At 52.9% G+C, this 115,343-nt stretch carries 95 protein-coding genes, 2 tRNA genes, 2 pseudogenes and 2 CRISPR repeat arrays (1 of these 101 running past the window's edge); of the genes and pseudogenes, 36 read left to right on the forward strand and 63 right to left on the reverse strand.

Going from position 1 to position 115,343, the window contains the following annotated elements:
* Window positions 1-162 precede the first annotated feature (162 nt).
* On the reverse strand, window positions 163-1,155 hold the full coding sequence (gene rpoS / locus HV477_RS17675) for an RNA polymerase sigma factor RpoS (protein ID WP_000081498.1): 993 nt from the start codon (window positions 1,153-1,155) through the stop codon (window positions 163-165).
* A 62-nt stretch (window positions 1,156-1,217) separates the two neighbouring features.
* Window positions 1,218-2,300, reverse strand: coding sequence for a murein hydrolase activator NlpD (nlpD, locus tag HV477_RS17680; protein ID WP_223149274.1), 1,083 nt, complete (start codon window positions 2,298-2,300; stop codon window positions 1,218-1,220).
* Here nlpD and HV477_RS28485 point away from each other — a divergent pair.
* The gene (locus HV477_RS28485; RefSeq protein WP_223148970.1) at window positions 2,230-2,388 is read left to right on the forward strand and encodes a peptidase; all 159 of its coding nucleotides are present in this window, start codon (window positions 2,230-2,232) and stop codon (window positions 2,386-2,388) included. The two genes, nlpD and HV477_RS28485, sit on opposite strands and share 71 nt — an antisense overlap.
* Before the next feature lie 138 nt (window positions 2,389-2,526).
* Here the strand turns inward: HV477_RS28485 and HV477_RS17685 are convergent, their stop codons facing one another.
* The 10 genes from HV477_RS17685 to cysD form a co-directional block, all read right to left on the reverse strand.
* The gene (locus HV477_RS17685; protein ID WP_079898938.1) at window positions 2,527-3,153 is read right to left on the reverse strand and encodes a protein-L-isoaspartate(D-aspartate) O-methyltransferase; all 627 of its coding nucleotides are present in this window, start codon (window positions 3,151-3,153) and stop codon (window positions 2,527-2,529) included.
* Window positions 3,147-3,908, reverse strand: a complete 762-nt coding sequence (surE, locus tag HV477_RS17690; protein ID WP_001221538.1) for a 5'/3'-nucleotidase SurE — start codon at window positions 3,906-3,908, stop codon at window positions 3,147-3,149. The genes HV477_RS17685 and surE overlap by 7 nt, the downstream gene beginning before the upstream one ends.
* Window positions 3,889-4,938, reverse strand: a complete 1,050-nt coding sequence (truD, locus tag HV477_RS17695) for a tRNA pseudouridine(13) synthase TruD (RefSeq protein WP_000134246.1) — start codon at window positions 4,936-4,938, stop codon at window positions 3,889-3,891. Before truD ends, surE begins: the two co-directional genes overlap by 20 nt.
* A complete protein-coding gene (gene ispF / locus HV477_RS17700) occupies window positions 4,935-5,414 on the reverse strand; it encodes a 2-C-methyl-D-erythritol 2,4-cyclodiphosphate synthase (RefSeq protein ID WP_001219245.1) in 480 nt (159 codons plus the stop codon). The genes truD and ispF overlap by 4 nt, the downstream gene beginning before the upstream one ends.
* Window positions 5,414-6,124 carry a 2-C-methyl-D-erythritol 4-phosphate cytidylyltransferase gene (gene ispD, locus HV477_RS17705; protein ID WP_020839118.1) on the reverse strand — a complete coding sequence of 237 codons (711 nt, stop codon included), beginning with the start codon at window positions 6,122-6,124 and terminating at the stop codon, window positions 5,414-5,416. Before ispD ends, ispF begins: the two co-directional genes overlap by 1 nt.
* A gap of 18 nt (window positions 6,125-6,142) precedes the next feature.
* Window positions 6,143-6,454, reverse strand: coding sequence for a cell division protein FtsB (ftsB, locus tag HV477_RS17710; RefSeq protein ID WP_000517480.1), 312 nt, complete (start codon window positions 6,452-6,454; stop codon window positions 6,143-6,145).
* Window positions 6,455-6,644: 190 nt separating this feature from the next.
* The gene (locus HV477_RS17715) at window positions 6,645-6,968 is read right to left on the reverse strand and encodes a DUF3561 family protein (protein ID WP_001537530.1); all 324 of its coding nucleotides are present in this window, start codon (window positions 6,966-6,968) and stop codon (window positions 6,645-6,647) included.
* A 50-nt stretch (window positions 6,969-7,018) separates the two neighbouring features.
* On the reverse strand, window positions 7,019-7,624 hold the full coding sequence (gene cysC, locus HV477_RS17720) for an adenylyl-sulfate kinase (protein ID WP_079898937.1): 606 nt from the start codon (window positions 7,622-7,624) through the stop codon (window positions 7,019-7,021).
* The gene (gene cysN, locus HV477_RS17725) at window positions 7,611-9,050 is read right to left on the reverse strand and encodes a sulfate adenylyltransferase subunit CysN (RefSeq protein ID WP_079898936.1); all 1,440 of its coding nucleotides are present in this window, start codon (window positions 9,048-9,050) and stop codon (window positions 7,611-7,613) included. Before cysN ends, cysC begins: the two co-directional genes overlap by 14 nt.
* A 9-nt stretch (window positions 9,051-9,059) precedes the next feature.
* Window positions 9,060-9,968 (reverse strand): sulfate adenylyltransferase subunit CysD, encoded by a 909-nt coding sequence (cysD, locus tag HV477_RS17730; RefSeq protein ID WP_000372384.1) that lies wholly within the window; start codon window positions 9,966-9,968, stop codon window positions 9,060-9,062.
* A 250-nt stretch (window positions 9,969-10,218) separates the two neighbouring features.
* Here cysD and HV477_RS17735 point away from each other — a divergent pair, with 250 nt between their 5' ends.
* A complete protein-coding gene (locus tag HV477_RS17735) occupies window positions 10,219-11,265 on the forward strand; it encodes an aminopeptidase (RefSeq protein ID WP_023232709.1) in 1,047 nt (348 codons plus the stop codon).
* A 14-nt stretch (window positions 11,266-11,279) separates the two neighbouring features.
* A CRISPR array of direct repeats spans window positions 11,280-13,831; the repeat unit is 29 nt; unit sequence CGGTTTATCCCCGCTGGCGCGGGGAACAC.
* Between the two features lie 96 nt (window positions 13,832-13,927).
* Here HV477_RS17735 and cas2e read toward each other — a convergent pair.
* From cas2e to HV477_RS17775, 8 genes are read right to left on the reverse strand one after another with little or no spacing between them, the layout of a single operon-like run.
* The gene (cas2e, locus tag HV477_RS17740; protein WP_023204590.1) at window positions 13,928-14,221 is read right to left on the reverse strand and encodes a type I-E CRISPR-associated endoribonuclease Cas2e; all 294 of its coding nucleotides are present in this window, start codon (window positions 14,219-14,221) and stop codon (window positions 13,928-13,930) included.
* A complete protein-coding gene (gene cas1e / locus HV477_RS17745; RefSeq protein WP_079898935.1) occupies window positions 14,221-15,141 on the reverse strand; it encodes a type I-E CRISPR-associated endonuclease Cas1e in 921 nt (306 codons plus the stop codon). Before cas1e ends, cas2e begins: the two co-directional genes overlap by 1 nt.
* Window positions 15,138-15,788, reverse strand: a complete 651-nt coding sequence (cas6e, locus tag HV477_RS17750) for a type I-E CRISPR-associated protein Cas6/Cse3/CasE (RefSeq protein WP_000281486.1) — start codon at window positions 15,786-15,788, stop codon at window positions 15,138-15,140. The genes cas1e and cas6e overlap by 4 nt, the downstream gene beginning before the upstream one ends.
* The gene (gene cas5e, locus HV477_RS17755; RefSeq protein WP_017466176.1) at window positions 15,770-16,516 is read right to left on the reverse strand and encodes a type I-E CRISPR-associated protein Cas5/CasD; all 747 of its coding nucleotides are present in this window, start codon (window positions 16,514-16,516) and stop codon (window positions 15,770-15,772) included. Before cas5e ends, cas6e begins: the two co-directional genes overlap by 19 nt.
* Window positions 16,517-16,526: 10 nt before the next feature.
* Window positions 16,527-17,585, reverse strand: coding sequence for a type I-E CRISPR-associated protein Cas7/Cse4/CasC (gene cas7e / locus HV477_RS17760; RefSeq protein ID WP_079898934.1), 1,059 nt, complete (start codon window positions 17,583-17,585; stop codon window positions 16,527-16,529).
* Between the two features lie 13 nt (window positions 17,586-17,598).
* Window positions 17,599-18,159, reverse strand: a complete 561-nt coding sequence (gene casB / locus HV477_RS17765) for a type I-E CRISPR-associated protein Cse2/CasB (RefSeq protein ID WP_000117946.1) — start codon at window positions 18,157-18,159, stop codon at window positions 17,599-17,601.
* Window positions 18,156-19,712, reverse strand: a complete 1,557-nt coding sequence (casA, locus tag HV477_RS17770) for a type I-E CRISPR-associated protein Cse1/CasA (RefSeq protein ID WP_000368584.1) — start codon at window positions 19,710-19,712, stop codon at window positions 18,156-18,158. Before casA ends, casB begins: the two co-directional genes overlap by 4 nt.
* 11 nt (window positions 19,713-19,723) lie before the next feature.
* Window positions 19,724-22,387, reverse strand: coding sequence for a CRISPR-associated helicase/endonuclease Cas3 (locus HV477_RS17775; RefSeq protein ID WP_079898933.1), 2,664 nt, complete (start codon window positions 22,385-22,387; stop codon window positions 19,724-19,726).
* Between the two features lie 443 nt (window positions 22,388-22,830).
* Between HV477_RS17775 and sopD the strand changes: the two genes are divergently transcribed.
* On the forward strand, window positions 22,831-23,784 hold the full coding sequence (gene sopD / locus HV477_RS17780; protein ID WP_079898932.1) for an SPI-1 type III secretion system effector SopD: 954 nt from the start codon (window positions 22,831-22,833) through the stop codon (window positions 23,782-23,784).
* Between the two features lie 212 nt (window positions 23,785-23,996).
* Here the strand turns inward: sopD and cysH are convergent, their stop codons facing one another.
* The 3 genes from cysH to cysJ form a co-directional block, all read right to left on the reverse strand.
* Window positions 23,997-24,731: a phosphoadenosine phosphosulfate reductase gene (gene cysH, locus HV477_RS17785; protein ID WP_000080390.1), complete on the reverse strand. Its 735-nt coding sequence runs from the start codon at window positions 24,729-24,731 to the stop codon at window positions 23,997-23,999.
* 75 nt (window positions 24,732-24,806) lie between these two features.
* Window positions 24,807-26,519 carry an assimilatory sulfite reductase (NADPH) hemoprotein subunit gene (gene cysI / locus HV477_RS17790; protein ID WP_020437818.1) on the reverse strand — a complete coding sequence of 571 codons (1,713 nt, stop codon included), beginning with the start codon at window positions 26,517-26,519 and terminating at the stop codon, window positions 24,807-24,809.
* A complete protein-coding gene (gene cysJ / locus HV477_RS17795) occupies window positions 26,519-28,318 on the reverse strand; it encodes an NADPH-dependent assimilatory sulfite reductase flavoprotein subunit (RefSeq protein WP_079898931.1) in 1,800 nt (599 codons plus the stop codon). Before cysJ ends, cysI begins: the two co-directional genes overlap by 1 nt.
* Before the next feature lie 423 nt (window positions 28,319-28,741).
* Between cysJ and queD the strand changes: the two genes are divergently transcribed.
* A complete protein-coding gene (gene queD, locus HV477_RS17800; protein WP_000108313.1) occupies window positions 28,742-29,104 on the forward strand; it encodes a 6-carboxytetrahydropterin synthase QueD in 363 nt (120 codons plus the stop codon).
* Window positions 29,105-29,191: 87 nt separating this feature from the next.
* Here the strand turns inward: queD and HV477_RS17805 are convergent.
* The 5 genes and pseudogenes from HV477_RS17805 to mazG form a co-directional block, all read right to left on the reverse strand.
* Window positions 29,192-29,990, reverse strand: a pseudogene (locus HV477_RS17805) (MBL fold metallo-hydrolase).
* 97 nt (window positions 29,991-30,087) lie between these two features.
* Window positions 30,088-32,008: a CRISPR direct-repeat array (repeat unit 29 nt; unit sequence CGGTTTATCCCCGCTGGCGCGGGGAACAC).
* A gap of 296 nt (window positions 32,009-32,304) precedes the next feature.
* Window positions 32,305-32,976: a 7-carboxy-7-deazaguanine synthase QueE gene (gene queE / locus HV477_RS17810; RefSeq protein ID WP_001199961.1), complete on the reverse strand. Its 672-nt coding sequence runs from the start codon at window positions 32,974-32,976 to the stop codon at window positions 32,305-32,307.
* 135 nt (window positions 32,977-33,111) lie between these two features.
* Window positions 33,112-34,410 (reverse strand): phosphopyruvate hydratase, encoded by a 1,299-nt coding sequence (eno, locus tag HV477_RS17815; RefSeq protein WP_000036734.1) that lies wholly within the window; start codon window positions 34,408-34,410, stop codon window positions 33,112-33,114.
* Window positions 34,411-34,492: 82 nt separating this feature from the next.
* Window positions 34,493-36,130, reverse strand: a complete 1,638-nt coding sequence (gene pyrG / locus HV477_RS17820) for a glutamine hydrolyzing CTP synthase (RefSeq protein ID WP_000210859.1) — start codon at window positions 36,128-36,130, stop codon at window positions 34,493-34,495.
* Window positions 36,131-36,357: 227 nt separating this feature from the next.
* Window positions 36,358-37,158, reverse strand: a complete 801-nt coding sequence (mazG, locus tag HV477_RS17825) for a nucleoside triphosphate pyrophosphohydrolase (RefSeq protein ID WP_000210451.1) — start codon at window positions 37,156-37,158, stop codon at window positions 36,358-36,360.
* Between the two features lie 605 nt (window positions 37,159-37,763).
* Between mazG and HV477_RS17830 the strand changes: the two genes are divergently transcribed.
* From HV477_RS17830 to HV477_RS17870, 9 genes are all read left to right on the forward strand, one after another.
* Window positions 37,764-38,351, forward strand: coding sequence for a fimbrial protein (locus HV477_RS17830; RefSeq protein WP_000842511.1), 588 nt, complete (start codon window positions 37,764-37,766; stop codon window positions 38,349-38,351).
* Window positions 38,352-38,434: 83 nt separating this feature from the next.
* Window positions 38,435-41,131, forward strand: coding sequence for a fimbrial biogenesis outer membrane usher protein (locus HV477_RS17835; RefSeq protein ID WP_074180600.1), 2,697 nt, complete (start codon window positions 38,435-38,437; stop codon window positions 41,129-41,131).
* A gap of 12 nt (window positions 41,132-41,143) precedes the next feature.
* The gene (locus tag HV477_RS17840) at window positions 41,144-41,917 is read left to right on the forward strand and encodes a fimbria/pilus periplasmic chaperone (protein ID WP_001044459.1); all 774 of its coding nucleotides are present in this window, start codon (window positions 41,144-41,146) and stop codon (window positions 41,915-41,917) included.
* A gap of 19 nt (window positions 41,918-41,936) precedes the next feature.
* On the forward strand, window positions 41,937-42,443 hold the full coding sequence (locus HV477_RS17845) for a fimbrial protein (RefSeq protein ID WP_000178258.1): 507 nt from the start codon (window positions 41,937-41,939) through the stop codon (window positions 42,441-42,443).
* A gap of 14 nt (window positions 42,444-42,457) precedes the next feature.
* Window positions 42,458-42,928, forward strand: a complete 471-nt coding sequence (locus HV477_RS17850) for a fimbrial protein (protein ID WP_000832396.1) — start codon at window positions 42,458-42,460, stop codon at window positions 42,926-42,928.
* A complete protein-coding gene (locus HV477_RS17855; RefSeq protein ID WP_017466195.1) occupies window positions 42,925-43,461 on the forward strand; it encodes a fimbrial protein in 537 nt (178 codons plus the stop codon). The genes HV477_RS17850 and HV477_RS17855 overlap by 4 nt, the downstream gene beginning before the upstream one ends.
* 54 nt (window positions 43,462-43,515) lie before the next feature.
* Entirely contained in the window at window positions 43,516-44,547 is a 1,032-nt protein-coding gene (locus tag HV477_RS17860) for a hypothetical protein (protein ID WP_001072353.1), read from the forward strand.
* A gap of 136 nt (window positions 44,548-44,683) precedes the next feature.
* Window positions 44,684-44,866, forward strand: coding sequence for a hypothetical protein (locus HV477_RS17865; protein WP_000502519.1), 183 nt, complete (start codon window positions 44,684-44,686; stop codon window positions 44,864-44,866).
* Between the two features lie 154 nt (window positions 44,867-45,020).
* The gene (locus HV477_RS17870) at window positions 45,021-46,106 is read left to right on the forward strand and encodes a hypothetical protein (protein WP_001531793.1); all 1,086 of its coding nucleotides are present in this window, start codon (window positions 45,021-45,023) and stop codon (window positions 46,104-46,106) included.
* A gap of 457 nt (window positions 46,107-46,563) precedes the next feature.
* Here HV477_RS17870 and HV477_RS17875 read toward each other — a convergent pair whose 3' ends face one another.
* The 4 genes from HV477_RS17875 to rlmD all read right to left on the reverse strand — a co-directional run bounded on the left by HV477_RS17875 (window position 46,564) and on the right by rlmD (window position 50,847).
* Window positions 46,564-46,860 carry a type II toxin-antitoxin system RelE/ParE family toxin gene (locus HV477_RS17875; protein ID WP_001261201.1) on the reverse strand — a complete coding sequence of 99 codons (297 nt, stop codon included), beginning with the start codon at window positions 46,858-46,860 and terminating at the stop codon, window positions 46,564-46,566.
* Window positions 46,826-47,182 (reverse strand): type II toxin-antitoxin system ParD family antitoxin, encoded by a 357-nt coding sequence (locus HV477_RS17880; RefSeq protein WP_000480218.1) that lies wholly within the window; start codon window positions 47,180-47,182, stop codon window positions 46,826-46,828. The genes HV477_RS17875 and HV477_RS17880 overlap by 35 nt, the downstream gene beginning before the upstream one ends.
* Window positions 47,183-47,265: 83 nt before the next feature.
* Window positions 47,266-49,500, reverse strand: a complete 2,235-nt coding sequence (gene relA / locus HV477_RS17885) for a GTP diphosphokinase (RefSeq protein ID WP_000226842.1) — start codon at window positions 49,498-49,500, stop codon at window positions 47,266-47,268.
* A 51-nt stretch (window positions 49,501-49,551) separates the two neighbouring features.
* On the reverse strand, window positions 49,552-50,847 hold the full coding sequence (rlmD, locus tag HV477_RS17890) for a 23S rRNA (uracil(1939)-C(5))-methyltransferase RlmD (RefSeq protein WP_000046855.1): 1,296 nt from the start codon (window positions 50,845-50,847) through the stop codon (window positions 49,552-49,554).
* Window positions 50,848-50,904: 57 nt separating this feature from the next.
* Between rlmD and barA the strand changes: the two genes are divergently transcribed.
* Window positions 50,905-53,661: a two-component sensor histidine kinase BarA gene (barA, locus tag HV477_RS17895; RefSeq protein WP_079898930.1), complete on the forward strand. Its 2,757-nt coding sequence runs from the start codon at window positions 50,905-50,907 to the stop codon at window positions 53,659-53,661.
* Between the two features lie 43 nt (window positions 53,662-53,704).
* On the opposite strand, the gene HV477_RS17900 is transcribed toward barA, so the two are convergent.
* From HV477_RS17900 to gudP, 4 genes are all read right to left on the reverse strand, one after another.
* A complete protein-coding gene (locus tag HV477_RS17900; protein ID WP_000706477.1) occupies window positions 53,705-54,847 on the reverse strand; it encodes a glycerate kinase in 1,143 nt (380 codons plus the stop codon).
* A 77-nt stretch (window positions 54,848-54,924) separates the two neighbouring features.
* On the reverse strand, window positions 54,925-56,265 hold the full coding sequence (gene gudD / locus HV477_RS17905) for a glucarate dehydratase (protein ID WP_000107113.1): 1,341 nt from the start codon (window positions 56,263-56,265) through the stop codon (window positions 54,925-54,927).
* A gap of 20 nt (window positions 56,266-56,285) precedes the next feature.
* Window positions 56,286-57,626, reverse strand: a complete 1,341-nt coding sequence (locus HV477_RS17910) for an enolase C-terminal domain-like protein (protein WP_000211806.1) — start codon at window positions 57,624-57,626, stop codon at window positions 56,286-56,288.
* Window positions 57,623-58,981, reverse strand: coding sequence for a galactarate/glucarate/glycerate transporter GudP (gene gudP / locus HV477_RS17915; protein ID WP_000097015.1), 1,359 nt, complete (start codon window positions 58,979-58,981; stop codon window positions 57,623-57,625). Before gudP ends, HV477_RS17910 begins: the two co-directional genes overlap by 4 nt.
* Before the next feature lie 79 nt (window positions 58,982-59,060).
* On the opposite strand from gudP, the gene HV477_RS17920 reads away from it, so the two are divergent.
* A complete protein-coding gene (locus tag HV477_RS17920) occupies window positions 59,061-59,291 on the forward strand; it encodes a hypothetical protein (RefSeq protein ID WP_109155243.1) in 231 nt (76 codons plus the stop codon).
* Between the two features lie 171 nt (window positions 59,292-59,462).
* Here the strand turns inward: HV477_RS17920 and HV477_RS17925 are convergent, their stop codons facing one another.
* The 4 genes from HV477_RS17925 to syd form a co-directional block, all read right to left on the reverse strand.
* Window positions 59,463-59,912 carry a flavodoxin gene (locus HV477_RS17925; protein WP_001660880.1) on the reverse strand — a complete coding sequence of 150 codons (450 nt, stop codon included), beginning with the start codon at window positions 59,910-59,912 and terminating at the stop codon, window positions 59,463-59,465.
* A gap of 18 nt (window positions 59,913-59,930) precedes the next feature.
* Window positions 59,931-60,713: a tRNA pseudouridine(65) synthase TruC gene (gene truC / locus HV477_RS17930; protein WP_000890030.1), complete on the reverse strand. Its 783-nt coding sequence runs from the start codon at window positions 60,711-60,713 to the stop codon at window positions 59,931-59,933.
* The gene (locus HV477_RS17935; RefSeq protein WP_000207015.1) at window positions 60,713-61,042 is read right to left on the reverse strand and encodes a YqcC family protein; all 330 of its coding nucleotides are present in this window, start codon (window positions 61,040-61,042) and stop codon (window positions 60,713-60,715) included. Before HV477_RS17935 ends, truC begins: the two co-directional genes overlap by 1 nt.
* 611 nt (window positions 61,043-61,653) lie before the next feature.
* Window positions 61,654-62,199: a SecY-interacting protein gene (gene syd, locus HV477_RS17940; protein ID WP_000343990.1), complete on the reverse strand. Its 546-nt coding sequence runs from the start codon at window positions 62,197-62,199 to the stop codon at window positions 61,654-61,656.
* Window positions 62,200-62,267: 68 nt separating this feature from the next.
* Here syd and queF point away from each other — a divergent pair, with 68 nt between their 5' ends.
* The 5 genes from queF (at window position 62,268) to xni (ending at window position 68,799) form a co-directional block, all read left to right on the forward strand.
* The gene (queF, locus tag HV477_RS17945) at window positions 62,268-63,116 is read left to right on the forward strand and encodes an NADPH-dependent 7-cyano-7-deazaguanine reductase QueF (RefSeq protein WP_000100463.1); all 849 of its coding nucleotides are present in this window, start codon (window positions 62,268-62,270) and stop codon (window positions 63,114-63,116) included.
* Between the two features lie 112 nt (window positions 63,117-63,228).
* Complete coding sequence (gene ppnN, locus HV477_RS17950; RefSeq protein WP_000627973.1) at window positions 63,229-64,593, forward strand: nucleotide 5'-monophosphate nucleosidase PpnN; 1,365 nt, start codon at window positions 63,229-63,231, stop codon at window positions 64,591-64,593.
* 564 nt (window positions 64,594-65,157) lie between these two features.
* On the forward strand, window positions 65,158-66,447 hold the full coding sequence (sdaC, locus tag HV477_RS17955; protein WP_000450462.1) for an HAAAP family serine/threonine permease SdaC: 1,290 nt from the start codon (window positions 65,158-65,160) through the stop codon (window positions 66,445-66,447).
* A gap of 58 nt (window positions 66,448-66,505) precedes the next feature.
* On the forward strand, window positions 66,506-67,873 hold the full coding sequence (sdaB, locus tag HV477_RS17960) for an L-serine ammonia-lyase II (RefSeq protein ID WP_000626384.1): 1,368 nt from the start codon (window positions 66,506-66,508) through the stop codon (window positions 67,871-67,873).
* A 170-nt stretch (window positions 67,874-68,043) separates the two neighbouring features.
* Window positions 68,044-68,799 carry a flap endonuclease Xni gene (xni, locus tag HV477_RS17965; protein ID WP_001536725.1) on the forward strand — a complete coding sequence of 252 codons (756 nt, stop codon included), beginning with the start codon at window positions 68,044-68,046 and terminating at the stop codon, window positions 68,797-68,799.
* 91 nt (window positions 68,800-68,890) lie between these two features.
* On the opposite strand, the gene fucO is transcribed toward xni, so the two are convergent.
* Entirely contained in the window at window positions 68,891-70,039 is a 1,149-nt protein-coding gene (gene fucO / locus HV477_RS17970; protein WP_000013567.1) for a lactaldehyde reductase, read from the reverse strand.
* 16 nt (window positions 70,040-70,055) lie between these two features.
* A complete protein-coding gene (gene fucA, locus HV477_RS17975; protein ID WP_000440819.1) occupies window positions 70,056-70,703 on the reverse strand; it encodes an L-fuculose-phosphate aldolase in 648 nt (215 codons plus the stop codon).
* Window positions 70,704-71,258: 555 nt separating this feature from the next.
* On the opposite strand from fucA, the gene fucP reads away from it, so the two are divergent.
* The 5 genes from fucP (at window position 71,259) to fucR (ending at window position 77,093) form a co-directional block, all read left to right on the forward strand.
* Window positions 71,259-72,575 (forward strand): L-fucose:H+ symporter permease, encoded by a 1,317-nt coding sequence (fucP, locus tag HV477_RS17980; protein ID WP_000528620.1) that lies wholly within the window; start codon window positions 71,259-71,261, stop codon window positions 72,573-72,575.
* 31 nt (window positions 72,576-72,606) lie between these two features.
* Window positions 72,607-74,382, forward strand: coding sequence for an L-fucose isomerase (gene fucI, locus HV477_RS17985; protein WP_000724126.1), 1,776 nt, complete (start codon window positions 72,607-72,609; stop codon window positions 74,380-74,382).
* Between the two features lie 100 nt (window positions 74,383-74,482).
* Window positions 74,483-75,901, forward strand: coding sequence for an L-fuculokinase (fucK, locus tag HV477_RS17990; protein ID WP_079898929.1), 1,419 nt, complete (start codon window positions 74,483-74,485; stop codon window positions 75,899-75,901).
* Window position 75,902: 1 nt separating this feature from the next.
* Window positions 75,903-76,325, forward strand: coding sequence for an L-fucose mutarotase (gene fucU, locus HV477_RS17995; protein ID WP_000920845.1), 423 nt, complete (start codon window positions 75,903-75,905; stop codon window positions 76,323-76,325).
* A gap of 57 nt (window positions 76,326-76,382) precedes the next feature.
* Window positions 76,383-77,093 carry an L-fucose operon activator gene (gene fucR / locus HV477_RS18000; RefSeq protein ID WP_000642330.1) on the forward strand — a complete coding sequence of 237 codons (711 nt, stop codon included), beginning with the start codon at window positions 76,383-76,385 and terminating at the stop codon, window positions 77,091-77,093.
* A gap of 58 nt (window positions 77,094-77,151) precedes the next feature.
* On the opposite strand, the gene rlmM is transcribed toward fucR, so the two are convergent.
* From rlmM to HV477_RS18020, 4 genes are all read right to left on the reverse strand, one after another.
* Entirely contained in the window at window positions 77,152-78,252 is a 1,101-nt protein-coding gene (rlmM, locus tag HV477_RS18005; RefSeq protein ID WP_001045494.1) for a 23S rRNA (cytidine(2498)-2'-O)-methyltransferase RlmM, read from the reverse strand.
* Complete coding sequence (locus HV477_RS18010) at window positions 78,245-78,640, reverse strand: DUF423 domain-containing protein (RefSeq protein ID WP_000203913.1); 396 nt, start codon at window positions 78,638-78,640, stop codon at window positions 78,245-78,247. The genes rlmM and HV477_RS18010 overlap by 8 nt, the downstream gene beginning before the upstream one ends.
* Before the next feature lie 18 nt (window positions 78,641-78,658).
* Entirely contained in the window at window positions 78,659-79,576 is a 918-nt protein-coding gene (gene gcvA, locus HV477_RS18015) for a glycine cleavage system transcriptional regulator GcvA (RefSeq protein ID WP_000044409.1), read from the reverse strand.
* 346 nt (window positions 79,577-79,922) lie between these two features.
* Window positions 79,923-80,150, reverse strand: coding sequence for a YgdI/YgdR family lipoprotein (locus HV477_RS18020; protein WP_000750393.1), 228 nt, complete (start codon window positions 80,148-80,150; stop codon window positions 79,923-79,925).
* 192 nt (window positions 80,151-80,342) lie between these two features.
* On the opposite strand from HV477_RS18020, the gene csdA reads away from it, so the two are divergent.
* The 3 genes from csdA to rarD all read left to right on the forward strand — a co-directional run bounded on the left by csdA (window position 80,343) and on the right by rarD (window position 83,178).
* The gene (csdA, locus tag HV477_RS18025) at window positions 80,343-81,548 is read left to right on the forward strand and encodes a cysteine desulfurase CsdA (protein ID WP_000991053.1); all 1,206 of its coding nucleotides are present in this window, start codon (window positions 80,343-80,345) and stop codon (window positions 81,546-81,548) included.
* Window positions 81,548-81,991 carry a cysteine desulfurase sulfur acceptor subunit CsdE gene (gene csdE / locus HV477_RS18030; protein ID WP_000184198.1) on the forward strand — a complete coding sequence of 148 codons (444 nt, stop codon included), beginning with the start codon at window positions 81,548-81,550 and terminating at the stop codon, window positions 81,989-81,991. Before csdA ends, csdE begins: the two co-directional genes overlap by 1 nt.
* A gap of 299 nt (window positions 81,992-82,290) precedes the next feature.
* Window positions 82,291-83,178 (forward strand): EamA family transporter RarD, encoded by an 888-nt coding sequence (gene rarD / locus HV477_RS18035; protein WP_079898939.1) that lies wholly within the window; start codon window positions 82,291-82,293, stop codon window positions 83,176-83,178.
* Between the two features lie 51 nt (window positions 83,179-83,229).
* Here rarD and tcdA read toward each other — a convergent pair whose 3' ends face one another.
* Together tcdA and mltA are read right to left on the reverse strand one after the other, a co-directional pair.
* A complete protein-coding gene (gene tcdA, locus HV477_RS18040; protein WP_000117748.1) occupies window positions 83,230-84,036 on the reverse strand; it encodes a tRNA cyclic N6-threonylcarbamoyladenosine(37) synthase TcdA in 807 nt (268 codons plus the stop codon).
* A 109-nt stretch (window positions 84,037-84,145) separates the two neighbouring features.
* Complete coding sequence (gene mltA / locus HV477_RS18045; RefSeq protein WP_000678626.1) at window positions 84,146-85,243, reverse strand: murein transglycosylase A; 1,098 nt, start codon at window positions 85,241-85,243, stop codon at window positions 84,146-84,148.
* Window positions 85,244-85,450: 207 nt separating this feature from the next.
* On the opposite strand from mltA, the gene HV477_RS18050 reads away from it, so the two are divergent.
* Window positions 85,451-85,527, forward strand: a tRNA-Met gene (locus HV477_RS18050).
* 29 nt (window positions 85,528-85,556) lie between these two features.
* A tRNA-Met gene (locus tag HV477_RS18055) sits at window positions 85,557-85,633 on the forward strand.
* A 109-nt stretch (window positions 85,634-85,742) separates the two neighbouring features.
* On the opposite strand, the gene amiC is transcribed toward HV477_RS18055, so the two are convergent.
* Window positions 85,743-86,996 (reverse strand): N-acetylmuramoyl-L-alanine amidase AmiC, encoded by a 1,254-nt coding sequence (gene amiC / locus HV477_RS18060; protein WP_000011919.1) that lies wholly within the window; start codon window positions 86,994-86,996, stop codon window positions 85,743-85,745.
* Between the two features lie 232 nt (window positions 86,997-87,228).
* On the opposite strand from amiC, the gene argA reads away from it, so the two are divergent.
* Window positions 87,229-88,560, forward strand: a complete 1,332-nt coding sequence (gene argA, locus HV477_RS18065; protein WP_000588964.1) for an amino-acid N-acetyltransferase — start codon at window positions 87,229-87,231, stop codon at window positions 88,558-88,560.
* Between the two features lie 102 nt (window positions 88,561-88,662).
* Here the strand turns inward: argA and recD are convergent, their stop codons facing one another.
* From recD to rppH, 12 genes and pseudogenes are all read right to left on the reverse strand, one after another.
* Window positions 88,663-90,498 carry an exodeoxyribonuclease V subunit alpha gene (recD, locus tag HV477_RS18070; protein WP_000155137.1) on the reverse strand — a complete coding sequence of 612 codons (1,836 nt, stop codon included), beginning with the start codon at window positions 90,496-90,498 and terminating at the stop codon, window positions 88,663-88,665.
* The gene (recB, locus tag HV477_RS18075; protein WP_079898928.1) at window positions 90,495-94,040 is read right to left on the reverse strand and encodes an exodeoxyribonuclease V subunit beta; all 3,546 of its coding nucleotides are present in this window, start codon (window positions 94,038-94,040) and stop codon (window positions 90,495-90,497) included. Before recB ends, recD begins: the two co-directional genes overlap by 4 nt.
* Entirely contained in the window at window positions 94,033-96,921 is a 2,889-nt protein-coding gene (gene ptrA, locus HV477_RS18080) for a pitrilysin (RefSeq protein ID WP_079898927.1), read from the reverse strand. The genes recB and ptrA overlap by 8 nt, the downstream gene beginning before the upstream one ends.
* Before the next feature lie 177 nt (window positions 96,922-97,098).
* On the reverse strand, window positions 97,099-100,470 hold the full coding sequence (gene recC / locus HV477_RS18085; RefSeq protein WP_079898926.1) for an exodeoxyribonuclease V subunit gamma: 3,372 nt from the start codon (window positions 100,468-100,470) through the stop codon (window positions 97,099-97,101).
* A 15-nt stretch (window positions 100,471-100,485) separates the two neighbouring features.
* Window positions 100,486-100,805: pseudogene (locus tag HV477_RS18090) on the reverse strand (prepilin-type N-terminal cleavage/methylation domain-containing protein).
* Window positions 100,790-101,197: a DUF2509 family protein gene (locus HV477_RS18095; RefSeq protein WP_001078532.1), complete on the reverse strand. Its 408-nt coding sequence runs from the start codon at window positions 101,195-101,197 to the stop codon at window positions 100,790-100,792. The pseudogene HV477_RS18090 and the gene HV477_RS18095 overlap by 16 nt, the downstream one beginning before the upstream one ends.
* On the reverse strand, window positions 101,194-101,757 hold the full coding sequence (locus tag HV477_RS18100) for a prepilin peptidase-dependent protein (RefSeq protein ID WP_024792497.1): 564 nt from the start codon (window positions 101,755-101,757) through the stop codon (window positions 101,194-101,196). The genes HV477_RS18095 and HV477_RS18100 overlap by 4 nt, the downstream gene beginning before the upstream one ends.
* Window positions 101,748-102,218: a prepilin peptidase-dependent protein gene (locus HV477_RS18105; protein ID WP_000744668.1), complete on the reverse strand. Its 471-nt coding sequence runs from the start codon at window positions 102,216-102,218 to the stop codon at window positions 101,748-101,750. The genes HV477_RS18100 and HV477_RS18105 overlap by 10 nt, the downstream gene beginning before the upstream one ends.
* A gap of 184 nt (window positions 102,219-102,402) precedes the next feature.
* Window positions 102,403-103,197, reverse strand: coding sequence for a thymidylate synthase (thyA, locus tag HV477_RS18110; RefSeq protein ID WP_000816247.1), 795 nt, complete (start codon window positions 103,195-103,197; stop codon window positions 102,403-102,405).
* A gap of 6 nt (window positions 103,198-103,203) precedes the next feature.
* Window positions 103,204-104,079, reverse strand: coding sequence for a prolipoprotein diacylglyceryl transferase (lgt, locus tag HV477_RS18115; RefSeq protein WP_000204645.1), 876 nt, complete (start codon window positions 104,077-104,079; stop codon window positions 103,204-103,206).
* Between the two features lie 215 nt (window positions 104,080-104,294).
* Complete coding sequence (gene ptsP, locus HV477_RS18120; RefSeq protein ID WP_000957888.1) at window positions 104,295-106,541, reverse strand: phosphoenolpyruvate--protein phosphotransferase; 2,247 nt, start codon at window positions 106,539-106,541, stop codon at window positions 104,295-104,297.
* 12 nt (window positions 106,542-106,553) lie between these two features.
* Entirely contained in the window at window positions 106,554-107,084 is a 531-nt protein-coding gene (gene rppH, locus HV477_RS18125) for an RNA pyrophosphohydrolase (RefSeq protein ID WP_000564481.1), read from the reverse strand.
* A gap of 682 nt (window positions 107,085-107,766) precedes the next feature.
* Between rppH and mutH the strand changes: the two genes are divergently transcribed.
* The 4 genes from mutH (at window position 107,767) to HV477_RS18145 (ending at window position 110,977) form a co-directional block, all read left to right on the forward strand.
* Window positions 107,767-108,462 carry a DNA mismatch repair endonuclease MutH gene (mutH, locus tag HV477_RS18130; RefSeq protein ID WP_001274930.1) on the forward strand — a complete coding sequence of 232 codons (696 nt, stop codon included), beginning with the start codon at window positions 107,767-107,769 and terminating at the stop codon, window positions 108,460-108,462.
* 181 nt (window positions 108,463-108,643) lie between these two features.
* A complete protein-coding gene (locus tag HV477_RS18135) occupies window positions 108,644-109,357 on the forward strand; it encodes a TerC family protein (RefSeq protein ID WP_000895635.1) in 714 nt (237 codons plus the stop codon).
* A 170-nt stretch (window positions 109,358-109,527) separates the two neighbouring features.
* Window positions 109,528-109,746 (forward strand): YgdI/YgdR family lipoprotein, encoded by a 219-nt coding sequence (locus HV477_RS18140; RefSeq protein ID WP_000758662.1) that lies wholly within the window; start codon window positions 109,528-109,530, stop codon window positions 109,744-109,746.
* Between the two features lie 190 nt (window positions 109,747-109,936).
* Entirely contained in the window at window positions 109,937-110,977 is a 1,041-nt protein-coding gene (locus HV477_RS18145) for an NADP(H)-dependent aldo-keto reductase (protein ID WP_000558960.1), read from the forward strand.
* Window positions 110,978-111,063: 86 nt separating this feature from the next.
* Here HV477_RS18145 and lplT read toward each other — a convergent pair whose 3' ends face one another.
* Window positions 111,064-112,266, reverse strand: coding sequence for a lysophospholipid transporter LplT (lplT, locus tag HV477_RS18150; RefSeq protein ID WP_000004679.1), 1,203 nt, complete (start codon window positions 112,264-112,266; stop codon window positions 111,064-111,066).
* Window positions 112,259-114,418 (reverse strand): bifunctional acyl-ACP--phospholipid O-acyltransferase/long-chain-fatty-acid--ACP ligase, encoded by a 2,160-nt coding sequence (gene aas, locus HV477_RS18155; protein ID WP_079898925.1) that lies wholly within the window; start codon window positions 114,416-114,418, stop codon window positions 112,259-112,261. Before aas ends, lplT begins: the two co-directional genes overlap by 8 nt.
* Window positions 114,419-115,010: 592 nt before the next feature.
* Between aas and galR the strand changes: the two genes are divergently transcribed.
* On the forward strand, window positions 115,011-115,343 hold the start of the coding sequence (gene galR / locus HV477_RS18160) for an HTH-type transcriptional regulator GalR (RefSeq protein WP_000201030.1). It continues 696 nt past the right edge of the window; only the first 333 of its 1,029 coding nucleotides appear in the window; the start codon lies at window positions 115,011-115,013; its stop codon lies beyond the right edge, outside the window.

Below are 115,343 nucleotides of genomic sequence, written 5' to 3' on the forward strand. Positions count from 1 at the left end.
GGCTATTTTAAAGGATAGAGGATAATCGCGTTGGGTGCGTTTGAACTCAGTCATCATCACGTTCTCCGGATTTAAGTCTGGAACGTGTCAACGCTATTCAGGACGGGTCAAACGGTAAAAAAAAGGCCAGTCTGTCGACTGGCCTTTTTTTGACAAGGGTACTTACTCGCGGAACAGCGCTTCGATATTCAGCCCCTGCGTCTGCAGAATTTCGCGCAGACGGCGCAGGCCTTCAACCTGAATCTGACGAACACGCTCACGCGTAAGACCGATTTCACGGCCTACATCTTCCAGTGTCGCAGCTTCATATCCCAGCAGACCGAAACGGCGCGCCAGCACTTCACGCTGTTTGGCGTTCAGTTCGAACAACCATTTGACGATGCTCTGTTTCATATCGTCATCTTGCGTGGTGTCTTCCGGACCGTTCTCTTTTTCATCGGCCAGGATGTCCAGCAACGCTTTTTCGGAATCACCGCCCAGCGGGGTGTCTACCGAGGTAATGCGCTCGTTGAGACGAAGCATACGGCTGACGTCATCAACCGGTTTATCCAGTTGCTCTGCAATTTCTTCCGCACTCGGTTCGTGGTCCAGTTTATGCGACAACTCACGTGCGGTGCGCAGGTATACGTTCAGCTCTTTAACAATGTGAATCGGCAAGCGAATCGTACGGGTTTGGTTCATAATCGCCCGTTCGATTGTCTGGCGAATCCACCAGGTTGCGTATGTTGAGAAGCGGAACCCGCGTTCCGGGTCAAACTTCTCGACTGCACGGATAAGCCCCAGGTTGCCCTCTTCAATCAGGTCCAGCAACGCCAGTCCACGATTGCCATAACGGCGGGCAATTTTTACCACCAGACGCAGGTTACTCTCAATCATGCGACGGCGAGAAGCGACATCTCCACGCAGTGCGCGACGCGCAAAATAGACTTCTTCTTCGGCTGTTAACAGTGGTGAATACCCAATCTCACCAAGGTAAAGCTGAGTCGCGTCCAACACACGCTGTGTGGCCCCTTGCGATAACAGCTCTTCTTCAGCCAGGTCGTTATCACTGGGTTCCTCTTCACTCAAGGCTTTTTCGTCAAAAGCCTCTACTCCGTTCTCATCAAATTCCGCGTCTTCATTTAAATCATGAACTTTCAGCGTATTCTGACTCATAAGGTGGCTCCTACCCGTGATCCCTTGACGGAACTAGCAAGTCAAAGCCTGGTTCCGCCGCTTTATCGCTGCGGTAAATAACGCAGCGGGTTTACGGATTTCCCCTTGTAACGAATTTCAAAATGCAAGCGTGTAGAGCTGGTGCCGGTGCTACCCATAGTAGCGATTTTTTGCCCCGCCTTAACTTCCTGTTGTTCCCGGACCAGCATCGTATCATTATGGGCGTAGGCACTCAGGTAATCATCGTTATGTTTGATGATAATAAGATTACCGTAACCACGCAGTGCGTTACCGGCATATACGACGCGCCCATCAGCGGTTGCGACGATAGCCTGTCCCTTACTGCCTGCAATGTCGATCCCTTTATTGCCCCCTTCGGAAGCGCCAAAGTTTTCGATCACTTTGCCATCCGTCGGCCAGCGCCATGCGGAAATCGGCGCGCTGGTTGACGTACTGCTTGCATTTGGTTCGGTCGTGCTTACCGTTGGTGCCGTTACAGGCGCTGTGACAACCGTCCCAGCAGGCTTGTTGTTTGGCAACATTTTGTTAGCACTTTGTTCACCTGAGCCCTCAGAATACGTAATTGTTGGTTGAGACGCAACTGCAACGGTGGAATTTTGTGCAGACCTGGTCACAACTCCTTGCTGTGCTGCATCCGCCTGGGTGATCGCATTTCCGCCAGTAATTGGCGTACCGGATGCGTTACCAACTTGCAAAGTTTGCCCTACATTCAGGCTATACGGGGCAGAAATACTGTTTCTCTGGGCCAGATCGCGGAAATCGTTCCCGGTAATCCAGGCGATGTAAAAAAGCGTATCACCCTTTTTCACGGTGTAAGTACTGCCACCCGTATAGCTACCTTTCGGAATATTCCCATACTGGCGATTGTATACGATTCGCCCATTTTCCATCTGCACGGGTTGTTCCGTGACCGGTTGAGTTTGCATGGGCTGCGTTACAGGACGCTGAACGGGTTGAATTTGCGGCGCTTGTTGCGGCGTTTGTTGCGTCGTCGCGCCCATTTTTGGCGGCGGTGTGATCAACATACCGGAATTGGTATTTGATGACGAACCACTGTCCACAGACGTGACCGGCGCCGGAGGGTTTGACGAACTGGTACAACCTGCCAGCCATAGTGAAACCAGTGATAGTGCCGCAATGCGACTAACGGTGAATTTTGGGCTTCCCGCGCTCATTTATCCCCCAGGAAAAAATTTGGTTAACAACCAGTGACGTAAGAACCGTGCAACGCATTAAGTGAACACGGGAAAATGTGTTCACGATACGCTTAACCCACCGGGAATAACCAGGAAAACTCCAGGTATTCGTTTCGGCTTCATCAGGCGTAATAGTGGCTGTTTGCAGGGCAAACTAGGCCAGCTCTCCCTTGACTAACGGGACGAAGCGAACGGCCTCCACGGTATCGATAATAAATTCGCCGCCCCGGCGACGCACGCGTTTCAAAAACTGCTGCTCATCGCCCACGGGCAGAACAAGAATGCCGCCTTCATCCAACTGTGCCATGAGCGCGGTAGGAATTTCCGGCGGCGCAGCCGTCACAATGATAGCGTCAAACGGCGCACGCGCCTGCCAGCCTTGCCAGCCATCGCCATGACGGGTAGAAACATTATGTAAATCGAGCTGCTTCAGGCGGCGGCGCGCCTGCCATTGCAGCCCCTTAATCCGCTCAACGGAGCAAACGTGATGCACCAGATGCGCCAGAATCGCCGTCTGATAGCCGGAACCGGTGCCAATTTCCAGCACCCTGGATTGCGGCGTCAGTTCGAGCAGCCCCGTCATTCGCGCCACCATATAGGGCTGCGAAATCGTCTGACCCTGGCCTATCGGCAAAGCGATATTTTCCCAGGCCTTATGTTCAAACGCTTCATCAATAAATTTCTCGCGCGGCACTGCGGCAAGCGCATTAAGCACCAGCTCATCTCTGATGCCCTGCGCGCGCAATTGTTCAAGAAGAGCCTGTACACGTCCACTTACCATTGCGTGCCAACTCCCACGCTGTCTAACCAGTCTGAAACCACATCATGCGCGCTGTGCGCGGTTAAATCCACATGCAACGGCGTGACGGAGACGTAGCCTTCATCCACCGCCGCGAAATCGGTATCCGGCCCGGCATCGTATTTATCGCCCGGCGGGCCAATCCAGTACAATGTATTACCGCGCGGATCTTCCTGCGGGATCACTTTATCCGCTGGATGGCGGCTACCACAGCGAGTCACGCGGATGCCTTTAACCTGCGCTAACGGTAGATCCGGGACATTCACGTTGAGAATACGCCCGGTACGCAACGGCTCCCGGCTTAACCCTCGCAAAAGCGCGCAAGTCACGGCCGCAGCCGTATCATAATGCTGATAGCCGTTAAGGGAGACCGCTAATGCCGGAAAGCCGAGATGACGACCTTCCATCGCCGCGGCGACAGTACCGGAATAGATCACATCATCGCCCAGATTCGGACCCGCGTTAATACCGGAAACGACAATATCCGGACGCGGACGCATTAAGGCATTAACGCCCAGATAGACGCAATCGGTCGGCGTCCCCATCTGTACAGCGATATCGCCATTATCAAAGGTAAAAGTACGAAGCGAAGATTCCAGCGTGAGGGAATTAGACGCGCCGCTGCGGTTACGATCTGGGGCTACGACCTGTACATCAGCAAACTCACGCAGCGCTTTCGCCAGCGTTTGTATACCGGGCGCGTGAACCCCGTCATCGTTACTCAGCAATATGCGCATAATCACCCATTGTGTTGATCAGTTCCCTTACTACGCTGGTGGCAAAACTGCCTGCGGGCAGCCAGAAACGTAACTCGACGGTAACGTCATCCCACCAGTTCCAGCTTAATTGTTGCGGATAAAGCAGCATCGCTCTGCGCGACGCCTCTACTTTTTCGCGCAGCAACAGCGATTGCAACACCGTTTCCTGGGCAATGGCATCTTGCTCAAACGCCAGCGCCGCACGCTGTGTTCCCCACTCTCCGCTGCCCGGCAACGACGCTGTAATCATCAGCTCTTTTTCGTCTACCCGGCGCTGCAATTCAGGCAGTTCTTCAGATGTCGCGACGAACCAGCTTCCACGCCCCGCTAATTGTAGCGCATCGCCGTCAACAACTTGATTAAAGTCTGGTTTCTTCAGCCGCTGGTGAACAATTTGATTAAACAACGCGCTACGTGCCGCCGACAACCAAAAACTGCGTTTATTGCGATCGCGCACCGGCGCGTTACTTTGCGCCCAGCGCAGCGCGCCCTGCAAGTTGCTGCCGCCAATGCCGAATCGCTGTGCGCCGAAATAGTTCGGCACGCCGCCATCGCGAATCGCCTGCAATCGTGTTTCGACATCGCGGCGATCGCTTATTTCACGCAATACCAGCGTAAAGGCATTGCCTTTCAGCGCGCCTAAACGCAGCTTACGCTTGTGACGCGCGTATTCCAGTACTTTACAACCTTCCAGCTGAAAGGCGCTGAAATCGGGCATCTCTTTCCCCGGCACGCGCGCGCACAGCCACTGCTCGGTAACGGCGTGTTTATCTTTTTGCCCGGCAAAGCTCACTTCGCGAGCGTGAATTTTCAGGAATTTCGCCAGCGCGTCAGCGACAAAACGGGTATTGCAACCGTTTTTCAAAATACGCAGCAAAATGTGCTCGCCTTCACCATCCGGCGTAAAGCCTAAATCTTCAACCACCACAAAATCTTCCGGATTCGCTTTCAGCAATCCGCTACCTTGTGGTTTTCCGTGCAGCCAGGTGAGATTGTCAAACTCTGTCATTTCGCCGCCTTCATCAGCAACGCGACCGCTTCGCAGGCAATGCCTTCTCCGCGTCCGGTAAATCCGAGCTTTTCCGTCGTCGTCGCCTTCACGTTAACCTCATCCATATGGCAGCCGAGATCTTCGGCGATAAAGACACGCATTTGCGGAATATGCGGCAGCATTTTCGGCGCCTGCGCAATAATGGTGACATCTACGTTGCCGAGGGTGTACCCCTTGGCCTGAATACGACGCCAGGCTTCACGCAGTAGTTCGCGGCTATCCGCTCCCTTAAATGCCGGATCGGTATCCGGGAAGAGCTTGCCGATATCGCCAAGCGCCGCCGCGCCCAGCAGCGCATCGGTCAGCGCATGTAACGCCACATCGCCATCGGAATGCGCCAATAGCCCTTTTTCATAAGGGATACGCACGCCGCCAATAATAATCGGCCCTTCTCCGCCAAACGCGTGTACGTCAAAACCGTGTCCAATTCGCATTATGCTTTCTCCTGGTGGATGGTTCGGGTCAGATAAAATTCCGCCAGCGCCAGATCTTCCGGACGGGTGACCTTGATGTTATCCGCGCGACCTTCTACCAGCGCCGGATGAAAACCACAATACTCCAGCGCTGACGCCTCGTCGGTGATGGTCGCGCCTTCATTCAGCGCACGCGTCAGACAATCGTGCAAGAGTTCGCGGGGGAAAAACTGCGGGGTGAGCGCGTGCCATAAATCGGCGCGCTCTACGGTATGGGCAATCGCGTTTTTCCCCGGTTCGCCGCGTTTCATGGTGTCGCGCACCGGACTGGCGAGGATACCGCCGACCCGGCTGTTTTCGCTGATAGCCAGCAACCGCGCAAGGTCATCCTGATGCAAACAGGGTCTTGCCGCGTCGTGCACCAGCACCCACTGCGCCTCTGCAACGGCCTGTAACCCGGCCAAAACGGAATCAGCGCGTTCGTTGCCGCCATCCACAACGGTGATTTGCGGATGATTCGCCAGCGGAAGTTGGGCAAAGCGATGATCGCCAGGGCTGATAGCAATAACAACGCGTGTCACCCGAGGATGCGCCAGCAGCGCATGAACTGAGTGCTCCAGAATGGTTTTATTACCGATTGAGAGATACTGCTTAGGACATTCTGTTTGCATTCGGCGGCCAAATCCGGCCGCCGGCACCACGGCGCAAACGTCCAATAAAGTGGCTGCCATGTTAAATCCCTGGATGGTTTATCGATGAGTTTGCCCCGCCGTTGCCGCGCGTTTTGAGGCGTCAGGCACCAGACGATAGAAGGTTTCGCCCGGTTTGGTCATGCTAAGTTCGTTGCGCGCGCGCTCCTCAATCGCTTCCTGGCCGCCATTGAGATCGTCAATTTCGGCAAAAAGCTGATCGTTACGCGCTTTAAGTTTGGCGTTTGTCGCCTGCTGCGCGACCACATCATCGTTGACGCGGCTATAGTCATGTATGCCGTTCTTACCGAACCACAGCGAGTACTGTAGCCAGACCAGTAAAGCCAGCAACAGCAGCGTTAGTTTACCCATCCTGCCCCCTGAAAAACGGCATCATCATCCCATAACGTCCTCTGTGACTCCACATTCAGGACGGGATTGCCGCGACAACGCCGGCAAATGTACCACATTTGCCGGATGTTACGTATACCCGAGTAAGGAGAACATAATCTCATTGTTGGTTACGGTTTGAATTATGACCGGAGGCGCACTGATAACCCGTCTACCCTAATAGCCATATAAATAACGCGCCGAACAGCGCGCCTACGGCCAGTAGAGTAAACATAATGCTAAAAAGTATTTTGCCCTTTACCAGCAGATGCAACGCAATGCCGATAATCACCGATACCGGCATTAACGCGAGGAAAAAGGGCCAAGTATAGAGGAAAAAAAACAGCGTGTTAGGACCATAAAGCAGAAAAGGGATCCCCAACGCCAGCAGCCATGACACAAAGCCGACCACCGCCCCCGGAAATGCACTGGTGGCGTCATCGTCGACCATGAAGGCGTCTGACCTTGTGAAAGTAATGTTATGGCTATTACGCATATTAAATCCTGTAACCTTGACCATACCGGGCATACAAGCCCGGTGGTGTCTCAGGATCTGATAATATCGCGCCGTCTCAGCAGGTCTAATAATTGGGAAACCAAATTTGTTACTAATTGTTCACCATTAAGATGAACCTGGGGCGAGTCAGGCGCTTCGTAAATGGCGTCGATACCGGTAAAGTTACGCAACTCGCCCGCGCGCGCTTTTTTATACAATCCTTTAGGATCGCGCTGTTCACAGACAGCCAGCGGCGTATTGACATAAATCTCGATAAAACGATCGTGGCCGACGCGCTCTTTTACCAGTTGCCGCTCGGCGCGGTGCGGAGAAATAAATGCCGTCAAAACAATCAGGCCAGCGTCCGCCATCAGACTGGCCACTTCGCCTACCCGCCGAATATTTTCCTGGCGATCGGCATCGCTAAAGCCTAAATCACGGCACAAACCGTGGCGCACATTATCGCCATCCAACAGGTAGGTACTGACGCCACGCTGATGTAACGCCTCTTCCAGCGCGCCGGCCACCGTTGATTTTCCCGAACCGGAGAGTCCGGTAAACCACAGCACCACGCCACGGTGGCCGTGGAGCTGTTCACGGGCGGCGACAGTAACGGGATGAGAGTGCCAGACCACGTTCTCATCATGCAGCGCCATGTTTATCTCCCAGCAAATCTCGGGCGTCCCAGTGCGGAAAATGACGGCGTACCAGCGCATTCAGCTCCAGCTCAAACGCACTGTATTCCACGGGCGGCGTCGCTCCGCGTTCATCCAGTTCCCGCACCATGCCAGCGCCCACGGTAACGTTAGAAAGTCGGTCGATAAAAATCAGCCCGCCCGTCACCGGATTTTGCTGATAAATATCCAGCGCGAGCGGCTCATCGAATGTCACCTCCACCAGACCAATACCGTTTAACGGCAGACTTTCGACGTCTCGTTTGGTCAGATTGTTGATATCAATCTGATAGCGAATAGCCTCGATACGCGCGCGGGTTTTCTTACCCGCAAGTTTAACATCGTAGCTTTGGCCCGGCGCCAGCGGCTGTTCCGCCATCCATACCACGTCGATCGCAGCGTGCCGCGCAGGTGCCAGCGTCTCGTTTGCCGCCAGCAGCAGATCGCCGCGACTAATATCAATGTCGTCGTTGAGTACCAGGGTAATGGCTTCGCCCGCACAGGCTTCTTCTTTGTCGCCATCAAAAGTGACGATACGCGCCACGCTGGATTCCACGCCAGACGGCAGCACTTTAATGCGCTCTCCGACTTTGACGCTACCAGACGCCAGAGTGCCGGCATACCCCCGAAAATCAAGGTTCGGGCGATTGACGTATTGTACCGGAAATCGCATCGGCTGACGGTCTACCGCACGCTGTATGTCTACCGTTTCCAGGACTTCCAGCAGCGTCGGACCGCTGTACCAGCGCATATTCGCGCTCTGCGCGGCGACATTATCCCCTTCCAGCGCCGAAAGCGGGACAAAGCGAATATCCAGATCGCCCGGCAACTGTTCAGCAAAGGTCAGATAATCTTCACGAATACGGGCGAAGGTCTCTTCGCGGTAGTCAACGAGATCCATTTTGTTGATTGCCACCACCAGGTGTTTGATCCCCAACAGAGTGGAGATAAAGCTATGGCGACGCGTCTGATCCAGCACGCCTTTACGCGCGTCGATCAGTAGGATCGCCAGATCGCAGGTGGACGCCCCGGTAGCCATATTCCGGGTATATTGTTCATGGCCCGGCGTGTCGGCGATAATAAATTTTCGTTTTTCCGTGGAGAAATAGCGGTACGCGACGTCAATAGTAATGCCCTGCTCACGCTCGGCCTGTAGCCCATCTACCAGCAGCGCCAGATCGAGTTTTTCTCCCTGCGTGCCATGACGTTTACTGTCATTATGCAGAGAAGAGAGCTGATCTTCATAAATTTGCAGGGTATCGTGCAGCAAACGACCTATCAGAGTACTTTTACCGTCATCAACGCTGCCACAGGTTAAAAAACGCAGCAGGCTTTTGTGTTGTTGGGCCATCATCCAGGCTTCGACGCCGCCTTCATTGGCGATTTGTTGTGCAAGTATGGTGTTCATGGCGACTCCTTAGAAATACCCCTGACGTTTTTTAAGCTCCATCGACCCCGCCTGATCGCGGTCAATCATCCTCCCCTGGCGCTCGCTGGTGGTAGAAACCAGCATCTCTTCGATAATTTCCGGCAGCGTTTGCGCGTGGGATTCCACCGCCCCGGTGAGCGGCCAACAGCCAAGTGTACGGAAGCGCACCATCCTTTTTTTGATGACTTCGCCAGGCTGGAGATCGATACGATCGTCATCCACCATCATCAACATGCCGTCACGTTCCAGAACCGGGCGTTCAGCAGCCAAATACAGCGGCACGATGTCGATGTTTTCCAGCCAGATGTATTGCCAGATATCCTGCTCTGTCCAGTTGGAGAGCGGGAAGACGCGTATACTTTCGCCTTTATTAATCTGACCGTTATAGTTACGCCACAACTCTGGACGCTGATTTTTCGGGTCCCAGCGATGGAAACGGTCACGAAAGGAGTAAATACGTTCTTTCGCACGGGATTTTTCCTCATCGCGCCGTGCGCCGCCGAACGCGGCATCAAAACCGTACTTATTCAGCGCCTGCTTTAACCCTTCGGTTTTCATAATGTCGGTGTGTTTAGCGCTACCGTGAACGAACGGATTGATGCCCATCGCCACGCCTTCCGGATTTTTATGTACCAGCAACTCGCAGCCATATGCGTTGGCGGTACGATCGCGAAAGGCGTACATCTCACGGAATTTCCAACCGGTATCAACGTGCAATAGCGGGAACGGCAACGTACCCGGATAAAACGCCTTACGCGCCAGATGCAGCATGACGCTGGAGTCTTTACCAATGGAGTACAGCATGACCGGATTAGCGAATTCCGCTGCCACTTCACGGATAATGTGGATACTTTCCGCCTCCAGTTGCCGCAGGTGGGTGAGTCGTTTTTGATCCATAACCGTTCCTTTGCAATACCGTTTTTTGCTAAACATTTCGATTACACGACTATAGGGAGCGCAGGAGAGTGAATGAAATGACGAATTGGAATGAGTAGTTCCTCAAAGGAATAACGCGGCCCAAAAACCAATATCAAAAAATGCTTAACGTACCGGATTGCCAGCATTTAGGAGCAAATGAAATTGTATTAACACGATCGCGGTTTCATACTAGCCACGTAAAATTTTGTTCTGTATTTAAGGACTCATTATGTTTTCCGCAACGCGCCGCTTTGCCGTCATTCTGGCGCTCGGCGTAGGCTTTATCCTTCCTGCACAAGCAGCATCACCAGGGCCTGGTGAAATAGCGAATACTCAGGCACGACATATCGCCACCTTTTTTCCCGGGAGAATGACGGGCTCCCCCGCCGAGATGTTGTCTGCCGATTATTTACGCCAACAATTTACCCAGATGGGATACCAAAGCGATATTCGAACGTTTAATAGCCGATTTATTTATACCACGAAGGATAATCGCAAAAACTGGCATAACGTGACGGGCAGTACGGTCATCGCCGCCCATGAAGGGCGCGTGCCGCAACAGATCATCATTATGGCGCATCTGGATACGTACGCTCCGCAGAGCGACGCTGATGTCGATGCCAATCTGGGCGGTTTAACGTTACAGGGAATGGATGATAATGCCGCGGGATTAGGCGTTATGCTGGAACTGGCGGCGCGTCTGAAAGATATACCGACCCATTACGGGATTCGTTTTATCGCCACCAGCGGGGAAGAAGAGGGAAAGCTAGGCGCGGAAAATTTACTCAAACGAATGAGTGACGCTGAGAAGAAAAATACGCTGCTGGTGATTAATCTCGATAACCTGATTGTTGGCGACAAGCTCTATTTTAATAGCGGGAAAAATACGCCTGAAGCGGTGCGTACACTGACCCGCGATCGGGCATTAGCGATCGCGCGCCGTTATGGTATCGCCGCCAACACCAATCCGGGACGCAATCCATCCTACCCCAAAGGAACGGGTTGCTGTAATGATGCGGAGGTTTTCGATAAAGCGGGAATATCGGTGCTTTCTGTTGAGGCGACGAACTGGAATCTGGGTAAAAAAGACGGATACCAGCAACGCGTGAAAAATGCATCCTTCCCGAACGGCAATAGCTGGCACGACGTACGGCTTGATAATCAACAGCATATTGACAAGGCGCTGCCAGGGCGGATTGAGCGCCGTAGCCGCGATGTAGTGCGGATAATGCTGCCGTTGGTAAAAGAGCTGGCGAAGGCGGAAAAAACGTTCTGATATGCTGGTGAAACGTGTTTATCCCCGCTGGCGCGGGGAACACAGCGGTGTTCTCAATACCCACGACAGCCGCCCCGGTTTATCCCCGCTGGCGCGGGGAACACTTACTACGGCGGTACCGTAGTTTTACCGTCAGCGGTTTATCCCCGCTGGCGCGGGGAACACAAAAGATTGAGTCAGCACATAATCACAGTTTGCGGTTTATCCCCGCTGGCGCGGGGAACACGCTGGCGCAGTTCGGAGAGTTCGACAAAGCGGTCGGTTTATCCCCGCTGGCGCGGGGAACACTCAGGCTGGCGGCATAAACCGTTTTTCTGACGCGGTTTATCCCCGCTGGCGCGGTTTATCCCCGCTGGCGCGGGGAACACGCGCGCCGAGCCGAGCTGATAGAGCAGATACGGCGGTTTATCCCCGCTGGCGCGGGGAACACTCGGCTGTCGTCTGGCTGAATAAATTCCCGAACGGTTTATCCCCGCTGGCGCGGGGAACACCGGCGGCTGGTTCTCCTGCGTTCGCTGAATGACGGTTTATCCCAGCTGGCGCGGGGAACACGAACGTGCGGAACAAAATATAATTCCAGAGAACGGTTTATCCCCGCTGGCGCGGGGAACACTGCGACGGAATGCACCTGGCGCCAGAAATATTCGGTTTATCCCCGCTGGCGCGGGGAACACATATTCACTGAGTAAATGTATTCTCCATATGCCGGTTTATCCCCGCTGGCGCGGGGAACACGCGGGCGTCCTATATGGAAGGCTCGTCAATTGCGGTTTATCCCCGCTGGCGCGGGGAACACGCCTGACGCAGTGCGAGAGCGGTTAACAGCGACGGTTTATCCCCGCTGGCGCGGGGAACACGTAATGGCGGGTTGTGGTTGCGTTGGCGTTTGCGGTTTATCCCCGCTGGCGCGGGGAACACTGCAGCTGGTTTATTTGCGTGTTGATGTTGTCCGGTTTATCCCCGCTGGCGCGGGGAACACGTAGTAGATTTTTTCCTGCCCTTCTTTCATCCGGGTTTATCCCCGCTGGCGCGGGGAACACGTTTTAACCGTGTTTATATCCTATCCGTGATACGGTTTATCCCCGCTGGCGCGGGGAACACGTATCCAGCACATCAGCACCGGTAACATCGTCCGGTTTATCCCCGCTGGCGCGGGGAACACTGTTGATGGTAAAGAGGTGGCGGATATTGATCCGGTTTATCCCCGCTGGCGCGGGGAACACACCTGTATCACCTCGCTAAAATCTGGCGCGAACGGTTTATCCCCGCTGGCGCGGGGAACAGGTTTCACGTAGCGCCTGTTTGTCGATGTTGCTCGGTTTATCCCCGCTGGCGCGGGGAACACAATTGTGGGTGTTCACGGAATTGCGCTGGCAACCGGTTTATCCCCGCTGGCGCGGGGAACACTCACCTGGTTTTTATTGAGCTGGTTAACGGTACGGTTTATCCCCGCTGGCGCGGGGAACACTGCCGGTTGTTTGTGTGCTCATATGCGTTTCCCGGTTTATCCCCGCTGGCGCGGGGAACACCCTGATTTCAGGCTGTTAATTTCCTCCCGCTGCGGTTTATCCCCGCTGGCGCGGGGAACACTGCTTTTTCAGTTCATCAGTAACCCCTGCGTCCGGTTTATCCCCGCTGGCGCGGGGAACACTATAACCATCACAAGCTGGTTTTGAAAATTTACGGTTTATCCCCGCTGGCGCGGGGAACACTCAATTGAAATCAGGTCGTCATCTTCTAAGGCCGGTTTATCCCCGCTGGCGCGGGGAACACCTGTGGATAACCCTACAAATTTTAGTGACCTGCGGTTTATCCCCGCTGGCGCGGGGAACACGCATGAGCGCTATATGTCGGGGCCGCCTGGAGCGGTTTATCCCCGCTGGCGCGGGGAACACAACCGCCTGAAGCTGGCCGACAACGGAATCGCCGGTTTATCCCCGCTGGCGCGGGGAACACTTAATTGTTGCGAGTCTAAAATAAACACTGGACGGTTTATCCCCGCTGGCGCGGGGAACACGACGTTGTACTGTCCGAATTTTCGGTCGATTTCGGTTTATCCCCGCTGGCGCGGGGAACACACACCAATTACGGAGGTGATGACCGCTTTCTGCGGTTTATCCCCGCTGGCGCGGGGAACACCGATATATAATTCTCCGCCATATCCCGGCAACCGGTTTATCCCCGCTGGCGCGGGGAACACGGTCGCGTCACTGTTTAACATCGCCGACTGGATGGTTTATCCCCGCTGGCGCGGGGAACACTTTTAACGTGCGCTGTCGTATTTCATTTAATTCGGTTTATCCCCGCTGGCGCGGGGAACACAGCTGTAAAAGAAATTAACGAGGCGATATCAGCGGTTTATCCCCGCTGGCGCGGGGAACACATTTGCGTCATCGCGCTGCCAAATTGGCGGGCCGGTTTATCCCCGCTGGCGCGGGGAACACGATCTGCTCGCTGATACATCCGTGAATACCGCCGGTTTATCCCCGCTGGCGCGGGGAACACTATTCGGAGATTTATTGCCGGGTAGTGCGCTGCGGTTTATCCCCGCTGGCGCGGGGAACACACTAAAACTATATATTTTTTCTAAAAGCCCTTTTTTACTACATAACAAACTACCAACGGTAAGATAACAATTCCTTATTATTAAAGAACATTCAACTTATTGATTTTCAACAGGAAGAAAAGAAACCAAACGCAGTCCATCCAAATCTACCGGAATACGTCTGTTTTCACCCCATGTCTGAAACTCAAATCCCGACTCCGTGTTGGTCGCCCAAGCCATGACGGCATTTCCGCAACCGCCAAGCTGTGTGATCTGTTGCCAAATCATTTCCCGAATACGCTTCGAGGTATCGCCAACATAAACACCTGCACGAACCTCGAGTAACCAGACGGCAAGACGTCCCCGCAGGCGCGGCGGTACGTTTTCCGTGACCACAACCACCATACTCATCAACCATGCCCCCGATGGCCGCTATCACCCAGTGATTCAGGTTCCGGTATTGCTGGCGGCAGCATATCCGGCGCAGGCTGAGGTGGTTCAATTTCACCGGCAGCGAGCACCTCTTCGATCAGCGGGATCAATTTTCCGGTCAGCTTCGAACTGCGAAAAATATCCCGGCAGGCCAGGCGCACTTCTTTATCAGGTTCCGCCGGGTGACGAGCAGCGATCTCAAATGCTTTGGGCACCACCGATTCAAATTTGATGATATCGGCAATGTCATAAACAAAAGAAAGCGGCTTACCACTATGGATAAAACCGATAGCTGGCGCATATCCCGCCGCCAGGATAGCCGCTTCTGAAATCCCGTACAGGCACGATGTCGCCGCGCTAATACATCGGTTGACGACATCCCCCATCTCCCAGTCTTTCGGATCATAGTTACGACCATGCCATTTCACGCCATACTGCTTCGCCAGTAATGCATAGGTCGCCCGCACACGGGATCCTTCAATACCGCGCAGTTGCTCAACGGAACGACGGGCGGGAGGCGGCTCACGAAAACGCAGTTCATACATTTTGCGGACTACTTTAAGCCGCAGGTCATCATCTAACGCCAGCTTTGCCTGATAAAGCAACTTATCGGCTCGTGCGCCTCCGGGTTGTCCGGAGGAATAGACCCGCACTCCCGCCTCGCCCACCCATACCAACAGGGTGCCGACCGTTGATGCTAAATGCACTGCCGCATGGGAAACCCGCGTTCCCGGTTCCAGCATGATGCAGGCGACCGATCCCACCGGAATATGCGTACGAACCCCGGTTTTATTGATTAATACAAATGCCCCATCCAGCACGTCAATTTGACCGTACTGGAGGAAGATCATTGAGGTTCGATCTTTTAACGGGATCGGGTTGAGCGGCACGAACGTCACGCGTCGTCTCCGGGTTTGATCATCATCATTCCGCAGCCAAACGCCCGGCTTTTACCGAACCCCTGCGCCAGACGTTGCAGGAAAAGCGCGGGTTCGTTAATCACCAGCACGCCGGTATAGTCCACGCTGCTAAACTGAATCATCTGCCGATCTTTCCCGCGACGTATCTGCTGCTGCCGATAAGCATCAACGCTCGCCTCGCGCAGAGTAAAGCCATTTTGCTCCCCCTGGCGCGCCAACCACGTCAGCGCCGCCTGCTGCTGATAAGACCAAATATCCTGGCTATCACCCTGCGTTTTACGCTGGCGTTTCGCCTCCATCAGCAAATCGTGACGCTTGCCGTTTTTGCAAACCGTCGGATTGGCGCGCAGGTTAAACCGCAGCGTCTGCCCCGCGCTCAGCGTTGGCGCAAATGGGCGAGTCTGCACGTCAAAAATCGCGCTGGCGGCAGGCTGTTCCTGTGAGAGAACAAAAAAGCGAAACGCGCCCTGTAACTCTTCGCGGCGATAAAGAAACTGCCGTTCCTTGCTGCCGGGAAAGAGATCCCATAACCACTGGTGCATCACGTACTCGCCGCGCTCCACCAGATGCAAGAGCTGTGCCGGCGAAAGCTCGCTGGTGTGCAGCGTTATTCTTGAGAGATACACGCGTCCTCCTTGCGGAGCCACGGCCCCTGATTCACGCTACGTTCACCGAACAACCATTGCTGGCGGCTCAACGGCATGTCGCGACGACGTAAAATTTTGTTCGCCGTTAAGCCATCGTGTTCACCTTCCCACCAGCATTCATTCTGTAATCCGGGGAGAGTCAGTTTCAGCGTATTGAATTGATCCTGATACCAACGATATGCTTCACGCAGGACATCCGGCGCACGCCCGTCCAGCAGTTGCGGCGCAAGCGGCAACGCCAGAGGGTGACTTTTGCGCCCCAGATACAGCGGGAATACAGGATGTTGTAACGACGCCTGAAGCTGCGCCAACGAGTAAGGCGCGTCCGGCGTCGCGCTGACAGCGATCATCCACCAGGCGTCGGTGTAGTAGTCGCGTCGGGAAATCAGCGCGCTCAGTAACTCAGGATCCTGCAACTCTTCACGGCGGCTGAAATAACGTGCCTTACGTACCTCTTTCGGCATCTGCACCGTGTGATAATCCCGCGCCCAGCGCGGGTTGCCGCTGGCGCACAGCAAAAATTGGTAATGACGGTTGAAGGCGTTTAGCCGTTCCTCTTCATCGCGGCGAATACCCAGCGCCGCCGCCAGCAGCCCCAGCAGCGCCGAGCGCGAAGGCAGATCATGGCTGTGGCGCACTTCGCCTGGCGCATCCACGCCCCAGGACGCCATCGGCCCGTGAAGCTGAAAAACCAGATATTGGCTCATAAGCCGCCCCTTACGCGCAGATGAAATCAAGCACGTCTTTCATGCTTCCCTGCTGATTCATCACGTCGAAACTGGCGGTATCAGTCCGCTGGCCATAAACCTTATTCATATTCTTATGCAGCGATGTAATACGCTTAACCGCAACGTTCAATTGGTCTGTACCGTTGATCGGTTCATAAAACGCGGCCGCCAGTGAACGTGGTTGGTCGGTGCCTTTTTCGGCCAGCGCCCACGAGGCATAGGCACGGCTGGCAAAGCTGTTCTGTTTGCCGGTCGGCGACACTTTCAGCGCCGCTTCAGTAAAGGCGCGCAGCGTTTTGTTTGCCAGTTCTTCATTGTCGTTCAGGTTTTTCACCAGCAGATCTTTGTCGATGCAGATATAGGTGTAAAACAGCGCGGAGCCAAAGCCGGTTTCGCCGAGATGGCCTGCGCCTGCATCTTCTGCCGATGCCTGGCGTAGGTCATCCACAGCGGTAAAGAAATCGTCTTCGATGATCGTTTCGCTGACGCCGAAGGCGTGGGCGACCTGGCAGGCGGCTTCCACGTTAAAATCAGTTTTCTTCGCTAACATCCGGCCAAACATGGCAATATCGACGGCCATGCGATCGTGACGTAACAGTTCTGCTTCCTCTTCTGTTGCCGGACGTTTTTCTTCTGCCAGACGGCGCGCCAGCGCTTTCACGGCCTCAAACTCAGCAGGGCTGATATGCACCAGTTGCTCGGTTTCAGCATTCGTCAACTCATCTTTGGGTTTCTTATCCTCTTTTACCTTGCCAAAGCAGTTGGCGATGTTCTTGACGTACTCAACCGCTTTTTTGGCGTCAATGCCGCTATCAACGAGGATTTGCGCCGCCTCACGAGCAATGCGACCAGTACGAATACCAATATGGCCAGCTAATGCCTGTTCAAATAACTCAGATGTACGCCAGGCGCGTTTCAGGCTCTGAGAGGAGATACGCAGACGTGTTGCTCCGCCAAGCACCGCGGTTTTTGGCGCACCGGTATCATCACGGTTCAGGTTAGCGGCGGGGTAAGCGGTCAGTAAATGGAGCTGAATAAACGTTGTCATAAAGATATCCCTGTTAATCTTGTTCGTTATCGGTATCGCCATCGCCGGCCTGGTAGTATTCCAGCGCCCAGCGGATACGAAGAAATTCGGTTGGCCGCTGCTGGCGGCGATGGTGGTTCAGCAAGTCATTCTGCTCCTGGCACCAGCAGAAAATATCGTCTGCAAGAGAAAACAGGTTGACCGAACCATCTAACAGCTTCACCGCACGCCGTAACTGGCGCAGCAGTTCATCCGGCGTTTTTACCGCTAATAGGTGGGAGAAGCGTAATTTTGACATCACCGGAGTGTCGCCACCTTTCTTCTGTCCAAGCTGCGCAGCAAAACTCTTTTGCTCATCAATAAATTTGATATGTGCAGCCAGTGCCGCTGTGATTGCCAATGCAGTAACATTCCAGGGTGCTTTGTTTTTCCATAAAGAATGTGTTTGCATTAACAATGAATGAAGCCCCTCAGCCAAACAGGCATCATTCACCGTTTTACTACGTCGTAAGCTGGCACGTAATCCACGTTTTTCTTGTAGTTCCTCATGCCACTGACGCAAAGTGGCTTTATCATCTTTCGTCACAACACTCATTCAGCAGCCTCCTGTTTCTTTGCTTTGGCGGCTTTTGCACTTTGTTTTTCCGCCGATGTCGTAAAATATTTCTTGCGCGCGGTCATGATGCGTTCCAGATCGCTGCTCTCGTAGGGGTTGGTAAAGACGTGATCATCGAAGTAATGACGGGTAAACAGCCAAAGTTCTCTTTGCCATTTATTCAGCCTTTCGTCCGGCTTGTGGCCGTTTTCCAGATCGTGAATCAGGTTGAGAAAACGTCCCTGCGTCAGGTTCCAGAAATCAATGTCGATAAAACTGAAATCACCGCGAGCACCCTTCGCATCGGCAAACCAGGCCTCTTTGAGCGCGCTGCGAAGCAGGCTCAACAGGCGGGCCGCAGTTTGCACGGCCTTACGTAAATCAGGGATCAGACCTTCCGTCATCAGCAACGGGAAGTGATGCTCATACCAGCAGCGGATTTTCATATTGTCGAAATCCGCGCCAAAGCCCCAGATCCCCGCTTTAACGTCAGTCAGCGAGCGGGCGTTAAACACCTTGACTACCTGCGCGGGAGATTCGTAATTCGCTTCCGTCTGGTTGTTCTGACTTAATCCCAGCCAGTCGCGCCAGATAAGGCCGCCGGGCTGCGGTTTAACGGAAAAGAAGGCGTTTTGATCTTTTACCGGGGCGCGATAAGGCGTCAGCGGGTGCCGCCAGCCATCGTAGTTAACGCCGTAGTTCTTGACGGTCATAAAGCCAAGAAGCTCATCGCTTTCAGCGCCGCAAATATCGCAGCAACCTGACTGTAAGGTGGCAAAATCCAGGCGGATACGACGCGGCATCCCCCAGTACGCCTGGAGTTTATTGACCTGCTCCGGCGTGGTAACGGCATTCGCCTGCTCGCTGGTCCGCGTCGCGGCAAGCCACGGGAAAACGGTCGCATCACACTGGTCTGGTAAAGGCAGATCCGCAGTATCCTGCGGCATCACGTTGAGCCACAGCTTGCGCCAGAGCGGCGTTTGCCGCTCGCCCTGATATTCCTGCAATTCAACCAGCGTGGTCAGTGGCCCGCCGCCGCGCAGCCCGGTACGATAGCCTTTGCCGCCCGCAGGCGCGTTAAGCTGCAACGAGAACAGCGCCAGCGCCGCGCAGTGCGGACAAAAACGTTCCGTTACGCCGCGTTTGACAAAATGATCTTTATTGAACTTCGTGGTTTGCGCGCCAGGTATTTCCGGCAACAATGAGGCAATAGAGACTTTTTCGCCGCTTAACGGTTCAAAATCCTGCATAAAAGACGGCGTTTCCGCGCCAAACTGAAAAGCGTGTTCTAACGGTGCTAATGCCTTATGGAGCACATCGGCATGCAATCCATCAAACCAGATATCCTCCCAATTTTTGTATCTTTTCGGCGCGATACTGCATTGCAGCAATCCCAACAGAAACTGCCAGGCCGCTCCCTGTAAATCTGCTCGCGTTGCGGCGATGTCCACCACGTTTTCATCCGCCAGATCGACGGGGGCCAGCTTGCCCGTGGAACCGTCTTTGAAACGGACGGGGAGCCAGGGCGTTGTTAAAAGTGAAAAATTGTCCATATCTGTATTCGTTATTCCCCCATCATGCCAATCAATCCCTCATTCGCCGAATAACCACAAGCGGCAAAGTCCGTCACCACAATCACCGTGGCAAAATCCTTATCCTGATGCTGTTGCGCACACCACTTACGCAAGGGTTCGCCGTCTAATTTTTCAAACTCGTCTTTATGTTTATTCCACCAGCTCTGACGTACTCGCAGCACGCTCATCTCCCAGGCGTGTTCACCGCTGGCATAAGGGGTTACGACGCTATCCACGATTTTCGCCAGCCACAGCGTGACAGACTCTTCCGCCAGCCGCGTTGACATTTTCTCCGGTAAAGAATCGCTAATTTCAGCACAGTAGCCCGGCGCAAAGTTAAGCAGCATCTGGCCGGCAAATGCCCGGTCGCAATAAAATTTGCCTTCCTGCAATTGCTCGGTTTTTGCAAATCCAACCGGCATGTTGACATCCTCGCCGTAGACCGACTCAATCAACAATCGGGCAGATTGCGGCATCCGAATCGTCCCCTGCTCACGTAATATGCGCTGTGTCAGCCACATGCGCCCATGATCGGGATAGACATAGGCGCTGTTACGCATGGCGCTGGATAACCAGTTCTCTCGCGGCGCGTCATCCCACTCCGGAGCAAGAATGCGCAGCACTGGCGTCTCTCGCTCATCCTGCCCACTCTTTTTCACCAGACCGTTACGATCGCGAATATGACGCTGTAGTCGACCGGCCCGCTGAATTAATAAATCCACCGGCGCTAAATCAGAGATCATCTCATCGCAGTCAATATCCAGACTTTGTTCGATGACCTGCGTGGCGATAATGACCTTACCGGCACGTTGCGCGCCGCTCTGTTTGCCAAAGAGATTTAGCGTCTGTGACTCAATCCGCTGACGATCGTAAAAAGCAAAGCGACTATGGAAGAGTAAAAGGTTTTCCGTGACGACGACCTTACTCAGTTGAAGCTGGCGATAGATACGAATCGCATCATCAACGGAGTTACGTATCCAGGCGATACAGTTTCCTTTTTCCACTGCTTCACCTATACGTTCAAGACACGCCTCTTCACTATGTAGCCAGCCAATATCTACGCAACGCTCAACCTCTTTGCGTGTATCAACCCGCTGAGAAATCAGCTCTGTTTGTGTGACCTGAGTCAGCCAGGGATAATCGTCATGACCTAGCAACGGCGCCTGCACACTACGCCTCACCCCACGGGAAAATGCCGCCACCAGCTTATCTCGCTGCTGCTGCGATAGCGTCGCAGATAACAGAATAGTGGCGTTGCCATTACTGGCCTGCCGTTCGATCAAACCTTCAAGTATTCGGGACATCCAGGCATCACAGGCATGGATCTCATCAGCCAGTAAGATCTTGTTGCTAAGACCCAGTAACCGCAGGTTGTTATGTTTAAATGGCATTACCGCCATCATCGCCTGATCCAACGTGCCTACGCCAACCTCCGCCAACAACGCTTTTTTATTGCTGTCGGCAAACCAGGCGGCGCATCCCTGACTATAAGGCTGCGCTTCATCGGGTTCTTCCGTACCAGAAAGAGTGACCGACCATATTGACTGATTGAAACGATCCATTAAGCGACGCGCGCTATGCGCCAGAATCAGGCTGGGACGGGAGTCCGGCTGATACAGCGCCAGCCAGGTGTTCGCCATACGTTCAAACATCGCGTTGGCTGTCGCCATTGTCGGCAGTCCAAAATAGAGTCCCTGCGCTTTACCTGCCGCCATCAGTCGATGAGCTAATATGAGCGCCGCCTCTGTTTTTCCGGCCCCGGTGACATCTTCAAGAATAAAGAGTTGGGCGCCATCCACGTTGATATCCAGCTCAAGCGCCTTTTGTTGTAACGGTGTGGGATGCTGAATAAAAGGGAAAAGCGTTTCTATGCCCGTAAAGGCAGACACATTCGCCGCTGAGGGAAATAGCGTGATGGCAGTTTGTGCTTTAGCGAGAGCTTGCTGCCAGTAGGTATCAACAGGCATTTTTTCCGCAGTACGCGGAAAATAACGGCTGGCGGAACCAGTCCAGTCAGCCAGTACAACCGCAGCGGAAATAAACCAGGAAAGTTGCTGAAATTGGTCGATACCCTCATCTTCATCCCAGGCTTCAGGCAAAGTAATTAAAGGAAAGAGCGCTTTTATTCTCAGAAGAAAATCTCTTGCCGCATCTTTATCCTGCTGGCGAAAATGGTCCAGCTCCTGGATTGCCTCTGGAGGGCGTCCATGATGACCTGTAGTGACTGGCATCCAAAGCGCCATAACGCGCTTACTTTTACGAACTGAAAGCGAAGAAGGAGGAAACAATTCAGGGCATTCACTTAGCCAGGAGTTCCACAACACGTATCCCAGCGTGGTATGCGCGATTTTTTCATAATGCCGTGTAGGCTCATTAAAGATGTTTAAAGCCTCATGACGGTATAGTTGCTGGAAGGAATGAGCAAATTTTCCAATATCATGCCAACATAAAATCCAGGCAAAAAATTGCGCCGCCTGCTCCTTATCCTGGATGCCTAATTTTTTTAGATAGTGGTCAATAAAATAAATATTATTTATCACCATCCAGTAACCCACAGCCGCAACATCTAAAGAATGCCAGCAAAGCAAATGGTAATCATCACCGCCGTCAGTTTCTCCTCGTCGAGACTTTCCCCAATAGTGATATATCGACATGTAAACTCCAGCATGTGGATAATAAAAGCACTCTACGCCTTTTTAATGGTCTTTTTTGTTGATATACCTCACAAAAATTGCACTTCCTGAGATTATATTTAAATATGTCCGCTCAATTTTATATATTCTTCAGAAATATTTACCCCACGAATAATTATTATAAATTTTTCCGCCTTTTTCTTCTGGAAGAAGCGCTCAAAGAGGCTTCCTCCAATGCCTTCTGCATAAATCAAAATTTAAAAAAACGACCATTTGCGGCGAATCATCTACCTTTTGTCTGAATTATCGTCACCACAAAGGATTACCAACCATAAATGTGCTGCATTAATAATGTCGTTCAAACTTTCTCCTGTAGTAAACTTTATCTGTTTAATAAAAAAGAGAGAATTGAACGATATATTTTACTCCGGATATTGAATAATATAAATTTGAAGGAAAATATTATGCCAGTCACTTTAAGCTTCGGTAATCATCAAAATTATACGCTTAATGAAAGTCGGCTTGCTCATCTGTTAAGCGCAGATAAAGAAAAAGCAATCCATATGGGGAGCTGGGATAAAGTCCAGGAGCATTTTAGAGCGGAAAAAAAGGACCATGCGCTGGAAGTGTTACACTCCATCATTCACGGGCAGGGCCGTGGTGAACCTGGAGAGATGGAAGTTAACATAGAGGATATAAATAAAATTTACGCCTTTAAACGGCTACAACATCTGGCCTGCCCGGCTCATCAGGATCTGTTTACTATCAAGTTGGACGCTTCTCAGACACAATTTTTACTTATGGTCGGCGACACGGTGATCAGCCAAAGCAATATTAAGGACATCCTCAATATATCAGATGATGCAGTGATAGAATCTATGAGTAGAGAGGAGAGACAGTTATTTTTACAAATATGCGAGGTGATTGGTGCGAAGATGACCTGGCACCCGGAATTACTTCAGGAGTCGATTTCTACTCTACGAAAAGAAGTGACGGGCAATGCACAAATCAAAGCGACGGTTTATGAGATGATGCGTCCCGCAGAGGCTCCAGACCACCCGCTTGTCGAATGGCAGGACTCACTTACTGCAGATGAAAAATCGATGCTGGCCTGTATTAATGCCGGTAACTTTGAGCCTACAACTCAGTTTTGCAAAATAGGTTATCAGGAGGTACAAGGTGAAGTCGCTTTTAGCATGATGCATCCGTGCATCTCCTATTTACTACATAGCTATTCACCGTTTGCAGAGTTTAAACCAACAAATTCTGGTTTTTTAAAAAAACTTAATCAGGATTATAACGACTATCATGCAAAAAAAATGTTTATTGATGTAATTCTTGAAAAGCTATATCTAACCCATGAACGTTCTTTGCACATTGGTAAAGATGGGTGCAGTCGTAATATATTACTGGTATAAAGATAGTCAGTAATATACCCTTCATACTTCAAGTTGCTTATGTGTTGGCTACGCTCGTTCACCCCAGTCACATAGTTATCTATGCTCCTGGGGACTCACTCCCTTGCCGCCTTTAAGCAACTCGAATTATTTTGGGTATATAACCAATTTAAAATCCGGCTGCCTGCCGGATTTTTCATAGCAGCAGGTATAATCATACCGCGTAAGGACAATTACCCTTCATGCAGCCCGCACTCACGTTTCAGTCCGAAGAAGCGTGTCTCTTCTTCCGCCATACCCGGCTCCCATTTGCGGGTGGTGTGCGTATCGCCCACCGACAGATAGCCCTGATCCCACAGCGGATGGTATTTCAGACCGTGCTTTTGCAGATACTGGTAAACCGTGCGGTTATCCCAGTCGATAATCGGTAGCACTTTAAACACGCCGCGCTGGATAGCGAGAACGGGTAAATGCGCGCGGCTGCCGGACTGCTCGCGACGCAGACCCGCAAACCACGTCTGCGCTTTCAGCTCTTTTAGCGCCCGGTTCATCGGCTCGACTTTGTTGATCTCATTGTATTTCTCAATGCCCTCAACGCCCTGCTCCCACAGTTTGCCGTAGCGCGCCTCCTGCCAGGCCGGACTTTCGCCCGCGCGGTAAACTTTCAGGTTGAGTTTGAGTTTGTCCGTTAACTCATCAATAAACTGGTAGGTTTCCGGGAACAAATAGCCGGTATCGGTGAGGATCACCGGGATATCCGGGCGAATCTGGTTCACCAGGTGCAGGCTCACCGCCGCCTGGATGCCAAAGCTTGAGGAGAGCACGTATTCGCCGGGCAGATTTTCCAGCGCCCAGGCCACGCGTTCTTCGGCAGTCAGCGTTTCCAGTTGAGCGTTGGTTTCCGCCAACGCCAGTACGCGATCGACTTTTGGCAGTTCATTCAATGCGTTGAGATCGAGTTGGGACATAAGTTCCTCACTGTTTGCCTTGCCTGATGGCGCTGTGCTTATCAGGCCTACACAGACGCCATCCGGCAATTCAGGTTATTCCCAGAAATCACGCGCGGGATCGAGCACCGGGCGAATGATGCCCGCACGCACCGTAAAGTCGCCGAAGCCTTCACCCGCTTCACGCTCTTTCGCCCAGCGCCCAATCAGTTCATCCAGCGAGGCCAGAATATCCGGCTCGGTGATATTTTCTTGATACATCCGTGGGATACGTGTCCCAATACGGTTTCCACCAAGATGCAGGTTATAACGACCAGGCGCTTTCCCTACTAAGCCAATTTCCGCCAGCATCGCGCGGCCACAGCCGTTCGGGCAGCCGGTCACGCGCATCACGATATGCTCATCAGGAATGCCGTGTTTTTCCAGAATCGCTTCCACTTTGTCCGTGAACGACGGCAGGAAACGCTCGGCTTCCGCCATTGCCAGCGGGCAGGTTGGGAACGACACGCAGGCCATTGAGTTTTCACGCTGCGGTTTCACCGCATTCATCAACCCGTGGTCGCGCGCCAGCGTCTCGATCTTCGCTTTCTGGCTTTCCGGCACGCTGGCAATAATCAGGTTCTGGTTAGCGGTGATACGGAACTCGCCCTGATGAATCTTCGCGATCTCCAGCAGGCCGGTTTTCAGCGGACGCCCCGGATAATCCAGGATACGGCCGTTCTCAATAAACAGCGTCAGGTGCCATTTATCATCAATGCCTTTCACCCAGCCAATCCTGTCGCCACGCCCGGTAAACTCATACGGGCGGATCGGCTCAAATTTGATCCCCGCGCGACGCTCGACTTCCGCTTTAAATGTCTCCAGTCCCACGCGCTCAAGGGTGTATTTGGTTTTGGCATTTTTCCTGTCGGTACGGTTACCCCAGTCGCGCTGCGTCGTCACTACCGCTTCGGCCACCGCCAGGGTGTGCTCCAGCGGCAGATAGCCAAACTCGCTGGCCGTACGAGCGTAGGTTTTCTTATTACCATGCTCAATAGACAGACCGCCGCCCACCAGCAGGTTAAAGCCGACCAGCTTGCCGTTCTCGGCAATCGCCACAAAGTTCATGTCGTTGGCGTGCAGATCGATATCATTTTGCGGCGGGATCACCACCGTGGTTTTAAATTTACGCGGCAGATAGGTCTGCCCGAGGATCGGTTCTTCATCGGTGGTCGCGACCTTCTCCTGATCGAGCCAGATCTCCGCATACGCACGGGTGCGCGGCAGCAGATGTTCGGAGATCTTCTTCGCCCACTCGTAGGCTTCAGCGTGCAGCTGAGACTCGTAGGGATTGGAGGTGCACAGCACGTTACGGTTCATATCGTTAGCGGTCGCCAGCGCGTCCAGCCCCACCGAGTGCAGCATCTGGTGCACCGGCTTGACGTTCTTCTTCAGAATGCCGTGAAACTGGAAGGTCTGGCGGTTGGTCAGACGGATACTGCCATAAATCGTGTTATCCGCCGCGAATTTATCGATCGCCTGCCATTGCGTCGTAGTAATCACCCCGCCCGGCAGACGGCAGCGCAGCAGCATGGCGTGGCGCGGCTCCAGCTTCTGCGCCGCACGCTCGGCGCGAATATCGCGGTCATCCTGCTGATACATGCCGTGAAAGCGTATTAGCAGGAAGTTGTCGCCTTTAAAACCGCCGGTGAGACCGTCGTTCAGATCTTCCGCAATGGTACCGCGCAGGTAGTTGCTTTCCAGCTTCATGCGCTCGGCATCGGACAGTTTACCTTCGACCACCAGTGGGCCTGGATGTTTTTCGCTCATTAGTAGACATCTCGCTGATAACGGCGCTCTACGCGCAGCTCACTTAAATATTCATCTGCCGATTCGAGGTCCATACCGCCGAATTCAGCGATCACTTCCAGCAATGCTTTTTCGACATGTGCGGCCATACGCCTGGCGTCGCCGCAGACATAAATGTGGGCACCGTCATTGATCCAGCGCCACAGCTCCGCGCCCTGTTCGCGCAGTTTGTCTTGTACGTAGATTTTTTCTTTTTGATCGCGGGACCAGGCCAGATCGATCCGGTTCAGCACGCCTTCTTTCACGTAACGCTGCCATTCAACCTGATAAAGGAAGTCTTCGGTGAAGTGCGGGTTACCGAAGAACAGCCAGTTCTTGCCTTCCGCACCGTCGGCGGCGCGTTGCTGCATAAAGGCGCGGAACGGCGCGATACCCGTACCTGGGCCAATCATAATCACCGGAGTCTGCGGATTCGCTGGCAGGCGGAAATTATCGTTGTGTTCAATAAACACGCGCACTTCGCCCTCTTCTTCCACGCGGTCGGCGAGGAAGCTGGAAGCACCACCCGCGCGGGCGCGGCCTTCAATGTCATAACGAACCACGCCAACGGTGACGTGGACTTCGTTTTCAGTTTCCGCCTGCGAAGAGGCGATAGAGTAGAGGCGCGGCGTCAGCGGGCGCAGCAGGTCGATTAGCGCCTGAGCATCCAGCTGCGCCGGAGAGAAACGCACCATATCAACAATGGGCGTGGTCGCGGCGTAGTGCTGGAGCTGCGCTTTGTCGCCCACTAATGGCAACAGCGACTCACTGCGCGTCAGGGTCGCGTAGCTCTCAACAATGTTGGCGGTATTCACCGTCAGCTCGAAGTGCCACTCCAGCGCTTCGGCGAGCGGCAGGGTTTTACCATCAACCGTCACCGGCTCATCGCCTTTCAGCCACAGCAACTCAACCAGCTCCTTCACCAGAGCCGGATCGTTCTGATACCAGACGCCCAGCGCATCGCCCGGCTGATAGCGCAGGCCGGAGTCGCCGAGGTCAATTTCAATATGACGAACGTCTTTTTCCGAGTTGCGACCGGTGATTTTCTGATTCACGGAGAGGGTCGCGGTCAGCGGCGCGTCTTTGGTATAGGGGCTGGTGTGGATATCGTTTACCGCGCCAGTAGCAACGGATTGCGAAGGTGCCGCGACAGGTGCGCGGGACTTCAGAACATCAACCACGCGGGCGCGCCATTCGCTGGCAGCTGCCTGATATTCAACGTCAGCATCGACACGGTCGAGCAGACGTTCACCGCCCAGCTCCGCCAGCTTGCTGTCGAAATCTTTTCCGGACTGGCAGAAAAATTCATAAGAGGTGTCGCCGAGGCTAAACACGGCAAAAGCGGTGTTTTCCAGTTTCGGCGCTTTTTTCGAGAACAGGAACTTATGCAGCGCGACGGCCTCTTCCGGCGGCTCGCCTTCTCCCTGAGTGGACGTCACTATCACCAGCAGTTTTTCACTGGCAATCTGTTTGAATTTGTAGTCGCCGGCGTTCACCAGTGTCACATTAAGGTTGGCCGCCAGCAGATCATCACGCAGCGCTTCCGCCACACGACGCGCATTGCCGGTTTGCGAAGCGGAGATAAGCGTAACCCCCGGCATCTTCCCCTCAGGAGCAGGCGTGACGGCAACAGCGCCTGAGCGCGGGTTCAGTACGCCCCAAAAATAGCCGGAGACCCAGGCAAGCTGTTCGGGAGTAAGGTCGGTTGTCGCGGCCTGAAGGCGCGCCAGTTGCTCCGGATTAAGCGGAAGCAACCCAGTCAGTGGAGCCGGTGTCGTCATGCGTCGTTATGTTCCAGTAAGCAAAGCGGATCTATACACAAAATCATTCAAGTTCGCTGTAAGCTGAGCGCGCCCCAGGAGCGTACATAAATACGTGACTGGGGTGAGTAAACGCAGTCAACACAGATGCGGCTTGAAAGATGAAATGTATAAGCGATAAATCCCAAACTAAGGATAAGGGTAACGGTGAGAGGAATAACAATTAAAGAAGGGTTGGAAATAACAAATAACCAAATGAACTAACCTGTTTTAGTTATCGTTATTAACGCCAAAATCGATTTCATAATTGATTGATAATTATTAAATTTTCTGGAAATTCTTAAATTAATAGCCCGTCACAAGGCGGAGAATGGTTTTAGTTAATGATAAAAAATGCGCTTTCCGGTACCCTACGGCGGTTTTTTTATTGCCTGAGAGTTCATCATGTCCACCACGTTGTATAAAGATTTCACCTTTGAAGCCGCTCACCGCCTGCCTCACGTGCCTGAAGGGCATAAGTGCGGCCGCCTGCACGGACACTCGTTTATGGTGCGTCTCGAAATTACCGGTGAAGTCGATCCGCATACCGGTTGGATTATGGATTTCGCGGATCTCAAAGCGGCGTTTAAACCTACTTACGATCGTCTTGATCACTACTATCTGAATGATATTCCAGGGCTGTCCAATCCCACCAGCGAAGTGCTGGCGAAATGGATTTGGGATCAGGTTAAGCCCGTCGTGCCGCTACTGAGCGCCGTGATGGTGAAAGAGACCTGTACAGCCGGCTGCGTCTATCGCGGCGAATAAGGTTCATTAACGCGTGGGCTGGATGCCAAATTGATTCCAGCCCATCCACACGACGTTTTATCAGTGAAAACATTGTCCAGCGCGGTGTTAAAAACGCAGCACATCACCGGTTGCAGGTGCGGTTATTTCCGGTAGCCACAACCGCCCCCAGGCCCCTGTACAGTGACAACCGCATAGTTTTTCAGGTTTGTGTTCTTGCAGAAAGCGCCTGACTCGCCACATCGTGAACGGTGATGCGCAGCGGAGATGAAATCCGCCGACAAGCGCGTAAATCCGCTTTATACCGGTAATGTTCTGACAGTGCCGGACAATATTTACGATCCCCCGATGCCCGCATCCCGTAATGATGACTAATCCTTTTGTCGATTGGTAAATCAGTACGCCCTCATCCAAAATGGAGTCCGGCTCCGCATCGTGGCCGCCAAAAATGCCGTAGGCTTCAGGCGCAACCACCGGTATTTCCCCTGACCAGATAAAGTTTTCGCCAATCGGCAGGGGGCCACGCGTGTACATCATTCGGTAGCGTGAATAGTCCACCTCACACGACAATTTTTTTATTTTTTCGGGTAATACCGAGAAAAGTCATTGCCGCATAACGTTCGCGCGCAATATCGGGATGGCAGATGATTCGACTGTTATCAGGAAGCCACGGCACGCCGCCGCAATGATCGTAATGACCATGCGAAAGCACCACAGCAGACACATCGGACAGGTCGATCCCCATCGCCAACGCGTTTTGCATAAAACTGCCATCAGGGCCGGTATCGAACAAGATAGACGTAGACTCATCCTCGACCAACAGGCTTAACCCTGGCCGGACCTTCAACGATTTATCCGCTCCAGCTCCCTTATGATTTTCGAGCAATACCCTGATCCTTAACGCCATGGCCTTCTCCTGTCTAAAAGCCTCCCCGGGAAAACGCGGCCTTTTTACTTTACAGGTTTGTAGCTGCCATTACTGGTACACAGATTATGATTATGCAACGGCTATCCTTGTTGGCGCGGGGAACACTAACTCATCACATCCGCGTCAGACCTCGTGACCGGTTTATCCCCGCTGGCGCGGGGAACACGACAACGCATCAAGACCGATATACACCACGCCCGGTTTATCCCCGCTGGCGCGGGGAACACCCGGACAACAGTGACACCTGTAAATTCTGCGCCGGTTTATCCCCGCTGGCGCGGGGAACACAGCAAACTCAGTGGCAGCGGCGGTGCAGTTTTCGGTTTATCCCCGCTGGCGCGGGGAACACTCTACCCTATCTAACCCATTAGAATAAAAGGACGGTTTATCCCCGCTGGCGCGGGGAACACTTCTCGGCGCGGCGCAATATCCCGGCGCACGCCGGTTTATCCCCGCTGGCGCGGGGAACACCGCACCACTATGATTCGAATAGATCGTAGCGGCGGTTTATCCCCGCTGGCGCGGGAAACACTGTGCCATCATCCCACTCGCAAAGATTCAGCACGGTTTATCCCCGCTGGCGCGGGGAACACGGATATCTCTAATAAAGGTCATCTTCGTTTCCCGGTTTATCCCCGCTGGCGCGGGGAACACGTCTATAGTTCCCCGCATACTATCACCGCGGACGGTTTATCCCCGCTGGCGCGGGGAACACTGGCGCTGGATAACCGCCCTGACGAGTTGGGACGGTTTATCCCCGCTGGCGCGGGGAACACATAAACGTATTAAATAAATCGAGGTCCAGCCCCGGTTTATCCCCGCTGGCGCGGGGAACACTAGTCGATCGGTCTGGAGCAGATAAACCGGCACGGTTTATCCCCGCTGGCGCGGGGAACACTTTGTCCAGTTCGGCGATGCGGCGTTCTGCGGCGGTTTATCCCCGCTGGCGCGGGGAACACGCTCGGGGAAGTATCAACCAGCAGATAACGGTCGGTTTATCCCCGCTGGCGCGGGGAACACGCTGGTAAAACTGGCGGTACTGGCTTGCGTGGCGGTTTATCCCCGCTGGCGCGGGGAACACCTGCGCGCTAAAACACTGAAACAGATTTACGACGGTTTATCCCCGCTGGCGCGGGGAACACTTCCCAGTAGCGTTCCTGACGGGCTAACGCGTCGGTTTATCCCCGCTGGCGCGGGGAACACTGCGAAATAGTCACGTGAGCAACGCCGACAAGCGGTTTATCCCCGCTGGCGCGGGGAACACTTACGTACTCCGGGGAAGTCGTTAGAGAGCTGCGGTTTATCCCCGCTGGCGCGGGGAACACGCGCTTACGATTTTTTCCCACTCAATAACGCCCGGTTTATCCCCGCTGGCGCGGGGAACACATCAATACAGGGCAAGATCTCCAGTTGCAACGCGGTTTATCCCCGCTGGCGCGGGGAACACAACTCTGACCATTGAAACGCGTGTATCCAGCACGGTTTATCCCCGCTGGCGCGGGGAACACATACGTAACCTCGTAAATCGCGTTATTCATCTCCGGTTTATCCCCGCTGGCGCGGGGAACACGACGGCGGGCATAAAAAAGCCCCTTAACGGGGCGGTTTATCCCCGCTGGCGCGGGGAACACATAAAATAGGCGAGGCGGGGAATGAAAACACGCGGTTTATCCCCGCTGGCGCGGGGAACACTTGATCGCGGTGAGATGGACGAATCCTTCCGCCGGTTTATCCCCGCTGGCGCGGGGAACACTGCCACCACGGGCGGTAGAGTGTGCCGCCAGGCGGTTTATCCCCGCTGGCGCGGGGAACACGCCACCGACACTCCCCATCGCTGAGTTAACAGCGGTTTATCCCCGCTGGCGCGGGGAACACACGAAATCGAGCCGTTTGCCAGCGTCAACGTACGGTTTATCCCCGCTGGCGCGGGGAACACTATCCACCAGCCAGTGCTGCGCGATGATGGCGCGGTTTATCCCCGCTGGCGCGGGGAACACACTAAACGTATGTCATTGTTTATAAACTACTTTTTATCAGCACCACATTCCACCAACATAATCGCAACAATTTAAATTATTAAAGAACAGCTAATTTGCTGATTTTGATGCAAAAAAGTTCATAGAATGATTTTTTCTTTAAATTTACCAAAATAGCGCGATCCGTGCATCGCTATGGAAAAATTTATCAGCGCTTTTATACACTCATCGAAATTCACATAGAGAAAATAAACAATGCAAGGTAATGGATGAGTCACAGACGGCATCGGCAGGCCGTCTGTAAGATTAGTAATGCATCAGGCGATATTTAAATATTTATGCGTTTGCATAGACAGCCGCCAGTTACGTGCAATACACGTTTCAATACACAGACGCGTCGCGTCTTCTTTCTGGCTAATGGGCTGCAAAGCAATCACGCGCGGTTTATCATCGCTCAACGTGGCTAACAGTTCATCCAGCGCCTCAATATCACGAACTCGCCCAACGGGATGCTTAATTTCATTGGCGCGCTCCAGCGCCTGGGAAAGCACGTCATATCCCCCGCGCATATTCACTTTTGGTGAAACCGTGACCCAGGTGTTAGGCGTACAGCGCACTTCATGCGTCCCGCTGGTTTCAATCTGGCAACTAAAACCACTCTTTTCAAGCAGATCGGTGAGCGGCATGAGGTCGTGAATACAGGGTTCTCCACCGGTGATGACAACGTGACGCGCGGTATAGCCCTGACGATTAATTACTGCCAGCAAGTCTTCACTGCTCGCAGCACCCCATTTGTCGCTCTCTTTGGTTTTTGCCAGAATGCTGAACAGAGACACTTCCCGATCGCTCAGTTTATCCCAGGTGTGTTTGGTATCGCACCAGGCACAGCCGACCGGACATCCCTGTAAACGAATAAAAATAGCGGGGACGCCGGTAAAATAACCCTCGCCTTGTAGGGTCTGGAACATCTCGTTAATCGGGTACTGCATAGCGTTCTCTATTAAGGGGATAATCGTTAATTATTGCAGATTTCGTCTGCCCGGTCATGCACAGCGGCTGCGCTATTGAACAGATACAAAAAAACCCGCCGAAGCGGGTTTTTACATTAAGAGGTAAAAGCAGGATTACGCCTGGCCTTTGATCTCTTTACGACCGTTATACGGTGCTTTTTCGCCCAGAGCTTCTTCGATACGAATCAGCTGGTTGTATTTAGCAACACGGTCAGAACGGCTCATAGAACCGGTTTTGATCTGGCCTGCAGCGGTACCAACAGCCAGGTCAGCGATGGTAGCGTCTTCAGTTTCGCCAGAACGGTGAGAGATGACAGCAGTGTAGCCAGCGTCTTTCGCCATCTTGATTGCAGCCAGAGTTTCGGTCAGAGAACCGATCTGGTTGAATTTGATCAGGATGGAGTTAGCGATGCCTTTCTCGATGCCTTCTTTCAGGATTTTGGTGTTGGTTACGAACAGGTCGTCACCAACCAGCTGGATTTTGTCGCCCAGTACTTTGGTCTGGTATGCAAAACCGTCCCAGTCAGACTCGTCCAGACCATCTTCGATGGAAACGATCGGGTACTGTTTGGTCAGTTCTTCCAGGAAGTGGGTGAATTCTTCGGAGGTGAACGCTTTGTTGCCTTCGCCAGCCAGAACGTATTTACCGTCTTTGTAGAATTCAGATGCTGCGCAGTCCATCGCCAGGGTGATGTCTTTACCCAGCTCGTAACCAGCCGCTTTAACCGCTTCAGCGATAACAGCCAGCGCTTCCGCGTTGGAGCCCAGGTTCGGCGCATAGCCGCCTTCGTCACCCACAGCGGTGTTCATGCCTTTGCCTTTCAGCACTTTTGCCAGGTGATGGAAAACTTCAGAACCCATACGGATGGCTTCTTTAACCGTTTTCGCGCCAACCGGCTGGATCATGAATTCCTGGATGTCGACGTTGTTGTCAGCGTGCTCGCCGCCGTTGATGATGTTCATCATCGGAACCGGCATGGAGTATTTGCCCGGAGTGCCGTTCAGTTCAGCAATGTGCTCGTACAGCGGCATACCTTTAGCGGCAGCAGCAGCTTTGGCGTTAGCCAGAGAGACAGCCAGAATGGCGTTTGCACCGAAGTTAGATTTGTTTTCAGTACCGTCCAGGTCGATCATGATTTTGTCGATGCCAGCCTGGTCTTTAGCGTCTTTGCCAAGAATAGCCTGAGCGATCGGGCCGTTAACCGCGCCAACAGCTTTGGTTACGCCTTTACCCAGGAAACGGGATTTGTCGCCATCGCGCAGTTCCAGCGCTTCGCGGGAACCAGTAGAAGCACCTGACGGAGCCGCCGCCATACCTACGAAACCACCTTCCAGGTGTACTTCAGCTTCAACAGTCGGGTTACCACGGGAGTCGATGATTTCACGACCGATGACTTTAACGATTTTGGACATTAGGTTTTCCTCAAGTCACTAGTTAAACTAAAACTTCAGACAAACGGTGCACCGCTGAGGGTGCACCGCCGTTCTAACTTTTTTACTTCGCCTGACGTTTCTGATGCTCGTTGGCGGCTTTAACAAAGCCAGCGAACAACGGATGTCCATCACGCGGCGTGGAAGTAAATTCCGGATGGAACTGACAGGCCACGAACCACGGATGATTCGGTACCTCAATGATCTCGACTAACTGATCATCACCGGAACGGCCTGCGACACGCAGACCCGCTGCTTCAATTTGTTTCAACAACATATTGTTGACTTCGTAACGATGGCGATGACGTTCAACAATCGTCGACGCGCCGTACAACTGACGTACCAGACTGTCATCGCTAAGCTGGCACTGCTGCGCGCCCAGGCGCATGGTGCCGCCCAGATCGCTCTTCTCGTTACGGACTTCAACGTTACCGTCTTCATCGCGCCACTCGGTAATTAACGCCACAACCGGGTACTTACAGTCTGGCACAAATTCCGTTGAGTTGGCGTTGTCCATGCCGGCCACGTTACGAGCGAACTCAATCAACGCAACCTGCATCCCCAGGCAAATGCCCAGATAAGGAATATTGTTTTCACGCGCATAGCGCGCAGTGGCGATTTTACCTTCAACGCCACGATAGCCGAAGCCGCCGGGGATCAGGATAGCGTCCAAATCTTTCAGAATTTCAACGCCGCGCGTTTCAACATCTTGCGAATCGATCAATTTGATGTTGACGGTAACGCGGTTTTTCAGACCACCGTGTTTCAGCGCTTCGATCACCGACTTATAGGCATCCGGCAGTTCAATATATTTGCCGACCATGCCGATAGTCACTTCGCCTGCCGGGTTCGCTTCTTCGTAAATGACCTGTTCCCATTCAGACAGGTTAGCTTCCGGACAGTTCAAGCTGAATCGTTTACAAATATAATCATCAAGCCCCTGAGATTTCAACAGGCCTGGAATTTTATAAATGGAATCGACATCTTTCATTGAAATAACGGCTTTTTCCGGCACATTACAGAACAATGCAATTTTTGCACGCTCGTTGGCAGGAACCGCGCGATCGGAACGACAAATCAGAATATCGGGCTGAATACCGATAGACAGCAGCTCTTTCACGGAGTGCTGAGTCGGTTTAGTTTTCACTTCGCCCGCAGCCGCCAGGTAAGGTACCAGCGTCAGGTGCATAAACAGCGCGTGTTCACGACCGATATCTACCGCCAATTGACGAATCGCCTCAAGAAACGGCAGCGATTCGATATCACCGACGGTACCGCCGATTTCCACCAGTACCACATCGTGGCCTTCGCCGCCTTCCAGCACGCGCTCTTTAATCGCGTTAGTGATGTGAGGGATGACCTGTACGGTTGCGCCCAGATAGTCGCCACGGCGTTCTTTACGCAGAACGTCGGAGTAGATACGGCCAGTCGTGAAGTTGTTGCGGCGAGACATCTTGGTGCGGATGAAACGCTCGTAGTGCCCCAGGTCCAGGTCGGTTTCAGCGCCGTCTTCAGTAACGAACACTTCCCCGTGTTGGATTGGGCTCATAGTACCCGGATCGACGTTGATGTACGGATCCAGTTTCATGATGGTCACGTTGAGACCACGGGCTTCCAGAATGGCTGCGAGGGAGGCTGCGGCAATGCCTTTACCCAGAGAGGATACGACCCCGCCGGTCACAAAAATATAGTTCGTTGTCATGCGGAACCTGAGAAGTTAGGTTTAAAAGACGATGGAATAACCAGGACGGGAAAGCAGTATACCCGAACATGACCTACGCCACAAACTTTCATTATTCCTCCTCTTCGTCAGGCTGACATTCACACAGGGAGGGAGAAAATAGCCCCTTTGAGGTAAATGTTTTTGACGTAAATCAAGCGCTTGTTATTTAAAAAATCACACAAATCGCTCTTGACCGCCTAAAACCTTTAGAGATCAATTTCCTGGCGTTTTACTTCCTGCCAAACTTCTTCCATTGTTTCCAGGTCTACCCCGGTCATTTCCAGGCCTCTGGCTGCGACAATACGTTCAACTTCGCGAAAACGACGTTCAAATTTATCGTTCGCTTTTTGCAAAGCGAGCTCCGCTTTCGTACCTAAATGACGCGCCATGTTGACCGTGGCAAAGAGCAAATCGCCCATTTCTTCTTCCAGTTTAGCCTGATCAACAACCGCCTGCCGCGCCTCGAACATCACCTCATCGATCTCTTCATAGACCTTATCGACGACCGGTCCCAGCGTCGTCCAGTCAAAGCCCACGTTTGAACACCGTTTCTGGATTTTTTGCGCGCGCATTAAGGCCGGTAAGCTGCGCGGAATATCGTCCAGCGCGGAATGCTGCGCTTTTTGCGCGCGCTCTTCCGTTTTGATTTGCTCCCAGCGAACTAATGCTTCTTCGCTATTATCCGCGGAAAGCTCGCCAAAAACATGCGGATGGCGGCGCTCCAGCTTGTCGCTGATGGCAGCGCAGATATCATTAAAATCGAAGCGGCCTTCTTCCTGCGCCATCTGCGCGTAAAACACCACCTGGAACAACAGGTCGCCCAGTTCGCCGCGCAAATCGTCAAAATCCTCACGCGCAATCGCATCCAGTACTTCATAGGTTTCTTCCAGCGTATAAGGCGCGATGCTGGCGAAGGTCTGCTCTTTATCCCACGGACAGCCGTTTTCCGGGTCGCGCAGGCGCTGCATGAGGGTGAGAAGACGGTCAATTTGATGGTTAGTTGTCATGGTTTTTAATCGGTTGTAAATACTAGCGACAATTGTAACGTATTATTCTTAACCATTCACGCACAGAGACACTACGACAACGCCTATATAATAAAATATATTGTTAACAGGTGTTGAATGCTACCTTTCCCGTATAACTTTAAAATTATTAATCGATACACAACAATATAATAATCATATAACTAATTTATTAAAAAAACAGATATTTGCCCCAGCCGTTATAAATAACATCAATTAAGTAAAAAAATCATGCAAACACTATAAGCACCCCACCCAAAGAGCCTTCCCTTTCAAAAAAAATAAATTATTTCACTTTTACGGAAAAACGAGTAGCATGCACGCCAGTTTAATATTCAAAAAAGACCGCTTTTTTGTTTTTTCTGGAACATACATGAAATAAATATATTGAAAGTATTACATATAATATTCTATGAGCAGGTACGATCATTCAGCTCATAAGAATATACTCATAAAAATGTAGAAATATAATATTTTTATTATGACCTATTTTTTACTCAAAGCCCGCAGCATGGCTCTATGCCGCATATCCCTTGGTATACGCGTACAAAATGCTGCCATAAAACACGTTAATTAAGGATAACACGATGAAGTCATCTCATTTTTGTAAACTGGCAGTAACTGCATCTTTAGTTATGGGAATTGTCTCCGGCGCTCAAGCCGCGGGTAGCAACACAGCAAAGGTCACTTTCCTTGGTAATATTGTTGACTCCCCCTGCTCCGTCACATTGGATACGGAAGATCAAACAGTCAATATGGGTTCAAGTATCGGTAATGGCACGCTGAGTAATGGTAAAACGACTATCAACAATGCCCGTACCTTTCATATCGATCTTGAGGGTTGTACCTGGGCTACCGAGAAAAATATGAATGTGGTATTCACTACAGGTAGTGGAACCACAGCGGCTACAGGCGCCACGGATAATCTCGCGCTGATGAAGACTGACGGCACTGGCGCTATTAGCAATGTAAGCCTGGCAATCGGCGATGCAGGCAAAAACAATATCAAACTGGGCGATACCTATACACAGGCCATTGCGGACCTGGACGGAGACAGCATCCTTGATGAGAAGCAAAGCCTGAATTTCACCGCCTGGCTGGTTGGCGCAGCAACCGGCACCGTAGGCACAGGTGAATTCAGCAGCGCCGCCAACGTCACTATCTCTTACCTGTAATTCAGATAACAGAGTCACGACGATAAATACCCTGCCGCTTTAGGTAGGGTATTCCTGTTGAGTTTTATTGCGGAATATATTTGATGAATAACACATGGAAAAGTGTTCTTTGCCCAATAGCGTGCGGAGTGGGAATGCTTCTAAGCGCCTCCCCTTATAGCGCGTCAGGCAAAGACATCGAATTTAATACCGATTTCCTCGATGTAAAAAATCGCGATAACGTTAACATTGCACAGTTTTCTCGTAAGGGTTTTATTCTGCCAGGCGTCTACCTCTTACAAATTAAAATTAACGGACAGACTCTGCCGCAGGAATTTCCTGTTAACTGGGTTATACCAGAACATGATCCACAAGGAAGCGAGGTTTGCGCAGAACCAGAATTAGTTACGCAATTGGGTATAAAACCGGAACTCGCGGAAAAACTCGTCTGGATAACGCACGGTGAACGACAATGTCTGGCGCCAGATTCACTGAAAGGCATGGATTTTCAGGCCGACCTGGGACACTCCACGCTGCTGGTGAATTTACCCCAGGCGTATATGGAATACAGCGATGTCGACTGGGACCCACCCGCCCGCTGGGATAATGGTATTCCCGGCATCATTCTGGATTACAACATTAATAATCAGCTCCGCCACGATCAAGAAAGCGGCAGCGAAGAGCAAAGCATCAGCGGCAACGGGACGTTAGGCGCGAACCTGGGCGCATGGCGACTGCGGGCCGACTGGCAGGCCAGCTACGACCATCGTGACGATGACGAGAACACTTCCACCCTCCACGATCAGAGCTGGAGCCGCTACTACGCCTATCGCGCACTACCGACGCTCGGGGCCAAACTTACGCTGGGCGAAAGCTATCTCCAGTCCGATGTTTTCGACAGCTTTAACTATATCGGTGCCAGCGTCATTTCTGACGATCAGATGCTGCCGCCGAAACTGCGCGGCTATGCGCCGGAGATCGTGGGCATTGCGCGCTCTAACGCAAAAGTCAAAGTCTCCTGGCAGGGGCGCGTACTGTATGAAACGCAGGTGCCCGCAGGACCGTTCCGTATTCAGGATCTCAACCAGTCCGTTTCCGGTACGTTGCACGTCACCGTGGAAGAGCAGAACGGTCAGACGCAGGAGTTTGACGTTAACACCGCATCGGTTCCCTTCCTGACGCGCCCCGGCATGGTGCGCTACAAGATGGCGCTGGGCCGCCCGCAGGACTGGGATCATCACCCCATTACCGGCACATTCGCCTCGGCGGAAGCTTCGTGGGGGGTCACCAACGGCTGGTCGCTCTATGGCGGCGCAATTGGAGAAAGCAACTATCAGGCCGTGGCGCTGGGAAGCGGTAAGGATCTTGGCGTGGTGGGCGCGGTGGCGGTCGACATTACGCACTCCATCGCCCACATGCCGCAAGACGACGGGTTTGACGGCGAAACGCTGCAGGGTAACTCATATCGCATCAGCTACTCCCGTGACTTTGATGAAATCGACAGCCGACTAACCTTTGCCGGATACCGCTTCTCAGAAAAGAACTTTATGAGCATGAGCGACTATCTGGATGCGAAAACCTATCATCATCTCAATGCCGGTCACGAAAAAGAACGCTATACGGTCACCTATAACCAGAACTTCCGTGAACAAGGCATGAGCGCCTATTTCAGCTACTCACGCAGTACCTTCTGGGACAGCCCGGATCAGAGTAACTATAACCTGTCTCTTTCCTGGTACTTCGACTTAGGGTCGATAAAAAATCTCAGTGCGTCGCTGAACGGCTATCGCAGCGAATATAACGGTGATAAAGATGATGGCGTTTATATCTCGCTGTCTGTTCCCTGGGGCAATGATTCCATCAGCTACAACGGTACGTTTAACGGTAGTCAACACCGTAATCAGCTCGGCTATTCCGGCCACAGCCAGAACGGCGATAACTGGCAGCTTCACGTCGGGCAGGATGAACAAGGCGCACAGGCAGACGGTTATTACAGCCATCAGGGCGCGCTGACGGACATCGATCTGAGCGCGGATTATGAAGAAGGATCGTACCGTTCGCTGGGCATGTCGCTGCGCGGCGGCATGACGCTGACCACCCAGGGCGGCGCGCTACACCGGGGAAGTTTAGCGGGCAGCACACGTTTGCTGGTTGATACCGACGGCATTGCGGACGTCCCCGTTAGCGGTAACGGCTCGCCAACCTCAACCAACATTTTCGGCAAGGCCGTGATTGCGGATGTCGGAAGCTATTCGCGCAGCCTGGCGCGTATCGATCTGAACAAATTGCCGGAGAAGGCGGAAGCTACTAAGTCGGTTGTGCAGATCACGCTCACCGAAGGCGCCATCGGCTACCGTCACTTTGACGTGGTCAGCGGCGAGAAAATGATGGCGGTTTTCCGGCTGGCAGACGGCGACTTCCCACCGTTCGGCGCCGAAGTGAAAAACGAGCGCCAGCAGCAGTTGGGCCTCGTAGCCGATGACGGCAACGCCTGGCTGGCGGGCGTAAAAGCCGGGGAAACATTGAAAGTCTTCTGGGATGGCGCGGCGCAGTGTGAAGCATCACTCCCGTCCACGTTTACACCGGAGCTATTGGCCAACGCGCTATTGCTGCCGTGCAAAATGCTGGAAGGTCAGCCCCCCACCGCACCGCAGAAAAGTTCTCCGCTGCCTGCGCAACCGCTAATCCAGGAACATACGCAAACCGATGGCCAACCGGCCGCGCCGGTGGCGACAACCACTCAAACCCCGCCCATACCGCTGGCTGACAACCATGCGGTGAATCGCAAGGATATGGAATAAAGGGAACCTGTAATGAACAAGACCAACCATTTTAAGCGCCAGGCGCTTATCGCTTCGGTATTACTGGCTGCGCCGCTGGTATCGCACAGCGCGATTGTGCCGGATCGTACCCGCGTTATTTTTAACGGCAATGAAAATTCAATCACCGTCACGCTGAAAAACGGCAACGCCACTCTGCCCTATCTCGCACAGGCGTGGCTGGAAGACGATAAGTTCGCCAAAGATACCCGCTATTTTACCGCCCTGCCGCCGCTGCAGCGTATTGAGCCAAAATCCGACGGGCAGGTTAAAGTCCAGCCGTTACCGGCCGCGGCTAGCCTACCGCAGGACCGGGAAAGTCTGTTTTATTTCAACGTGCGGGAAATTCCGCCGAAAAGCGATAAACCTAATACGCTCCAGCTGGCGCTGCAAACGCGTATTAAGTTTTTCTACCGCCCGGTAGCCGTAGCCCGGCAGGTGGATAAGACGCACCCGTGGCAGACGAAGCTCACGCTGACCTACCAGGGCGATGGTGTGATCTTCGACAACCCCACACCGTTTTACCTCGTCATCAGCAATGCCGGTAGCAAAGAGAACGAAACCGCCTCCGGCTTTAAAAACCTGCTGATTGCACCGCGTGAAAAAGTGACCTCTCCCATCAAAGGTGCCTCGCTCGGCAGCTCGCCGGTGGTGGGCTACGTCGATGATTACGGCGGCCATCGCCTGCTGGTTTTTACCTGCTCAGGGAATACCTGCAAGGTCAATGAGGAAAAAACCCGTGACGCTGAGAAGAAAGCGAATAAGTAATCCTGTGCGAAAGAGATCCATGACGATGTTGACTCGCTGGAAAATACTGGTGCTGCTGTGCGGTGGATTCGTTACCGGCACCGAGGCTGCCGGCACAAAAACCGTGCAACTGGAGCTGCATCTGGTCGTCACTCAACCACCGCCCTGTACGATAGGCGGCGCTTCCGTAGAGTTTGGCGATGTCCTGACCACCAAAGTTGGCGATGCTTCTCAAACGAAACCTGTGGGCTACAGCCTGAACTGCGATGGCAGAGCGAGCGACTATCTGAAGCTACAAATTCAGGGGACCACTACCACCATCAGCGGGGAGCAGGTTCTGCAAACTTCGGTTCAGGGGTTAGGCATCCGTATTCAGCAGGCGGGCAATAAGCAACTGGTTCCGGTTGGCATAACGGATTGGCTGAACTTCACCCTGAGCGGCAGCAATGGGCCGGAGCTGGAAGCCGTACCGGTTAAAGAGCCCACCACGCAGTTAGCGGGGGGCGATTTTAACGCCAGTGCGACGTTAGTCGTGGATTACCAGTGATGGAGAGATTCATAGTGAAAAGGGTGCTTATCCTGACGCTTTTAATCACCCAGTTTGCCTGCGCCGACAATTTGACCTTTCACGGCAAACTGATAAACCCGCCCGCCTGTACTATCAATAATGGTGAAACGCTGGAGGTCAGTTTTGGTAGCGTGATTATTGATAATATTGACGGCGTCAATTACCTGACCGAGATCCCGTGGACCCTTACCTGCGACAGCAGCTTTCGCGATGACGCATTAACTTTTACGTTGAGCTATCTGGGCACGGCGACGCCTTACTCCGCAAATGCCTTAACCACCAATGTCCCTGAGCTGGGCATTGAACTTCAGCAGAACGGCACGGTGTTTCCTCCCGGCACGTCGCTAACCATCGATGAATCATCGCTTCCCACACTAAAAGCCGTGCCGGTAAAACAGCCAGGTAAAGAGCCTGCCGAAGGCGATTTTGAGGCTTTTGCCACGTTACAGGTGGATTACCAATGAACCGTATTTTTCAAACTGCCGGGCATTTGATCGGAGGCGTAATGTTATGGGCGGTTTGCAATACGCTACCTGCCGCCACGCCTAATGTGCACTACAGCGGTAAGCTGGTTGCCGGCGCCTGTAACCTGGTAGTGGATAATGACACGATGGCGACGGTGGATTTTCATACTATTGGCAGTGACAATTTCGACGCCAGCGGGCAAACGACTCCTGTTCCATTCACACTTAGCCTCCAGGATTGCAAAACAGCGCTAGCCAACGGCGTGCTGGTGACCTTTCAGGGCGTTGAAGACAGTACTCTGCCCGGACTGCTGGCGCTGGAGCCCTCGTCGGAAGCCAGTGGTTTTGCGATTGGCGTGGAAACGGCTGCACAGCAACCAGTGAGTATCAATGCAACAGTGGGTACAGCTTTTGTGCTGAAAGAAGGGATTACCACCATCAACTTGCAGGCCAGGCTGCAAAAATACGCTGGTGAAGAGGTTATGCCGGGGGAATTTAAGGGTAGCGCAACAGTGAGTTTTGAATATCAGTAACTTCTCAAGTTATATACTCATTTCTAATATTTTATTTAAATAATGGAAATTTAAATGAATCAAAAAGTATTATTTTTTCTAAGTATAATTGCATATCCTGGGATAACTCAGGCCATTAACCAAAATGTAATGATTGAACCATTAGTAATACGTGACTCAACAAATTATTTAGTACTACCTCAGGCTCAACAGGCTGAATTCTCACAATGCAAAAGCTGGCCGCATGATAGCACTGTTATTCCAGCAAAATATGAGGCAACCCTGCTTAATGGAAGTCTCATATCTATGTTTATTGGTGGCATAACAGTTAATTTATATACAACAGCAGATGTCAAAGTTAATACAGATGCCCAGTGTACATTACTCAATGGTAATTTTCCTGGTTATTACGGCATAACATGCTTTGTTACTGGTTATGACACAGACAAAGCTGTACCTGTAAGGACAGATAATGGCATGTCAATTATCGAAAGTAAATTATATGCTACAGGAACAATGAGATATATAACAGAGATCCCGATGGATGGCAGTGGCTTTCAGGGTATGGCGATTGGTGGTGCAGTAGTAATTAATACAGGCGCAATAACACCAACCCCTAATACGGGTGTTATTTCTAACATAACAATGCCACCACTATATGATCCCGGGTTTATTTTTACGGTACCTGGATGCGGTCAATACAAATATCATTCTGGGACAGGTTCTGTTTTTACGAATAACAATTCAACTTATACGGTTGCATCGCCGATTGGTTTCATAACTGCGTCTTTGGATAAGAACTCCGTGTTAAATTATAATGAACTTCATTATAACGACAAGGCAGAAAATATAGAACTAGGGAAAATTTATTTGATGTATAAGGAGAAAAATGTCACGTGGGGTGAAGGATTCGATTATACATTGGAAAATAGCACGATCAATGTAGTTTGTGCTGATAGCAGGATTAAAACAAATGTAGATTATCAATGTAGGAATGGTGATATGGGGGCATGCAACAATGGCGAACTGGGAAGAATAATCGGCAACTGGGAACGAATAAACGTTGATACTAATTGCAGCGTGACAGTTATTTTGCCCTGGCAATAGTATTTTTCTTAATATATCTGAGTTTACTATTGCATACTTTTATACTCATATACCCTAAATAATTCGAGTTGCAGGCAGGCGGCGACGCAGTGACAAATTCGTCTGATACGAATTTGACAGCCGAAGGCTGCCTGCGGTGGGGGACAAGGATGTCCCCCATCAATCCCCGGGGCTTACTCTGGTCAGTGACTGGGGGGAGCGAGGACAAATTGGCAAGGCCGATGTGAACGCCGCTTACGGCGGCCCTTTAGGGCGAGGCCCGGAGAGGCGGGCCATGAACGGCTACCATTTCTTTCGCGAGTTAAGCGAAGAATGCTGAAAAAACAGTACAGAAAAGTCAGGATAAGGAGTTATACAGACGGCTTACCACTATCCCGATGCTGTATACAGGATTATTGGTCAGTTCACTTTACTGCTCCTAAAACAACCTGCCTCACTTAAAATTTAGCAAAATTATTGACCAAGGAAAACAAATGTGTACAAATTTTTTAAAAACATCGCTACTAATAACATCCACTTTTTGGTGTATTGCGCTACAATGCGCTGAAGTAAGAACGGATATAAAATATAATTCTCAAATTATTTCACAGTTTGATAGTATTAGCGCACTGGCTGGCGATCCTACATTCGATACCATCCATACCCCATTACCAACAAACATTCATATCCTTTCATCGTGCACTAAGTCAGGTGGATCAGGTGGAGGGGGGGGTTGTATTCCAGGTACATTGCCTGATGGACTTGAATCCACTCTTGAGTTTGATCCATCAACTTCTTTCATCAATACAACCGCTGTCGATAACGGTATCACTTATAGTTTTACTGGTGAAGCGGTAAAAGCAACGGCACATGCCAGCTGTACGGCTAATCAGGCAACTAACAGCGCAATTTGTGTATGGGATAAATCATTTTCACTTCCCCTCACCTTACTTACCAAACAGAACGGAATAACCATTAACCAGCAAAATCTTACAGTTTCGGTAATACCCGGAGGAGGAAATAGTGATACTAATCAATACTCATCCCTTTCCGGCCATATTATTATTGATGAATCGGTAAGCAGCTACACGAATTATGAACCGGAAACATCGGGCATTGAGAATCTGAAATTAAAATGGACTGTAACAGTGACAGAAGATACCGAAGGTGATGTCGGTATATGGAACGGATCACTTGTACTTAACGGCTCTCCAGCGTCCACCCTACATCGTTATTTGCTTCCAGAAATATTAGATGCTTCATTTTCTGAAAATACGATAGCGCACAGTACTGAAGTCGCCATGACTGGCGCAAAAAATAATGTCGAGCTAGCCTCTGTATATCTCTACCATGGCAATACGCCATGCGATGATACATCCTTGTGTAACTACAGTCTTAATAAGACATCAGTTTCTCTTGTATGTCACGATCTGAATGCGCAACTTAACTTTAGCAACACTTGTAATGCTTCAGGCACAACACATTGCCTGAACGGCAAAGTAGGTACGATAAAGGGTACCTGGGAGAGAGTCAACATCGATACAACTTGTGCAATCACCGTTTTGATACCCTACGAATAAATACAGGAAAAATGATGACCATAAACAAAAGAATCATAATTTCATTTATTCTATTTATGTGCTTCACCAATAATACATTTGGATCTGGATACGTTAAGATCAATGCCGAATTGAATGATATGGCAGGCAGAGGGGTAGGCACAGTGATTTAAATAGTAATCTACGGCGAAGGGGAAATCTTTCGTTTTGGTTGTACAGGGAACGCTTCGGCATACCAGAAAGGAGGTCAGCCCCTCACGGGATAGATCAGAAAATAGCTCCAGAATTGCAGGGCGAAAAGAATTAATGATGAGAACAGATAAAGAATGAAGAAGCTTAGATCCAGACTCATAGCTAATTATTCATAGAATAAATACTATAGTAATGAATAAAATTCAGAATAGGTGTTACGTATTTCAAACACATAAAACCTTAACCGATATCACATAGAGTATAACTGGTTTTTTTAATAAAAAGGCTATAACCAATTTACATGCTTACCAGCATCCTGATTCTGGCTCAGAATACGTATCACGATAACTTCCGTAACTGATTGTATAAAATAGATAATATGCCTTTCAAACGGTAAGGCATAAATGTATTCACCCAGTTCAGGTCGAGGCGTGCCAATGTTATTGGCACTCATAATGCTGAATATTTCTGATAGATGATTAATATATCGATCGGCCTGTATTTCGCCAAAATGCTGCCAGCCGTAATGCCAGATATTTTCCAGATCTTCACTGGCCTTTGGCGTTAATTTTACCGTTCTCATCGGGTTTGATCATCCCTGTTTTGACCTTCCGTAAAAAGGCATCCTTTTCCCAGGCCTGCGGCTCTCCGCTGTTCAGACCTTCAGCCAGAAGTTCACGTAACGCCTGAAGTCGTGACTCGGCCTGTTTTTCCCTCAGCAGACGAAGAGACTCTCTGATCACTTCACTTTGTGTTCTGTAATCACCTGATTCTATGAGCGATTCAATAAACTCGCGCAGTTCATCGCCAAGATCAACGGTCATTGTTCTGGCCATAACAGCCTCCACTGTAAGTATAAATCTTACATAAGAGTACACCGGAAATGAAATGTACGTCAAAAACATACCCCATATCTCATGCTTATGGGGTTGCTAATGCGGCTTTGCTGAACGAGTAGCAAAGCCGCTACATTATTAGTGTCTGGGGTTTACCCCCCGTGCAGTCGCCGTGCATCAATCACATCCGGCACCTGGTTCAGCTTACCGAGCACGCGGCCCAGCACCTGCAGATTGTAGATCTCGATGGTCATATCAATGGTGGCGATCTGCTGTTTAATGTCGCTGCGGCTGGCGACGCCCAGCACGTTGACTTTTTCGTTAGCCAGAATGGTGGTGATATCACGTAGCAAGCCGCTGCGATCGTTGGCCTGGACGCGCACCACCAGCGAATATCCCGCCGAATAGCTTTCACCCCATACCGCCTCTACGATCCGCTCCGGCGCATGGGAGCGCAGTTCCGCCAGCTGTTCGCAGTCGGCCCGGTGCACGGAAATCCCCCGCCCCTGAGTAATGAAGCCGACAATTTCATCCCCCGGAATCGGCTGGCAGCAGCGGGCGATGTGGTGCATCAAATTACCCACGCCTTCTACCACCACGCGCCCGTCGTCTTTACGACGATTTTGCGGCGCGTATGTTTTTTGCTGAAGCTGTTTCAGCGCCGCTGCATCCTGCTCCTCTGCACTCGGCTTATTGAACTGCGATTGCAGGAAATTCACCATCTGATTAAGACGGATATCGCCGCCGCCTATCGCCGCCAGCAACTCTTCCAGCTCATTAAAGTTGTAGCGCGGCAGCAGATGTTTCTCGGCCTCTTTCAGGCTAATCCCCAAATGCGCCAGCTCATCGTCGAGGATCTGCCGTCCAGCCTGGATATTTTTGTCACGATCCTGCTTGCGGAACCAGGCGTGAATTTTCGAGCGTCCGCGGCTGGTCGTCACATAGCCCAGGTTTGGATTCAGCCAGTCGCGGCTGGGATTCGGCTGCTTCTGAGTGATAATTTCAACCTGATCGCCCATCTGCAACTGATAGGTGAATGGCACAATACGCCCACCAATTTTCGCGCCGATGCAGCGGTGCCCGACATCGCTGTGGATGTGGTAAGCAAAATCGAGCGGCGTAGATCCGGCAGGCAAGTCAACCACGTCGCCTTTTGGCGTAAAAACGTAGACCCGATCGTCAAACACCTGGCTGCGCACTTCATCCAGCATTTCGCCGGAGTCGGCCATCTCTTCCTGCCAGGCGATCAGCTTACGCAGCCACGCAATTCTGTCTTCATGACCGGAACGCACGCCGCCGGACGCGGCGCCTTCTTTATACTTCCAGTGTGCCGCCACGCCCAGTTCGGCGTCTTCATGCATCTGTTTGGTACGGATCTGGATCTCAACGGTTTTACCGCCCGGCCCCAGGACCACGGTGTGGATAGACTGGTAACCGTTCGGTTTCGGGTTAGCGACATAATCATCGAATTCATCCGGCAGGTGGCGATAGTGCGTATGCACTATCCCCAACGCGGCGTAGCAGTCTTGCAGACGTTCAGCGACAATACGCACGGCGCGCACGTCAAAGAGTTCATCAAACGCCAGATGCTTTTTCTGCATTTTTCGCCAGATGCTATAAATATGTTTTGGTCGTCCGTAGACTTCCGCCTGCACGCCTTCGTTTTTCATTTCGGCGCGCAGATGTCCAACAAACTCTTCGATGTAATGTTCGCGATCGAGACGGCGCTCATGCAGCAGTTTGGCGATGCGTTTGTATTCCGCCGGATGCAGGTAGCGGAAACAGTAGTCTTCCAGTTCCCACTTCAGTTGCCCGATGCCCAGACGATTAGCGAGCGGCGCATAGATGTTGGTACATTCTTTCGCCGCCAGCACGCGCTCATCTTCCGGCGCCTCTTTCACTTCGCGCAAATGAGCGATTCGCTCGGCCAGTTTGATCACCACGCAGCGGAAATCATCCACCATCGCCAATAACATTCGACGGACGTTATCAACCTGCTCCGAAGAAACAGAGTCGTTATGAGTGGCGTTTAGCTGACGGATCGCCGCCATATCGCGCACGCCATGAATCAGGGTAACGATAGATTTGCCAACGCTTTCGCGCAGTACATCTTCGCTGACTACGTTGGCATCGGCCAGAGGGAACAGTAGCGCCGCCCGCAGCGTGTCGATATCCATACTCAGCGTGGAAAGAATTTCTACCATCTCCACGCCACGCCACAGCAACAGATCCGCATCCGGATGTCCTTGTGTCTGTTGCAGGCAATACGCCCAGGTTTCGGCTAAGCGCTCACACGACTGCTGGCTGGAAATTCCCAGGCTTGCGATCCACTTCTTCGGATCAAATTCACCAGCTTTATTAATATGTGCACTTCTTACCGCGACCATCGTCCTCTCCTTAAGGGACCAGGCCTACCGAAGTCGGTAAGCCGGTAATCATTACATGCGCTCGAACAGAACCATTGATTCCAGATGTCCTGTGTGCGGGAACATGTCGAGCATCGCTAAACGCGTAACCTCATATCCCGCATTGACCAGCGCTTCACTATCGCGCGCCAGCGTCGCCGGGTTACAGGATACATAAACAATGCGAATAGGTTTTAATTTTATAATATGTCGCATCACTCCTGTAGCCCCCGCACGCGCAGGATCGAGTAAGACTTTGTCAAAGCCGTTTTTCGCCCACGGCTGCTTCGTGACATCTTCCTCCAGGTTCTCATGGAAGAATGTCACATTATGTAAACCATTGCGGATGGCGTTTTCACGGCCTTTTTCTACCAGCGCCGGAACGCCCTCAACCCCAATCACGCTTGCCGCGCGCGTTGCCAGCGGCAGCGTAAAATTCCCCATTCCGCAGAACAGATCCAGGACACGATCCTCGGCGCGCACATCAAGCCACTCCAGCGCGCGGGCGACCATTTGCTGGTTTACCGCCTCATTAACCTGAATAAAGTCTCGCGGACTGAAGGCTAAACGTAAGCCGTGCGAATCATACCAGGGCGCCTCGCCAGATACCGTTTCCAGTATCTCGCTAAACGGCGCCAGAAACAGAGACAATCCCTCAGAATGCGAAAAGCGTTCCAGTTTTTCTTTATCCGCCGCACTTAATGGCGCGGTATGGCGCAGAATCATCAGCGTACCGCTTCCCGCCTGTACCAGCTCAACATGCCCAAGATGTCGGGTGCCGTGTAAACTCGCCAGACACGCCCTGATTCGGGGCAGCAATGCTTCAAGCTGGGGCGCCAAAACGGGGCACTGTTCGACATTGACGATATCGCTGGAACCCGCTTTGCGAAATCCCATTTGCAGCGGTTTATCCGGCGGGCAATTCAGACTTAACCGCGCACGACGCCGATAACCCCAGGGCGCGCCGGCGATGATGTCATTCACCTCGTGTTTCATCAAACGCGCCAGCGCCGCGCTTTTGCTGCGTTGTTGCAGGGCGATGCTGACATGCTGTTGCTGACAACCGCCGCAGACGCCAAAATGCGGGCAGCGCGGCGTTTCTCGTTCCGGGCTATCATTCAAACGGCGCGAAACGCGTGCGCGGGCAAATTGCTTTTTATCTTCTGTAATAATGACTTCTGCGCTTTCCTCAGGCAATAAACCGGGGATAAACAGCGCCTTTCCGTTATGACGGGCTACGCCCTGACCAAATGAATCGAGGTCATTGACTTTAACGGTTATGATCTGACGCGTCGTCACGCGCCGTTTTGCAGAGTAGAATTGCGCCATCGACCAGCTTTTTCTCAATTTAACAGTGTGACCCTAATTGTCCCATAACGGAACTCCATGACCAACTACAGCCTGCGCGCACGCATGATGATTCTGATCCTGGCCCCGACCGTCCTGATAGGTTTGCTGCTCAGTATCTTTTTTGTAGTGCACCGCTATAACGACCTGCAGCGTCAACTGGAAGATGCCGGCGCCAGTATTATTGAACCGCTCGCCGTCTCCAGCGAATATGGTATGAACTTACAAAACCGGGAGTCTATCGGCCAACTTATCAGCGTCCTGCACCGCAGACACTCTGATATTGTGCGGGCGATTTCCGTTTATGACGATCATAACCGCCTGTTTGTAACGTCTAATTTCCATCTGGACCCCTCACAGATGCAGCTTCCCGCCGGAGCGCCGTTTCCACGTCGTCTGAGCGTCGATCGCCACGGCGATATTATGATTCTGCGCACCCCGATTATCTCGGAGAGCTATTCGCCGGACGAGTCAGCGATTGCCGACGCGAAAAATACCAAAAATATGCTGGGATATGTGGCACTTGAACTGGATCTCAAGTCGGTCAGGCTACAGCAATACAAAGAGATTTTTATCTCCAGCGTGATGATGCTTTTTTGTATTGGCATTGCGCTGATCTTTGGCTGGCGGCTTATGCGCGATGTCACCGGGCCTATCCGTAACATGGTGAATACCGTTGACCGCATTCGCCGCGGACAACTGGATAGCCGTGTGGAAGGATTTATGCTGGGCGAACTGGATATGCTGAAAAACGGCATTAATTCCATGGCGATGTCGCTTGCCGCCTATCACGAAGAGATGCAGCATAATATCGATCAGGCCACTTCGGACCTGCGTGAAACCCTTGAGCAGATGGAAATCCAAAACGTTGAGCTCGATCTGGCGAAAAAGCGCGCCCAGGAAGCGGCGCGTATTAAGTCGGAGTTCCTGGCGAACATGTCGCACGAACTGCGAACGCCGCTGAACGGCGTCATTGGCTTTACCCGCCTGACATTAAAAACGGAGCTGAATCCCACCCAGCGCGACCATCTGAACACCATTGAGCGTTCTGCGAATAATCTGCTGGCGATCATTAATGACGTGCTCGACTTCTCCAAGCTGGAAGCCGGTAAACTCATTCTGGAAAGTATCCCTTTTCCACTGCGTAATACGCTGGATGAAGTGGTTACGCTGCTGGCCCACTCGTCGCATGATAAAGGGCTGGAGTTGACGTTAAATATTAAAAACGACGTCCCGGATAATGTGATTGGCGACCCGCTGCGCCTGCAACAGGTCATTACTAATCTGGTGGGTAATGCCATTAAGTTCACCGAGAGTGGCAATATCGATATTCTGGTAGAAAAGCGGGCGCTCAGTAACACCAAAGTACAGATTGAAGTGCAGATCCGCGATACGGGGATCGGCATTCCGGAGCGCGACCAGTCGCGACTGTTTCAGGCGTTTCGCCAGGCCGATGCCAGTATTTCTCGCCGTCACGGCGGCACCGGGCTTGGGCTGGTGATTACGCAAAAGCTGGTCAACGAAATGGGCGGGGATATCTCTTTCCACAGCCAGCCTAATCGCGGCTCGACCTTCTGGTTTCATATTAATCTTGATCTTAACCCAAATGTCATTATTGACGGGCCGTCGACCGCGTGTCTGGCCGGGAAACGACTGGCTTATATCGAACCGAATGCTACCGCCGCGCAATGTACCCTGGATCTGCTGAGCGACACGCCGGTGGAAGTGGTTTACAGCCCGACCTTCTCCGCGCTGCCGTTAGCGCACTACGATATTATGATTTTGAGCGTTCCGATGACCTTCCGCGAGCCGCTCACCATGCAGCATGAACGTCTGGCGAAAGCGGCGTCAATGACGGACTTTCTACTGCTGGCGCTACCTTGCCATGCGCAAATTAACGCCGAAAAGCTGAAACAAGGAGGCGCGGCGGCCTGTCTGTTAAAACCATTGACGTCAACGCGCCTGTTGCCAGCGCTGACGGAATATTGCCAGTTGAATCACCATCCTGAACCGCTGCTAATGGATACCAGTAAAATCACCATGACGGTTATGGCGGTTGATGATAATCCCGCTAATCTGAAGCTTATCGGCGCGTTACTGGAAGATAAAGTCCAGCACGTAGAACTTTGTGATAGCGGACATCAGGCGGTGGATCGGGCGAAACAAATGCAGTTTGATCTGATTTTGATGGATATTCAGATGCCGGATATGGACGGCATACGCGCCTGCGAATTGATTCACCAGCTTCCTCATCAGCAGCAAACACCGGTTATTGCCGTTACGGCACATGCGATGGCCGGGCAAAAAGAGAAGTTGCTCAGCGCGGGCATGAACGACTATCTGGCTAAACCGATAGAAGAAGAGAAGTTGCATAATCTGTTGCTGCGCTATAAACCTGGCGCCAACGTAGCAGCGCGTCTGATGGCGCCGGAACCGGCTGAATTTATCTTCAATCCGAATGCAACGCTCGACTGGCAGCTTGCGCTCCGCCAGGCTGCCGGTAAGCCCGATCTGGCGCGGGATATGCTGCAAATGCTGATTGATTTTCTGCCGGAAGTGCGCAACAAAATTGAAGAACAACTGGTGGGAGAAAATCCCAACGGCCTGGTCGATCTGGTCCATAAGCTACACGGGAGCTGCGGCTATAGCGGCGTACCGCGGATGAAGAACCTTTGCCAGCTTATTGAGCAACAGCTTCGCAGCGGCGTCCACGAAGAGGAGCTGGAGCCTGAGTTTCTGGAGCTGCTGGATGAGATGGATAATGTCGCGCGTGAAGCGAAGAAGATATTAGGCTGATATTCGCCGGATGGCGGCGTGACCGCCTTATCCGGCCTACAACTCAGCGTAACTGTTGCCCCGCTTTCAGCGTTGCAGCCACGTTGCGCGCGGTCATTCGTACGTTTTCACTCGCATTCTTCAGCGCGTCCTCCAGCGTGCAGATGGTATAAATCACGCTGAAAACCGCATCAAGCCCATGTTCATGAACCACGCCAACGTCCGCCGTCAGGCTACCCGCGATACCAATTACCGGCTTGTTATACCGTTTGGCGATGTTTGCCACGCCAATAGGGACTTTACCGTGAATGGTCTGGCTGTCGATGCGTCCCTCGCCGGTGATGACTAAATCAGCATCCGCAAGACACGCTTCCAGATGAAGCGCATCGGTGACAATCTCAATACCACGCCGTAGCTGCGCGCCGCAAAACGCGTATAACGCCGCCCCCATGCCGCCTGCCGCTCCGCCGCCTGCCAGATCCAACACATCGACATGCAGATCGCGGGCAATCAAATGCGCATAGCGAGTCAATGCCGTATCCAGGCGTTCAATCATTTCCGGCGTCGCCCCTTTTTGCGGACCAAAAACCGCAGACGCGCCCTCTTTGCCGGTAAGGGGATTCGTGACATCGCAGGCGACCTCTATATGGCACGCCGACAAACGCTTATCCAGGCCGCTGATATCAATGCTGGCGAGTGTTTCCAGCCCAATGCCGCCTTGCGCAATATCATTGCCCTGCGCATCCCGTAGCCTGGCCCCCAGCGCCTGCACCATCCCCGCGCCGCCATCGTTGGTGGCGCTACCGCCGATACCAATAATGATATGCTCAACGCCCGCATCCAGCGCATGACGGATCAGCTCGCCGGTTCCCCATGACGTGGTCTTCAACGGATCGCGTTGCGCGGGCGGCACCTGCTCCAGCCCGCTGGCGGCCGCCATTTCAATGAATGCGGAACGCGCATCGCCGGAAAGCCCATAAAACGCATTGACGCGATGCCCCAACGGCCCGGTGACCTCAACATGCACGATTCGACCCGCCGTCGCTTCAACCATCGCTTCGACAGTACCTTCTCCGCCATCAGCCAGCGGCAATTTCAGGTAATCGGCGTCAGGCCAGATCTCGCGAAATCCTTGTTCAATGGCGGTCGCTACCTCAAGAGCACTCAAACTTTCCTTATACGAGTCTGGTGCGATCACTATTTTCATAAGTCGTCCTTACGCATGTTGATCCTGTTAAGCATACACCCAGAGAAGAACCGGTTCCTTACGGAACCGGCTCTGACTTAACGCACCATGCAAGGACGCTTATTATCAAACGTCCAGCCAGGAATTAAGTACTGCATTCCCATCGCGTCGTCACGCGCGCCTAAGCCATGTTTTTGATAGAGCTCATGCGCTTTCATCACCTGATCCATATCGAGCTCAACGCCCAGACCCGGTTTGGTCGGTACTTGCACCATGCCGCCTTTAATTTCAAACGGTTCTTTAGTCAGACGTTGGTTGCCTTCCTGCCAGATCCAGTGGGTATCGATCGCGGTGATCTTGCCCGGCGCCGCCGCGGCAACATGGGTAAACATCGCCAACGAAATATCAAAGTGGTTGTTAGAGTGCGAGCCCCAGGTCAGACCGAACTCATGGCACATTTGCGCCACGCGTACAGAGCCTTGCATAGTCCAGAAGTGCGGGTCCGCCAGCGGGATATCGACGGATTGCAGCGACAGCGTATGCCCCATTTGACGCCAGTCGGTCGCTATCATATTGGTGGCCGTCGGTAATCCGGTCGCGCGACGGAATTCCGCCATCACTTCACGACCAGAAAAACCCTGCTCCGCGCCGCACGGATCTTCTGCATAGGCCAGAGAACCTTTCAGGTATTTACCAATGCTGATCGCTTCGTTCAGCGACCAGGCACCGTTTGGATCGAGCGTAACGCGCGCTTGTGGGAAACGTTTCGCCAGCGCCACGATTGACTCGGCCTCTTCTTCGCCCGCCAGCACGCCGCCTTTCAGTTTGAAGTCGTTGAAGCCGTATTTTTCATAGGCGGCTTCCGCCAGACGCACTACCGTTTCCGGCGTCATCGCCTCTTCATGGCGCAGACGATACCAGTCGCATTGCTCATCCGGCTGGCTCTGATACGGCAGCGGCGTGGCCTTGCGATTGCCGACAAAGAACAGATAACCCAGCATTTCGACTTCGCTGCGCTGCTGACCGTCGCCTAACAGCGAAGCGACGTTGACGCCCAGGTGTTGGCCCAAAAGGTCAAGCATTGCCGCTTCAATGCCAGTCACCACATGGATAGTGGTACGGAGATCGAACGTTTGTAAGCCGCGTCCGCCCGCATCGCGATCGGCAAACTGGTTGCGAACGGCGGTCAGGACATTTTTATATTCACCCAGCGTTTTTCCCACCACCAGTGGGATCGCATCTTCCAGCGTTTTGCGAATTTTTTCGCCGCCCGGAATCTCGCCAACCCCGGTATGGCCGGAGTTATCTTTAATAATGACGATGTTGCGCGTGAAGAACGGGGCGTGCGCGCCGCTCAGGTTCATCAGCATACTGTCATGACCCGCAACCGGGATAACCTGCATTTCAGTGACTACAGGCGTCGTAAATTGAGTACTCATAACTGTGTCCTTATTCAGAATTAGTGACGACCAAAAACAGGGCGTTTGCGGTCAAAAGTCCAGCCGGGGATCAGGTATTGCATCGGGCCTGCATCATTACGCGCGCCGCCTGGCAGCTTTTTATACGCGTCATGCGCTTTTCGCACCTGTTCCCAGTCAAGCTCCACGCCCAGTCCTGGCGCATCCGGAACGGCAATTTTGCCGTTTTTAATTTCCAGCGGATTTTTAGTCAGGCGGCAATCGCCCTCCTGCCAGATCCAGTGCGTATCAATAGCGGTGGGTTTGCCTGGCGCCGCCGCGCCGACATGGGTAAACATCGCCAGTGAAATATCAAAATGGTTATTCGAATGGCAGCCCCAGGTTAGCCCCCAGTCATCGCACAGTTGCGCCACGCGAACGGCGCCGGTGAGGGTCCAGAAATGCGGGTCGGCAAGAGGAATATCTACCGCGTTGAGCATCACCGCGTGTCCCATTTCACGCCAGTTGGTGGCAATCATATTGGTCGCCACCGGCAGTCCTGTCGCGCGGCGGAACTCCGCCATGACTTCACGACCAGAGAATCCTTGCTCCGCGCCGCACGGATCTTCCGCGTAGGTCAGTACATCATTCAGCCCTTTGCACAACGCAATGGCTTCATCCAGTAGCCAGGCGCCGTTCGGATCCACGGTAATACGCGCGTCCGGGAAGCGTTTTTTTAGCGCGCGAACAGTATCAATCTCTTGTTCGCCCGGCAGCACGCCGCCCTTGAGTTTAAAATCTTTAAAGCCGTAGCGATCCTGAGACGCTTCCGCCAGCCGCACGACCGCGTCGCTGTTCAGCGCTTCCTGATGGCGCAGACGATACCATTCATGACTGCCCGGCGTGCTTTCCAGATACGGCAGATCGGTTTTAGTGCGATCGCCAATATAGAAGAGATAGCCCAACACGGTGACGGCATCGCGCTGTTTACCTGGCCCTAACAGTTCACAGACCGGCACATTAAGCGCCTGTCCCAGTAGATCAAGCAGCGCCGCTTCCAAAGCCGCCACCGCGTTAACCCGCAGTTCAAACGTCCATGCGCCTTTGCCAAAGGTGTCAAAATCAGCGGCCTGGTTGCCTTTATGCACCTGCTGCACCACTTTGTTCAGGCGGGCGACTTCCTGGCCTAATACCATCGGAATAGCATCGACCAGCGTCTGATAAATCACTTCTCCGCCCGGCGCCTCGCCGACGCCAGTATGCCCGGCGTTATCGGTGAGGACGACGATGTTACGGGTGAAGTACGCGTTATGCGCGCCGCCGATGTTGAGTAGCATACTGTCATGTCCGGCAACCGGAATGACCTTCATGTCCGTAATAACGGGACTGGATTGCGTTGTCATGATAATTGTCCTGCGACAGGTTTCAGTTCAATACGCTTAATATCGCCTACCAGCACCAGATAGCTGATGATGGCCACCAGGGCATGTACGCCGACATAGATCAACGCGCCGTTGAAGGAACCGGTGGTGCCAACGATGTAACCAATCGCGATTGGCGTCACAATACCGGAAATATTGCCGAACATATTAAACAAGCCGCCGGAAAGACCGCTGATCTCTTTCGGCGCGGTATCCGCCATTACTGCCCAGCCCAACGCGCCGATACCTTTACCGAAGAAGGCCAACGCCATAAAGCCGATGATCATCCATTCCACGTTCACATAGTTACAGAACACCATAACCATTGACAGCAACATCCCCAGCACAATCGGCGTCTTGCGCGCGATATTCAGGGAGCCAGTACGACGCATCAGCCAGTCGGAAATGATGCCGCCCAACACGCCGCCGATAAAGCCGCAGACTGCAGGAACCGAGGCGACAAAGCCCGCTTTGAGAATCGACATGCCGCGCGCCTGGACCAAATAGACCGGGAACCAGGTAATAAAGAAATAGGTCAATGCGTTAATACAGTACTGACCGATGTAAACGCCAATCATCATACGAGAGCCCAGCAGCTGTTTGATCTGGCCCCATTTGACGCTAAACGGTACTTTCGCTTTGGTGTCTTTCTGATCCATATTGATCAGCGCGCCGCCTTCTGCGATGTACTCCAATTCTTTCTTATTTACGCCCGGATGGTTATTTGGTTCATGGATAACTTTCAACCAGATAAAGCTGATGATGATCCCTAACCCGCCCATAAAGAAGAAGACATGCGACCAGCCCACTTCGTGCGTCAGCCAGCCCATAATCGGCGCGAAAATAACCGTGGCAAAGTATTGCGCGGAGTTAAAGATGGCCACCGCCGTTCCCCTCTCCTGCGCCGGGAACCAGGCTGCAACAATGCGACTGTTGCCCGGGAAAGAAGGCGATTCCGCCAGACCGACCAGGAAACGAAGCGTAAAGAGGGCGACAATAATGCCGAAACCACTAAAGATATCGACAAAACCCTGCAACAGGGTGAAGACTGACCAAATGAAAATAGACCAGAAATAGACACGTTTGGAACCAAAGCGGTCCAGCAGCCAGCCGCCCGGGATCTGCCCGATAACATAGGCCCATGAAAAAGCAGAAAAAACATAGCCCATGCCTACCGGATCAAGGCCGATATCTTTGGCCATTTCTGAGCCGGCAATGGACAATGTGGCGCGGTCGCCGTAGTTGAAGGATGTGACGATAAACAGCATCACCACTATCCAGTAGCGGGCGTTCGTGCGTTTCTCCGCACTGCTCGCCGCGTGACTTAATGAACTCATTGTTGCACTCCTGAAATTTCGCGTTAGCTACGCTCACTCTGAACTGCACAACCGGTAGGGAATCAGAGATAACGTTTCCTTGTTGCAGCTTTTATTAGGTCGTTTGCTTTGCACGCTGCATGCTTTTATTCACTGGCAGGAGAAGTATAAAAAGCGCGCCACACACACTCACCGTGCAACAACACAGTATTTTGGCGATGAATTACGCCTGTTTATGGCAAAAGCCCAGGACGGTGGAAGCCACTTCACGGAAATGAAATCAGAAGGCGTCAGAAGTCGACGCTGGAGGAATAAAAAGAGAAGAATGTGAAACAGGTCGCTTGATCACATGAAAACGCCCGTAAAAAACTGCCGCTTTTGCGGGCATATGCCCAAAGCTAACACGATTCAGTTACTTTACACTGTGTACAGGTCGTTATTTTGCTTACTGGCAATGCAAGCAAACGAAAAGGTACCCTCCCGTAGGGGGGAGGGATTTACCTCAGGAAAGTAAAGTTCCCCAGTTTTCAACCCAGGGATTGGATTGGCTCTCCGGCTCCGGATGTTCGCTGGCGTCAATGAATAATATCTCCCCCACCCGCTGCGCGCTTTGCTCTTGCAACAGGGCATCAAACTGTTTGCCGCCATTACAGAAATTGGGGTAGCTGCTATCACCTAACGCAATCACCCCGTAACGCAGGTTTGGTTGAAAACCGATTGTATCTTTAATGCCGTGAAAGAGCGGCGCAATGCTATCCGGTAGATCGCCCTGCCCGGTCGTCGAGGTAACGACCAGCGCAACCTTATCCTGATATTGCTGCCAGTCGGACAGTTCAGGATCTTCAAACACGATCGCGCTGTGCCCCTGTCTGGCGAGGATCGCTTCCGCTTCTTCCGCCACCAGCAGTGAGTTGCCATACATGGTCCCGACAAAAATACCAATTTCTGCCATTATGCGTATCTCCCTGAATTATGCCTGATGAGTCTCATCCTGCCGGGACGCCGCCGTAAACTCAACCCTTTCATTGTCAGGGAGAAGTCCACGCCAGCCAAACTGTGTCAGCGCCTGCATCCAGGTTTCATCCAACCCGGCCTGAATCATCAACGGCTGTCCGGTGAAGGGGTGCGTCAGCTCAAGCCGACTGGCATGAAGCATCAGGCGACGACAGGCAAAATGCTCTGCGGCGCTGCGGTTTTGTCGCAAATCGCCATGTTTACTGTCGCCGATGATAGGATGACGCAGATGCGCCAGATGACGACGGAGCTGGTGCTTACGTCCCGTTTTTGGTTCCAGCTCAACCAGACCATAACGCGTGGTGGGATAACGCCCGGTCGGTACCGCCATTTCGACCGTCGCCAGTCCGCGATACTGCGTTACAGCCGGCTGGGGCGCTTTATCTTCGCGGGCGAATTTATCGGCAATTTTATCGCGCTCTTCCACCAGCGGATAATCCAGTACCGCGTCATCCATCAGCCAGCCGCGCACAATGGCATGGTAGCGTTTACGGATGTGGTGCTGCTCGAACTGCTGCGCCAGACGGCGTCCCGCTTCGCTGGACAGCCCCATTAACAGTACGCCCGACGTGGGTCTGTCGAGACGGTGGGCGGTAAAAACATGCTGGCCGATTTGGTCGCGCACCGTTTGCATGACCACGACTTTTTCGTCGCGATCCAGCCAGCTCCGGTGAACAAGCCAGCCTGCGGGTTTATTCACGGCAACCAGCCACGGGTCTTGATAGAGGATCTCCAGCATCAGGATTTATCGCGGACGAATAGCGCATCCAGATCCTGCAAAACCGCCAGGATCGCCTCCCGCTGCGGATGATCCGCCGCCAGCGCCATTTCATAATAAGGGGCGACGGCAAATGCCTCGGGCAGCGGCTGCGCATTATCAAGTAGGGTATGCATACGTGGAATCAATACCCATTGCAGCCATTCCAGCGGTTCCATGGTATCCATAAAAAATGGTTGGGTGCTGGTAAACAGGTGCGCCTGCGGCGCATCCTGCCGCCAGTGGCGATGCTCGCGCAGCAGCGTTTCAAGCGCATGTAACTGCTGACGCACACGGTCATGAGTCGTCATGTTAAAAACCTCAATGATGAAAATCTGGCGCGAAGAATAACAAAAAAAAGGGAGCACTGTATAAACAGTGCTCCCGGTTCGTTTCGCAGCATTCCAGCTACTTTTCGTGCTCCCTGCTCATCCGTGACAACTTTTCCTGTGACCTTACGGCCTGTTCATCCTGAACGTTTGCATCCTGCGCACATCGCCCGATGTGATAGCTTCTTCCTGAAGCGTCCCTGGTCATCCAGACCCGCCGAACATCCTGATCGGCTCTCGTTCTCCGTCCTGGAGGTGTCCTTTAACGCATCCTGCGCTTTCCACTTTGCTTCATCCTGAAGCCTTTCCTTGTAACACCATCCTGGCGTGTCCTGCCGAAGCGTCATCATCCTGACGTTCGCTTCGTTGTACGACTCCCTGTCGACGAAGATAGAATCGCCTGTTTCACCTTGTCTTACAAGACGCTTACAGACAATACCTTAAGTAAATTTTCATATGAAAGTGCGCAAAAACATTTTAACATGTTGTTTTATATATATTTATATAAGAAAACGGGGCTCAGTATCCGCTGCTATCCTGGCGATCTCCTACAGACTTTGTAAGAGATCTCTCACACCCGTTAGGGCAAACGATTACAGAAGAGGATTAAGTTGCGTAAGGAATTCCGCAAGCGTTGCGGCAAGAACGGTACGATTACGGGTGCCCAGCGTTTCTTTAATCACCTCGCCGGACAGATTACAGACCGAAATGACCTCAAGCTCATTTTCCTGCGTCGCAATAAAAAGCGTGGGAGGAAGCTTGAGCCGCTTTTGCGTGACCAGGTGGCCTATCAGATTTTCCTGCACGCGCCGAAAGTCATCCTGACTCCAGGTTTGCAGTAGCGTAAGCTTTTCATCCGCAAACTGCGCGGGCATGTCGCCAGCAAACTGCGTGGTGTAAAACGCGTGGAGCGCAGGTTGTACCATAATATCAAAGGCGCGTTCAACCGCGTTTACATTTTCTTCGCCTTCAAAAGGCTGCGGCTGCCAGTAAACGGCATCGCGGGTTGAAGAAATAATGCACGGAGAAGGTACGCCATACAGTTCTTCGCTCAACGGCCAGCTACCGTGTTTTTCTTGCCACGCGTCGCAGTAACGCGTCGTAAAGGCTTTCAATGCCTGCGCTGTCAGTTCGTCCACCAGTTTCTCTCTTCATAAAAGCCAGGATACACTTGACGCATAGTGTATCTGGTTTATGACGGTGAAACATGTCTTCTTATGAAAACCATCAGGCTCTCGATGGCCTGACTCTCGGAAAATCAACGGATTACCGGGACAATTATGACGCCAGCCTGCTGCAGGGCGTACCGCGCAGTTTGAATCGCGACCCGCTCGGATTAACAGCCGATAATTTGCCGTTCCACGGCGCGGATATCTGGACGTTGTATGAACTTTCCTGGCTTAACAGCCAGGGTCTTCCGCAGGTCGCCGTCGGGCATGTCGAACTGGATTACACCAGCGTTAATTTAATCGAATCCAAAAGCTTTAAACTGTATCTGAACAGCTTTAACCAGACGCGCTTTGACACCTGGGAGACGGTGCGCCAGACGCTGGAGCGCGATCTGCGCGCCTGCGCGCAGGGCAACGTTAGCGTGAGGCTTCATCGTCTTGATGAGCTGGAAGGACAGCCAGTCGCCCATTTCCACGGCACCTGTATTGACGATCAGGATATCAGTATCGACAATTACCAGTTTACTACCGACTATCTGCAACATGCAGTCAGCGGCGAGAAGCAAGTAGAAGAAACGCTGGTCAGTCATCTGTTGAAATCCAACTGCCTGATCACCCACCAGCCGGACTGGGGCTCGATACAAATTCAGTATCGCGGACGCAAAATCGACAGGGAAAAACTGCTGCGTTATCTGGTCTCCTTCCGTCACCATAATGAATTTCACGAGCAGTGCGTAGAGCGTATTTTCAATGACATTCTGCGCTTCTGCCAGCCGGAAACGCTAAGCGTTTATGCACGCTATACCCGCCGCGGCGGGCTGGACATTAATCCCTGGCGCAGCAATACCGATTTCGTGCCCGCCACGGGCAGGCTGGCGCGACAGTAATTTTTTTGTCAATTTTGCGTGCCGGATTGCGCATGTAAGGTTGTGAAAGGTCATCAGCCAGGGCTATTGTAATCAACAGGGAATGGCGTGTTGCGTCCCATAAGGAGTTTACTTGATTACACATATTAGCCCGCTTGGCTCAATGGATATGTTGTCGCAACTGGAAGTGGACATGCTGAAACGCACGGCCAGTAGCGACCTGTATCAACTGTTTCGTAACTGTTCACTTGCCGTTCTTAACTCCGGCAGCCTGACCGACAACAGCAAAGAGCTGCTGTCCCGCTTTGAAAATTTCGATATTAACGTACTGCGCCGCGAGCGCGGCGTGAAGCTGGAATTGATTAATCCGCCTGAAGACGCCTTTGTTGACGGGCGGATTATTCGTGCGCTACAGGCTAACCTGTTCGCAGTGCTGCGCGACATTCTCTTTGTGAATGGGCAGATCCATAATGCCGGCCGTTTCCAGCATCTGGATCTTGAAAGCTCAACACATATCACCAATCTGGTGTTCTCCATTTTGCGCAACGCCCGGGCGCTGCACGTCGGCGAAGCGCCAAACATGGTGGTATGCTGGGGCGGCCACTCAATTAACGAAAACGAGTACCTGTATGCCCGTCGCGTCGGCACGCAGTTGGGATTACGCGAGCTGAACATCTGCACCGGCTGCGGCCCTGGGGCGATGGAAGCCCCCATGAAGGGCGCGGCGGTCGGTCACGCGCAGCAGCGCTATAAAGACAGCCGCTTTATCGGCATGACTGAACCTTCCATTATTGCGGCTGAACCGCCTAACCCGCTGGTGAACGAACTGATCATCATGCCGGATATCGAAAAACGCCTGGAAGCGTTCGTCCGTATCGCACACGGTATCATCATCTTCCCGGGCGGCGTGGGTACGGCGGAAGAGCTGCTTTATTTGCTGGGTATTCTGATGAATCCAGCCAATAAAAATCAGGTGCTGCCGCTGATCCTGACCGGACCAAAAGAGAGCGCCGATTACTTCCGCGTGCTGGATGAGTTTATTACCCATACGCTGGGCGAAGCGGCCCGCCGTCATTACCGCATCATCATTGACGATGCGGCGGAGGTAGCGCGGCTGATGAAGAAAGCGATGCCGCAAGTGAAAGAGAATCGCCGCGATACTGGCGACGCCTATAGTTTTAACTGGTCGATGCGTATAGCACCGGATCTTCAGGTGCCGTTTGAGCCGTCGCATGAGAATATGGCCAACCTGAAACTGTACCCGGATCAGCCGGTTGAGATTCTGGCGGCGGATCTGCGACGCGCCTTCTCCGGTATTGTCGCGGGGAACGTGAAGGAGGTCGGGATACGCGCCATTGAAGCTAATGGTCCGTATAAAATCCACGGCGATCGAGAAATGATGCGTCGCATGGACGATCTGCTGCAGGGTTTCGTCGCGCAGCATCGTATGAAATTGCCAGGTTCCGCCTACATCCCCTGTTACGAGATCTGCGCTTAACGCTTATGCCCGGTTGCCGCCAGCAGCCGGGCGCTTCTCCCATTCCTTTCATTGCGGTACGGCAATTAACGTATGCCTTCATTTTTTATGATGATCATCAGTGGCATAGCCCGCATTGTTTTATAAACACCATTTATAATTCACCATAAATAGATTGCCAGGCAAACGTTTACCTCACTCCTCTTACCGTGATTTATCGGTCCAAACTCTTATTCTTCGCCAGAATCTACTAAAAACCTTGATTTTTATAGTCAAACCTCCGTATCTTGCGCCCCAATCTTTCCGGCCTTATATCGTTAATGGTAGCCTTCGCGCCCGGAAATTCGTTATGACGTTTTTTTAATAGATTAATGGTCCAAATTTATCCATGTAAGAAGCGGATTATTGCATTTGAGATCGGGATCACTGATAGATTCATCACTTAAATGTATCTTTCCGCCCGAAAATTATTACGGCGAAAAATTATATAAAAAGCGTCCCTAAGCAGATTTCATTTTACGATCAGGTCTTTTTTCATTGGATTAGACCAGCAACCTGATTTTTAGCATCCTCCAGGAGAAATAGATGGAAACCACTCAGACCAGCACTATTGCTTCGATTGACTCTCGAAGCGCATGGCGCAAAACGGATACCATGTGGATGCTGGGCCTTTACGGCACGGCTATCGGCGCGGGCGTTCTGTTCCTGCCGATCAACGCAGGCGTCGGCGGCATGATTCCGCTCATCATCATGGCGATTCTCGCTTTCCCGATGACCTTTTTCGCACACCGTGGCTTAACACGCTTCGTGCTGTCCGGTAAAAACCCGGGTGAAGACATCACTGAAGTCGTTGAGGAACACTTCGGTATCGGCGCAGGTAAACTGATTACCCTGCTCTACTTCTTCGCGATTTACCCCATCCTGCTGGTTTACAGCGTGGCGATTACTAATACCGTGGAAAGCTTCCTGACCCACCAGTTAGCGATTAATCCGCCGCCGCGGGCGATTCTTTCCCTGATCCTGATTGTTGGCATGATGACCATCGTGCGCTTCGGCGAGCAAATGATCGTTAAGGCGATGAGTATCCTGGTATTCCCGTTCGTCGCTGCGCTGATGCTGCTGGCCTTGTACCTGATCCCGCAGTGGAACGGCGCGGCGCTGGAAACGCTGTCCTTTGATTCCGCCGCGTCTACCGGTAACGGTCTGTGGATGACGCTGTGGCTGGCGATTCCGGTGATGGTTTTCTCTTTCAACCACTCCCCGATCATCTCCTCCTTCGCGGTTGCGAAGCGTGAAGAGTACGGTGAAGGCGCTGAGAAGAAATGTTCTAAAATTCTGGCCTTCGCCCACATCATGATGGTGCTGACCGTGATGTTCTTCGTCTTCAGCTGCGTGCTGAGCCTGACGCCGGCAGATCTGGCAGCGGCAAAAGAGCAGAACATCTCTATTCTGTCTTACCTGGCGAACCATTTTAACGCGCCGATCATCGCCTGGATGGCGCCGATCATTGCGATGATTGCTATCACCAAATCCTTCCTCGGCCACTACCTTGGCGCGCGTGAAGGCTTTAACGGGATGGTGATTAAATCGCTGCGTGGTAAAGGTAAATCCATCGAAATCAACAAACTGAATAAAATTACCGCGCTGTTCATGCTGGTCACCACCTGGATTGTGGCGACGCTGAACCCCAGCATCCTGGGCATGATTGAAACCCTGGGCGGCCCGATCATCGCGATGATTCTGTTCCTGATGCCGATGTATGCCATCCAGAAAGTACCGGCAATGCGTAAGTACAGCGGTCATATCAGCAACGTATTCGTTGTGATTATGGGCCTGATTGCCATCTCCGCTATTTTCTACTCACTGTTCAGCTAAGTCCTTTAGCGCCGCTTACCGCGGCGCTTCTCTATGATACAACCGCAATGGATGCCCTATGATTAGCGTATTCGATATTTTTAAAATCGGCATTGGCCCTTCCAGTTCTCACACCGTCGGACCAATGAAAGCAGGCAAGCAGTTCACGGACGATCTGATTGCCCGCCATATTCTTACAGATGTCACCCGCGTCGTGGTGGATGTCTACGGCTCTCTGTCATTGACGGGTAAAGGCCACCACACTGATATCGCCATTATTATGGGCCTGGCGGGGAATCTGCCGGACACCGTCGATATCGACGCCATTCCGTCCTTTATCCAGGATGTGAACACCCATGGGCGTTTACTACTGGCCAATGGGCAGCATGAAGTCGAATTTCCGGTCGATAAGTGCATGAATTTCCACGCCGACAACCTGTCTCTGCATGAAAACGGGATGCGTATTACCGCGCTGGCGGGCGATAAGGTGCTCTACAGCCAAACCTACTACTCCATCGGCGGCGGCTTTATCGTCGATGAAGAGCACTTTGGTTTGACGAATAGCGAACCCGTTAACGTACCGTACCCTTACAAAACCGCCGCGGATTTACAGCGCCATTGCCAGGAGACGGGTCTGTCGCTCTCCGGTCTGATGATGCAAAACGAACTGGCTCTGCACAGTAAAGAAGCGCTGGAGCAGCACTTCGCCAGGGTCTGGGAGGTGATGCGCAGCGGTATTGAGCGCGGTATCACCACCGAGGGCGTATTGCCGGGCAAACTGCGCGTTCCGCGTCGCGCGGCGGCGCTGCGTCGGGTGCTGGTCAGTCAGGATAAGACCACCACCGATCCGATGGCGGTCGTCGACTGGATCAATATGTTCGCGCTGGCGGTGAACGAAGAGAATGCCGCAGGCGGACGAGTAGTCACTGCGCCGACTAACGGTGCATGTGGTATTGTTCCGGCGGTGCTGGCGTACTATGACAAGTTTATCCGCGAAGTAAATGCTAACTCGCTTGCTCGCTATATGCTGGTCGCCAGCGCGATTGGCTCGCTGTATAAGATGAACGCCTCTATTTCCGGCGCCGAAGTGGGTTGTCAGGGAGAGGTCGGCGTGGCCTGTTCCATGGCGGCAGCGGGTCTGGCCGAGCTGCTGGGCGGTAGTCCGGCGCAGGTGTGTATCGCCGCAGAAATCGCCATGGAGCATAATCTGGGGTTAACTTGCGATCCGGTTGCCGGTCAGGTACAGGTTCCCTGCATTGAGCGTAACGCGATTGCTTCAGTCAAAGCAGTCAACGCCGCGCGTATGGCGCTGCGCCGTACCAGCGAACCGCGTGTATGCCTCGATAAAGTGATTGAGACCATGTACGAAACCGGTAAAGACATGAACGCTAAGTACCGCGAAACTTCGCGCGGCGGCCTGGCGATGAAGATCGTTACCTGCGATTAATTCTCAGCACATTTTAGGATCTGTAGGCCGGATAAGGCGCTCGCCGCCATCCGGCTTTTGTTGCCTGATGGCGCCTCGCTTATCAGGCCTACGGATAGCGCTATTTCGCAATGCTCGCCTCCCCCCGCCGTGAATGTTACCCTACGCGCAGGTTTGTAAGGGAGAACACCGTGGCTGCTCATCTGCTTATCGTCGACGCGCTCAATTTGATTCGCCGTATTCACGCCGTTCAGGGATCGCCCTGTGTGGAAACCTGCCAACACGCGCTCGATCAATTGATTATTCACAGCCAGCCAACCCATGCCGTAGCGGTATTTGATGACGACGCGCGCAGTAGCGGCTGGCGTCATCAGCGTTTGCCGGACTACAAAGCAGGACGTCCGCCGATGCCTGACGATTTACATAATGAAATGCCCGCCCTACGCGCCGCATTTGAACAGCGCGGCGTACGCTGTTGGGCATCAGACGGTAACGAAGCGGACGATCTGGCGGCGACGCTGGCGCTAAAAGTTACCGAAGCCGGGCACCAGGCAACCATTGTGTCAACCGATAAAGGCTATTGCCAGTTGCTCTCTCCGGGATTGCGCATTCGCGACTACTTCCAGAAACGCTGGCTGGACGCGCCGTTTATTGAAAAAGAGTTTGGCGTACTTCCCCGGCAGTTGCCGGATTACTGGGGTCTGGCAGGAATCAGTAGTTCGAAAGTCCCAGGCGTTGCCGGTATCGGCCCTAAAAGCGCGACCCAGCTATTGATTCAGTTTCAAAATCTGGAGGGAATTTACGCCCATCTGGACGAGGTGCCGGAAAAGTGGCGCAAAAAGCTTGAGACGCATAGAGAAATGGCATTTCTCTGCCGCGATATTGCACGTCTGCAAACCGATTTACATATCGACGGAAACTTACAGCAGCTACGGCTGGCGCGGTAGTTTTGTTGCCGGATGGCGGCGTGAACGCCTTATCCGGCCTACAGAACTGCACGAAATGTAGAGCGGATAAGCGCAGCGCCATCCGGCAAAATTACCAGGCGGTATGATACAGTTCGACAATGTCCGCCAGACTCGCTTCACGCGGATTGCCGCCCGTACAGACATCATCGAACGCCGCCTGCGCCAGCGCCGGGATATCCTCTTTTCGAACGCCGACATCACGCAAATGCAGCGGAATTCCCACATCGCGATTTAGCGTAAATACGGCTTCCACTGCGGCATTACGCGCCTCTCCAAGACTCAATCCTTCTACCTTCACCCCCATCGCCCGGGCGATATCACGGAATTTCTCGTTGGTAGACCCGGCATTAAAACGCATCACATGCGGAAGCAAAATAGCATTCGCGACGCCATGCGGCGTGTTGTAAAACGCGCCCAGCGGATGCGCCATCCCATGCACCAGTCCCAGCCCCACATTGGAAAACCCCATCCCGGCAACGTATTGCCCCAGCGCCATCGCCTCACCGGCCTCTTTTTCTCCGGCTACGGCGCCGCGCAGCGCGCCAGCAATAATCTCAATGGCTTTGATATGTAATGCATCCGTCAGCGCCCATGCGGCCCGGGTAATATAGCCTTCAATAGCATGGGTTAGCGCATCCACGCCCGTTGCCGCTTTCAGCGCGGGTGGCATACCGTCCATCATATCGGCATCGATAAATGCCGCCTGCGGAATATCATGCGGATCGACACAAACGAATTTGCGCCGTTTCTCTTCATCGGTAATCACATAATTGATAGTGACTTCCGCCGCGGTTCCCGCCGTTGTCGGGATCGCCATAATCGGCACGCTGGGTTTACGGGTCGGCGATAGCCCTTCCAGACTGCGCACATCGGCAAATTCCGGATTGTTACTGATAATACCGATCGCTTTGCAGGTATCCTGCGGAGAACCGCCGCCAATGGCGATGAGATAGTCCGCGCCACTTTGGGTAAAGACCTTAAGCCCTTCCTGGACAACGGAAATCGTAGGATTAGGGATCACGCCCGCATAGATCTCCCACGCCAGCCCTGCGGCATCCATTCTGCTTGTCACTTTATCGACCACACCGCATTGCACCAGCGTTTTATCGGTAACAATCAGCGCTTTATGATAACCGCGGCGCGTCACCTCATCGGTTAATGCGTCCACCGCTCCCCGGCCAAACCATGCCGTTTCATTCAGAATCATTCTGTTCGCCATCGCCTGTCTCCTGACATCACTCTTCAATACGTAATCCGTAAGTTTTAAATTTCTCCAGTACGATAGCGATCGCCTCGTCATCCAGTACCGGTACCGGATCGACAATGGCCAGCGTACTTAAATAGAGCTGCGCCAGCACTTCCACTTCATGCGCCAGCCACAACGCTTTGTCTAAATTTTCTTCACAAGCGATAAGCCCGTGATGCTGTAACAGCGTCGCTTTACGATTTTTAAGCGCCACGGCAACATGGTCAGAAAGTTCGCGGGTGCCAAAAGTGGCGTAGGGCGCGCAGGGAATAGAGTTTCCTCCTGCGGCGGCAATCATGTAGTGAATCGCCGGAATCGGGCGATTCAGGATCGAGACTGCCGTACAATGGACAGCGTGGTTATGTACCACGGCATTGGCGTCAGGGCGCGTCTGGTATGCCGCCATATGAAAACGCCACTCGCTGGAAGGCAGCTTGCCCTGCTCATGCTGACCGTCAGCATCAATAAAGACAATGTGCGACTCTGTCAGCTTTTCGTAGGGGATCCCCGTCGGCGTAATCAGCAATCCGCCCTGATAACGTACGCTCACGTTACCTGCCGTCCCCTGATTTAACCCTAACCGCGTCATTTCCAGACAGGTATCAATAATCTGCCGAGCCAGTCTATTTCGTTCCATTATTTACCTCTCTCTGTGATTCAAAATGAGACAACAAAACCGCCTTTCGCATCACGCTGCTGTCCTGTTGAAATAATCGAATAGTTAGCAACTATCATCATACTGAATAAAGAGAAGGGAATTTAAATAACAATATTTTGTGATACACATCAATTAATTCGCCACGATAAACCAGACGACTGCCATTTCTCTCGCCGATAAATGCCCGCTCTTAATAATATTTTTCAAAACGGGCAAAGATGAAAAATAAGTTACCACTGACCGTTTTCGTAGCAATAATTTAATTCGGGCATTCAGCCTGTGGTTTTTTAAATTAAACATCTCAAACGGTCATTTTTTTATGAAAATTAAAGTGATGATAATCACAGAACGCTATGCTCTCAGGTATAAATGTGACCGCCATCATATTAAAAGGCCTTTTTTATTTGAAAATGACTCCATGAGTTCATTCCGGACGCCAATTTATTACCGGTAAGAAAAGCGAACTCACCTAATTTTACGGTCTGGTGACCAGAACCGACCGCACGCAAAAGCTTCTGAACCGATGAGGATGCTATGGGAAACACAACAATACAAACACAGAGTTTTCGTGCTGTGGATGCAGAGCAAAGCAAAAGCAAGCGCTACATTATTCCATTCGCCTTACTTTGCTCGCTATTTTTTCTGTGGGCCGTCGCCAATAATCTGAATGACATTTTATTACCGCAGTTTCAACAAGCTTTTACGCTAACTAACTTCCAGGCCGGACTTATTCAGTCAGCCTTTTATTTCGGTTATTTCGTCATTCCAATTCCCGCTGGGATTTTGATGAAAAAACTCAGTTATAAAGCAGGGATTATCACTGGACTTTTTTTGTATGCTTTTGGCGCCGCATTATTCTGGCCTGCCGCCGAGATAATGAATTACACATTATTTTTAATTGGCCTGTTTATCATCGCCGCCGGTTTAGGCTGCCTTGAAACTGCGGCCAATCCTTTTGTGACGGTATTAGGTCCAGAAAGCGGCGGACATTTCCGGCTTAATCTGGCGCAAACTTTTAACTCCTTTGGCGCTATTATCGCCGTTGTGTTTGGGCAAAGCCTTATTTTGTCTAACGTGCCGCATCAATCGCAAGAAGCGCTTGATAAAATGACGCCGGATCAGCTTAGCGCCTATAAACACAGCCTGGTGTTATCGGTACAAACGCCATACATGATTATCGTCGCCATCGTATTAGTAGTTGCGCTGCTGATTATGCTGACCAAATTTCCGGCCCTGCAAAGTGACGATCATAGCGATGCTAAACAAAGCTCTTTCTTATCTTCTCTCTCCCGACTCATCCGTATCCGCCACTGGCGCTGGGCGGTGCTGGCGCAGTTCTGCTACGTGGGGGCGCAAACCGCCTGCTGGAGCTATCTGATCCGCTACGCCATTGAGGAGATCCCTGGAATGACGCCCGGTTTCGCCGCCAACTACCTGACCGGCACGATGGTGTGCTTCTTTATCGGCCGTTTCACCGGGACCTGGCTTATCAGCCGCTTCGCGCCGCATAAAGTGCTGGCCGCCTACGCCCTGTTTGCCATGCTCCTGTGTCTGATTTCCGCCTTTAGCGGCGGACATATCGGCCTGCTGGCGCTGACGTTGTGTAGCGCATTTATGTCAATCCAGTACCCGACCATCTTCTCGTTGGGTATCAAAAATCTGGGACAGGACACTAAGTACGGCTCGTCTTTTATCGTCATGACCATCATTGGCGGCGGTATTGTCACGCCAGTAATGGGCTTCGTTAGCGACGCCGCAGGCAAAATCCCGACCGCCGAACTGGTTCCGGCATTGTGCTTTGCCGTCATCTTCATTTTTGCCCGTTTCCGTTCACAAGCGGCGACAAACTGAACATTTATCCGAATAACGTGAGGAATCTGTCATGAAAAAAATCAGCTTACCGAAAATCGGTATCCGCCCGGTGATTGATGGACGTCGTATGGGCGTACGCGAGTCGCTCGAAGAACAAACCATGAACATGGCGAAAGCGACGGCGGCGCTCATCACTGAGAAAATCCGCCACGCCTGCGGGGCTCAGGTGGAGTGCGTCATTGCGGATACCTGTATTGCCGGAATGGCGGAATCCGCCGCCTGTGAAGAAAAATTCAGTAGCCAGAACGTGGGCGTGACCATTACCGTTACGCCGTGCTGGTGCTATGGCAGCGAAACCATTGATATGGACCCGATGCGTCCGAAAGCCATCTGGGGCTTTAACGGCACAGAGCGTCCCGGGGCGGTTTACCTTGCCGCGGCGCTGGCGGCGCACAGCCAGAAAGGCATTCCGGCGTTCTCCATTTATGGCCATGACGTGCAAGATGCCGACGATACCTCCATTCCCGCCGACGTCGAAGAAAAACTGCTGCGTTTTGCGCGGGCAGGGTTAGCGGTAGCCAGCATGAAAGGCAAAAGCTACCTCTCCGTCGGCGGCGTGTCGATGGGGATCGCGGGTTCCATTGTCGATCATAACTTCTTTGAATCCTGGCTGGGCATGAAGGTGCAAGCGGTAGATATGACCGAACTGCGCCGCCGTATCGATCAAAAAATTTATGATGAGGCCGAACTGGAGATGGCGCTGGCGTGGGCGGATAAAAACTTCCGCTACGGCGAAGATCAGAACGCCTCACAGTATAAGCGCAATGAAGCCCAGAACCGCGCGGTGCTAAAAGAGAGCCTGCTGATGGCGATGTGTATTCGCGACATGATGCAGGGCAACAAGACGCTGGCGGACAAAGGGTTAGTTGAAGAATCGCTGGGCTACAACGCCATTGCCGCCGGCTTCCAGGGCCAGCGCCACTGGACCGATCAATACCCGAACGGCGATACCGCCGAAGCGCTGCTCAATAGTTCTTTTGACTGGAACGGCGTACGCGAACCGTTTGTCGTCGCCACCGAAAATGACAGTCTGAACGGCGTAGCGATGCTGTTCGGCCATCAACTCACCGGTACCGCGCAGATATTCGCCGACGTGCGAACCTACTGGTCGCCGGAAGCCGTAGAACGCGTCACCGGCCAGGCGCTCAGCGGCCTGGCGGAACACGGCATTATTCACCTGATTAACTCCGGCTCTGCCGCTCTGGACGGTGCTTGTAAACAGCGCGACAGCGAAGGCAAGCCGACCATGAAACCACACTGGGAAATCAGCCAACAAGAGGCGGATGCGTGTCTGGCGGCCACTGAATGGTGCCCGGCGATTCACGAATACTTCCGCGGCGGCGGCTACTCATCCCGTTTCCTGACCGAAGGCGGCGTGCCATTCACCATGACCCGCGTGAATATCATCAAAGGCCTGGGACCAGTGCTGCAAATCGCCGAGGGCTGGAGCGTCGAACTGCCGAAAGCGATGCACGATCAGCTTGATGCCCGCACCAACTCTACCTGGCCTACCACCTGGTTTGCGCCGCGTCTTACCGGCAAAGGCCCGTTTACCGATGTCTATTCGGTGATGGCGAACTGGGGCGCTAACCACGGCGTACTCACCATCGGCCATGTAGGGGCAGACTTTATTACTCTCGCCGCGATGCTGCGTATCCCGGTATGTATGCACAACGTGGAGGAGGCGAAGATCTACCGTCCTTCCGCCTGGGCAGCTCACGGTATGGATATCGAAGGCCAGGATTATCGCGCCTGCCAAAATTATGGCCCGCTGTATAAACGTTAATGCGGCTTAGCCCGGTGGCGCAGGCTTACCGGGCCTACGGGCGCGTGAACCGTAGGCCGGATAAGCGTAGCGCCATCGGGCGGCGTTTATGGAGTTATCTATGAAACAAGACGTTATCCTGGTTCTCGACTGCGGTGCGACAAACGTTCGGGCGATCGCCGTTGATCGCCAGGGGAAAATTGTCGCCCGCGCCTCAACCACTAACGCCAGCGACATTGCCGCAGAAAATAGCGCCTGGCATCAGTGGTCTCTGGACGCCATCCTGCAACGTTTCGCCGACTGCTGCAGGTCACTCTCCAGCGCCCTGTCGGAGTGTGTTGTTCGCGGTATTACGGTGACTACGTTCGGCGTCGATGGCGCGCTGGTCGATGCGCAGGGTAAGCTGCTCTACCCGGTCATCAGTTGGAAATGCCCGCGAACCGCCGCCGTGATGGAAACGATTGAGCGCTTTATCTCGCCCCGGCAATTGCAGACGCTCTCCGGCGTCGGCGCGTTCAGCTTTAACACGCTGTATAAACTGGTCTGGCTTAAAGAGAATCATCCGCGCCTGCTGGAACAAGCTCACTGCTGGCTGTTTATCTCGTCGCTGATTAACCACCGTCTGACCGGCGAGTTTACAACCGATATCACTATGGCAGGCACCAGCCAGCTACTGGATATCCATCAGCGCGACTTTAGTCCGGAAATCCTGCAGGCGACGGGCCTGGCGCGCCGCCTGTTCCCGCGTATCGTGGAAGCGGGCGCCCCGATAGGCACGCTACAGACAGACGCGGCCAGGCTACTCGGTCTCCCGGCGGGTGTGCCGGTGATCTCTGCCGGACACGATACTCAGTTCGCGTTATTCGGCGCTGGCGCGCAGCAAGGTGAACCGGTGCTCTCCTCCGGAACATGGGAGATTCTGATGGTGCGCAGCGGTCAGGTGGATACCTCGCTGCTCAGTCAGTATCCGGGCTCGACCTGTGAACTGGACAGTCAGTCGGGGCTTTATAACCCCGGAATGCAGTGGCTGGCCTCCGGCGTACTCGAATGGGTACGAAAACTGCTGTGGACGCCGGAAACGCCATGGCAAACGCTGATCGACGAAGCGCGCGCTATTCCCGCTGGCGCGGAAGGCGTACGGATGCAGTGCGATCTGCTCGCCTGCCAAAATGCAGGCTGGCAGGGCGTGACGCTCAATACCACCCGCGGCCATTTCTATCGCGCCGCGCTGGAAGGCCTGACGGCGCAACTTCAGCGTAATCTGCGCACGCTGGAGAAAATCGGTCATTTTAACGCCACAGAACTGTTACTGGTTGGCGGCGGCAGTCGCAACGCTTTATGGAATCAAATTAAAGCGAATCAGCTTGCTATCCCTATCAAGGTGCTGGACGACGCGGAAACCACCGTGGCCGGCGCTGCCATGTTTGGCTGGTACGGCGTAGGCGAATTTAGTAGCCCGGAGCAGGCGCGCGCGCAGGTCAATTATCAGTATCGCTATTTCTGGCCGCAAACCGAACCCGAAATTATTGAGGGAGTATGAAATGCTAAAAACCATTTCACCGTTAATTTCCCCGACACTGCTCAAAGTGCTGGCCGAGATGGGCCACGGGGACGAAATCATTTTTTCCGACGCTCACTTTCCCGCGCATAGCCTGGGCCCGCAGGTGATTCGCGCCGATGGTCTTAGCGTCAGCGATCTACTGCGGGCAATTATTCCGCTCTTTGAGCTGGATAGCTACGCCCCGCCGCTGGTGATGATGGCCGCCGTGGAAGGCGACACGCTCGATCCCAACGTTGAAGCGCGCTATCGCGATGCCTTGTCATTAGAAGCGCCGTGCCCGGATATCGTTCGTATCGACCGCTATGCGTTTTATGAGCGGGCGCAAAAAGCGTTTGCGATCGTTATCACAGGTGAGTGCGCGAAGTACGGAAATATTCTTTTAAAAAAAGGGGTAACGCCGTAATCTCTTGCCGGTGCGCCCGCATGACGCGGGCGTTCATCGAATGATGGGGTGAGAAAAATGAAAGCGGCACGCCAACAAGCGATAGTCGATCTGCTGATCAATCATAAAAGTCTGACCACCGAAGCGCTGGCCACCCGGCTTAACGTCAGTAAAGAGACCATCCGCCGCGATCTCAGTGAACTACAGACGCAGGGAAAAGTGCTGCGTAATCACGGACGAGCTAAATATATTCATCGTGAAAATCAGGACAGCGGCGATCCATTCCATATCCGCCTGAAAAGCCATTATGCGCATAAAGCCGATATTGCCCGTGAAGCGTTAGCGTGGATAGAAGAAGGAATGACGATTGCGCTGGATGCCAGTTCAACCTGCTGGTATCTGGCCCGCCAGTTGCCGGATATTCCCATTCAGGTTTTTACCAATAGCCATCCTATCTGTCAGGAGCTGGGAAAACGCGAACGCATTGCGCTGATAAGTTCCGGCGGCCAGCTTGAACGTAAATATGGCTGTTATGTTAATCCGTCGCTTATCTCACAGCTAAAATCGCTTGATATCGATCTGTTCATCTTTTCCTGTGAGGGGATCGACGGCGGCGGCGATCTGTGGGACTCCAATGCGATCAACGCCGATTTTAAATCTATCCTGCTCAGGCGCGCCTCGCAGTCTTTATTATTGATTGATAAAAGTAAATTTAATCGTTCAGGAGAGGCGCGCATCGGCCATCTGGATGACGTGACGCATATTGTTTCAGATGCGCCGCAGTCATAGGCCGGATAAGCGTGCGTCATCCGGCGCTGATGACGCGCCGGATGACGGCAGCGCGTTTTTATCGCTCGTCGCGACGCCCGCCAACAGCCGCCCACAACCGACGCACGTGCACCGTCACTTCTTCGCGATCGTGATAAAGCTGACGTGCCTGGATCTGAGCATTAACGCCATGCTCATCCAACTGCGCCTGAAGATACGCCAGGTTATGCGACACCTCTTCATAGCGTTTTTTCATCGGCAGTTTAAGGTTAAAAATCGTCTCCCGACACCAGCCGTTCACCAGCCACTGCGCCATTAACGCGGTGACTTTGGCCGGCTTCTCCACCATATCGCAGACCATCCATGAAATATTATTCCGGTTCGGACGGTACCTGAAGCCATCCTCACGCAACCAGGTCACCTGTCCGGTGTCCATCAGGCTTTGCGCCATCGGGCCGTTATCTACGGAGTAAACCCACATATTGCGCTTCACTAACTGGTACGTCCATCCGCCGGGACAGGCGCCCAAATCCACCGCATACATGCCGTTCGCCAGACGTTCATCCCACTCATCTTCCGGGATGAAAACGTGGAGCGCCTCTTCCAGTTTCAGCGTTGAGCGGCTCGGCGCATCAGACGGAAACTTCAAACGCGGGATGCCCATATAAAACGGTGAATTGTTATGCGCGAACGAATAACCGGTATAGCAACATCCTGGCGCGATAAAAAAGACATGAACGACCGGACGCTTCGGCGTTTCATAATTCGTCAATACGCCCGCATCACGCAAAGCCGCGCGCAGCGGCACCGTAAATTTGCGGCAGAACTTCATCAGTTCTTTACTTTCATTGGTGTCGGCGACTTCAACCCGCAGCTCGCCGCCCTTTTCCACTACGCCCTGCAACATGCCGACAATCGGCGTAATTCTGTCTTCCGGCGGTAAATGTTGCAGCAGTTCCCCCACCACAAACCACTGGCGGGCGAAAATCAACGAACTGAACGGCAGTTCTGAAATCAGCTTTTCGCCATCTTCCGGCTGGTAGCATTCATAAATGACATAGCCTGCGTTCTCTTTTACGCGTGCAAAACCAAATATTTCCCGTTTTCCCGCTTTATCGGTAATTTCTGCAGCGCACTCTTTTTCAAACCCCGGACGGCAGAGCAATACAACTTTATTCATGGCTCGCGCCCTTACGTTTCATACGAATGGCGCCAATCAGCAATAGCGCCCAGCCCACCAGGAAACTGACGCCGCCGACAGGCGTGATATACGCCCACAGGCGCAGATGCGAAAGCGCAAGGCAGTACAGACTGCCGCTAAACAGCACCGTGCCCAGCGCCAGAAAAACGCTGCTCCAGTAAAACCAGATGCTGATACGGCGCTGCATCGCCACCGCCAGGCCAAAGATCGCCAGCGTATGGAACGCCTGATATTGCAGGCCGGTCTGAATCCAGCCCATTTCAACCACGCCCAGGGTTTTACTCAAAACATGCGCCCCGAACGCGCCCAGAGCAACGTAAATAAAACCGCTGATAGCGGCGACAATCAGCATAAAACGGCTGGTCATGGTCATACCCTAAGTTAATTATTGTTCGTAACGAAAACGGAATTTTTCTTGCTCCGTCGCCGCCTTCGCCAAAATCCACTGACGGAAGGCGGCTATTTTACCCAGTTCTGCCTGGCTGTCATGACAAACCAGATAAAAAGCATTCTTACTCACCAGAACATCGTTAAATGGACACACCAGTCGCCCGGCTTCAATTTCCGACTGCGCCATAACATTATTCGCCAGCGCGATCCCCTGTCCGTGAATAGCGGCCTGTAGCACCATCGCGCTGTGGCTAAATATCGGCCCTTGCTGAACGTTAATATGGTTGAGCCCTAACTGACGAGTATAGGCCTGCCAGTCACGCCGGGAGGCGTCGTGCAATAGCGTGTGTTTCGCCAGATCTTCCGGCGTTTTTAACGGTTTTTCGCCTGTGAGTAATAAAGGAGAACAGACGGGCAGTAAATATTCTGCGTATAATTTTTCGACGCGCAAGCCCGGCCAGTTTCCCCGGCCATAAAAAATCGCGACATCGACATCGTCTGCCAGTTTATCTTCCTGACGGTCAACGGCTTGTATCCGAACGTCAATTCCCGGATAAGCTGAGTTAAAGCTGGAGAGCCTGGGCACCAGCCACTGGATGGCAAAACTGGGCGGTAAACTCACCGTCAGCGCCCCTTTGGCACTGCGCGCCTGGAGCTTACGCGTTGCTTCCGTGAGCTGGGAAAATATCTCTTTAATGTCGAGAAAATAGCTTTGGCCTTCTTCCGTCAGCAGCAGCGAACGATTGCGGCGGCGGAACAGTTTTAGCCCCAAAAAATCCTCAAGTGACTTAATTTGGTGGCTTACTGCGGCCTGCGTCACAAAAAGTTCTTCCGCTGCTCGCGTAAAGCTCAAATGGCGCGCGGCAGCATCAAAAACGCGTAACGCATTTAAAGGAGGTAATCGTTTTGACATGGCCTCTGGACTTAATGTCGAATGAATTTAACAAATAGGTAACAACATGTAACCTATTAGTTTTTTTAATCTGAGACATTATAAATTGTCCGTTGAGGTTCTACCAGCAAATACCTATAGTGGCGGCACTTCCTGAGCCGGAACGAAAAGTTTTATCGGAATGCGTGTTCTGATGGGCTTTTGGCTTACGGTTGTGATGTTGTGTTGTTGTGTTTGCAATTGGTCTGCGATTCAGACCACGGTAGCGAGACTACCCTTTTTCACTTCCTGTACATTTACCCTGTCTGTCCATAGTGATTAATGTAGCACCGCCATATTGCGGTGCTTTTTTTTGTATAACAAACGGTTAGTTTTCCAGAGCCACCATCTCTTTCACGTCAGTACGATTGATCTGCTGTTTGTTGCCATTAGCGTCTTTATACGAAATCATACCGGTATCGTTATCGGTCTGGGGTTTACCGTCGGTCACAATGCTACGTCCATCATTGGTGTGCATAACGTAATTAGGACCGGAACAGGCGCTCAGGGCAAAAGTCAGCATACATGCAGAGATAATTGCGGCAGTCTTTTTCATCTTCTTCTCCTTAAAGCTGTTTGTGCTATTTAAAGCGGACTCCGTAACAGGCTTAAACATTCGCCTAACATTATTCAGCATAACCTCCTTTACATAATTCGCCAGGATATACAGACGATTCCGATGGTTAGGACAAACCTTGTATCAGCCGCGCTTTTACGCCACGATCGGTAAACTGAACCGAGGAATATCATGAACGCTTTTAATCCCACGCAGTTTCGCGCGCAGTTTCCCGCGCTAGCCGATGCGGGTGTTTATCTCGATAGCGCCGCCACGGCATTAAAGCCACAGGCAGTCATTGACGCCACGCACCAGTTTTATTGTTTGAGCGCCGGTAACGTTCATCGTAGCCAGTTTGCGCAGGCGCAGCGCCTGACGGCGCAATATGAAGCGGCCAGAGCAAAAGCGGCGCGACTGTTAAACGCGCCCGATGAAAAAAGTATCGTCTGGACACGCGGCACCACCGAAGCGATCAACATGGTGGCGCAGTGTTACGCCCGTCCTCGTCTGCGCCCCGGCGATGAAATTATCGTTAGCGTCGCCGAGCATCACGCCAACCTTGTGCCCTGGCTGATGGTGGCGCAACAAACCGGCGCGCAGGTCATAAAACTGCCGCTTAATGACCGACGTCTTCCTGATGTTGAGCGTCTGCCGGAACTGATCACGTCGCGCAGCCGGATTCTGGCGCTGGGGCAAATGTCGAACGTAACGGGCGGCTGCCCGGATCTCGCAAGCGCTATCAGCGCCGCTCACGCAGCGGGAATGGTCGTGATGGTAGATGGCGCGCAAGGCGCGGTACACTTCCCGGCGGATGTTCAGCAGCTTGATATCGATTTTTATGCTTTTTCCGCTCACAAACTGTATGGCCCGACCGGTATCGGCGTGCTGTACGGTAAGCCGGAGCTTCTTGAGGCGATGTCGCCCTGGCTCGGCGGCGGCAAGATGATCCGTGACGTTAGCTTTGAAGGCTTCACCACTCAAAGCGCTCCCTGGAAGCTGGAAGCGGGGACGCCGAACGTCGCCGGGGTCATCGGCCTGAGCGCTGCGCTGGAATGGCTGTCCGATATCGATATTGAACAGGCCGAAAACTGGAGCCGCGGGCTGGCGACGCTGGCGGAAGACGCACTGGCGAAACGCCCGGGCTTTCGTTCGTTCCGCTGCCAGGACTCCAGCCTTCTGGCCTTTGATTTTGTCGGCGTGCACCACGGCGATATGGTGACACTGCTGGCGGAATACGGTATTGCGCTCCGGGCCGGGCAACATTGCGCCCAGCCATTGCTGGCGGAACTTGGCGTCACAGGGACTCTGCGCGCCTCTTTTGCGCCGTATAATACCCAACATGATGTGGATGCGTTGGTTAACGCCGTTGACCGCGCGCTGGAACTGCTGGTGGATTAATGACAAACCCTCTTTATACCGGACACCCGTTCGGCACAACGGTAACGGAAGAGACGTTACGCGCTATCTTTCTCCCGCTGACCCAGTGGGAGGATAAATATCGTCAGTTGATTCTGTTAGGAAAACAGCTCCCCGCTCTGCCGGATGAATGCAAAGCGCAGGCGAAAGAGATAGCCGGCTGCGAGAACCGCGTCTGGCTGGGCTTTACCCGATCAGATAACGGAACGATGCACTTTTTCGGCGACAGTGAGGGGCGGATTGTCCGCGGCCTGCTGGCGGTATTGCTCACCGCGGTGGAAGGAAAAAACGCCGCCGAATTACAGGCTCGTTCACCGCTGGCGCTGTTTGATGAGCTGGGTTTACGCGCCCAGCTTAGCGCCTCACGCAGTCAGGGGCTGAACGCGCTGAGCGAAGCGATTGTTGCCGCAACGCATAAGGGTTGAAATAGCGTAAATATTCTGTCGCCTGACAGCGCCGTCCGCGGCGGTCAGGCGATGCAGATAAAATAATCCAGTCACTTTATTAGTTTCGGCGTCAGATTTCCCTGATAAGCATTCTTTTGATTTTTATCAGCTATCACAATGAAATTACAATGTTAGAATCCATGTTAAAACGGCGTGAAGATTTTAGAGTAAATAAAGCCACTCGATGTAGCGTAGCAGGTGAACTGGAAAATTCATACGCATCGGGTGAAGTTATAACAGGATATGGATAAGTGGAAAAATATCTGCGTAGCGGTACCATGTTTGTGGTGCTGGCATTTATATTATGGGGGTTAACACCTTTATATTATCAATATTTATCAGGGGGAAATCTCGCACAAATATTGATATACCGGGTGTTCTGGTCAATTCCATTATTACTGGCAGTAAGGTTGTTATTTCGGCAGCGAACGCGATTTCATGATGCCTGGCAAGATAAAAAATCTTTTTTCTTCTGCATGATCGCCGGACTTTTGATGATTGTCTCATGGTCATCTTTTATTTATGCGCTAACCCATCATCTGGTACTTGATGCCAGCCTCGGCTATTTTATCAACCCGCTATTTGTTATTGCGCTGGGATGCATTTTTCTTAAAGAAAAACTGTCGTTGTTTCAGGCCATCGCCGTTTTTTCTGGTGTCTGTGGCCTGACTTTTCAAATTATCATGCTACGGCATTTCCCGGCGCTGGCGCTAACCATGGGATTATCATTTGCGCTATATGGCCTGGCGCGAAAGTTTATACATTATGATGTGATGACATCGATAACGATTGAAACATTATGGGCATTGCCTGTCTCACTATTAATTTTTCTCTTTAGCGATACCGGACCAATTATATCCGCTAATACTCCTTTCTTTTTGTATGTCATGACGGCGCCAGTGACGATCATTCCACTGGTATTATTTGCCATCGCGTTAAATCACACCTCGTTGATTGTCACCGGACTGGCGCAATATATAGAGCCGTCTTTACAGTTCTTACTTGCCATTATGATATTTGGCGAGCACATTAATTACGCGGAACTGCTCTGCTTTTGTGCGGTATGGTTCGGGTTGTTTTTATGCATATCTGAAAATTTATATTCCCATTATCTCCGCGCCCGTCTGAAACCGGTGTTCGGCAGGGTACAGCGCTTCTTTCGCTAACAAAGGGCGCAGGGCCGGATACGCGTCTGCGTGACACTCCGCCCCGTCCTTTTATTCTTGTCGCGCCGCTTTAGCCATGATCTTCTTCAGCGCATGGGAAACGGCGACAAAACCGAACGTTGCCGTCACCATCGTCGCCGCGCCGAAGCCAGAGGCGCAATCCATCCGTTTTGGCCCTTCTGCGGTAGCTTTCATCGCGCATACGGAACCGTCCGCCTGTGGGTAAACCAGCGCTTCAGTGGAAAAAACGCAGTCCACGCCCAGTTTACCTTTACTGTTCTTCACTACGCCAAAATTATGTTTCAATCTCTCACGCAGTTTTGCCGCCAGCGGATCCTGGATAGTTTTCGCCAAATCAGCGACCTGGATTTGCGTCGGATCGATCTGCCCGCCCGCGCCGCCTGTGGTCACTAAAGGAACCTTATATCGGCGACAGTACGCAATCAGCGCGGCTTTTGGACGAACGCTGTCAATGGCGTCAATGACATAGGTAAAACCCGCGTTCATATAACCCGCCACATTATCCGGCGTGATGAAATCATCGATAACCGTTACCCGGCACTCCGGGTTAATTTGCCGAATCCGTTCGGCCATCACTTCCGCTTTCGCCAACCCGACGTTATCACGCAACGCATGGATCTGACGGTTCGTATTGGTCACGCAGACATCGTCCATATCAATCAGCGTAATCGCGCCGATGCCCGTACGCGCCAGCGCCTCTGCCGCCCATGATCCCACCCCGCCGATTCCCACGACGCAGATATGCGCCTCAGCAAACCGCTGCAGCGCTTTTTCACCGTACAGACGCGCGGTGCCGCCAAAGCGTTGGCGCCAGGCATCACTTATCACCACTGACATATGACCTCAGAATAAAAAAAGGTGAGGTTATTCCTCACCCCTGCTCACTATTTTCAGGCCCGATAGCGATCGCGTTATCGGGCAATCCGGTTGTCGCAGAATACCACAATCAGCCGCTAAACACGTTACCGGCGCCCGGCGCGCTTTTTAACACCCAGACGCGACCATAGTGATTATACCATCCGGCACGATGCCCGGCATCCGGGCCAATTCCCTGGTAAATATCAAAGTGCTGGCCTTTAATCGCTCCGCCGACATCCAGTGCGACCATCAAACGTAGCTCATACTGACCGCTAAATTTACCGTTGTTATCCAGCAACGGTACTTCCGCCAACAAGGTCGTGCCAGGCGGAATGATGCTGCGGTCGGAGGCGACGGATGCTCGCCCAATCAGCGGTACAGCGCTGGCGCCTTTGACCGGCGCAAAAGATTGCGGCTTAAAGAAGACGAACGACGGGTTCTGCTCCAGTAATTCACGCACTTCCGCTTCGCTGTGCTTCTCTCCCCATTCGCGTATAGCCTGCATCGACATATCTTCTTTTTTCACTTCACCGCGATCGATAAGCACTTTACCAATACTGCGATAAGGCCAGCCGTTTTTACCGGCATAACTAAAGAAGTTCAGCGGACTACCGTCACCGAAATCAATATAACCGCTGCCCTGGACATCCATAATAAAGTTATCCATCAGCGAATTACTCCAGGCCAGGATGTACTTATCGCTCAGCGCGCCTGCGTAGATCTGAGCGCGGGACGGTAAGCGTCCGCGTTTTGGCGGCATACTATAGATAGGATACTGGAACGCGCCCTGGCGCGTATGGCGAGCCTGAACGACGGGCGTATAGTAGCCCGTGAACTGGACGTTACCGTAGTTGTCGGTGCCTTCCATCTGCCAGGCATCGATACCAAACTGACGCATAGTGCGCGTATCGCCTCCGGAACGTAACCAGTTCTGGACAGCGTTATAGACGTTGCTTTGATTGGTGTATAAACGCGGCGACGCGGAACGGATCTGGTTGACCTGCTCGGCAAAGTCTCCAGCATTAATCGGCGCGCCCACCGCGTCCGGCTGGTTTACCAGGGAGAAGGGCTGGGTAAATTTCCCGTCCTTATATTGCTGACCGCGATCGGTCGGTTTTGATGAACAGGCAGCCAGCATTGCCAGCATTACGCCTGTCGCCACATATTTTGCCCAACGTCCTTTCATGGTGTCTCGTCTTCTGCGTAATAGAAAGTGCCCGGTGAAGATAACAAACCGTCCGGAGTAATGAAATGCGATCGCGATCTCATTATGTAAATTCGTTTAAAAATCGCGCTATCTGCGGTGTATTTGCGCAATTCATGAGAAATTAGCGATTTATATGAAAAAAGGGTTGCAACAAAAGCTCAGCGGAGTATAGTGCGCATCCACGGACGCGGGGTGGAGCAGCCTGGTAGCTCGTCGGGCTCATAACCCGAAGGTCGTCGGTTCAAATCCGGCCCCCGCAACCAATTACAATGAGAATGCAAGTTTAGACGGACGCGGGGTGGAGCAGCCTGGTAGCTCGTCGGGCTCATAACCCGAAGGTCGTCGGTTCAAATCCGGCCCCCGCAACCAACTTAATGAACACCCTTACGGGTGTTTTTTTGTATCTGTCGTCTGGTCCGCAACGACAGTGCGGGCAGCATCCTACTTACCCGCGCAATAAACTCGCCGTCATCTCAGGTTAACTTCTTCTCGCCAGCGTCGCCCCATCGGCAAAATACGCTTTAATGCCCGCCAGAATCGACTCTGCAACCTGTTGCTGGAACGTCGCCGTCTTGAGCTTGCGTTCTTCTTCAATGTTACTGATAAACGCCGTCTCGACCAGAATAGACGGAATATCGGGCGCCTTTAACACCGCAAACCCCGCCTGCTCGACCTTGTTTTTATGCAGGTCATTAATTTTACCAAGCTGCTTCAACACCGCTTTACCGAATTTCAAACTATCGGCAATGGTCAGCGATTGCACCATATCGAACATCGTATGGTCGACATAACGGTCACCGCTTTTGCTCACGCCGCCAATTAAGTCCGAGGCGTTCTGCGTTTGCGCCAGATATTTCGCCGCGGTACTGGTGGCGCCTTTGGTCGATAGTGCGAATACGGATGAACCGCTAGGCTGCCGGCTGGTGAAGGCATCCGCATGAATAGAGACAAACAGGTCGGCGCGCTGTTTCTGCGCTTTCGCCACCCGGACTTTTAACGGAATGAAGATGTCTTCATTGCGCGTCATATAGACCTTCATGTTGCCTTCTTTTTCGATCAACGCGCGCAGGCGGCGGGCTATCTGGAGCACCACGTCTTTTTCACGCGTTTTGTATTTGCCTATCGCGCCGGGGTCTTCGCCGCCGTGTCCCGGATCAAGCATAATGACAATGGGACGATCGCGCCCCGCTTTACCGGGCTGCGGCCCGCTTTGCGAAGGCGGCACCTGTTTATCCAGATCGCCTTTATTGTAGTCTTCCAGCAGCGCCAGCAGCGGATCCTGCATATCCTGCGCATTGGCAGGATAAAGATCCATCACCAGACGTTCTTTAAAGCCTGCCACAGGCGCCAGCGCAAATAGCTGCGGCTTCACGTTTTGTTTTAGCTCAAAGACCATACGCACAGTCTTAGGATCAAACTGCCCTACCCTTGCGGATTTGATATACGGATCGTCGCTGCGAATCTGCGCGCCAATGCCTTTAAGCACCGAGTTCAGATTCACATCCTCAATATCTACTACCACGCGGTCCGGGTTACTTAAGGCAAATTGTTTATATTTCAGCAGACGATTCGACTCTACCGTGACGCGGGTATAGCTGGACGCAGGCCAGATACGCACCGCAACGACCTGGCTTACGGCAGCCAGCCCGACCTGGCTCACGCTTAATAGCCACATGGCGCCCGCGCCTTGTAGTAAACGGCGACGGCTGATTGCTGAATTGGCTCCCGACATGCTTCTCCCGAGCAAAAACTAAATAGAGATCATACAAAGTTCATCCAAATTGACCGGAAACTTTAGCGAATGACGCATAATCTGTCATCTATAAAAGGGTAAACATTCTTTTTATATTCACGGCATTACTAAGAAAAGCGATCGGACCGCATAAAATTTACGCTTGCACAGAGGGCAAAAACAGAATAAAAATACACTAATTTCGAATAATAATTCACTAGTGGGGCGCGCAATGATAAAGGAACGTAAAACCGAACTGGTAGAAGGGTTTCGCCATTCAGTTCCCTATATCAACACCCATCGCGGAAAAACCTTTGTCATTATGCTCGGCGGCGAAGCCATTGAGCATGACAATTTTTCCAGCATCGTTAGCGATATCGGGCTACTGCATAGCCTCGGTATTCGCCTTGTCGTGGTGTATGGCGCGCGACCGCAAATCGACGCCAATCTGGCCGCGCATCATCATGAACCGATTTACCACAAAAACACGCGGGTGACGGACGCCAAAGCACTGGAGCTGGTGAAACAGGCCGCCGGTTTACTCCAGCTTGATATTACCGCCCGTCTGTCGATGAGTCTGAACAATACGCCGTTGCAGGGCGCGCACATTAATGTCGTCAGTGGCAATTTCACCATTGCGCAGCCGCTGGGCGTTGATGATGGCGTGGACTACTGTCATAGCGGCCGTATCCGGCGCATTGATGAAGATGCGATCAACCGCCAGCTGGATAACGGCGCGATCGTTCTGATGGGGCCGGTCGCCGTCTCAGTGACCGGCGAAAGTTTTAATCTGACCTCAGAAGAGATTGCCACTCAACTCGCCGTTAAACTGAAAGCGGAAAAAATGATCGGTTTCTGTTCTTCTCAGGGCGTTACCAATAGCGAGGGCGGCATCATTTCTGAACTCTTCCCGAATGAAGCGCAGGCGCGGGTGGAAGAGTTGGAAGCGCAGGGCGACTACAACTCCGGAACCGTACGTTTTTTGCGCGGCGCAGTAAAAGCCTGTCGTAGCGGCGTTCGTCGTTGCCATCTGATCAGCTATCAGGAAGATGGCTCGCTATTACAGGAATTGTTCTCGCGTGATGGTATCGGTACGCAGATCGTCATGGAGAGCGCCGAGCAGATCCGCCGCGCCACCATCAACGATATTGGCGGTATTCTGGAGCTTATCCGCCCACTGGAACAGCAGGGCATTCTGGTACGCCGTTCCCGTGAACAACTGGAGATGGAGATCGATAAATTTACCATTATTCAGCGCGATAATATGACTATCGCCTGCGCGGCGCTGTATCCTTTTGTGGAAGAGAAAATAGGCGAAATGGCCTGCGTAGCGGTACATCCGGATTACCGCAGCTCATCGCGTGGAGAAGTGCTTCTGGAGCGGGTTGCCGCCCAGGCGCGGCAAATGGGGCTGCGTAAATTGTTTGTGCTGACGACGCGCAGTATTCACTGGTTCCAGGAGCGCGGTTTTACGCCTGTCGATATAGAGTTACTGCCTGAGAGCAAGAAAAAAATGTATAACTATCAGCGACGTTCAAAGGTGCTGATGGCAGATTTAGGATAACAAGGGGGGCCTGATGGCGCTGCGCTTATCAGGCCTACGCTCGAAAGCATCATTTGGAGGCCGGATAAGACGCTACGCGTCGCCATCCGGCGAGAACTCGTCTTAGCCGGTACGACTGACTTCATCAAATAAGGTGGCTAGCCCGCTGCGCCGCTCCGTACGCGTCACAATCGCGCCTGCCAGGATCCGTTCATCGGCATACAGCGATAACCGCCGCCGCGCTCGCGTAACAGCGGTATACACCAGCTCCCGCGTCACGACCGGCGAACGCTGGCTGGGTAAAATCAGCGCGGCGTGATCAAATTCAGACCCCTGTGATTTATGTACCGTCATCGCCCAGGTTGTATCATGTTCCGGCAGACGGCTGGGCTGAACGGACTTGATCGTGCCGTCCGGCATCACAAACCAGACGCGTAACCCCTGCCCGCGATCGAGCGCAATACCAATATCGCCGTTAAATAGCCCCAACGCGCTATCGTTGCGCGCAATCATTACCGGACGCCCTTCGTACCAGCGAGAATGCGGGTGCCGCTGAATTTTTCGTTGCTGCACCATCGCCTGCTCAATGCGGTCATTCAATCCCCTCACGCCAAATGGGCCTTCGCGCAGCGCACAAAGCAGTTGATACTCATTGAAAGCCTGAAGGATTGCCTCCGGCGTCGCTTTTTCATGCAGCAACCGCAGGTAGCGACCATAGCCCGCCAGCGCTTCATCCAGCATCCCGGCATAATCGTCGCTGCTTTGCAATGTACGCTTCTCTATATCGCTAAACCCCTGCTGAAAAACAGCCTGGATTGCCGACCTGTCGCCGCAGTTAATCGCCGCCGCCAGCTTGCCGATGCCAGAATCGCTGCCGAAACGGTAGCTCTTTTGCAACAAACAGAGGCTATCGCGTAAAGACGCGGCTTGCGTTCCGGCCCCCGCCGGAATGGCGCTCCCTGTTAGTCGACTTAGCTGTCGAGCGCGTTCCGCCGTAAACCCTGCGTTGACATAGGCGCAAATATCGCCCAACACAGCGCCCGCCTCAACGGATGCCAACTGATCGCGATCGCCAAGAAAAATGACCCGCCCGTGCGGCGGCAGAGCGTCAATCAAACGTGACATCATCGGCAAATCAATCATTGATGCTTCATCGACCACCAGCACGTCCAGATGCAGCGGGTTGCCCGCATGATGGCGTAATCGCTGGCTGCCGGGCTGTGCGCCTAGCAGTCGGTGCAGCGTACTGGCGTCCTCCGGTATACGCTTTTTCTGCGCATCGGTAAGTGGAAGCTGACGCAACGCCGCGCCGAGCGACTCCGTCAGGCGTGCGGCCGCTTTCCCGGTCGGCGCTGCCAGCCGGATACGGCAACGTTCGCCATCCGCCATTTGAATTAATGCCGCCAGCAGCTTCGCGACGGTGGTGGTTTTACCGGTGCCGGGACCGCCTGAAATCACGGAGATACGGCGAGTTAGCGCTACGGCGGCGGCCACCTTTTGCCAGTTCACCTCGTCTGTCGGAGGGAATAGCGCGTCCAGAATACGGGATAACTGATCTTCATCTACGGCGATGGCCTGGTTAACCTCGTTAAAAAAGCGCGCAACCGTACGCTCGTTGCACCACATGCGATTCAGGTAGAGACGATCGCCGCACAGAATTAACGGCGCGGGGCTATCGCCGCAGCTAACCGCCGCAGACGCCAGTAACCGCTTTTTCCAGTCGATTGGCGTAGCCGTTTCGCTTATCCAGGCGACCAGTAAGGGATGCGCCTCCTCCGTTAACGTTAAACGCGACAACGGCAGACACACGTGACCTTCACCTGCGTCATGACTAAGCAGCGCTGCCGCCAGCGTCACGGCGGGATCGTCGTTACCGGCGACGGTTAAAGCAAACTGGGCATCAATGGGCCGTAAGAGTTTTTGTTCAACGGCCTCCAGCAACCGCTCCTGGATTGTCATTGCGCCTCCTCACTCATTTCACCTGCAAACATATCATCCAGTTGGTTAATTAACGCCGCCGCAGGACGAGTGGTAAAAATACCCTGCTGCGGACGTTCGCTATCCACCCCGCGTAAAAAGAGATAGATGACGCCGCCGAAATGGCGTTCATAGTCGTAATTCGCCATGCGATGACGAAGGTAACGATGCAATGCCAGCGTATAAAGCTGGTACTGCAAATCATAGCGATGCGCCTGCATCGCCGCAGCCATCGCCGTCTGGGTATAAGCGGCGCTATCCTCGCCCAGCCAGTTAGATTTATAGTCGAGCAGGTAATAGCGCCCCTCATAACGGAACACCAGGTCGATAAAGCCCTTTAACATGCCGCGAACCTGCATGAAATCCAGCGCAGGGCAACCTGCTGAAAGCGGGTCGTATCGACGAATCAACGCATCCAGCTCTCCGGCGGTAAGCGGCTGGGCAATCGGCAGATAAAACTCCATTTCGACCTGTTTTTCACGCTCGGTCAGCACGCTCAGACTAACGCCCGTCTCGTTAAGGGGAACGTGCAACACGGTGTCCAGCCAGCGGGTAAGTACGGGCTCCCATCGCGTCTCAAAACCACTCAGCTCCAGTTTTTCCTGTACCCATTGGGGGTTTATCGGTTGAGTAAAATCAAGCTCTTCAAACAGGTTGTGCAAAAATGTTCCCGGCGATGCCCCGCGAGGAAAGTGATGCGGCGTCATTGCCGGCGCTTCCGCCGCTTCGCCAACGCCTGCGGCGTCAATGTCGAGACGAGGAATAAGATCTTGCGCCACGCTATGTCCCCGCTGCTGCAAACCGGAATAACTGGTGACGCGCCAGCTATCATAAAGCAGGCGTTGCAGCGTTCTGGCACTGAGTTCCGCGTGCGAGGCAGCGGCAATTTGCCAGCGGTCGTTATCCGTATTGCCTGGCGTTCGACACACGATATCCTCGTCGCATAGCGCCTCAATACAGGCGCGAAGGCCTGCGGCATCCATCGGTTCGCCTTTTTGCAGGAGTCGCCCAAGCGCGCTTTGGTGCACATCCGTCTCGCCTTTCTTATCGCTGCGACGCCGTACCAGCGGCGCGACGCCGAGGCTGCAATGCCACACTGCACGGGTCAGCGCGACATAAAGTAGGCGCAGGTCTTCCGCCAGGCGCTCGGCTTCCGCCAGTGCTATGCTCTCTTCGGCGTGACTAAGGTCCAGCACCGCCTCGTAGGAGTGCCTGTCGTGATAAAAAGCCTGGTCCTGCACGCGGAAATGGGTGATAAAAGGTAACCAGACCAGCGGGTATTCCAGACCTTTCGATTTATGAATGGTGACGATTTGCACCAGATGCTTATCGCTTTCCAGACGTAGTTGCTGGCTGGAAGCATTGCTATCGGGTTCAAGGATATGTTGCGCCAGCCAACGCACCAGCGCATGTTCGCTTTCCAGCTGCGAACCGGCTTCCTGTAACAGTTCGCTAATATGCAGAATATCCGTCAGCCGACGTTCACCTCCCGCCGTCGCCAGCAGGTTTTCAGCAATATTGCGCGCCGACATTAGCGCGCGCAGCATAGGCATCACGCCGCGTTTATGCCAAATCTGTCGGTAGCCATCAAACTCTTCAACAACCGCATCCCACGCATTTTCATCATTGTTAAGCGTTTCGATATCCAGCGCGGTAAGGCCCATCATTGATGTCGCCAGAGCGCTACGCAGCGTATTCTCACGTTCGGGCGCCATCACCGCCTGCAACACCCACAGCATCTCCTGCGCTTCGAGCGTTTCGAATACGCTGTCGCGGTTAGAAAGATAGACGGAGGGGATCGCCAGTAAGGTCAGCGCATCCCGTATCAGCGCGGCTTCCCGCCTGCTGCGCACCAGCACGCTAATATCCGAGGCGCGAACGGGCCGCGACGAATCGCCGTTCGTCAGCAGCGCGTCGCCCGTTTGCCCGGCGCGCAGCCAGTCGCGAATTTGCGTGGCGCACACCTGCGCCATATAACTTTGATAATCGCCCGAACCGCAGCTTTCCCCCTCCATTAGCCACAGGGTCATCGCCGGTTGAGGCGCGTCATTCACTTTAAATTGCAGCGACTGGTTTCTGGGCGCAAACTTTACCGGACTGAAGGGAATATCGCGGAACATAAAGGCGTCGTTCATCTGACTGAACAGCTTGTTAACGCTATTCACCATCCCCGGCGCGGAGCGCCAGTTAGTGTCAAGCGTATAGTGCGCGCTCACTTCGCTGCGAGCCTTCATGTAGGTAAAGATATCCGCGCCACGAAACGCATAAATCGCCTGTTTAGGATCGCCAATCAGCAATAGCGCCGTATCGGGTTGATGTCGCCAGATACGGCGAAAAATACGGTACTGTTGTGGGTCGGTATCCTGAAATTCATCGATCATCGCCACCGGAAAACGGGTACGAATCGCCGCAGCCAGCGCCTCGCCGCTTTCACTACGCAGCGCGGTATCTAAACGGCTGAGCATATCGTCAAACCCCAGCTCGCCGCGCCGGCGTTTTTCCTGAGCCACCGTTTCACGGATCTCTGAGAGCGCTCGGGTAAGAACCAGATCTTTAATCGATAGCGGTTCGCCCAACAGGTTATCAATGGCGACAAACAATGGGTGCTGGGGCGTCACGCCGCCAGCTTTGGTGCGCTCAGCTAAAAAACGCTGTGAAAATTTTCCCAACGCCTCGGGTAATTGATAATTTTTCGTCTCTTCTTGCGCCCACGAGGTGATCTTTTCGATCCATTTCGCCTGATTGCCGCGGTTGAATTTTCTGCGATCGATGCCGGATGATTCGATCAGCGCGTCCAGCTCGCTAACCGCCTCACACCACTGCTGCTTCACCTGGTTGATACGCGCCAGGATCTGTTCATGACGCGATGCCAGCGTCTCCTCCTGCGATGGCGGCGCTTTAATGACCGGCGCTTCGCCCTGCAGATAACGATCGATATCTTTTAAGAGCGCCTTCGGCCCCTTCCACACGTCAAACACCACCTGCGCGATGTCGCGCGGCAGCGGATAGCAATGACGCCGCCAGAAATCGGCGCAGGCCTGATAACGCAACAAAGATTCGTCTTCAATAAGCTGTTGCTCAAACAACATACCGGATTCGAAAGCGTTCAGGCTGAGCATACGCTGGCAAAAACCGTGGATGGTAAAAACCGCGGCCTCGTCCATTTGTCGTTCCGCCAGTAATAACCACTGCGCGGCCTGCTTTTTGTCGCTAATTTCTTCCAGCAAGCGGGCATACAGCGGATTATCCGTGCTTTCCCGCAGACAGGCGATGCGCAACTCATGGATATTACTGCGGATTCGCCCACGCAGCTCTTCAGTGGCGGCCTCCGTAAAGGTTACCACCAGCAGTTCTTCAACGGTCAACGGACGGGGAAATGCGGCACTGCCGCCTAAACCGAGCAGTAGCCGCAGATACAGCGCCGCGATAGTAAACGTTTTGCCTGTGCCCGCTGATGCTTCAATCAAACGCTCGCCTGTAAGGGGCAAGCGCAGAGGATCAAGAGTCTCGGCGACATCATTCATTCTTTTCGCTCATTAGAGGTAACGTTTGCTGCAAAGCGCTGACGTTATCCCACACTTTCCAGCCTGTCGGATGCACGTATTCTGCTTTTCCATTCTGGCTACCGGCAATCTGTGACAATATTGCCATACCTTGTGGTTCCACCACCGCCTGGTGGAAGAAGTCGGCAAGCTTTTGTGGCGTCAGCAATTTTATCTGAGCGATGATTTTATCACGCGAGTCAAAGCGCATATTACCCCGATCGAAATCCTTGCTTAAACGGGATGCTTCTTCGCCCAACGTTTGCGGCGCCTGGCGCATTTGCGTAATGATCGCCTGCTGAATTTGGGCGAACTCTTCCGGCTTCATCGCCCTCAGCTTCGCCTCGGCGTCAGGGAAAAATGCCTGATAGCGTTGCCACAGGTAAGAGGGCTGTTTATCGTTGCTCTGTAGCAGGAATCCCATTCCCCACTGACGGCCAACGCTCATCGGAAAGGCGAAAACAGCGTATCCCAGTTGCTCTTCGGTTCGTAGCTGATTGTAAAACCACGGTTGAACAATCTGACCTAACATCGCGCTGTAGGCGGCGCTGACGTACTCGTCGTAGCCGACCGGGACAAAGACCGCGGCTAACGCGGAGTCGGTGCTACTGCCCGCTTTTTCAAATATTACGGACTGCTTTTTCTCAACCACCACGTCTTTGTTACGACACCACGCCGATCCGTTCGCCGCGAGCTGTTTTTGGACATCTTGCGCCAGAGAGGTCGCCTGGGCTTCGCTCATATTCCCTATAACCAGAAATTCCGGACGAGCGCCCGTTTTTAACGCATTACGATAGGCCATCACCTCTTTCAACGTAATGGACGGCAGCAAAGCGCGACGTTCATCACGGGAAAAATAAGGCACCTGCGAAATCATCTGCACCGGCATAATCGCCTGTTCGTAGGCTTTTCCCTTCTCCGCAGAATCCATCATCTGCGTATACCAGGATTTCGCCTGCGCCAGCTGTTCTTCCGTGGCGTCGTAGCTAAAATATCCTTCCAGCAACGCCAGGAGAAGCTGCGGCAAACGCTGGGTATAACCGTTCGCAGTGACCATCAGACCATTGTTGGCGTTAGTGGAAAAGCTAATGCCGCCCACTGCCGCCTGGTTGCTGAGCTGATCGAGCGCCATTCCCGCCAGATAATCATTAAGGGCGAACAGTACCTGATTGCGGGCGCTGTCCATCGCCTGCGGGTTACGCAATACCACGCTCACGTCAGCTTTTGGCTCGCTGGCGAAATAACGACTCGGCGCATAAACCACGCGCAAATCCGCTTTATCGACAATCAGTTCTGGCCGCACGTAGTTTTTGTCATTCTTAACAAGCGTAAAATCATCAGGAATATAGGGGTTTAACTCCGGCAGCGACAACGCAATGCCCTGTGCTTTTTGCTGCCAGTTTTTAAACGTCTGTTCGCTAATCTTATCGACCTGATAAGGCGCATCCACAAAATACGCCGTCTTATTATGGGGTTCCTGGGGACTGATGTACCAGATGCGCGCATTCTGCGGCGTCATCATCGCCAGGCGATTTTTGATAGCGGCAGGATCGTAACGATCGGCGATATTCGCCGCATCCAGCGTATGCGCTACCGGGACGCGGATCATAGTGTCCGCCAGCCATTCGACATAGTCCATATCGCGGGTAATCGACGGATAGCGGAAGTCGAGATCCAGCACATGCGCCAGCTCGTCAAAGTAACGTTTATCTATCCCTTTTTCACGTAACGTGTTGAGATAGCTGAAGATAGCTGCGACAACTTCATCACGATTGGCCAAACCTTTATCAGTCAGCGTTGCCGAAATGGCAAATACGCCGCTGTTACCATTAACAATCGGATCGGAATCCGCGCTAATACCTTCGACCAGTCCTTGTTTTTGCAGCCAGTCAGAGAGCGTCCCCGGGCTACGATTGCCAATCAGATAAGAGACCAGTTCATCGGTCTTGCTACGGAACTGCGCGCTATTGTTATCAATACGAAACTCCACGCGCAGCACTTTACGCGGTAGCGCCGGCACGTAATGAATAATGATGCCCTTCTGCGCCTCGGTGATGACAGGTACGGTAATTTCCGGTTTTTTAATCTGTTTATTCGGCACGCGACCATAGGTTGCGGCGGCAATACTCGCCAGTTCCGGCAAGGGTTTATTACTGTAAATCACCGCCTTCATCAGATTAGATGAATAGTATTTTTCATGAAAAGCGATCAACGCCTGTTGCACCGGATTTCCCGGCTTATCGCTTAGCGTTTCCAGATTGCCGCCAGAAAAGTGCGAGCCTGGATGCGCCGGGTTAATGGTTTCGGCGCTTACCTGCGCCATACGCATACCATCGCGGGTGCGCGCCATCGTCAGCTCGGCATTCACCGCGTTTCGTTCGCGTTCGGCATACTTTTTATTGAGCAATGGCGCGGCAATGGCGTCGGCCAGGCGATCTACGGCACCTGGAAGCGCGTCGTTTTCAACCTCCAGGTAGAAGGCTGTTCGATAAGGCGCGGTGCTGGCGTTGTGGCTACCGCCATGTCTTTTAAGGTATTCGGCAAGGCTATCCGCCTGCGGATATTTTTTTGACCCCATCAGGCACATATGCTCAAGATAATGAGCAAGCCCCTGATGAGCCTCAGGATCTTCAAGCGATCCAACGGGCACCACTAACGCAGAAAGAGACTTTACAGCCTGCGGATCGGATACGAGCAACACCACCATGCCATTATCAAGACGTATCGCCTGATACTGCCGGGTATCTTTATCGCTTTTACGGATAGTTTCTTGCAGCGGTTGCCAACCGATATCCGCCTGAACTGCAGGCCCCCAGAGGGCGACCAATAACAATAACGCTTTGAACCAGGTGCTGCGGGGCATTCACGGACCTCATCATTAACTTTCATTCCCACTCATCTGTATGGTCACGTAAACCATCGACCTGAGCGGAACGGGATATTATTGTGCTGAACCAGGCAGCATTTTTTTATCAGTAATCAGTCCGTGACGAAGAGCGCATCATAGTCGAAGCCTTTTAATGGCGCGATTTTCATACAATCAACGAGACTGACTAAAACGAAACAGCGGTAACAGGTAATGCCGTGACTGCGCAATGATAGCCTGCAACGTTTCAGATTCCAGCTGACGCCAAAGACGTTGATACCAGATATCTTCGCCTTCGCCGCTCACCATCATGTTGCCTTCATAAGCCTGTAGAAACTTTGTTCTGGCCTTCTGTAAGGTGTCATCGTCGTCTAACATGACATCATTTTCAGCGTCATAACAGGCTTTTATCCATGCGCCGCCGCTTTCCGGCAGTACCAATAGCGGAGAAGACATGCCTTCCCGGTAGCCTTCAATCAGTTGCGCCAGGTAAGCCATTGCCTGCGCTTTATCAAGTGGCGGAAATCGCCATTCTCCCTCTTTGCGCAAAAACAGACGACTTTCGCCACTCCCGCCGCTGGCACAATAGACAAGGTGTTCCAGCCAAAGTTGCACACCTTGCGCCACGCTGATTAAAGCGGGACGCCAGCGCAATAATCCATCCTCCTGTACCTGCGGCAGCCAGCCGGTTAGCTGAACGCCATTGCAAAGCAGATCCACTTCCAGGCTTTGGCTCGGCTTACGGCAGGCGATGACCCGGCTTGCCAGTTGCTGCATCTCCTGACATTGCGCATCCCAGAATATTTCGCCAAACGCGCCGTAAGGCAACTCTCCCGCAGCCCGGAAACGGCGGAACAAGCGTTCGGCGTCGTCCTCTTCAACCAGCGTATTGAGCAACTGTTGGTTAAGTTGATATCGCGTCAATCCCTCTAATTCAAACGGTTCCGCATCAGGAATCTCACTCTCTTCCGAGCGGAAATTAACCTGAAGCCGCATCTGAAAAAATGCGCGTACCGGATGGGCCCAAAAACGCTGCAGACTTTCCAGAGTCAATGTTTCCGGCATCGTAAAAGGAAGCGGCTGCACAAAGTCAGAATGCGCTTTTCCCGACTGACTCGCCGCGGGCAACCACTCTCTGGCATAACTTTGCTGTTCGCCGGGTTGGTAATTTTGCGCATCAAAAGGCATACGGGTATGCAGACGCGTAATATGCGCTTTGACTCGTGCTTCGCTCTCATCACAGGTCAGCGTTTCGTCGCCCGGCAAATAGTGGCTTTGCCCGATGTAATCCACCAATTCTTGCACCAGTACAGAGGGAAAGCGTTCGCTATTATCCTGGATGGAGCGACCGATGTAGCTGATATACAGCGTCTGCTGCGCCGAGATTAACGCTTCCAGAAACAGATAGCGGTCATCGTCGCGACGGCTTCGATCCCCGCGCATGGTTTTTTGGCTCATCAGGTCAAAGCCCAACGGCGCAAGCTGGCGCGGGTATACGCCGTCGTTCATTCCCAGCAGGCAAACGACTCTGAACGGAATGGAACGCATCGGCATCAGCGTACAAATATTGATGGGGCCCGCCAGGAAGCGCTGGCTAATACGTTCCTGATCCAGACGCTGCGCCAGTTCATCCCGCAGTAGCGAAATCGGTACCGCATCGCCATATTCCGCCGCGACGCCTTCGGCGATAATGGCCTGCCACTGCTGTTCAATCAATGTCATTGCCGCTTCCGTGTCCGCATCGGGCAGGAAGAAATCATTGAGCATATCGCGACAAACGGGCAACCACTCTTCCAGCGGTCGCTCCTGCGCCAGACCGCGCCGCCAGATATTAAGCTGCATCAGCAGCGAAGCCAGATGCCCGACCAGCTCAGCAATCAGACCGCTGGATTCGTCATAAGGCAGAACCGACTGCCACTCGCCCTGAGCGCTTTCCATCGCATACCCCAGCAGCATACGCGTCAGGCCAAATTGCCATGTATGCTGCCCCGTGGCAGGAAGTTCCAGCTCGCGCACGTTGTCATCGTCAATCCCCCAGCGAATGCCTGACTCATTGACCCACAAGCGCAAATAACGCAGCCCTTCTTCGTTGATCGTAAAGCGGGCAGCCAATACCGGTACGTCTAACAACGCCAGAACATCCTCGGAGACGAAGCGGCTGTCCGGTAACGAAAGCAGACTGATAAATGCCTGTAACACCGGATGTGACTGACGCGCCCGCCGATCGGAAATGGCATAAGGCAGATAGCGCTCCGTTGGCGCGCTACCAAATACCGCCTGGATAAACGGGCTATAGCTGTCAATATCAGCCACCATAACGATAATGTCGCGCGGCGTTAGCGTCGGATCGGCTTCCAGCATCGCCAGCAGGCGATCGTGCAGTATTTCCACCTCGCGCTGCGGGCTGTGACAAACGTGAAAAGAGAGGCTGTTATCCTCGGGATCGAGCAGACGCTTATTGTCGCTGCGCGAATACTCCTCAATATTTACGCCCGCCACCGCATGGCTTTCCAGTTCAAGGATATCCGCCTGAATCCGATGCAAAAGATTATCTGGCGTAATATCAACAAAAGCATCCAGCTCCTGGCTGTTTTCCAGTTCAGATAGCAGGTAGATATAATCCCGCCCCAGTTTTCCCCATGAGGCCAGTAGCGGATTACCGATATCCTGTTCACCGTCGCTGTTAAATAAGGCTTCCGGATTCTGGTTTTCACGGAACAACGGTAAATGACGGTCTTCAAAACTGTGACGACGCTGGCGAGCCATGAGTTTTGCCAGCCAGGCTGGGTCTTTTATATCCCCCCAGTAATACCGACACGGATTAGTAAAAAGGAGATGGATTTCAATATGTTTACCCAGCGCCTGCAATGCTCTGAGATACACTGGCGGTAACGCGGAAATGCCGCAAATAAAAACGCGGGACGGCAACCCTGGCGGGCAGGCGGTCGCGCTTTCCAGCGTTTGAATAAAGCGTTGGTAGAGATTGGCGCGATGCCAGCGCGGCTGCCCCAGCGCGGCGGTATATTCCACCAATGCTTTCCACAGCGGCGCCTGCCAGTTTTGCGCCTCTCCCAGACCTTCCACGGTTTTTCCCGCTTCCCACTGCGTAAGCCAGTCAGGCCGATAAACCAGATACTGATCGAACAGGTCGGCGGCGCGCGCGGAAAGCTGAAAGAGTTTGCGTTTATCGGTGTCGTCGGTCAGATAATGGCGCAGCAGTACAAACTCATCCTTATCCAGCAACTGCGGCAGCAAGGTCATCAGTTTCCAGCTCATGCTTTGTTTGCTGAAAGCGCTTTCTTTGGGAATATCCGGCAACACGCGGACAAACATCTCCCAGATAAAACTCGCCGGTAACGGAAAAGCGATATTCGCCGCAATACCAAACTTTTGTGAAAGGGTCATCTGCAGCCACTGCGCCATACCCGTGCTTTGTACCAGAATCATTTCTGGTTCAAAGGGATCATCCAGCCGCTCGCGTTCGACGATGAATTCCATCAACGCTTCCAGCACATCCAGACGATTGGAGTGGTAGACCCTTAACATAATTACTCCTGACGATTAACGATTTGGACAATGCAAGCGCGTCATTTGCCCCTGCCTGCCAGAGGTGAAACCATCGTGACGCTGATGCTGACACATCCCGATTGCGTTGTCTGCATCCGGTTGGCCTTCCAGCTGTCAGCAGGCGAAAATGGATACAGCGCCGTTTGCTGCCACGCCTGCCGCCAGATCTGGAGATACTGATGTCGTAATGCAAAACTGTGCATTAATACCCGCTGATAGCCTGACAGCGCGGTGACGATCATTACCATTAGAACCATCGCCACTAAAACTTCCGGGAGGCTAAACCCGCGTTGTAAATTCAGGGGATGCGACATAACGCCACCTCTTTTAACGGACAAAAATCGCTCCAGCCGTGGGGAGAAAAGACAATGCTTCCCTGAATGACGTTGCCCAAACGCCATAACGTCATGCCGTCATCTTGCGCCGCCATCACCACCTCATCCCCCGATAATCTCCGCAAACAGACTCTCGCTCCTGAAGAGGAATAGCGCCGACATTCCATTTCGGTTACGCCTGACCATAGCTGCCCCCGTCCCCATTCCAGCGCCGACTGCACAAGCGCCTGGCGTTGTATCGCCAGGCTCTGCGTCGTCACGCGGGCGGCATAGCTGGCCTGCTGCTGATTTACGCCTTGCAGTAGCAGACTGCCCAGAATCAGTATTAAAAGCGCCAGTATTAGCGAAGAAGCGCCACGTTCCCGATTCACAGATTAAATCCCGTTACGCTGTATTGCGCGTCAATAACCGTCTGAGGCTCGGCTTTGCTGGCGCCGCGCAGATGCAGCATGAGCACTGGCGAGAATCCCGTTATATCCCAGCGCTCAACGGTAAACGCCGTGATGAGTACCGTATTGGGATCGGTCATTTTTTCCCATCCCTTACCCTGGCAAGATGTTGCTCCGCGTAATGTCTCCAGAACGTTATCCTTCATACGGAACCCGGTCTGGTCGGCCTCTTTCGCCGGTATGGTATCCCAGACCCCGTTATTATTCCCGTCCCACTGAACGATGACGCATTGCCCCTGTTCGGCAAGATGTAGCCCTTCGCCGATACAGTGGCCATGACAATAACCCGCACGTTGAAGATGCTTCGCTACGGTATAGGTTCGCTGCCAGATTTCATCTTCCAGCGATAACTGTCGCGTGTTGTGCCAGATCTCACGCTGTAGCGCCGGTAAAAATCGTGCGGACCCAAGCAGTAAAATGGAACCTATCGCCATCGCCAGCACAACTTCCAGTAGCGAGAACCCCCGCGTGGTTATTGACACGTGGCGGCCTCGTTACGCTCGCATAGCCTGATTCGCCCCCAGGAGGAGACGACCAGACGCCACTCTCCGGCAGCGTTTTTCAGTACGATGTGCCCTGCCCATGCCGTATTGCGCAGGCCAAAGAAGGCTAACGACGGCGTGATATCGGCAAGGACGACATCACGCCAGTCGGGCGTAAACACAAAGGGGGAAGATGGCGTACACGATGTTTGCGTAGCAACAGAGCTGACAAAGCACCATGAACCGCCTTCGCTGACCACGCGAAGAATGTGATCGCGGTTATGCCAGTGAGCATCCTCACGAAGTTGCAGCAGGTAATCCCGCACCTGACATGCGGTTTGCCACAGGCGCTGTTGCTGCTGCCAGCGTTGCCAGCCATAAAGTCCTGTGGCGCTGAGAATGATAATGAGCGACATCGCGACCACCGTTTCAATGAGCGTATAGCCCTGTTGTTTTTTCATGTCGGCAGTATGGCGGGCGGGGAAAAAATAACGAGCGCCAAATACAGATTGTTCGGCGCGTTACGAGAAAAAGTTCATGTCTTGCAGCGCGTTGCAAAATTTCAGGAATCCGCGCCGAAGATTGAGATGAAGGGTAAAAAAAACCGACGCGCGATGACGTCGGTTATGGCAGGATCGTCAGCGCTTAGATAGCGACCGGCGCTTTAATACCGGGGTGCGGATCATAGCCTTCAATTTCGAAATCATCGAACCGGTAGTCAAAAAGCGAATCGGGTTTACGCTTAATCACCAATTTCGGCAGCGCGCGCGGTTCACGGCTTAATTGCAGGTGCGTCTGCTCCATATGGTTGCTGTACAGGTGCGTGTCGCCGCCGGTCCAGACAAAATCGCCGACGTCCAGGTCGCACTGTTGCGCCATCATATGCACCAGTAACGCGTAGCTGGCAATGTTGAACGGCAGACCGAGGAACACATCGCAGGAGCGCTGATAAAGCTGACAGGAGAGTTTTCCATCTGCGACATAAAACTGGAAAAAGGCGTGACACGGCGCCAGCGCCATCTTATCCAGCTCGCCGACGTTCCACGCAGAAACGATAATACGACGAGAGTCCGGGTCGTTTTTAAGCTGGCTTAAGACCGTGGCGATCTGATCGATATGGCGGCCATCCGGTGTTGGCCATGCACGCCACTGCTTACCATAAACCGGGCCTAAATCGCCGTTCTCATCGGCCCATTCGTCCCAGATGGTGACATTATTTTCGTGCAGGTAAGCGATGTTGGTATCGCCCTGCAAAAACCATAGCAGTTCGTGAATAATTGAACGTAAATGGCAGCGTTTTGTCGTCACCAGAGGAAAGCCTTCCTGCAGGTTAAAACGCATCTGATGGCCAAAAATGGAAAGCGTGCCGGTGCCGGTACGGTCGTTTTTCTGTGTGCCTTCATCCAGCACTTTTTGCATCAGTTCTAAATACTGTTTCATGGTTCCTCAGGAAACGTGTTGCTGCGGGCGGCGGCGATATGCCCAAACCATCATGATCGCGCCAGCGATAATCATCGGGATAGAGAGAATCTGCCCCATGCTGATGTACTGTACCCACGCGCCGGTAAATTGCGCGTCCGGCTGGCGGAAGAATTCAACAATGATACGAAACGCGCCATAGCCAATCAGGAATAATCCGGAGACTGCGCCCATCGGACGCGGTTTGCGAATAAAGAGATTAAGGATGATAAACAGCACCACGCCTTCTAATGCCAGTTCATACAACTGGGAAGGGTGACGCGGCAATACGCCGTAGGTATCAAAAATAGGCTGCCATTGCGGATGTGACGGCAGCAGCGCAATATCTTCCGCGCGTGAGCCAGGAAAGAGCATGGCAAACCGGAAGTCAGGATCGACGCGCCCCCACAATTCACCGTTGATAAAGTTGCCCAGACGCCCGGCGCCCAGGCCGAACGGAATTAACGGCGCAATAAAATCAGACACCTGAAAGAACGAGCGCTTCGTGCGCCTGGCGAAGATAATCATCACCAGTATCACGCCGATAAGCCCGCCGTGGAAGGACATGCCGCCGTCCCAGACGCGGAATAAATAGAGCGGGTTATCCAGAAACAGAGGGAAGTTATAAAACAGGACATAGCCAATACGTCCCCCCAGGAAGACCCCCAGGAAACCTGCATAGAGTAAATTTTCAACTTCGTTTTTGGTCCAACCGCTTCCCGGACGGTTAGCGCGACGCACCGCCAACCACATCGCGAAAACGAACCCCACCAGATACATCAAGCCATACCAGTGAAGCGCGACGGGCCCAATTGAGAAAATGACCGGATCAAAGTCCGGAAAATGCAGATAGCTACTGGTCATCTGTCACCACAATTTCTTGTTATTTCGCTGAAGAGATAGCGATTGATAAGCGCGCCTGCGCGTTGCAGACGCTCCAAAGGTGCGAATAATAGCACAAGGGTTAAAAGCGAGACGCCGATTACCGTTAAAAGATATGTATACGCATTGTCTTTCATCTTGCAGGCGTGTTGTCTGCGCCGTGAATCCACAGTCACTCTCTTTTCCCGCTCCAGTCGTTACAACCCTCCTCGAATCAATCCCCCCATCCCGCGGCGCTCCATAAACGCCGCCACCTGATGACGCACTTCGGTCGCCATCTGCGCCTCAAGGCTGCGTCTGGCAAGGGTTTGCGCGTCTTCAAAATCGATATGCCGCAGCAGATATTTCACACGCGCTACCGAACGGCCATTCATCGAAAGATGGCGATATCCCAGACCGATAAGAATCGCCACGCACATCGGATCGCCCGCCATCTCGCCGCACAAGCGAAGATCGAGGCCATTTTTTTCGGCTTCCTGCGCAATCATGCTCAGTGCGCGCAGCATAGCCGGATGCAGACTGTCGTAAATACTGGCCACGCGGGTATTGTTGCGATCTACCGCCAGGATATATTGCGTTAAATCGTTGGTGCCGACCGAGATAAAGTCGATCCGGTTAGCCAGATGCGGCAGCATAAATACCATTGATGGCACTTCCAGCATAATGCCGATACGCGGTTTCGGGATCGCATAGCCGATCATCTCCTCGACCTCGCGCCCGGCGCGTTCGATCAGACGCCGCGCTTCATCGACTTCATCAATACTGGTGACCATCGGCAGCAAAATGCTGAGGTTGCCAGTCGCCGCATTGGCGCGCAGCATCGCGCGGACCTGGATCAAAAAGATCTCCGGCTGATCCAGCGTAATGCGGATCCCGCGCCAGCCCAGACACGGGTTCTCCTCGCTGATCGGCATATAGGGCAGTTGCTTATCCGCTCCCACATCCAGGGTCCGCAGCGTCACCGGTTTATCGTTAAACATTTGCAGCATCCCTTGATACTGCGCCACCTGCTCTTCTTCCGAGGGAAACCCGCTTTGCAGCATAAAGGGAATTTCAGTACGGTACAGGCCGATACCGTCGATCCGACTGCCTAACTTTTCCTCATGCTCGGGGCTGAGCCCGGCATTCAGCATCACTTTGACTCGCTCGCCGCTTTTCAGCTGGGCGGGAAGATTGACGTCGTCCTCCGCCAGACGACTGAGTTCTATCTCTTCACTAATGAGCCGCTGATATTCCTGAATAAGCACGGGTTCAGGATCGACCAGTAATTCACCGCGATAGCCATCCACCACCAACGTACGGCGATGTAGCACCGAAGGCTGGATATCCGCGCCCATGACGGTCGGGATACCGAGCGCGCGCACCATAATCGCCGCATGCGAGTTTGCCGCGCCGTCGCGCACCACAACGCCCGCCAGCCTGTCCTGCGGCAGCTCCGCCAGGGTGGTCGCCGACAGCTCATCCGCGACCAGAATAAAACGTTCCGGCCAGGCGTTTGGCCCCTGAACTGAATCATCAAGGTGGAATAACAGCCGCTGCCCCAGCGTGCGTAAGTCTCCCGCACGTTCTTTGAGGTAGTTATCGGTTAGCGCCGCAAATTGCTCGGCAAATTTTTCGATGATTTTTTTAACGGCCCACTCCGCAACAGCGCCTTTGTCGACCTCGGCGAAGAGTTCGCGACGCAGTCTGGCGTCTGAAAGCAGGTGTGAGTACAGATCGAAAATGGCCGCCGTCTCTTTTTGCGCGCCGGCGGCAAAGCGTTTGCTGTATCGTCGGAATTCGTTCGCCGCCTCTTCCAGAGCGCCGGTCAGTCGTTCGCGTTCAAGAGAGGTATCCAGCGTAGACGCTTCGTAAACCTGTTCCATCAGCGGCATGGTCGCGTCTTGCCAGCCCGTTGCGATAGCCACGCCCGGCGCCGCAGGAAGCGCGCGGATTCGCGTCTGCCGGTATTGCCCGAACAGCGCTGTGACCTGCGACTGTGACAGGATAGCCGCCATCTGCGTAGCGAGCGTGACGAGGAAAGACTCTTCGCTTTCATCGTACTGGCGCAATTCGCGCTGCTGTACGACCAGCACGCCGAGAAGTTGGCGACGCTGAATGATCGGCACGCCGAGAAACGCGCGAAAACGCTCCTCTTTTACCGAAGGAATGTATTTAAAGCTGGGATGTTTTTGCGCATCGGCAAGGTTAATGGGTTCCGCCAGTCTGCCCACCAGACCGACGATCCCCTCATCAAACGCAAGCGCAACGGTTCGACCACGCGGTTTTTTCAACCCCCGCGTCGCCATCAGGTAATAACAGCGTCGGTCATGATCGGCCAGGTAAACCGAGCAAACCTCAGTATCCATCGCAAGACAGATATCCGTGACCAGAATATTCAGCGCCTCGTTCAGACGCGGCGCACTGGCCACTTTTTCGACTATTTCGCGCAGGCGAGTGAGCATAATTTGCGTGGCTTAACCTCTTTTACGTCGATAAGCAGGCGCGCTTTGTAGCTTAGGGGGATTATCCTGAAGCGCCATGACAACACTTGCAAACTCTTTCATTACCCTGCGGTAGACATCGCGTTTAAATGACACCACTTGTCGAACCGGATACCAGTAACTTACCCAGCGCCAGCCGTCAAACTCCGGCGTACTGCTGGTTTGCATATTGATTTCGGCGTCGGCGCTCATTAACTGCAAAAGAAACCACTTTTGTTTCTGGCCGATACATACCGGCTTTGTGTCCCAACGCACCAAACGTTTTGGTAACTTGTAACGCAACCAGTTGCGAGTAGAAGCAAGGATCCGCACATCTTTACGGCTTAACCCAACTTCTTCAAACAGTTCCCGGTACATCGCCTGTTCTGCCGACTCCCCTGGATTTATCCCGCCCTGCGGGAACTGCCAGGAGTGCTGACCAAATCGCCGGGCCCACATCACCTGCCCCTGACGATTACAAATTACGATACCTACATTTGGGCGGTAGCCATCGTCATCAATCACCGGACTACCTCAACATAAACCTTATATATGAACGATTGTTTCATACTCCAGTGAGGCGGTAAACCACTCTGTAATAGTGACACAGCCTAATAACAATTGAATAACTCACAGTAAATAGCCGAGTTATAAACAGATGATGACGCCCTTGCGCCATTTTATTCACCTTTTCTGTGGATATAGATGTGAAGAAGTATGGAATTACCACGGGAAAACCCAGAACAGTCTGAATTTCTCATGCTGGAGACAGTAAAAATAGTGCCTTATATTCATTGCGTTATAGACAAATCTTACATGCCACCTTCATAAAGCGTGACCAGCATCACATCTAAGATCCTTATGCTGATGAAAGATCAACCAGCGTCGGTTTTATCCACAGATTGTGCCAATAACTTACGCACTATTTGTCTGAATTTTCGATTTTCGTCGCACGTCAAGGCTGTAAATGGAAACAGTAGTGGTGGTTTTACACAGTTATCCCAACTTTCTGTGGATAACATAGTGTAAGATCCTGTTTATTGTCAGTGACCAGAATTGGAAAACCCGCTTCAGCGTTGCGCAACACGAAGAAACAACACAAAAAAGGCAATAAAAATCAGTCTATTGAATATAAGACACAGAAAAAGATAAACTCTGCCCATACGGTATAAAATCACTGCTCATTTTTTGACCTAAGGTAATTGTCATGTCCGCTCTTTGTCCGCTACTGACTCCGCCTGCTTCGGAAGCATTGCTGTTAGCCCAAGCGCGGCAGCTTTCCGGCTATACGTTAGGCGAGCTGGCGGCGATGGCCGGCATTACCACGCCTAAAGATTTGAAGCGAGACAAAGGCTGGATCGGTGTCTTGCTGGAGATCTGGCTCGGCGCCAGCGCCGGGAGCAAGCCGGAGCAGGATTTCGCCGCGTTAGGCGTAGAACTGAAAACCATCCCGGTGGATAGTCTGGGTCGTCCTCTGGAAACAACCTTTGTTTGCGTGGCGCCGTTAACCGGTAACAGCGGCGTGACCTGGGAGACAAGTCACGTACGGCATAAATTGAAGCGCGTGCTATGGGTGCCGGTCGAAGGCGATCGCAGCATACCGTTAGCCGAACGCCGCGTAGGTTCGCCGCTACTCTGGAGTCCGAGTGAAGAAGAGGACAGGCAGCTACGCCTCGACTGGGAAGAGCTGATGGACATGATAGTGCTGGGCCAGGTGGAACGCATTACCGCCCGTCATGGCGAAGTCTTACAACTGCGGCCCAAAGCCGCCAATGCCAGGGCGCTCACCGAGGCTATCGGCGCGCGCGGGGAACCTATTTTGACGCTACCGCGTGGATTTTATCTGAAAAAAAATTTTACGCAGGCGCTGCTGGCTCGCCATTTTTTATTGCAGAATCCGTAACGTCCATTACACGCAAATGCGCCTCCGCTATGGCTACGCGTCGGACCGACGCTCGATAAACGTAAGCGTATTGTCGCCGCTATTTTACACCGTTCCTGGTTGCGCAAATTCAGCCTGGGCTTTCGCCCGTCACTCGACGGGCCTATAATTACCGCTTCTTTTTTTGGCAGGACTTTGTTCGATGTTATTTGCATGGATAACCGATCCTAATGCCTGGCTGGCGCTCGGTACGCTGACGCTGCTGGAGATTGTACTTGGGATCGACAACATTATTTTTCTTTCTCTGGTGGTAGCAAAACTTCCTACGGCGCAACGGAACCACGCACGGCGGCTTGGGTTGGCGGCGGCGATGGTCATGCGCCTGGCGCTGCTGGCGTCAATCGCCTGGGTCACTCGTCTGACTAATCCGCTGTTTGAGCTTTTCGGCGAAGCGATTTCCGCCCGCGATCTCATTCTTCTACTGGGCGGGTTATTTTTAATCTGGAAAGCCAGCAAGGAGATCCATGAGTCCATCGAAGGCGAAGAAGAAGGGTTAAAAACTCGGGTTTCTTCTTTCCTGGGCGCAATAGTGCAGATTATGCTGCTGGATATTATTTTCAGCCTTGATTCAGTTATCACAGCGGTTGGCCTCTCCGATCATCTGTTTATTATGATGGCGGCAGTCGTTATTGCCGTGGGCGTCATGATGTTTGCGGCACGGCCCATCGGCGAGTTTGTTGATCGCCATCCGTCGGTAAAAATGCTGGCGCTCTCCTTTCTGATCCTGGTTGGCTTTACCCTGATTCTGGAAAGTTTCGACGTTCACGTTCCGAAAGGGTATATCTATTTCGCCATGTTCTTCTCTATCGCAGTAGAGAGCCTGAACCTGTTGCGTAATAAAAAGAATCCGCTGTAATCCTGTCTCGCTCCCCCGCTGGGGGAGCGAATACTCACTTTATTTCCTTTCTTCTCACAGATTAAGATTTTGCTGCTTCCGACATGCAGAGCTGCGCGTTATTACTAGACTATTATCAGACATATGATTAACAGACTATTATCAGATGCAGGCTATGTGAGGACAAACGGATGAAAAAGTGGGCAGTTGTAATTTCCGCAGTAGGGTTGGCTTTTGCGGTATCCGGATGCAGCAGCGATTATGTAATGGCGACGAAAGATGGTCGTATGATCCTGACCGATGGAAAACCACAAGTTGACGATGATACCGGTCTGGTCAGCTATACCGATGCACAGGGAAACGAGATGCAAATCAACCGTGACGAAGTGTCTCAAATCATCGAACGTTAAGCGGTGGCCTGTGATCGAGGTCAGCGTTCTGCAAGCCTTCAGGCTGCGTCCCGTAACGGTGCGTGGCGACCACGCCCGGTAACAATTACGCCGCGCAGCCTGCAATTTTACTTTCCCTTTTGCCTTCCCTCTGCCATTTTTATTGTCCTTTGTCGGGAATTTCTGACTTCATAATAAAAAGGAAACGGCTATGCACTATCACCGTATACCCCACAGCTCGCTCGAAGTAAGTACGCTAGGGCTGGGCACAATGACATTTGGTGAACAAAACAGCGAAGCCGACGCTCACGCACAGCTCGACTATGCCATCGCAAATGGCATTAACCTTATCGACGCCGCCGAGATGTATCCGGTACCTCCGCGCCCGGAAACACAAGGGCTGACGGAATCCTATATCGGTAACTGGCTCGCCAAACGCGGCAACCGTGAAAAACTGATCATCGCCAGCAAAGTTAGCGGACCGGCACGTAATAATGATCAAGGCATCCGGCCTCATCAGGCGCTGGATCGTAAAAATATTCGCGAAGCGCTACACGACAGTTTGACCCGGTTGCAGACCGACTATCTGGATTTGTATCAGGTGCACTGGCCGCAGCGCCCCACTAACTGCTTCGGTAAACTCGGCTATAACTGGACGGACTCCACGCCAGTAGTAAGTCTGCTGGAGACGTTAGACGCGCTAAGTGAGTTTCAGCGAGCGGGTAAGATTCGTTATATTGGCGTTTCAAATGAGACAGCGTTTGGCGTTATGCGCTATCTGCATCTGGCGGAAAAACATGACCTGCCGCGTATTGTCACGATCCAGAACCCCTATAGCCTGTTAAACCGCAGCTACGAGGTCGGCCTGGCGGAAGTAAGCCAGTATGAAGGTGTTGAATTGCTCGCCTACTCCTGTCTGGCGTTTGGCACATTAACCGGTAAATACCTGAACGGGGCCAAACCCGCAGGCGCGCGGAATACCTTGTTCAGCCGCTTCACACGTTACAGCGGCGAACAGGCACAAAAAGCCGTTGCCGCCTACGTCGATATCGCGAAGCGTCACAATCTTGATCCGGCGCAAATGGCGCTGGCCTTTGTTCGCCGCCAGCCGTTTGTCGCCAGTACGTTACTGGGCGCAACCACGATGGCGCAGCTCAAGACGAATGTGGAAAGTCTGCATCTGACGTTAAGCGAAGAGGTTCTGGCGGAGATTGAGGCGGCGCATCAGGTTTATACCTATCCGGCGCCGTGATGGTCAGTGCCCGGTGGCGCTACGCTTCCGGGCTTACAGAGACAATGTAAGCCGGATAACACGCACTCGCCGCCCGGCATATTCACTCAGTATGATGCCTGCCGGCGCTGCCAGATCCACAGCGCCGCGATCGCCAGCGCGAACAGCACGCCAAAGCCGATACCTATCGCCACCGCAGGAACGCCAACCAGCACCGCCAGCGAGTACAGTCCCAGCATTAATAGCATGGCGCTATTCTCGCCCAGATTTTGTACGGCAATGGCATTCCCGGCGCCAACGCTCTTCTTACCGCGCTCCTGGAGCAAGGCGTTGAGCGGCACCACAAAAAAGCCGCCCAGCATACCTATCAACAGCAACAAGGCATAAGCAGGCAGCAAGGCGTGCTGTAATGAGAAGATCGCAACCACAACGCCAATCAAAATCCCGGCGGGCATACAGCGCGATACGGTCTCCAGCGTCACCAGTTTTGCCGCCGCGCCCGCGCCGACCACAATGCCTACCGCCACCATGGCGTTCAGGTAAGTCGGCGTGGCGTTATCCGTAATGCCCAGCGCCACTGGCACCCACAGCACCAGCAGAAAACGCAGCGTCACGCCTGCGCCCCAGAATAGCCCGGTCCCCACCAGCGAAAAACGCGTTTCACCGTTACGCCAAAGGACAACGCAAGCGCTGAAGAAACTACGCGTCATCGCCGACAACCGCCAGGATTGTCCTGGACGCGCCGCCACAAGCTTCGGGATAAACAGGTTAGCCGCCACTGCGCCAGCGTAGGCCAACGCGCAGGCAACCAGCGCGGCGATGACATGCCAGTCGGCCAATACGCCGCCCGCGACGGAACCGAGCAAAATCGCCGCAATCGTAGAGGCTTCCATCAGGCCATTGGCTTTCACCAGCTTATCGCCCGTCGTCAGTTCGCCCAGAATACCGTATTTCGCCGGAGAATAAGCCGCCGCGCCAATCCCGACCAACGTATAACCGACAAAAGGATTTATGCCGAGGCAGATACCTGCCGCTCCCGCCAGTTTAAGACCATTGGCGACCATCATCACCCGGCCTTTGGCAAAGCTGTCCGCTATCTGGCCGACAAACGGCGCAAAAAGAATGTAAGCGCCCACAAACACCATTTGCAAAACAGGCTGGCTCCAGTCCGGGTAAAACTGAGCTTTCAGCAGTGCCAGCGTCGCAAACAGCAGCGCATTATCGCCAAAAGCCGAGAGAAACTGCGCGACAATCACCGACAGCATCCCTTTCGACCAGATGGAGGTGTTAGTACGTACTGACTCACTCATGATGTTGTTCCGGCGCATCCACCCAACTTTTCAGCGTCACAAAATCGGGTTTCCCGCTGCCAAGCAAGGGAAGCTGCTTCAGATAACGGATATCACGCGGGACGGCCAGTTCCGGAATACCGTGTTCACGGGCATAGTGCTGTAACTTTTCTCGGGTGAGTTCGCTGTCAGTCGTAAACAGTACCAGCGCTTCACCTTTGCTGGCATCGCTTTTAATGGCGGTAGCGTGCATTTTCTCCGCCGAAACGCCAAGCGCCAGTTGCTCGACCATCTCCAGCGAGACCATTTCGCCAGCAATTTTCGCAAAGCGTTTCGCGCGCCCCTGAATCTGCACAAAACCATTTTCATCGAAGCGTACAATATCGCCCGTGTCGTACCACCCGCGCTCGGTTTCGCCTCTGGCGTTTTCCGCCGACGGCACCTCCAGCACGCCCGGTTTTTCCACGCGCAGATAGCCATTCATGATATTCGGCCCTTTCAGCTGTAGCCGACCGCCGTTTTCAATACCGGGCACCGCCAGCAGACGCGCGTCCATGCCAGGCAGAATGCGGCCAACAGTGCCAGGCTTAGCCGCCATCGGCACGTTAATCGAGACTACTGGCGCGCATTCCGTTACCCCGTAGCCCTCAAGAATGCGCAGACCGAATTTATCCTGCCACAGTTGTTTGGTGCTCTCCTGAAGTTTTTCCGCACCGGCCACCACATAGCGCAGGCGATAAAAATCATACGGATTGGCAAAGCGCGCATAGTTGCCGAGGAAGGTTGACGTACCAAACAACACGGTACAGTTACGGTCATAGACCAGTTCCGGCACAATGCGGTAGTGCAGCGGACTTGGATAAAGAAACACTTCCGCGCCGGTCAACAACGGCGTAAACAGGCCCACCGTCAAACCGAACGAGTGAAAGAGCGGCAGCGCCGACATAAAACGGTCATTGGCGGTGAAATCCGCAATCGTTTTTATCTGCTCGACGTTCGCCAGAATGCTTTTATGGCTGTGCACCACCCCTTTCGGGTGCCCTTCCGAGCCGGAGGTAAAAAGAATAATCGCCGCGTCTTCCGGCTGCTGTTTTACCTGCGCCAGTCGCGGCGCCAGGAGGTGGGCAAAAATCCACAGCTTGTCGGCGAGTGTGACGTCCGCTTTTAAATCTTCCAGGTAAACCCAGCGAACCTGCGTTAGCTGTTCCGGCAGGTGCCACAATTTACCTTTATCGAGGAACTGGCGGGAGGTAAAAATCGTTTTAATTTCCGCCGCGGTAATCGCGCTGGTCAGCCCTTTTACCCCCGCTGTGTAGTTCATCATGGCCGGAATGCGGCGACGAGAAACCGCGCCGAAAATCACCGCCGCGCTGATGGCGGCATTCGGCAGCATTAAACCGATTTTCTCGCCCTCAACGCTGTACTTTTCCAGAATCCGGCCGACAAAAAGCGTCTTGGTCAGTAACTTACGATACGTATCCGGCGTAAAGTTAATGTCCTCAATACAATTTTTACCCGCGCCGTAACGATATTGCGCCGCCAGCAACGATTCGTATAACGTCTCGCGCGGACGCACCGCCATACGCGCTTCCATCATGATCTGGTGCAGCATCTCACCCGCTATCTTACGTCTGTCGCGCGCGCGCGGCGCTTCCGGCATCGGTATTTGCGTCGGCGGTAAAATATGAAGCTGAATACGGGGGAATAAGCGCCGTTTAACCAGACCTTTCAGGCGACTGAAAGGGGTAAGCTCCGCGCCGTCAATGCGGAGCGGAATGACGGTTGCGCCCGATTTTGCCGCCACAAAACCTGCTCCGTCATAAATTTTCATCAGCGAGCCGGTCACGGAAATTCGCCCTTCCGGGAAAATCACCACTGGACGCCCCTGTTCCACCAGACGCACCAGGTGTTTAATGGACATGGGTTTAGTGGGATCGAGCGGCACAAAATCGATCAGCGGCGTTAACCAGCGCATATACCATTGCTGACTGATGGAGGTATATACCGCAAAGACAGGCCGTACCGGCAAAAACAGCGCCAGTAACATACCATCGATAAATGAAACGTGATTGGGGGTAATTAAGACCCGGTTCCCCTGTAGCGCCCGGACATCGCCAGTGACGCGCACACGATAAAGCACGCGAAACAGGTTACGGAAAAATCCAAACAGCATTTCAACTCCCTTTGGCCGACAATTCGCTAAAACATGAATTGTGGCAGATTACACGAGTTGCGTAACAGGAGCGATAGCAAAATAGGTTCGAAAAAAAACCTGCGCATCCGCGCAGGTTGGTGCAAGAGACAGGTACGAAGAGCGTACCGAATAATCTCACCAATCAATACCTCTGGGATCTTGATTGTGGGCTTCGCGCGTCTGCATCGCCAGTCCGAAAACGCAAAGGAATAAACGGAAATGCAACGAGTTGTGTAAATTATCCGTTACTGTTACAGGTTCAGGCGAAACAAAAAAAAACCTGCGCATCTCTACGCAGGTTGGTGTAATTCGTGTGATCAACAATGACGTTGATTCCACCTATCAATACCTCTGGGATCACCACTCTATCAACCTGACTCGCTGGCCTGCCAGCAGACAATCGCAACAGCGCTTCGCAAACTGTAACGAAAGATTTGTATTGTCACTTTACAGACGCATTTCTCCCGTGCAGGTCACATTTGCCCGACACGGCGGGGCAAGAGGCTTGAACAGACGTTCATTTTCCGTAAAACTGGCGTAATGTAAGCGTTTACCCACTATAGGTATTATCATGGCGACCATAAAAGATGTAGCCCGACTGGCCGGTGTTTCAGTCGCCACCGTTTCTCGCGTTATTAACGATTCGCCAAAAGCCAGCGAAGCATCCCGGCTGGCGGTGACCAGCGCAATGGAGTCCCTGAGCTATCACCCTAACGCCAACGCGCGCGCGCTGGCACAGCAGGCAACGGAAACCCTCGGTCTGGTGGTCGGCGACGTTTCCGATCCTTTTTTCGGCGCGATGGTGAAAGCCGTTGAACAGGTGGCGTATCACACCGGCAATTTTTTACTGATTGGCAACGGGTATCATAACGAACAAAAAGAGCGTCAGGCTATTGAACAGTTG

The organism is Salmonella sp. SG203 (genome assembly GCF_013350575.1).
Taxonomy (GTDB): Bacteria; Pseudomonadota; Gammaproteobacteria; order Enterobacterales; family Enterobacteriaceae; genus Salmonella; species Salmonella enterica.

Bases quoted from the DNA above. Each gene is read 5' to 3' on its own strand.
- rpoS (WP_000081498.1), bottom strand. From the start codon at position 1,155: ATGAGTCAGAATACGCTGAAAGTTCATGATTTAAATGAAGACGCGGAA.
- HV477_RS17685 (WP_079898938.1), bottom strand. From the start codon at position 3,153: ATGGTAAGTGGACGTGTACAGGCTCTTCTTGAACAATTGCGCGCGCAG.
- surE (WP_001221538.1), bottom strand. From the start codon at position 3,908: ATGCGCATATTGCTGAGTAACGATGACGGGGTTCACGCGCCCGGTATA.
- truD (WP_000134246.1), bottom strand. From the start codon at position 4,938: ATGACAGAGTTTGACAATCTCACCTGGCTGCACGGAAAACCACAAGGT.
- ispF (WP_001219245.1), bottom strand. From the start codon at position 5,414: ATGCGAATTGGACACGGTTTTGACGTACACGCGTTTGGCGGAGAAGGG.
- ispD (WP_020839118.1), bottom strand. From the start codon at position 6,124: ATGGCAGCCACTTTATTGGACGTTTGCGCCGTGGTGCCGGCGGCCGGA.
- ftsB (WP_000517480.1), bottom strand. From the start codon at position 6,454: ATGGGTAAACTAACGCTGCTGTTGCTGGCTTTACTGGTCTGGCTACAG.
- HV477_RS17715 (WP_001537530.1), bottom strand. From the start codon at position 6,968: ATGCGTAATAGCCATAACATTACTTTCACAAGGTCAGACGCCTTCATG.
- cysC (WP_079898937.1), bottom strand. From the start codon at position 7,624: ATGGCGCTGCATGATGAGAACGTGGTCTGGCACTCTCATCCCGTTACT.
- cysN (WP_079898936.1), bottom strand. From the start codon at position 9,050: ATGAACACCATACTTGCACAACAAATCGCCAATGAAGGCGGCGTCGAA.
- cysD (WP_000372384.1), bottom strand. From the start codon at position 9,968: ATGGATCAAAAACGACTCACCCACCTGCGGCAACTGGAGGCGGAAAGT.
- HV477_RS17735 (WP_023232709.1), top strand. From the start codon at position 10,219: ATGTTTTCCGCAACGCGCCGCTTTGCCGTCATTCTGGCGCTCGGCGTA.
- cas2e (WP_023204590.1), bottom strand. From the start codon at position 14,221: ATGAGTATGGTGGTTGTGGTCACGGAAAACGTACCGCCGCGCCTGCGG.
- cas5e (WP_017466176.1), bottom strand. From the start codon at position 16,516: ATGAGCCAATATCTGGTTTTTCAGCTTCACGGGCCGATGGCGTCCTGG.
- cas7e (WP_079898934.1), bottom strand. From the start codon at position 17,585: ATGACAACGTTTATTCAGCTCCATTTACTGACCGCTTACCCCGCCGCT.
- casB (WP_000117946.1), bottom strand. From the start codon at position 18,159: ATGAGTGTTGTGACGAAAGATGATAAAGCCACTTTGCGTCAGTGGCAT.
- casA (WP_000368584.1), bottom strand. From the start codon at position 19,712: ATGGACAATTTTTCACTTTTAACAACGCCCTGGCTCCCCGTCCGTTTC.
- HV477_RS17775 (WP_079898933.1), bottom strand. From the start codon at position 22,387: ATGTCGATATATCACTATTGGGGAAAGTCTCGACGAGGAGAAACTGAC.
- sopD (WP_079898932.1), top strand. From the start codon at position 22,831: ATGCCAGTCACTTTAAGCTTCGGTAATCATCAAAATTATACGCTTAAT.
- cysH (WP_000080390.1), bottom strand. From the start codon at position 24,731: ATGTCCCAACTCGATCTCAACGCATTGAATGAACTGCCAAAAGTCGAT.
- cysI (WP_020437818.1), bottom strand. From the start codon at position 26,519: ATGAGCGAAAAACATCCAGGCCCACTGGTGGTCGAAGGTAAACTGTCC.
- cysJ (WP_079898931.1), bottom strand. From the start codon at position 28,318: ATGACGACACCGGCTCCACTGACTGGGTTGCTTCCGCTTAATCCGGAG.
- queD (WP_000108313.1), top strand. From the start codon at position 28,742: ATGTCCACCACGTTGTATAAAGATTTCACCTTTGAAGCCGCTCACCGC.
- queE (WP_001199961.1), bottom strand. From the start codon at position 32,976: ATGCAGTACCCGATTAACGAGATGTTCCAGACCCTACAAGGCGAGGGT.
- eno (WP_000036734.1), bottom strand. From the start codon at position 34,410: ATGTCCAAAATCGTTAAAGTCATCGGTCGTGAAATCATCGACTCCCGT.
- pyrG (WP_000210859.1), bottom strand. From the start codon at position 36,130: ATGACAACGAACTATATTTTTGTGACCGGCGGGGTCGTATCCTCTCTG.
- mazG (WP_000210451.1), bottom strand. From the start codon at position 37,158: ATGACAACTAACCATCAAATTGACCGTCTTCTCACCCTCATGCAGCGC.
- HV477_RS17830 (WP_000842511.1), top strand. From the start codon at position 37,764: ATGAAGTCATCTCATTTTTGTAAACTGGCAGTAACTGCATCTTTAGTT.
- HV477_RS17835 (WP_074180600.1), top strand. From the start codon at position 38,435: ATGAATAACACATGGAAAAGTGTTCTTTGCCCAATAGCGTGCGGAGTG.
- HV477_RS17840 (WP_001044459.1), top strand. From the start codon at position 41,144: ATGAACAAGACCAACCATTTTAAGCGCCAGGCGCTTATCGCTTCGGTA.
- HV477_RS17845 (WP_000178258.1), top strand. From the start codon at position 41,937: ATGACGATGTTGACTCGCTGGAAAATACTGGTGCTGCTGTGCGGTGGA.
- HV477_RS17855 (WP_017466195.1), top strand. From the start codon at position 42,925: ATGAACCGTATTTTTCAAACTGCCGGGCATTTGATCGGAGGCGTAATG.
- HV477_RS17860 (WP_001072353.1), top strand. From the start codon at position 43,516: ATGAATCAAAAAGTATTATTTTTTCTAAGTATAATTGCATATCCTGGG.
- HV477_RS17870 (WP_001531793.1), top strand. From the start codon at position 45,021: ATGTGTACAAATTTTTTAAAAACATCGCTACTAATAACATCCACTTTT.
- HV477_RS17875 (WP_001261201.1), bottom strand. From the start codon at position 46,860: ATGAGAACGGTAAAATTAACGCCAAAGGCCAGTGAAGATCTGGAAAAT.
- HV477_RS17880 (WP_000480218.1), bottom strand. From the start codon at position 47,182: ATGTTTTTGACGTACATTTCATTTCCGGTGTACTCTTATGTAAGATTT.
- relA (WP_000226842.1), bottom strand. From the start codon at position 49,500: ATGGTCGCGGTAAGAAGTGCACATATTAATAAAGCTGGTGAATTTGAT.
- rlmD (WP_000046855.1), bottom strand. From the start codon at position 50,847: ATGGCGCAATTCTACTCTGCAAAACGGCGCGTGACGACGCGTCAGATC.
- barA (WP_079898930.1), top strand. From the start codon at position 50,905: ATGACCAACTACAGCCTGCGCGCACGCATGATGATTCTGATCCTGGCC.
- HV477_RS17900 (WP_000706477.1), bottom strand. From the start codon at position 54,847: ATGAAAATAGTGATCGCACCAGACTCGTATAAGGAAAGTTTGAGTGCT.
- gudD (WP_000107113.1), bottom strand. From the start codon at position 56,265: ATGAGTACTCAATTTACGACGCCTGTAGTCACTGAAATGCAGGTTATC.
- HV477_RS17910 (WP_000211806.1), bottom strand. From the start codon at position 57,626: ATGACAACGCAATCCAGTCCCGTTATTACGGACATGAAGGTCATTCCG.
- gudP (WP_000097015.1), bottom strand. From the start codon at position 58,981: ATGAGTTCATTAAGTCACGCGGCGAGCAGTGCGGAGAAACGCACGAAC.
- HV477_RS17925 (WP_001660880.1), bottom strand. From the start codon at position 59,912: ATGGCAGAAATTGGTATTTTTGTCGGGACCATGTATGGCAACTCACTG.
- truC (WP_000890030.1), bottom strand. From the start codon at position 60,713: ATGCTGGAGATCCTCTATCAAGACCCGTGGCTGGTTGCCGTGAATAAA.
- HV477_RS17935 (WP_000207015.1), bottom strand. From the start codon at position 61,042: ATGACGACTCATGACCGTGTGCGTCAGCAGTTACATGCGCTTGAAACG.
- queF (WP_000100463.1), top strand. From the start codon at position 62,268: ATGTCTTCTTATGAAAACCATCAGGCTCTCGATGGCCTGACTCTCGGA.
- sdaC (WP_000450462.1), top strand. From the start codon at position 65,158: ATGGAAACCACTCAGACCAGCACTATTGCTTCGATTGACTCTCGAAGC.
- sdaB (WP_000626384.1), top strand. From the start codon at position 66,506: ATGATTAGCGTATTCGATATTTTTAAAATCGGCATTGGCCCTTCCAGT.
- fucO (WP_000013567.1), bottom strand. From the start codon at position 70,039: ATGGCGAACAGAATGATTCTGAATGAAACGGCATGGTTTGGCCGGGGA.
- fucA (WP_000440819.1), bottom strand. From the start codon at position 70,703: ATGGAACGAAATAGACTGGCTCGGCAGATTATTGATACCTGTCTGGAA.
- fucP (WP_000528620.1), top strand. From the start codon at position 71,259: ATGGGAAACACAACAATACAAACACAGAGTTTTCGTGCTGTGGATGCA.
- fucI (WP_000724126.1), top strand. From the start codon at position 72,607: ATGAAAAAAATCAGCTTACCGAAAATCGGTATCCGCCCGGTGATTGAT.
- fucK (WP_079898929.1), top strand. From the start codon at position 74,483: ATGAAACAAGACGTTATCCTGGTTCTCGACTGCGGTGCGACAAACGTT.
- fucU (WP_000920845.1), top strand. From the start codon at position 75,903: ATGCTAAAAACCATTTCACCGTTAATTTCCCCGACACTGCTCAAAGTG.
- fucR (WP_000642330.1), top strand. From the start codon at position 76,383: ATGAAAGCGGCACGCCAACAAGCGATAGTCGATCTGCTGATCAATCAT.
- rlmM (WP_001045494.1), bottom strand. From the start codon at position 78,252: ATGAATAAAGTTGTATTGCTCTGCCGTCCGGGGTTTGAAAAAGAGTGC.
- HV477_RS18010 (WP_000203913.1), bottom strand. From the start codon at position 78,640: ATGACCAGCCGTTTTATGCTGATTGTCGCCGCTATCAGCGGTTTTATT.
- gcvA (WP_000044409.1), bottom strand. From the start codon at position 79,576: ATGTCAAAACGATTACCTCCTTTAAATGCGTTACGCGTTTTTGATGCT.
- HV477_RS18020 (WP_000750393.1), bottom strand. From the start codon at position 80,150: ATGAAAAAGACTGCCGCAATTATCTCTGCATGTATGCTGACTTTTGCC.
- csdA (WP_000991053.1), top strand. From the start codon at position 80,343: ATGAACGCTTTTAATCCCACGCAGTTTCGCGCGCAGTTTCCCGCGCTA.
- csdE (WP_000184198.1), top strand. From the start codon at position 81,548: ATGACAAACCCTCTTTATACCGGACACCCGTTCGGCACAACGGTAACG.
- rarD (WP_079898939.1), top strand. From the start codon at position 82,291: ATGTTTGTGGTGCTGGCATTTATATTATGGGGGTTAACACCTTTATAT.
- tcdA (WP_000117748.1), bottom strand. From the start codon at position 84,036: ATGTCAGTGGTGATAAGTGATGCCTGGCGCCAACGCTTTGGCGGCACC.
- mltA (WP_000678626.1), bottom strand. From the start codon at position 85,243: ATGAAAGGACGTTGGGCAAAATATGTGGCGACAGGCGTAATGCTGGCA.
- amiC (WP_000011919.1), bottom strand. From the start codon at position 86,996: ATGTCGGGAGCCAATTCAGCAATCAGCCGTCGCCGTTTACTACAAGGC.
- argA (WP_000588964.1), top strand. From the start codon at position 87,229: ATGATAAAGGAACGTAAAACCGAACTGGTAGAAGGGTTTCGCCATTCA.
- recD (WP_000155137.1), bottom strand. From the start codon at position 90,498: ATGACAATCCAGGAGCGGTTGCTGGAGGCCGTTGAACAAAAACTCTTA.
- recB (WP_079898928.1), bottom strand. From the start codon at position 94,040: ATGAATGATGTCGCCGAGACTCTTGATCCTCTGCGCTTGCCCCTTACA.
- ptrA (WP_079898927.1), bottom strand. From the start codon at position 96,921: ATGCCCCGCAGCACCTGGTTCAAAGCGTTATTGTTATTGGTCGCCCTC.
- recC (WP_079898926.1), bottom strand. From the start codon at position 100,470: ATGTTAAGGGTCTACCACTCCAATCGTCTGGATGTGCTGGAAGCGTTG.
- HV477_RS18105 (WP_000744668.1), bottom strand. From the start codon at position 102,218: ATGAAAAAACAACAGGGCTATACGCTCATTGAAACGGTGGTCGCGATG.
- thyA (WP_000816247.1), bottom strand. From the start codon at position 103,197: ATGAAACAGTATTTAGAACTGATGCAAAAAGTGCTGGATGAAGGCACA.
- lgt (WP_000204645.1), bottom strand. From the start codon at position 104,079: ATGACCAGTAGCTATCTGCATTTTCCGGACTTTGATCCGGTCATTTTC.
- ptsP (WP_000957888.1), bottom strand. From the start codon at position 106,541: ATGCTCACTCGCCTGCGCGAAATAGTCGAAAAAGTGGCCAGTGCGCCG.
- mutH (WP_001274930.1), top strand. From the start codon at position 107,767: ATGTCCGCTCTTTGTCCGCTACTGACTCCGCCTGCTTCGGAAGCATTG.
- HV477_RS18135 (WP_000895635.1), top strand. From the start codon at position 108,644: ATGTTATTTGCATGGATAACCGATCCTAATGCCTGGCTGGCGCTCGGT.
- HV477_RS18140 (WP_000758662.1), top strand. From the start codon at position 109,528: ATGAAAAAGTGGGCAGTTGTAATTTCCGCAGTAGGGTTGGCTTTTGCG.
- HV477_RS18145 (WP_000558960.1), top strand. From the start codon at position 109,937: ATGCACTATCACCGTATACCCCACAGCTCGCTCGAAGTAAGTACGCTA.
- lplT (WP_000004679.1), bottom strand. From the start codon at position 112,266: ATGAGTGAGTCAGTACGTACTAACACCTCCATCTGGTCGAAAGGGATG.
- aas (WP_079898925.1), bottom strand. From the start codon at position 114,418: ATGCTGTTTGGATTTTTCCGTAACCTGTTTCGCGTGCTTTATCGTGTG.